103 protein-coding genes and 1 tRNA gene are annotated in these 113,654 nt (G+C 69.0%); 61 read left to right on the top strand and 43 right to left on the bottom strand.

The window, feature by feature from the left end; all coding sequences use genetic code 11:
- The first annotated feature begins 434 nt into the window (after positions 1-434).
- Positions 435-1,499: a DoxX family membrane protein gene (locus ACGF7Y_RS00520; RefSeq protein WP_393227887.1), complete on the top strand. Its 1,065-nt coding sequence runs from the start codon at positions 435-437 to the stop codon at positions 1,497-1,499.
- Between the two features lie 79 nt (positions 1,500-1,578).
- Here ACGF7Y_RS00520 and ACGF7Y_RS00515 read toward each other — a convergent pair whose 3' ends face one another.
- Positions 1,579-1,968, bottom strand: coding sequence for an STAS domain-containing protein (locus tag ACGF7Y_RS00515; RefSeq protein ID WP_393227885.1), 390 nt, complete (start codon positions 1,966-1,968; stop codon positions 1,579-1,581).
- Between the two features lie 137 nt (positions 1,969-2,105).
- On the bottom strand, positions 2,106-2,936 hold the full coding sequence (locus ACGF7Y_RS00510) for a mycofactocin-coupled SDR family oxidoreductase (protein WP_393227883.1): 831 nt from the start codon (positions 2,934-2,936) through the stop codon (positions 2,106-2,108).
- A 433-nt stretch (positions 2,937-3,369) separates the two neighbouring features.
- Here ACGF7Y_RS00510 and ACGF7Y_RS00505 point away from each other — a divergent pair, with 433 nt between their 5' ends.
- The 5 genes from ACGF7Y_RS00505 to ACGF7Y_RS00485 all read left to right on the top strand — a co-directional run bounded on the left by ACGF7Y_RS00505 (position 3,370) and on the right by ACGF7Y_RS00485 (position 9,367).
- Positions 3,370-3,597 (top strand): hypothetical protein, encoded by a 228-nt coding sequence (locus ACGF7Y_RS00505; RefSeq protein WP_393227881.1) that lies wholly within the window; start codon positions 3,370-3,372, stop codon positions 3,595-3,597.
- A 110-nt stretch (positions 3,598-3,707) separates the two neighbouring features.
- Positions 3,708-4,364 carry a class I SAM-dependent methyltransferase gene (locus tag ACGF7Y_RS00500; protein ID WP_393227880.1) on the top strand — a complete coding sequence of 219 codons (657 nt, stop codon included), beginning with the start codon at positions 3,708-3,710 and terminating at the stop codon, positions 4,362-4,364.
- 125 nt (positions 4,365-4,489) lie between these two features.
- A complete protein-coding gene (locus ACGF7Y_RS00495) occupies positions 4,490-6,616 on the top strand; it encodes a glycosyltransferase family 39 protein (RefSeq protein WP_393227878.1) in 2,127 nt (708 codons plus the stop codon).
- 496 nt (positions 6,617-7,112) lie between these two features.
- Positions 7,113-7,829 carry a response regulator transcription factor gene (locus tag ACGF7Y_RS00490; RefSeq protein WP_393227876.1) on the top strand — a complete coding sequence of 239 codons (717 nt, stop codon included), beginning with the start codon at positions 7,113-7,115 and terminating at the stop codon, positions 7,827-7,829.
- Positions 7,826-9,367, top strand: a complete 1,542-nt coding sequence (locus ACGF7Y_RS00485; protein ID WP_393227874.1) for a sensor histidine kinase — start codon at positions 7,826-7,828, stop codon at positions 9,365-9,367. Before ACGF7Y_RS00490 ends, ACGF7Y_RS00485 begins: the two co-directional genes overlap by 4 nt.
- 133 nt (positions 9,368-9,500) lie before the next feature.
- Here the strand turns inward: ACGF7Y_RS00485 and ACGF7Y_RS00480 are convergent, their stop codons facing one another.
- Both ACGF7Y_RS00480 and ACGF7Y_RS00475 read right to left on the bottom strand, forming a co-directional pair.
- Positions 9,501-10,301, bottom strand: a complete 801-nt coding sequence (locus ACGF7Y_RS00480; RefSeq protein WP_393227872.1) for a PIG-L deacetylase family protein — start codon at positions 10,299-10,301, stop codon at positions 9,501-9,503.
- Between the two features lie 22 nt (positions 10,302-10,323).
- Positions 10,324-10,719 carry a hypothetical protein gene (locus ACGF7Y_RS00475; RefSeq protein ID WP_393227870.1) on the bottom strand — a complete coding sequence of 132 codons (396 nt, stop codon included), beginning with the start codon at positions 10,717-10,719 and terminating at the stop codon, positions 10,324-10,326.
- Positions 10,720-10,956: 237 nt separating this feature from the next.
- On the opposite strand from ACGF7Y_RS00475, the gene galE reads away from it, so the two are divergent.
- Together galE and ACGF7Y_RS00465 are read left to right on the top strand one after the other, a co-directional pair.
- The gene (galE, locus tag ACGF7Y_RS00470; protein WP_393227868.1) at positions 10,957-11,934 is read left to right on the top strand and encodes a UDP-glucose 4-epimerase GalE; all 978 of its coding nucleotides are present in this window, start codon (positions 10,957-10,959) and stop codon (positions 11,932-11,934) included.
- A gap of 379 nt (positions 11,935-12,313) precedes the next feature.
- Positions 12,314-12,910 (top strand): hypothetical protein, encoded by a 597-nt coding sequence (locus ACGF7Y_RS00465; RefSeq protein ID WP_393227866.1) that lies wholly within the window; start codon positions 12,314-12,316, stop codon positions 12,908-12,910.
- Positions 12,911-12,923: 13 nt separating this feature from the next.
- On the opposite strand, the gene ACGF7Y_RS00460 is transcribed toward ACGF7Y_RS00465, so the two are convergent.
- Positions 12,924-14,249 carry a cryptochrome/photolyase family protein gene (locus ACGF7Y_RS00460; protein ID WP_393227864.1) on the bottom strand — a complete coding sequence of 442 codons (1,326 nt, stop codon included), beginning with the start codon at positions 14,247-14,249 and terminating at the stop codon, positions 12,924-12,926.
- Positions 14,250-14,409: 160 nt separating this feature from the next.
- A complete protein-coding gene (locus tag ACGF7Y_RS00455; protein WP_393227862.1) occupies positions 14,410-15,033 on the bottom strand; it encodes a lipocalin family protein in 624 nt (207 codons plus the stop codon).
- A 305-nt stretch (positions 15,034-15,338) separates the two neighbouring features.
- Here ACGF7Y_RS00455 and ACGF7Y_RS00450 point away from each other — a divergent pair, with 305 nt between their 5' ends.
- Positions 15,339-16,184: a MerR family transcriptional regulator gene (locus ACGF7Y_RS00450; RefSeq protein WP_393227860.1), complete on the top strand. Its 846-nt coding sequence runs from the start codon at positions 15,339-15,341 to the stop codon at positions 16,182-16,184.
- 322 nt (positions 16,185-16,506) lie between these two features.
- Here ACGF7Y_RS00450 and ACGF7Y_RS00445 read toward each other — a convergent pair whose 3' ends face one another.
- Together ACGF7Y_RS00445 and ACGF7Y_RS00440 are read right to left on the bottom strand one after the other, a co-directional pair.
- Positions 16,507-17,856: a TIGR01777 family oxidoreductase gene (locus tag ACGF7Y_RS00445; protein ID WP_393227858.1), complete on the bottom strand. Its 1,350-nt coding sequence runs from the start codon at positions 17,854-17,856 to the stop codon at positions 16,507-16,509.
- 148 nt (positions 17,857-18,004) lie between these two features.
- Positions 18,005-18,796, bottom strand: a complete 792-nt coding sequence (locus ACGF7Y_RS00440) for a 3-oxo-5-alpha-steroid 4-dehydrogenase (RefSeq protein ID WP_393227856.1) — start codon at positions 18,794-18,796, stop codon at positions 18,005-18,007.
- A gap of 114 nt (positions 18,797-18,910) precedes the next feature.
- Here ACGF7Y_RS00440 and ACGF7Y_RS00435 point away from each other — a divergent pair, with 114 nt between their 5' ends.
- Positions 18,911-19,717 carry a nuclear transport factor 2 family protein gene (locus tag ACGF7Y_RS00435; protein ID WP_393227854.1) on the top strand — a complete coding sequence of 269 codons (807 nt, stop codon included), beginning with the start codon at positions 18,911-18,913 and terminating at the stop codon, positions 19,715-19,717.
- A gap of 41 nt (positions 19,718-19,758) precedes the next feature.
- Here the strand turns inward: ACGF7Y_RS00435 and ACGF7Y_RS00430 are convergent, their stop codons facing one another.
- Complete coding sequence (locus tag ACGF7Y_RS00430; protein WP_393227852.1) at positions 19,759-20,679, bottom strand: sterol desaturase family protein; 921 nt, start codon at positions 20,677-20,679, stop codon at positions 19,759-19,761.
- Positions 20,680-20,902: 223 nt separating this feature from the next.
- Here ACGF7Y_RS00430 and ACGF7Y_RS00425 point away from each other — a divergent pair, with 223 nt between their 5' ends.
- Positions 20,903-22,060 (top strand): sensor histidine kinase, encoded by a 1,158-nt coding sequence (locus ACGF7Y_RS00425; RefSeq protein WP_393230836.1) that lies wholly within the window; start codon positions 20,903-20,905, stop codon positions 22,058-22,060.
- Complete coding sequence (locus tag ACGF7Y_RS00420; protein WP_393227850.1) at positions 22,057-22,713, top strand: response regulator; 657 nt, start codon at positions 22,057-22,059, stop codon at positions 22,711-22,713. The genes ACGF7Y_RS00425 and ACGF7Y_RS00420 overlap by 4 nt, the downstream gene beginning before the upstream one ends.
- A gap of 97 nt (positions 22,714-22,810) precedes the next feature.
- Here ACGF7Y_RS00420 and ACGF7Y_RS00415 read toward each other — a convergent pair whose 3' ends face one another.
- Positions 22,811-23,617 (bottom strand): VOC family protein, encoded by an 807-nt coding sequence (locus tag ACGF7Y_RS00415; protein WP_393227848.1) that lies wholly within the window; start codon positions 23,615-23,617, stop codon positions 22,811-22,813.
- A gap of 647 nt (positions 23,618-24,264) precedes the next feature.
- Between ACGF7Y_RS00415 and ACGF7Y_RS00410 the strand changes: the two genes are divergently transcribed.
- The 4 genes from ACGF7Y_RS00410 to ACGF7Y_RS00395 are packed head-to-tail and all read left to right on the top strand — an operon-like array spanning position 24,265 to position 26,019.
- Entirely contained in the window at positions 24,265-24,690 is a 426-nt protein-coding gene (locus tag ACGF7Y_RS00410; RefSeq protein ID WP_342217244.1) for a hypothetical protein, read from the top strand.
- Positions 24,687-24,986, top strand: a complete 300-nt coding sequence (locus ACGF7Y_RS00405) for an SH3-like domain-containing protein (RefSeq protein ID WP_062975296.1) — start codon at positions 24,687-24,689, stop codon at positions 24,984-24,986. The genes ACGF7Y_RS00410 and ACGF7Y_RS00405 overlap by 4 nt, the downstream gene beginning before the upstream one ends.
- Entirely contained in the window at positions 24,983-25,693 is a 711-nt protein-coding gene (gene scnC, locus ACGF7Y_RS00400; RefSeq protein WP_393227845.1) for a thiocyanate hydrolase subunit gamma, read from the top strand. Before ACGF7Y_RS00405 ends, scnC begins: the two co-directional genes overlap by 4 nt.
- Positions 25,690-26,019, top strand: coding sequence for a ScnB (locus ACGF7Y_RS00395; RefSeq protein WP_393227843.1), 330 nt, complete (start codon positions 25,690-25,692; stop codon positions 26,017-26,019). The genes scnC and ACGF7Y_RS00395 overlap by 4 nt, the downstream gene beginning before the upstream one ends.
- Before the next feature lie 93 nt (positions 26,020-26,112).
- On the opposite strand, the gene ACGF7Y_RS00390 is transcribed toward ACGF7Y_RS00395, so the two are convergent.
- Positions 26,113-26,186, bottom strand: a tRNA-Met gene (locus ACGF7Y_RS00390).
- A 525-nt stretch (positions 26,187-26,711) separates the two neighbouring features.
- Between ACGF7Y_RS00390 and ACGF7Y_RS00385 the strand changes: the two genes are divergently transcribed.
- Positions 26,712-27,257 carry a transglycosylase family protein gene (locus ACGF7Y_RS00385; RefSeq protein WP_393227841.1) on the top strand — a complete coding sequence of 182 codons (546 nt, stop codon included), beginning with the start codon at positions 26,712-26,714 and terminating at the stop codon, positions 27,255-27,257.
- Between the two features lie 89 nt (positions 27,258-27,346).
- Here ACGF7Y_RS00385 and ACGF7Y_RS00380 read toward each other — a convergent pair whose 3' ends face one another.
- Positions 27,347-30,349, bottom strand: coding sequence for a UPF0182 family protein (locus ACGF7Y_RS00380; protein WP_393227839.1), 3,003 nt, complete (start codon positions 30,347-30,349; stop codon positions 27,347-27,349).
- A gap of 210 nt (positions 30,350-30,559) precedes the next feature.
- Here ACGF7Y_RS00380 and ACGF7Y_RS00375 point away from each other — a divergent pair, with 210 nt between their 5' ends.
- Positions 30,560-31,141 (top strand): PPA1309 family protein, encoded by a 582-nt coding sequence (locus ACGF7Y_RS00375; protein WP_393227837.1) that lies wholly within the window; start codon positions 30,560-30,562, stop codon positions 31,139-31,141.
- A gap of 265 nt (positions 31,142-31,406) precedes the next feature.
- On the opposite strand, the gene ACGF7Y_RS00370 is transcribed toward ACGF7Y_RS00375, so the two are convergent.
- The gene (locus ACGF7Y_RS00370; RefSeq protein WP_393227835.1) at positions 31,407-32,432 is read right to left on the bottom strand and encodes a PDZ domain-containing protein; all 1,026 of its coding nucleotides are present in this window, start codon (positions 32,430-32,432) and stop codon (positions 31,407-31,409) included.
- A gap of 127 nt (positions 32,433-32,559) precedes the next feature.
- On the opposite strand from ACGF7Y_RS00370, the gene ACGF7Y_RS00365 reads away from it, so the two are divergent.
- From ACGF7Y_RS00365 to ACGF7Y_RS00355, 3 genes are all read left to right on the top strand, one after another.
- Positions 32,560-33,972 carry a zinc-dependent metalloprotease gene (locus ACGF7Y_RS00365; protein ID WP_393227833.1) on the top strand — a complete coding sequence of 471 codons (1,413 nt, stop codon included), beginning with the start codon at positions 32,560-32,562 and terminating at the stop codon, positions 33,970-33,972.
- Positions 33,973-34,057: 85 nt separating this feature from the next.
- Positions 34,058-34,933, top strand: a complete 876-nt coding sequence (locus ACGF7Y_RS00360) for a hypothetical protein (protein ID WP_393227831.1) — start codon at positions 34,058-34,060, stop codon at positions 34,931-34,933.
- 48 nt (positions 34,934-34,981) lie between these two features.
- Positions 34,982-36,325, top strand: a complete 1,344-nt coding sequence (locus ACGF7Y_RS00355; RefSeq protein WP_393227829.1) for an ABC1 kinase family protein — start codon at positions 34,982-34,984, stop codon at positions 36,323-36,325.
- 163 nt (positions 36,326-36,488) lie between these two features.
- Here the strand turns inward: ACGF7Y_RS00355 and ACGF7Y_RS00350 are convergent, their stop codons facing one another.
- From ACGF7Y_RS00350 to ACGF7Y_RS00325, 6 genes are all read right to left on the bottom strand, one after another.
- Complete coding sequence (locus ACGF7Y_RS00350) at positions 36,489-36,812, bottom strand: WhiB family transcriptional regulator (protein WP_157114250.1); 324 nt, start codon at positions 36,810-36,812, stop codon at positions 36,489-36,491.
- 135 nt (positions 36,813-36,947) lie between these two features.
- On the bottom strand, positions 36,948-37,286 hold the full coding sequence (locus ACGF7Y_RS00345) for a hypothetical protein (RefSeq protein ID WP_157114251.1): 339 nt from the start codon (positions 37,284-37,286) through the stop codon (positions 36,948-36,950).
- 110 nt (positions 37,287-37,396) lie between these two features.
- Complete coding sequence (locus ACGF7Y_RS00340) at positions 37,397-39,544, bottom strand: ATP-dependent DNA helicase UvrD2 (RefSeq protein ID WP_393230833.1); 2,148 nt, start codon at positions 39,542-39,544, stop codon at positions 37,397-37,399.
- Between the two features lie 130 nt (positions 39,545-39,674).
- A complete protein-coding gene (locus ACGF7Y_RS00335; protein ID WP_393227827.1) occupies positions 39,675-40,139 on the bottom strand; it encodes a MarR family winged helix-turn-helix transcriptional regulator in 465 nt (154 codons plus the stop codon).
- A gap of 9 nt (positions 40,140-40,148) precedes the next feature.
- Positions 40,149-40,628 (bottom strand): EVE domain-containing protein, encoded by a 480-nt coding sequence (locus ACGF7Y_RS00330; RefSeq protein WP_393227825.1) that lies wholly within the window; start codon positions 40,626-40,628, stop codon positions 40,149-40,151.
- A gap of 108 nt (positions 40,629-40,736) precedes the next feature.
- Positions 40,737-41,159 carry an SRPBCC family protein gene (locus tag ACGF7Y_RS00325; protein WP_393227824.1) on the bottom strand — a complete coding sequence of 141 codons (423 nt, stop codon included), beginning with the start codon at positions 41,157-41,159 and terminating at the stop codon, positions 40,737-40,739.
- A 117-nt stretch (positions 41,160-41,276) separates the two neighbouring features.
- Here ACGF7Y_RS00325 and ACGF7Y_RS00320 point away from each other — a divergent pair, with 117 nt between their 5' ends.
- The gene (locus ACGF7Y_RS00320) at positions 41,277-41,507 is read left to right on the top strand and encodes a mycoredoxin (RefSeq protein WP_085994930.1); all 231 of its coding nucleotides are present in this window, start codon (positions 41,277-41,279) and stop codon (positions 41,505-41,507) included.
- A 43-nt stretch (positions 41,508-41,550) separates the two neighbouring features.
- Here the strand turns inward: ACGF7Y_RS00320 and nudC are convergent, their stop codons facing one another.
- Positions 41,551-42,456 (bottom strand): NAD(+) diphosphatase, encoded by a 906-nt coding sequence (nudC, locus tag ACGF7Y_RS00315; protein WP_393227822.1) that lies wholly within the window; start codon positions 42,454-42,456, stop codon positions 41,551-41,553.
- Between the two features lie 46 nt (positions 42,457-42,502).
- Positions 42,503-43,558 carry a potassium channel family protein gene (locus tag ACGF7Y_RS00310; protein WP_393227821.1) on the bottom strand — a complete coding sequence of 352 codons (1,056 nt, stop codon included), beginning with the start codon at positions 43,556-43,558 and terminating at the stop codon, positions 42,503-42,505.
- 668 nt (positions 43,559-44,226) lie between these two features.
- On the opposite strand from ACGF7Y_RS00310, the gene ACGF7Y_RS00305 reads away from it, so the two are divergent.
- A complete protein-coding gene (locus tag ACGF7Y_RS00305) occupies positions 44,227-44,640 on the top strand; it encodes a membrane protein (RefSeq protein ID WP_040868969.1) in 414 nt (137 codons plus the stop codon).
- Here the strand turns inward: ACGF7Y_RS00305 and ACGF7Y_RS00300 are convergent.
- Positions 44,597-49,102: a UvrD-helicase domain-containing protein gene (locus ACGF7Y_RS00300; protein WP_393227819.1), complete on the bottom strand. Its 4,506-nt coding sequence runs from the start codon at positions 49,100-49,102 to the stop codon at positions 44,597-44,599. The two genes, ACGF7Y_RS00305 and ACGF7Y_RS00300, sit on opposite strands and share 44 nt — an antisense overlap.
- A 43-nt stretch (positions 49,103-49,145) precedes the next feature.
- Positions 49,146-52,577 carry an ATP-dependent helicase gene (locus ACGF7Y_RS00295; protein ID WP_393227817.1) on the bottom strand — a complete coding sequence of 1,144 codons (3,432 nt, stop codon included), beginning with the start codon at positions 52,575-52,577 and terminating at the stop codon, positions 49,146-49,148.
- Positions 52,578-52,649: 72 nt separating this feature from the next.
- On the opposite strand from ACGF7Y_RS00295, the gene ACGF7Y_RS00290 reads away from it, so the two are divergent.
- The 9 genes from ACGF7Y_RS00290 to mtnC all read left to right on the top strand — a co-directional run bounded on the left by ACGF7Y_RS00290 (position 52,650) and on the right by mtnC (position 60,591).
- Positions 52,650-53,426, top strand: a complete 777-nt coding sequence (locus ACGF7Y_RS00290; protein ID WP_062975334.1) for an alpha/beta fold hydrolase — start codon at positions 52,650-52,652, stop codon at positions 53,424-53,426.
- Between the two features lie 4 nt (positions 53,427-53,430).
- Complete coding sequence (locus ACGF7Y_RS00285) at positions 53,431-53,742, top strand: MGMT family protein (protein ID WP_040868972.1); 312 nt, start codon at positions 53,431-53,433, stop codon at positions 53,740-53,742.
- 54 nt (positions 53,743-53,796) lie between these two features.
- Entirely contained in the window at positions 53,797-54,552 is a 756-nt protein-coding gene (locus ACGF7Y_RS00280; RefSeq protein WP_393227814.1) for a VOC family protein, read from the top strand.
- An 82-nt stretch (positions 54,553-54,634) separates the two neighbouring features.
- Complete coding sequence (locus ACGF7Y_RS00275) at positions 54,635-56,377, top strand: NTP transferase domain-containing protein (RefSeq protein WP_393227812.1); 1,743 nt, start codon at positions 54,635-54,637, stop codon at positions 56,375-56,377.
- Positions 56,378-56,871: 494 nt separating this feature from the next.
- Positions 56,872-57,042, top strand: a complete 171-nt coding sequence (locus ACGF7Y_RS00270) for a hypothetical protein (protein ID WP_393227810.1) — start codon at positions 56,872-56,874, stop codon at positions 57,040-57,042.
- Positions 57,043-57,212: 170 nt separating this feature from the next.
- A complete protein-coding gene (locus tag ACGF7Y_RS00265) occupies positions 57,213-57,554 on the top strand; it encodes a DUF1330 domain-containing protein (RefSeq protein ID WP_393227809.1) in 342 nt (113 codons plus the stop codon).
- A gap of 78 nt (positions 57,555-57,632) precedes the next feature.
- Positions 57,633-59,330 carry an S-methyl-5-thioribose-1-phosphate isomerase gene (gene mtnA, locus ACGF7Y_RS00260; RefSeq protein ID WP_393227807.1) on the top strand — a complete coding sequence of 566 codons (1,698 nt, stop codon included), beginning with the start codon at positions 57,633-57,635 and terminating at the stop codon, positions 59,328-59,330.
- Positions 59,327-59,902: an acireductone dioxygenase gene (locus ACGF7Y_RS00255; protein ID WP_393227805.1), complete on the top strand. Its 576-nt coding sequence runs from the start codon at positions 59,327-59,329 to the stop codon at positions 59,900-59,902. Before mtnA ends, ACGF7Y_RS00255 begins: the two co-directional genes overlap by 4 nt.
- Positions 59,899-60,591, top strand: coding sequence for an acireductone synthase (mtnC, locus tag ACGF7Y_RS00250; RefSeq protein ID WP_393227803.1), 693 nt, complete (start codon positions 59,899-59,901; stop codon positions 60,589-60,591). Before ACGF7Y_RS00255 ends, mtnC begins: the two co-directional genes overlap by 4 nt.
- A 129-nt stretch (positions 60,592-60,720) precedes the next feature.
- Here the strand turns inward: mtnC and ACGF7Y_RS00245 are convergent, their stop codons facing one another.
- Positions 60,721-61,479, bottom strand: coding sequence for an SDR family NAD(P)-dependent oxidoreductase (locus tag ACGF7Y_RS00245; protein ID WP_393227801.1), 759 nt, complete (start codon positions 61,477-61,479; stop codon positions 60,721-60,723).
- Between the two features lie 508 nt (positions 61,480-61,987).
- Here ACGF7Y_RS00245 and ACGF7Y_RS00240 point away from each other — a divergent pair.
- The 4 genes from ACGF7Y_RS00240 to narI all read left to right on the top strand — a co-directional run bounded on the left by ACGF7Y_RS00240 (position 61,988) and on the right by narI (position 68,971).
- A complete protein-coding gene (locus tag ACGF7Y_RS00240; protein WP_393227798.1) occupies positions 61,988-65,698 on the top strand; it encodes a nitrate reductase subunit alpha in 3,711 nt (1,236 codons plus the stop codon).
- A gap of 131 nt (positions 65,699-65,829) precedes the next feature.
- Positions 65,830-67,539, top strand: a complete 1,710-nt coding sequence (gene narH, locus ACGF7Y_RS00235; RefSeq protein WP_393230830.1) for a nitrate reductase subunit beta — start codon at positions 65,830-65,832, stop codon at positions 67,537-67,539.
- On the top strand, positions 67,536-68,216 hold the full coding sequence (gene narJ, locus ACGF7Y_RS00230; RefSeq protein WP_393227795.1) for a nitrate reductase molybdenum cofactor assembly chaperone: 681 nt from the start codon (positions 67,536-67,538) through the stop codon (positions 68,214-68,216). Before narH ends, narJ begins: the two co-directional genes overlap by 4 nt.
- Entirely contained in the window at positions 68,213-68,971 is a 759-nt protein-coding gene (narI, locus tag ACGF7Y_RS00225; protein WP_393227792.1) for a respiratory nitrate reductase subunit gamma, read from the top strand. Before narJ ends, narI begins: the two co-directional genes overlap by 4 nt.
- Before the next feature lie 112 nt (positions 68,972-69,083).
- On the opposite strand, the gene ACGF7Y_RS00220 is transcribed toward narI, so the two are convergent.
- Positions 69,084-69,539, bottom strand: a complete 456-nt coding sequence (locus ACGF7Y_RS00220) for a VOC family protein (protein ID WP_393227789.1) — start codon at positions 69,537-69,539, stop codon at positions 69,084-69,086.
- 320 nt (positions 69,540-69,859) lie between these two features.
- Here ACGF7Y_RS00220 and ACGF7Y_RS00215 point away from each other — a divergent pair, with 320 nt between their 5' ends.
- The 12 genes from ACGF7Y_RS00215 (at position 69,860) to ACGF7Y_RS00160 (ending at position 77,561) form a co-directional block, all read left to right on the top strand.
- Complete coding sequence (locus ACGF7Y_RS00215; RefSeq protein ID WP_393227786.1) at positions 69,860-70,534, top strand: hypothetical protein; 675 nt, start codon at positions 69,860-69,862, stop codon at positions 70,532-70,534.
- 5 nt (positions 70,535-70,539) lie between these two features.
- On the top strand, positions 70,540-71,769 hold the full coding sequence (locus ACGF7Y_RS00210) for an SRPBCC family protein (RefSeq protein WP_393227783.1): 1,230 nt from the start codon (positions 70,540-70,542) through the stop codon (positions 71,767-71,769).
- Entirely contained in the window at positions 71,766-72,176 is a 411-nt protein-coding gene (gene gvpJ / locus ACGF7Y_RS00205) for a gas vesicle protein GvpJ (RefSeq protein ID WP_379049078.1), read from the top strand. Before ACGF7Y_RS00210 ends, gvpJ (ACGF7Y_RS00205) begins: the two co-directional genes overlap by 4 nt.
- On the top strand, positions 72,176-72,937 hold the full coding sequence (locus ACGF7Y_RS00200; protein ID WP_393227781.1) for a GvpL/GvpF family gas vesicle protein: 762 nt from the start codon (positions 72,176-72,178) through the stop codon (positions 72,935-72,937). Before gvpJ (ACGF7Y_RS00205) ends, ACGF7Y_RS00200 begins: the two co-directional genes overlap by 1 nt.
- Before the next feature lie 3 nt (positions 72,938-72,940).
- Positions 72,941-73,171, top strand: a complete 231-nt coding sequence (locus tag ACGF7Y_RS00195) for a gas vesicle protein GvpG (RefSeq protein WP_040868994.1) — start codon at positions 72,941-72,943, stop codon at positions 73,169-73,171.
- A 28-nt stretch (positions 73,172-73,199) separates the two neighbouring features.
- Entirely contained in the window at positions 73,200-73,532 is a 333-nt protein-coding gene (gene gvpO / locus ACGF7Y_RS00190; RefSeq protein WP_393227778.1) for a gas vesicle protein GvpO, read from the top strand.
- On the top strand, positions 73,529-73,918 hold the full coding sequence (gene gvpJ, locus ACGF7Y_RS00185) for a gas vesicle protein GvpJ (RefSeq protein ID WP_040868995.1): 390 nt from the start codon (positions 73,529-73,531) through the stop codon (positions 73,916-73,918). The genes gvpO and gvpJ (ACGF7Y_RS00185) overlap by 4 nt, the downstream gene beginning before the upstream one ends.
- A complete protein-coding gene (locus tag ACGF7Y_RS00180) occupies positions 73,915-74,709 on the top strand; it encodes a GvpL/GvpF family gas vesicle protein (RefSeq protein ID WP_393227775.1) in 795 nt (264 codons plus the stop codon). The genes gvpJ (ACGF7Y_RS00185) and ACGF7Y_RS00180 overlap by 4 nt, the downstream gene beginning before the upstream one ends.
- Positions 74,706-74,936 carry a gas vesicle protein gene (locus tag ACGF7Y_RS00175; protein WP_393227772.1) on the top strand — a complete coding sequence of 77 codons (231 nt, stop codon included), beginning with the start codon at positions 74,706-74,708 and terminating at the stop codon, positions 74,934-74,936. Before ACGF7Y_RS00180 ends, ACGF7Y_RS00175 begins: the two co-directional genes overlap by 4 nt.
- Positions 74,929-75,228: a gas vesicle protein K gene (locus ACGF7Y_RS00170; RefSeq protein WP_040869000.1), complete on the top strand. Its 300-nt coding sequence runs from the start codon at positions 74,929-74,931 to the stop codon at positions 75,226-75,228. Before ACGF7Y_RS00175 ends, ACGF7Y_RS00170 begins: the two co-directional genes overlap by 8 nt.
- A 162-nt stretch (positions 75,229-75,390) precedes the next feature.
- A complete protein-coding gene (locus ACGF7Y_RS00165; protein WP_393227769.1) occupies positions 75,391-76,125 on the top strand; it encodes a TVP38/TMEM64 family protein in 735 nt (244 codons plus the stop codon).
- Positions 76,126-76,280: 155 nt separating this feature from the next.
- Positions 76,281-77,561, top strand: a complete 1,281-nt coding sequence (locus ACGF7Y_RS00160; protein WP_393227766.1) for an ATP-binding protein — start codon at positions 76,281-76,283, stop codon at positions 77,559-77,561.
- A 41-nt stretch (positions 77,562-77,602) separates the two neighbouring features.
- On the opposite strand, the gene ACGF7Y_RS00155 is transcribed toward ACGF7Y_RS00160, so the two are convergent.
- A complete protein-coding gene (locus ACGF7Y_RS00155) occupies positions 77,603-78,049 on the bottom strand; it encodes a cupin domain-containing protein (RefSeq protein WP_393227764.1) in 447 nt (148 codons plus the stop codon).
- Between the two features lie 134 nt (positions 78,050-78,183).
- Here ACGF7Y_RS00155 and ACGF7Y_RS00150 point away from each other — a divergent pair, with 134 nt between their 5' ends.
- Together ACGF7Y_RS00150 and ACGF7Y_RS00145 are read left to right on the top strand one after the other, a co-directional pair.
- On the top strand, positions 78,184-78,882 hold the full coding sequence (locus ACGF7Y_RS00150; RefSeq protein WP_393227762.1) for a TetR family transcriptional regulator: 699 nt from the start codon (positions 78,184-78,186) through the stop codon (positions 78,880-78,882).
- A gap of 163 nt (positions 78,883-79,045) precedes the next feature.
- The gene (locus ACGF7Y_RS00145) at positions 79,046-80,749 is read left to right on the top strand and encodes a metallophosphoesterase (protein WP_393227759.1); all 1,704 of its coding nucleotides are present in this window, start codon (positions 79,046-79,048) and stop codon (positions 80,747-80,749) included.
- 12 nt (positions 80,750-80,761) lie between these two features.
- On the opposite strand, the gene ACGF7Y_RS00140 is transcribed toward ACGF7Y_RS00145, so the two are convergent.
- Positions 80,762-81,091 (bottom strand): TfoX/Sxy family protein, encoded by a 330-nt coding sequence (locus tag ACGF7Y_RS00140; protein ID WP_393227756.1) that lies wholly within the window; start codon positions 81,089-81,091, stop codon positions 80,762-80,764.
- Between the two features lie 282 nt (positions 81,092-81,373).
- Between ACGF7Y_RS00140 and ACGF7Y_RS00135 the strand changes: the two genes are divergently transcribed.
- Positions 81,374-83,785, top strand: a complete 2,412-nt coding sequence (locus ACGF7Y_RS00135) for a hypothetical protein (RefSeq protein ID WP_393227753.1) — start codon at positions 81,374-81,376, stop codon at positions 83,783-83,785.
- Positions 83,786-83,832: 47 nt separating this feature from the next.
- Here ACGF7Y_RS00135 and ACGF7Y_RS00130 read toward each other — a convergent pair whose 3' ends face one another.
- Positions 83,833-84,810 (bottom strand): alpha/beta hydrolase, encoded by a 978-nt coding sequence (locus ACGF7Y_RS00130; RefSeq protein WP_393227751.1) that lies wholly within the window; start codon positions 84,808-84,810, stop codon positions 83,833-83,835.
- Between the two features lie 155 nt (positions 84,811-84,965).
- The gene (locus tag ACGF7Y_RS00125) at positions 84,966-85,877 is read right to left on the bottom strand and encodes an NAD-dependent epimerase (RefSeq protein ID WP_393227749.1); all 912 of its coding nucleotides are present in this window, start codon (positions 85,875-85,877) and stop codon (positions 84,966-84,968) included.
- A gap of 140 nt (positions 85,878-86,017) precedes the next feature.
- Here ACGF7Y_RS00125 and ACGF7Y_RS00120 point away from each other — a divergent pair, with 140 nt between their 5' ends.
- Positions 86,018-87,103, top strand: coding sequence for a GlxA family transcriptional regulator (locus ACGF7Y_RS00120; protein ID WP_393227746.1), 1,086 nt, complete (start codon positions 86,018-86,020; stop codon positions 87,101-87,103).
- Here ACGF7Y_RS00120 and ACGF7Y_RS00115 read toward each other — a convergent pair.
- Positions 87,030-89,912 (bottom strand): hypothetical protein, encoded by a 2,883-nt coding sequence (locus tag ACGF7Y_RS00115; protein ID WP_393227743.1) that lies wholly within the window; start codon positions 89,910-89,912, stop codon positions 87,030-87,032. The genes ACGF7Y_RS00120 and ACGF7Y_RS00115 overlap by 74 nt on opposite strands.
- Before the next feature lie 435 nt (positions 89,913-90,347).
- Between ACGF7Y_RS00115 and ACGF7Y_RS00110 the strand changes: the two genes are divergently transcribed.
- Positions 90,348-91,124: an SDR family oxidoreductase gene (locus tag ACGF7Y_RS00110; protein WP_393227740.1), complete on the top strand. Its 777-nt coding sequence runs from the start codon at positions 90,348-90,350 to the stop codon at positions 91,122-91,124.
- Between the two features lie 204 nt (positions 91,125-91,328).
- Here ACGF7Y_RS00110 and ACGF7Y_RS00105 read toward each other — a convergent pair whose 3' ends face one another.
- The 6 genes from ACGF7Y_RS00105 to ACGF7Y_RS00080 all read right to left on the bottom strand — a co-directional run bounded on the left by ACGF7Y_RS00105 (position 91,329) and on the right by ACGF7Y_RS00080 (position 99,423).
- On the bottom strand, positions 91,329-92,087 hold the full coding sequence (locus ACGF7Y_RS00105; protein ID WP_393227737.1) for a sirohydrochlorin chelatase: 759 nt from the start codon (positions 92,085-92,087) through the stop codon (positions 91,329-91,331).
- On the bottom strand, positions 92,084-93,325 hold the full coding sequence (locus ACGF7Y_RS00100) for a uroporphyrinogen-III synthase (protein ID WP_393227734.1): 1,242 nt from the start codon (positions 93,323-93,325) through the stop codon (positions 92,084-92,086). The genes ACGF7Y_RS00105 and ACGF7Y_RS00100 overlap by 4 nt, the downstream gene beginning before the upstream one ends.
- A gap of 7 nt (positions 93,326-93,332) precedes the next feature.
- Positions 93,333-93,734 (bottom strand): nitrite reductase small subunit NirD, encoded by a 402-nt coding sequence (gene nirD / locus ACGF7Y_RS00095; protein WP_393227731.1) that lies wholly within the window; start codon positions 93,732-93,734, stop codon positions 93,333-93,335.
- A gap of 64 nt (positions 93,735-93,798) precedes the next feature.
- A complete protein-coding gene (gene nirB, locus ACGF7Y_RS00090; RefSeq protein WP_393227728.1) occupies positions 93,799-96,324 on the bottom strand; it encodes a nitrite reductase large subunit NirB in 2,526 nt (841 codons plus the stop codon).
- 29 nt (positions 96,325-96,353) lie between these two features.
- Positions 96,354-97,859 carry a nitrate/nitrite transporter gene (locus ACGF7Y_RS00085; protein WP_393230827.1) on the bottom strand — a complete coding sequence of 502 codons (1,506 nt, stop codon included), beginning with the start codon at positions 97,857-97,859 and terminating at the stop codon, positions 96,354-96,356.
- 310 nt (positions 97,860-98,169) lie between these two features.
- Entirely contained in the window at positions 98,170-99,423 is a 1,254-nt protein-coding gene (locus tag ACGF7Y_RS00080; RefSeq protein ID WP_393227726.1) for an MFS transporter, read from the bottom strand.
- A 65-nt stretch (positions 99,424-99,488) separates the two neighbouring features.
- On the opposite strand from ACGF7Y_RS00080, the gene ACGF7Y_RS00075 reads away from it, so the two are divergent.
- Both ACGF7Y_RS00075 and ACGF7Y_RS00070 read left to right on the top strand, forming a co-directional pair.
- Positions 99,489-100,160 (top strand): FadR/GntR family transcriptional regulator, encoded by a 672-nt coding sequence (locus tag ACGF7Y_RS00075; RefSeq protein WP_063052252.1) that lies wholly within the window; start codon positions 99,489-99,491, stop codon positions 100,158-100,160.
- A 191-nt stretch (positions 100,161-100,351) separates the two neighbouring features.
- On the top strand, positions 100,352-101,833 hold the full coding sequence (locus tag ACGF7Y_RS00070) for an MFS transporter (protein WP_393227723.1): 1,482 nt from the start codon (positions 100,352-100,354) through the stop codon (positions 101,831-101,833).
- A gap of 261 nt (positions 101,834-102,094) precedes the next feature.
- On the opposite strand, the gene ACGF7Y_RS00065 is transcribed toward ACGF7Y_RS00070, so the two are convergent.
- The 5 genes from ACGF7Y_RS00065 to ACGF7Y_RS00045 form a co-directional block, all read right to left on the bottom strand.
- The gene (locus ACGF7Y_RS00065; RefSeq protein ID WP_393227721.1) at positions 102,095-102,532 is read right to left on the bottom strand and encodes a VOC family protein; all 438 of its coding nucleotides are present in this window, start codon (positions 102,530-102,532) and stop codon (positions 102,095-102,097) included.
- 398 nt (positions 102,533-102,930) lie between these two features.
- Positions 102,931-103,704 (bottom strand): ESX secretion-associated protein EspG, encoded by a 774-nt coding sequence (locus tag ACGF7Y_RS00060; protein ID WP_393227718.1) that lies wholly within the window; start codon positions 103,702-103,704, stop codon positions 102,931-102,933.
- 11 nt (positions 103,705-103,715) lie between these two features.
- Positions 103,716-105,065 (bottom strand): hypothetical protein, encoded by a 1,350-nt coding sequence (locus ACGF7Y_RS00055; protein WP_393227715.1) that lies wholly within the window; start codon positions 105,063-105,065, stop codon positions 103,716-103,718.
- On the bottom strand, positions 105,065-105,448 hold the full coding sequence (locus tag ACGF7Y_RS00050) for a hypothetical protein (RefSeq protein WP_393227712.1): 384 nt from the start codon (positions 105,446-105,448) through the stop codon (positions 105,065-105,067). Before ACGF7Y_RS00050 ends, ACGF7Y_RS00055 begins: the two co-directional genes overlap by 1 nt.
- 15 nt (positions 105,449-105,463) lie before the next feature.
- A complete protein-coding gene (locus tag ACGF7Y_RS00045) occupies positions 105,464-105,976 on the bottom strand; it encodes a DUF3558 domain-containing protein (RefSeq protein WP_393227709.1) in 513 nt (170 codons plus the stop codon).
- 287 nt (positions 105,977-106,263) lie between these two features.
- On the opposite strand from ACGF7Y_RS00045, the gene ACGF7Y_RS00040 reads away from it, so the two are divergent.
- Positions 106,264-106,683 (top strand): hypothetical protein, encoded by a 420-nt coding sequence (locus tag ACGF7Y_RS00040; RefSeq protein ID WP_393227706.1) that lies wholly within the window; start codon positions 106,264-106,266, stop codon positions 106,681-106,683.
- A gap of 113 nt (positions 106,684-106,796) precedes the next feature.
- On the opposite strand, the gene ACGF7Y_RS00035 is transcribed toward ACGF7Y_RS00040, so the two are convergent.
- Together ACGF7Y_RS00035 and ACGF7Y_RS00030 are read right to left on the bottom strand one after the other, a co-directional pair.
- The gene (locus tag ACGF7Y_RS00035) at positions 106,797-107,000 is read right to left on the bottom strand and encodes a DUF397 domain-containing protein (protein ID WP_393227704.1); all 204 of its coding nucleotides are present in this window, start codon (positions 106,998-107,000) and stop codon (positions 106,797-106,799) included.
- Positions 106,997-107,920, bottom strand: a complete 924-nt coding sequence (locus tag ACGF7Y_RS00030; protein WP_393227701.1) for a helix-turn-helix domain-containing protein — start codon at positions 107,918-107,920, stop codon at positions 106,997-106,999. Before ACGF7Y_RS00030 ends, ACGF7Y_RS00035 begins: the two co-directional genes overlap by 4 nt.
- 367 nt (positions 107,921-108,287) lie before the next feature.
- Here ACGF7Y_RS00030 and ACGF7Y_RS00025 point away from each other — a divergent pair, with 367 nt between their 5' ends.
- From ACGF7Y_RS00025 to rpoB, 5 genes are all read left to right on the top strand, one after another.
- Positions 108,288-108,473 (top strand): hypothetical protein, encoded by a 186-nt coding sequence (locus ACGF7Y_RS00025; RefSeq protein WP_393227698.1) that lies wholly within the window; start codon positions 108,288-108,290, stop codon positions 108,471-108,473.
- Positions 108,474-108,478: 5 nt separating this feature from the next.
- Positions 108,479-108,811 (top strand): hypothetical protein, encoded by a 333-nt coding sequence (locus tag ACGF7Y_RS00020; RefSeq protein ID WP_393227697.1) that lies wholly within the window; start codon positions 108,479-108,481, stop codon positions 108,809-108,811.
- A 139-nt stretch (positions 108,812-108,950) separates the two neighbouring features.
- Positions 108,951-109,493 (top strand): hypothetical protein, encoded by a 543-nt coding sequence (locus ACGF7Y_RS00015; RefSeq protein ID WP_393227694.1) that lies wholly within the window; start codon positions 108,951-108,953, stop codon positions 109,491-109,493.
- A 295-nt stretch (positions 109,494-109,788) separates the two neighbouring features.
- Positions 109,789-110,994, top strand: coding sequence for a Cmx/CmrA family chloramphenicol efflux MFS transporter (locus ACGF7Y_RS00010; protein WP_393227692.1), 1,206 nt, complete (start codon positions 109,789-109,791; stop codon positions 110,992-110,994).
- A 335-nt stretch (positions 110,995-111,329) separates the two neighbouring features.
- Positions 111,330-113,654: DNA-directed RNA polymerase subunit beta (rpoB, locus tag ACGF7Y_RS00005; protein ID WP_393230824.1), on the top strand; the 2,325-nt coding region annotated here is incomplete at its 3' end.

The raw sequence follows: 113,654 nt of genomic DNA, 5'->3' as shown, positions 1-113,654 counted from the left end.
CGAGCGCACGCCGCATCCGGCGCATTCGAACACCATGCCGATATCCAGCATCCAATGGATGCGGGTATGGCAGGTCTCGCATAGAAAATCCACACCCGCCGGGTGGCAGCAGGATCGTTTACGGATGAACCACTCCGCGCGATGACGACACGGGACGGAGTCGAAGCGGAACGTGCACCTCGGTGCAGCGGGCAACTCGGCGACGACGGCTTCGAAAGCCGTTGTGGCCGTGTAGGTGTTCACAGCGGATACCTTCCAGCGGAGCAGGGCGGGAGGCGGGAGCGTGAGCCGCGACGCCTTTCCCCCTGAATCGATCTCTCTCGATTAGCTGTTACCCGGATGAGGCGGCCTTCACACGGCGGCGGACCGGCTTGTTTGGTGACGAGGCGGGCGGGAATCCGATTCGTGACTACATCAAGGGAAGGGGTTCTGTCATGTTGTTGCGCCGACTCGCCCGGCCGCTACTGGCCACCGCGTTCGTAGTAGACGGGGTCGATACGCTGCGGCGCCCGGATGAGCGGGTCAAGGCCGCGAACGCACTGCTCGAACGGGGGCACCGGCAGCTGCCCGAAGAGATTGCCACAAAATTGCCGTCCAATCCGACGACGGTCGTCCAGGTCAACGCCCTCGCCCAAGTGAGCGGCGGCGTGCTGCTGGCGCTGGGCAAGGCGCCACGACTGGCCGCCCTGGTGCTCGCGGCGACCGTCGTGCCCGCGGCCGTCACCGAGCAGGATTTCTGGAACGAGCAGGATCCGGCCCGCAAATCGGCCAAGCGGACCGCGTTCCTCAAGGACCTCGGCCTCCTCGGCGGGCTGATGATCACCGCGGCCGACACCGAGGGCAAGCCGTCGCTGGGCTGGCGCGGCCGCCGGGCCGCCCGCGACGCCGCCGCCGCGGTCACCGCCGCCCTGCCGTTCGGCGCTACCTCCGAGACCGCCACCGGCGCGGCATTGCGCAAGCACGCGCAGGAGGCCGCGGAACGGGCGCGTGCGCTCGGAGCGGTGGCGGCGAGCAAGGGCGCGGGACTCGCCGAGACGGCTCAGCGTCACGGCCCGGGATGGGCGGAGGCGGCCAAGGAACACGGCAGTGAGCTGGCCGGTACCGCCAAGGAACACGGGTCGGAGTGGGCCGAGATCGCTAAAGAGCGGGGCGCCGACTGGGCGGAGGTCGCCAAAGAACGCGGCGCCGACTGGGCGGAGGTCGCCAAAGAACGGGGCACCGACTGGGCGGAGGTCGCCAAAGAGCGCGGTGCGGAGTGGGCGGAGGTCGCCAAAGAACGGGGCGCCGAGTTCGCGGAGATCGCCAAGGAACGGAGCGCGCATCTCGCGGATCTGGCCAAGCAGCGCGGGGCCGAATGGGCGGAGGTCGCCAAGGAGCGCGGACCGGAGATCGCCGACGCCGCCCGGGAACGCAGCGCGCACACGGCGCAGCTGGCTCGCGAGCGGGGCGCCCGGAAAGCGCAGGCGGCCCGCGAGGCGATCGAGTCGCGGCGCCACTGAGGCTCCGGACGAGCAGGGCGGGCGCCTCGCCTCGGGGCGCACCGCCTGCGCGTCGGCGACCCTTCTCCGGCCGTGGCGGTCAGGCGGTCTCGTCGTAGCCGGGCGCGAGGCCGACGAGGGCGGCATCGAGGGAGGACACCCGATGGAATCGGCCGGCCAGGCCGGTGACCTCGATCGCGCGATCCACCGGCCGCACCATCGTGATCAGCACCAGCCTGCGGCGGGACCGCGTGGCTTCGGCCTGCGCTTCGACCAAGACGCTCAGCCCCGCCGCCGCCAGGAAGGTGACCGGGGAGAGGTCGAGCACGAGCGTGGCCGCGGGGCGCAGGCAGGCGCCCGCCAGCTCCGCGCGAAACCGGGGCACGGTCGCGGCATCGATCTCGCCCTCGACCATCAGCACGATGACGTCGCGTCGCGGGCGGCACACCGAAAAACGAAGCGGGTCACTCCATTCGGCGTGTCGGGACATGCGCTGACTCCTGGCCGGAAGCTGGCACCGCACAGACTTTGCGCTTCCAGTGAAGCATGGTGCGCGAGGTCTGTACAGGAGCGCCACGGCGTGAACTGTGTTCGCGGACTACGCCTTTCCGGTCAGGCGCTCCGACCCTAGGACGTACTCGCGCTTCCGCCGCAGGAGATGGTGACGGCCTCGCCGTTGAAGTGGCGGCCGTGCTCGGAGACCAGCAGCAGCACCGCCTCGGCCACCTCGGCGGGCTGGATCAGATCGCCGTTGGGCGGGCCGGATTCGATGATCGCCATCCAGTCCTCCTTGGTGGGATTCTCCTTGTCCGGCATCATCAGCCGCCAGGTGGCGGGGTTCTGGATCATGTCGGTGTCCACCCCGGACGGCAGCAGGGCGTTCACCGTGATGCCGTACTCCGCCACCTCCAGCGACAGCGACTTCACCAAGCCCAGCACGCCCCATTTGCTCGCGGCATAGTGCGCCGCGTTGCGCACGCCCATCTTCGCCACGATGGACGAGGTGGCCACCACGCGACCCCAGCGACGCTCGATCATGTGCGGCACGACCGCGCGGAAGCTGTGGAACACGCCGGTCAGGTTGGTGTCGATCATGTCCTGCCACAACTGCTCGTCCATCTCCGCGACGGGCGAGTTGGAGGCGATGCCCGCGTTGGCGATCAGGATGTCGATGCGGTCGAATTCCTCCAGCGCGCGCTCGGCGACCGTCCGCATCTGTTCCAGGCTGCGCACGTCGGCCCGCACCGCGACGCAGCGGCGGCCGGTGCGCCCGACCAGCGCGGCGGTCTCGGCCAGATCGTCGGGAGTACTCAGTTCGTAGGGAAGGCCGGACAAGGGTGCGGCGATGTCACACACCACGATGTCCGCGCCCGCGTTCGCCAGCGCGAGGGCGTGCGCGCGCCCCTGTCCGCGAGCGCCGCCGGTGATCACCGCCACCCGATCGTCGAGATGCCCCATCACTGGCCCTTCATCGGTCGGTACCTGCTTCGGCCGCCACCCATCGTGTCACGTGTGGACACCGCGAGCTCCCGATTTTCCGGCAGGCCGGCCCACCGTCGAGCGATTTCCCGCCGATGGGAACGAGCGGGGGGCACGCCCGCGCGTGGCCACCGGTGCGCGCAGCGCCACGTCCGCGACCTGCGCCGACGGGCCGTTTTGCCGAAATCACCAGGGACAGTGGAACAATGGGTGCGGTCTCGGCGCCGGAGCGGGCACGGCCACGGCGCGCACGAACCGACCCGACTGCGGCACGGAGACCACATGCAACCTTTCCGACCCGGTCCAGCGACCAACTGGGTGCGATGTACGCTGCGCCCCGGAACGATTTCGCCCGTGCCTACCCATCGTTCCTGGCACGGTCGGCGCATCCACAGTGGTTCCAGGGGGCCCGATGACCGATTGTGAGTACCTTCCCGTGAATCTCGACCGACAGCTCGACACCGAACCGACCGAGCACGACAGCACCCTGGCCGCCCGGCTGACCAGCCCGCGGCTGCGCAGGCTGCTGCACACGGCCATCGGCCTCTCCGAGGATTCCGTCGATCTGCTGACGACCATGACCACGCGCCTGCGTGCCGCCGAGGGCATGATCCTGCGCGACCCGCTCGACGACTGCTGACACTCGGGCGGGCGTGACGGGGCCCGGCGCCCCGCCGCGGCCGCCCGAGGTGGTTGCCGAACCGGCAACGATATTTGCCGATACGTTCGGTCCGGTGGATGGTGGAACGCATGAGTGCGACACACCACCACCGGGACGGGACCACGCCGACGACGGTCGAGTACTGGGAGTCCTTCTACCAGGAACGCGACCAGATCTGGTCGGGACGGTCGAACTTCCTGCTGGTGCGGGAGATCGAAGCGGTCGCCCCGGGTACGGCACTGGACCTGGGCTGCGCCGAGGGCGCCGACGCGATCTGGCTGGCCGAGCGCGGCTGGCGGGTGACGGCGGTGGACGTCTCGGAGACCGCGCTGGCCCGCGCCAGGGCACAAGCGGCGCGACAGCAGCTGCCCAGCGAAATCGATTGGCAGCGGCACGATCTCGACCACACCTTCCCGTCCGGGCGCTACGACCTCGTCACGGCGCAGTACCTGCACTCACCGGCGGCTCAGGACGGTGAACGGACGCGAATCCTGCGCCGGGCCGCGGAGGCGGTGGCGCCCGGCGGGCTGCTGCTGATCGTCGGACACGCGGAATGGCCCAGCTGGGTGCTGGAACCGCCCGCCGACGTGCACTTCCCGACCACCGCCGAGGTGCGCGCCGACCTCGCGCTCGACCCGGCCGAATGGCAGGTGGAAGTGGAAGACGTGGTCGAGCGCGAGCACGCGGGCCCGGAGGGGCAGCCGGGCACGCGGAAAGACAACATCCTGCGAATTCGCCGCCGCTGACCCGAGCCGGAAACCCGCTCGGCGCGGTGGGCCCGCACAGCGCACTCCCAGGTTTGCCCCAGGTTGCGGGCAGGCAGCCTTCCTAGCCTTCGAAGTGAAGTTCACACGGAAGGAAGGCGAAGATCATGGCGTCGATTACGAGCGTCCCGCCGGGCGTGGAGGCCGTCGCGAGACCCGTCGGCGCCCATCGCGCCTCCACCCACGAGCGATCATGGGCGGATCGTGCGTTCTTCGGGCCCGCGACCCAGCCGCGGTGGGCGCGCCCGGCGCTGTTCGCGCTGCTGATCGCGACCGCGGTGCTGTATCTCTGGAATCTGACGGTCTCCGGATGGGCGAACGAGTATTACGCCGCCGCGGCGCAGGCGGGGACGCGGAGCTGGAAGGCGCTGCTGTTCGGCGCGCACGACGCGGGGAACGCGATCACGGTGGACAAGCCGCCCGCGTCGCTGTGGGTGATGGGGCTGTCGGGGCGGTTGTTCGGATTCGGCTCGTGGTCGCTGCTGGCGCCCCAGGCCTTGATGGGCGTCGGCTCGGTGGCTCTGCTGTATGGCGCGGTGCGACGGTGGAGCGGCCCCGGTGCGGGCCTGCTGGCGGGTGCGGCGTTGGCGGCCACTCCGGTGGCCGCGTTGATGTTCCGCTTCGACAACCCGGACGCCCTGCTGACGTTGCTGCTGGTCGCGGCGGCCTACTGCACGGTGCGCGCGATCGACTCGCACGGGCTGCGCTGGCGTTCGGCGAGTACCGGCTGGCTCGCGCTGGCCGGTACGGTCATCGGTTTCGCGTTCCTGACCAAGATGATGCAGGCGTTCCTGGTCCTGCCGGCGCTGGGATCGGTGTTCCTGGTCGCCGCGGCGGGAGGCTTCTGGTCCCGGATCGTCAAATTGATCACCGCGTGCGCGGCCATGGTGGTCGCGGGCGGATGGTATGTGCTGCTGGTCGAGCTGTGGCCCGCGGATTCGCGCCCCTACATCGGCGGGTCGACCGACAACAGCCTGTGGGAGCTGGCGCTCGGCTACAACGGGATGGGCCGACTACTGGGCGGCAGCGGCAATCCGAGCGGGGGCTCGGGTGGCCCCGGAGGCGGCGGCATGGGCGGCGCGTTCGGCGGCGACACCGGATCGGCCCGGCTGTTCAGCGGCAGCATGGGCACCGAGGTGTCCTGGCTGCTCCCCGCCGCGCTGATCGGCCTGGTCGCCGGACTGTGGCTGAGCCGCCGCGCACCGCGCACCGATCGGTTGCGGGCGGCGATGATCCTCTGGGGCGGGTGGTCGCTCGGCACCGGCCTGGTATTCAGCTACATGAGCGGCATCATCCACCCGTACTACACGGTGGCCTTGGCGCCGGGCATCGCCGGTGTCGCCGGAATCGCGGTGACGCAGTTGTGGCGGCGGCGCGGGCACGTGGCGGCTAGGACGACGTTGGCGCTGCTGTCGGCGGTCACCGGCGTCTGGGCCTTCGTCCTGCTGGACCGCACGCCGGACTGGTTGCCCTGGCTGCGTTGGACGGTGCTGGTCTCGACCGCGCTCGCGGCGATGGGTCTGCTGGTAGGCGCGCACCGGTCGCGCGGGATCGCCGTGACGATCGCGGCGGCCGCGTTGCTCGGCGGGTTCGCCGGATCCACGGCCTACGCGGTCGAGACGGTCACGCACGCGCACAGCGGCGGCATCCCCACCTCCGGGCCCGCGCAGGCGGGTTCGATGGGCGGGCCCGGCGCAGACGCGGGCGCGGATGGTCCGCCCGCCGACGGCCGCACCGGCGCGACGGACGGCACCGATCTGCCGACCGGAGACGCGGCTCCCAGCGGCAGCGATCTGCCGACCGGAGACATGCCCGCCGCCGACGGCGGACGGTCGACCGGCGACGCGACTCCCGCGACCGGCGCGGACGGGCCGGGCGGAAACACGGGCAACGCGGAGCTGGACGCCCTGCTGGAGAACACCGACAGCCGGTGGTCGGCGGCGAGCATCGGCTCCGGTACCGCGTCGAGCCTGGAATTGCGCACCGGCACGTCGGTGATCGCGATCGGCGGCTTCGGCGGTGGCGACGACGCGCCGACGTTGGCGCAGTTCCAGCAGTACGTGGCCGATGGCGAGGTGCACTACTTCGTCGCGCAGGGCCAGGGCATGCGCCCCGGCTCCAGCGGGGAGAAGTCGGCGGCGGACCAGATCACCGAGTGGGTGAAGGCGCACTTCACCGCGAAGACGGTCGGCAACATCACCGTCTACGACCTGACCGCACCCACCGGCAGCTGATCGCCCGGATCCCTACCGCAGGAGTATCGCCGCACCGCGGGGTGCGGCGATACTCCTGTCGCATGTTCGGCGGCAGGGCCTCTGGACCGCCGCCGACGGCCCTTCGAGTTCGCCCGGCACCGGAAACCGCCGGAGGCGGCCGCCGCAGATCGCCTCGGCGAGGGCGCGCCGATGCGTAGAGCGAGCCCGCCACCTGATCAGCTCGCCGGTCCGACGATCGACACGAACCATGAGGCCGCGACCCAGGGCACGCACCGTCGCAGACAGTGCTGATCGGCGGTTGCGGCGCACAGTCTGCCGATCGGCAAAGACCCCTCGCTGACGCACGATCGCTTCGCTTGCCGCCGACGAGCCCGGTCGCCCGGATCGGATACCAGCCGCACCAGGCATGACGGACTCGGACGACGGCGACAGCGCGCCGGGCCGTTGGCGCGCTCCCAGGAAACACCCAGCTTGCTCGCAGGTTGCTCCGTGCCTGCGAGGCAATCATGGACTCATGACCGGCACCGAACCCGAAGCCCGCGTCCTCATCGTGGACGACGAACCGATGATCATCGAACTGCTCGCCGTGAGCTTGCGGTTCCAAGGGTTCGAGGTGGCTGCCGCGCTCAGCGGCACCGAGGCGCTGGATCGGGTGCGCGGATTCCGGCCGGACGCGTTGATCGTGGACGTGATGATGCCCGGCATGGACGGGTTCGGAATGCTGCGGCGGCTGCGCGCCGACGGGGTGACCGCGCCCGTGCTGTTCCTGACCGCCCGCGACGACGTAGACGACAAGCTCACCGGACTCACCCTCGGTGCGGACGACTATGTGACCAAGCCGTTCAGCCTGGAGGAGGTCATCGCGCGACTGCGAGTCATCCTGCGCCGCAGCGGAATACAGTCCGCTGACGCGGGCGTCAACCGGATGACGGTGGGCGATCTGGTGCTCGACGACGACAGTCACGAAGTGTGGAAGGCGGGTGCGCCGGTGTCGCTGTCGCCGACCGAGTTCACCCTGCTGCGCTACTTCATGGTCAACGCGGGCAAGGTGCTGAGCAAACCGAAAATCCTGGACCACGTCTGGCGCTACGACTTCGGCGGCGACGCGGGCGTGGTCGAGTCGTATGTGTCGTATCTGCGGCGCAAGGTCGACACCACCGAACCGAAACTGCTGCACACGCTGCGCGGCGTCGGTTACGTGCTGCGCGAACCCCAGGTGAGCCGCAGGTGAGCGTACGAACGGAACTCGCGCGGCGGATATCGGCGGTCCCGCTGCGGGTGGGGCTGGTGATCGTGCTGCTGCTGCTGACCGCGGCGGCGCTGTTCGCGTCGGGTGCGGCGGTGACCTCGGCGCTGAGCCGATCGCTGACCCAGCGCACCGACGAACAGCTCTACGACGCGGCGCGGTCCTGGGCACAGCCGCGTCCGATGCGGCAGGTGATCACCGGTGACGGTCGCACGCAATGGATTCCGGCGGATCTCCCGGCCGCGCCGGTGCAGCCGAGATCGGTGGGCGAGCAGCCGCGCCGGTTCTTCGAACTGCGCACGGGAGCCGACGGCCAGGTGTATCCGGACCCGCCCGGCGGCAACAGCGCCGCGGGGGCCCCGGATCTGGGCGGCCCGAGCGCCCAGACGCCGAGAACGGTGGATTCCTCGGACGATTCGCCGGTGCGCTGGCGGGTGCTGACCACGACCAACGAATACGGTTCCACCACCATCGGCCTGCCGCTGACCGACAACCAGGAGACGGTCTCGCGGCTGATCTTCTTCGAGGTCGGCACAGGGGCAGCGGCTCTGCTGGCCCTGGGCGCCGTCGGCTACCTGGTGATCCGGCGCAGCCTGCGGCCGCTGCGCGAGGTGGAGCAGACCGCGGCGGCGATCGCGAGCGGCGACCTGCACCGGCGGGTGCCGGTGCGCGGCGTCGACACCGAAGTCGACCATCTGGCGCGGTCGTTGAACGAGATGCTCGCGCAGATCCAGCACGGCGTTGCCGCGACCGAGGCCTCCGAGGAAGCCGCCCGCCGCTCGGAGGCGCGGATGCGCCGCTTCGTCGCCGACGCCAGCCACGAACTGCGCACGCCGCTGACCACGATTCGTGGTTTCGCCGAACTGTACCGGCAGGGCGCCAGCACCGATGCGGTAATGGTGGTCGGCCGGATCGAGGCCGAGGCCGAGCGCATGGGTGTGCTCGTCGAAGATCTGCTGCTGCTGGCGCGGCTGGACGAGAAGCGACCGCTGGAGCGCAGACCCGTCGACCTGCTCGCGCTCGCCGGCGACGCCGTGCACAACGCGCGGGCCATCGCCGCCCGCCAGAAGCCGTCGCCCGACGCGCCGGACCGTCCGATCACCCTGGTGATCGGCGAGGGCGAAGGAACCATGGACGTCGTCGGCGACGAGGCGCGCCTGCGCCAGGTCCTGGGCAACCTGTTGGGCAACGCCCTCACCCACACCCCGCGCGAAGCGGCGATCACGGTGCGGCTCACGGCCACGCCCGATCGCGTCCGCATCGATGTGATCGACACGGGCCCCGGCCTGTCGCCCGACGCCGCCGCGCGGGTATTCGAACGCTTCTACCGCGCGGACGCCTCACGCACCCGCACCAGCGGCGGCACCGGCCTCGGCCTGTCCATCGTCCAAGCGCTGGTAACCGCCCACGGCGGACGGGTCTCGGTCGACAGCGAACCGGGCCGCGGGGCGACCTTCACCGTGGTGTTGCCCCGTGAACCCGCCGATGCGCGGCCCACAGGAGAGTGGGCTCGATCCGGGTAGCACGGGTCCGCTCGGCGCGATCCCAGCCGGAACCTGCGCCGTGCCGATGCGCGGCGCCACCGAGTCGCCGATCGCGTGGTGGATGGCCTGGTTCGGCGGTGCGCATCGTATCGCCGGCGAAGTAGGCGGCCGCTCAGCGCGGCGCGGGTAGGAAGATGTCGTCGAGCGGGGCCATGGAGCCGGGGGCGGCGCCTTCTTCGGCGAACCATTCCCAGTGCATCACGCGGGCGAGGATCGGGGTGGGCAGGCGCAGGAGCCCTTTCGCGATGGTGGCGAAGCGGCTGGAGCCCTCGACGATCGAGCGGTGGGCGGCCAGGGCGGTTTTGCGTTGCGCGGCATGGGCGGCGACGTCGATGCGATGGGTGATCGCCGAGCGCGGAGTGAACAGCGAGGCCAGAACCGACGGGTCATACCGAAAGGGGACCCGCAATCGCTCCAGCGAACGAACGAGGCGCGTGTAGCCCTCGCGCGGCAAGGTGGCGTCCAGGACTCGCGACACACCGGCGAGTTCTGCCGCGCGCTTGCCCACCTGGTGCACGCGGACGTGGTCGCGATGCCCGTATCCGCCGTTGCGGTCGTAGCTGAGCAGAATTTCGGCGTGCTCCTCGCGCAGGATCGCGGCCAACCGCCGCGCCGCCTCCTCCGGATCCGCGCGGGCGAATCGCACCCGATCCGGCGGGTCGGCGTACAGCACCGCGCCGTGTCCGCTGTCGGCGTAGCCGAGGTGCACCACCCGGTGCACGCCGAGGGCGGCGGCGCTGGCCGCCAACTCGCCCAGGCGCAACGGCTCGCGGCCATCCAGATCCGCCATGTGGCCATCGGTGGCCACCACGATCACCGTCCGGTGCCGGGCGGCGGACAGCTTGGCCAGGGTCCCGCCGGTCAGCAGGGTCTCGTCGTCCGGGTGCGCGTGGAATGCCACAACGGTCGCCATCGCACCAGTGTGCCAAAGGCATTCACGATAGATCCTTGGCCAGCCGGGTCGCGCCGACGAGCATGTAGCCGCCGGTCAGGGCGACCATGGCGACCGCGGCCGGGCGCGGGGCGTCACTGCGTAGGAGGCGCACCCCACCGTGCGTGGTATCCAGGATGTCCACCAGCAACGCCAGACGCTGCCAGCGTGGCAGTTCCTCGGCGGGTGCGGTCAGATACCCCAGGCCCAGCGCGATCGCCCGTGCGCCGAAGATCCGGGTCATGTAGTCGAGTTCGGGCGTGGGGCGTACGCCGAGCGCCTTGGCCAACGTCCGTGGCGCCACGAGAGCGGCCGACCCCAGCGCGACCCGTCCGAGCGCCAGGCCGCGCAGCGCACCGGCCAGTGGGGAGCGGGTTTTCCGCATGCTGTTCGTCACCATCTCCCGAGCCTCGCCCATAACGCCGATCAGGTCGATTACCTGCGAGGTAATCGACCTGACGACGGTGTGGGGGAAGGGCTCAGGGCAGCGGCGCGTCTTCAGCGAACTCGCAGCTTCGAGTAAGGCTCCGGCGAGATCCGGGTGCGAGAGTGAGAGTCGGACACAGACTTCGACCGCCGGGCATTCGCCACGGCCTACCCTGAGGTCCTCTGCCATCCACCCCAGGAGAGGACAGCCGTGAAACTTCTCGTCACCGGCGGCGCCGGTTACATCGGCAGCGTCGTCGCGCACCAGCTCGTCGACGCGGGCCACGAAGTGGAGATTCTCGACGACCTGTCCACCGGCTTCCCGGAGAACCTTCCGGCGCGCGCGGCATTCCACCAGCTGCCGATCCACCGCGTCGCCGAGGTGCTCACCCCCGTGTCCGGCTTCGACGGCGTGCTGCACTTCGCGGCCAAGATCGAAGTCGCCGAATCGGTCGCGAATCCCGAAAAGTACTGGTGGAACAACATCGAAGGCTCGCTCGCCTTGCTGCGCGCCATACGCGCCGCCGGCACGCCGCGACTCATCTTCTCCAGCACCGGCTCGATGTACACCGGCGACGGGAGCACACCGTTCGACGAGAACGCCGAAGTGCGTCCGGCCAATCCGTACGCGGCGACCAAGGCGACCGTGGACATGATGATCGCGGGCGAGTGCGGCGCGAGCGAACTCGGCGCGGCGTCGCTGCGTTACTTCAACGCCTCCGGCGCCGTCGTCACGCACGACGCGCGGCTGGGCGAGCGGCACGACCCGGAGTCGCACTTGATCCCGATCCTGCTGCAAGCAGCGGCGGGACAACGTGATTCGTTCACGCTCTACGGCACCGACCATCCGACGCCGGACGGCACATGCATCCGCGACTACGTGCACGTGGCCGACCTCGCCGCCGCTCATCTGCTGGCGCTGGAGGCCGTCCGCCCCGGCGAATACGAGGTGTACAACCTCGGCAACGGCAGCGGCTACTCCAACCGGCAGGTGCTCGACACGGTGCGGGAGGTCACCGGTCGCGACTTCCCGGTCCACGACGGCCCGCGCAGGCCGGGCGATCCCGCCGTCTGCGTGGCCGCCAGCGGCAAAGCGGGCACACGGCTCGGCTGGAAGCCACAGCGACCGGATCTGGCCGACATCGTCTCCGACGCATGGCACTTCCACCGGTCGGTGTACGGCGACTGATCGACCGAGCAACGTTTCGGCATATTTTTCGTGTAGTCCCGGGCAACCTCCATTCGCGCGCCCGGGCATCGCGAGTCGATCAGAGAATGAGCAAAATCAGCGCCTTCTGCAGGGTGTCCATGATGCGGCCGATGGTGATCGCGATTTCGACGGTGCCCACGACAGGCCCCTTTCCTCGGACATGGCAAATCCACGACCCATCAATTCAAGCGCGCGCGAACGCGATTCGCCAAGCGCGCGCCGGGTCGCGTTCGGGCGGCTCGGCGAGGTTCATCCACGGCGCCCCGCTCGTCGAATCATCTGTGTCGCGCGACCGGTCGCGACAGCGGGGCGGATCAGCGCACCGCTGAGGCATTTCGATACATCGACAGGAGCACAGGTGACGTCGTCGCAACCGTTGGTCCGGGAGGACTCGCACGACTGTTCTCGGCATGCGGCCGACACGGTCGGGCAAGCCGCGGCGGTACTCGGCGTGCTCCATCGAATCCCCGCCGACCACGCGGAGGTCTCCGCGCGCCTGGCGCTGCTCGCCGATCGCAGTGCCGACATCGCGTGCGAACTGCTCGGCGAGTCGGCAGGCCGGTGCGCGCTCGGCCGGGCGCTGCACAGCGTCGTCATCCACCTCCGGACGACGGCCGAGCTCGCCGACCGGCACCGCGTGACAGTGCTTGCCGACGAACTCGTCGAGGTCATCGGCATAGTGCAGGAGTGCGGGCAGAACACGGCCCGAACCTTCGCGACGCCGCTGGATTCCGTGTGGGCGGCGCACTACCGCGCCGAGATCCTGCGACTGGCCGACGACGCCGACGACGCTTTCCGCCGCCTGTTCGCGCGGTGGTACTTCGACACCGACGACCTGACGACAGTGGCCGGTATGCGGGAGGTCGGCGACGAACTGGAGAACGTGGTGCGAGCCTTCGAGTCGGTCGCCGATGCCGCGGTGGCCGCGGACCGGCCGGGTGAGCCACCCAGGTGACCGTTCGCGGCCACTACATTCCGACGAAATCGATGATCGGCGCCGGGTAGTCCGCCGGATCGATCTGCTCCCGCCACGGCCGGTGGACGCGCGCACCGGGCAGGTGCGCCAACTCGGGGATCCAACGCCGGACGTACGCGCCGTCCGGGTCGTAACGCTCGGCTTGGCGCAGCGGGTTGAGCACCCGATTCGGCCTGGTGTCGGTCCCTGTCCCCGCGACCCACTGCCAGTTGAGCTGGTTGTTGGCCAGATCGCCGTCCACCAGCCAGCGCAAGAAGTGCTCCGCCCCCACCCGCCAGTCGACGCGCAGCGACTTGGTCAGGAAACTGGCCGTGATCAGCCGCGCCCGGTTGTGCATCCAGCCCTCCGCGCGCAGCTGCCGCATGCCCGCGTCCACGATCGGATGCCCCGTGCGCCCCTCCCGCCAGGCGTCGACGGCTTGCGGGTCCTCGCGCCAGCGGATGTCGCGGGCACGATAGTCCGACCAGGCCGCGGACGGGCGGGCGGCCAGCAACTGGTGGTGGAAGTCCCGCCAGGCCAGCTGCCGGGCGAACGCGCGCCCGCCCTCGGTGGACAGGTCGACCCGGTGCACCAGCTCCACCGGGGACACGCAGCCGAAATGCAGATACGGCGACAGCCGCGAGGTGGCATCGGCGGCGAGGTCGTCGTTGTCACGCGCGTAGTGCTCGACCGGCCCGGACAGCCAGTCGCGCATCATCTTTCGTCCCGTCGTCGCACCGCCCACCGCCAGTCGCGGCGATGTCCGGCCCGCGCACAGCTCCCCCGCGTCCGGCAGCGGCAGGCTCGACACCCCCGGCACCGTGAGGCCACGCGGCGTGCCGAGCGGTGTGCGCCGCGGCACTTCGGACCAACGCCGGAAATACGGGCTGAAGACGGCGAAGTGGTCGCGCCCGGTGGCGGGCAGCAGCGCTTCCCGATCGGCGGCGGTGATGGTGGCGGGATGCGTGTGCAGCAGACAGTCGCGGCGCCCGAGGCGTTCGCGCAGAGCGCGCTCCCGGCGGCGGCTGTAGCCGCTGACGTCGGCGGCGACGTGCACGCTCTCCGCGTGCACCTGGGCGACCACGCGATCGACCTCCGCGGCCACGTCCCCGCGACGCAGGACCAGGTTGCCGCCGATGGCGCGCAGTTCGTCGTCCAGCTCGGCCAGAGCGGCGGCGAGGAACCGGGCACGGTTCGGTGCGGCGAAGCGGCCGGAGAGGATGGCGTCGTCCAGCACGAACAACGGCACCACCGCGGCCCCCTCCCGGTGCGCGGCGGTCAGCACCGGGTTGTCCCGCACCCGCAGGTCGCGGGTGAACAGAGCGATCGTGACGGTCATCGCGCACCCACCCGTCGTACGGCACGAATTCTCATCCTCGGGTCTCCTCACCGGAAGGTGCGGTCGCGCTCGGCGCCCGTGAGGGCCGCGCCGGCGCGGCATCGGGCGGCTCAGCCCTACCGCCGACGACGCGACCCTCGCGGGCGCCGAGCATCCCGGATCACCCCGCGCAGAGTGGGACGATGCGCGACTCACCGCCCGTCGTCGGCGAGGTCAGGTACAGGCACGGGTTCTGACCGGCCGCGGTGATCGCCGTGCGCACCTGCTGCCAGGCATCGGCGTCCAGCGAAGCCGCGCGAGCCAGGACGAACCCGGAAATCCGGCTCGGGTCGGTGACCACCGCCCACGAGTAGTCCGGGCCGAGTGCGGTGACGATGTAGTTGGTCGGCCCTTCCCGGCGATCCTGGGTGGGCACGCCGGGGAAGCTGACGTGCAGCTGCGCCCCGGTCTCCCGATCGTTGACCGTCGCGGTGCCGTTGATCTCGTTGCGCGTGTTCGCCCACGTGGTGCAGGTGTTGCGCACCGCGATGTCGCCCTGCGGATCGAGTGCGTAATTCGCCTGCGTGTCGCGCGCGCAGTCCAGATTGAAGTATTGCGGGACCGCGGCGAGCTGACGCCAGGTGCCCATGTATCGCTCCAGCTCGAGCCGCGGCACCGGCGCCGGCCCGTCGGCCGGGCTGGGCGCCGCGGCGGAACCGCCCGCCGCCAGCGCCGTCGCGGACAGTGCCGACACCACCCCGGCGAGCAGGCGGGGCGACCTACGCAGCAGATTGCGACGATGCACGCTAACTCCTAGAAATCGGCGACGCTGTCCACATTAGCACAGAACGATGCATAATTGATGCAACTATTCTTTTCCGGAGGACCGATGACGCGGAGGACAGCGCACCGTATCGGCGGCCGCGTGAGCGCAGCTGCTCACCACCCTGAATGCCGGCGACCGGCACTCGCGCGTCCGCGCCAGGACCGCCCGGCGGCCCGCGCTGAACGGCCCGCCGCGAAATCGAGTTCGGCGTGACGTCATCGCGCGGACCCACCGACAACCCGGGCGGGACGGATCCCATCGCCGGCGACGGGCAGAATAGGGCGATGCCCGCCGGTCCCGCCCCCGTGTCCGACGCGGCCGGATACACGGTGCGCGCGGTCGCCGAACGTCTCGGTATCCCGACCGCGACGTTGCGCAGCTGGAATCGCCGCTACGACATCGGTCCACCGCAACACCGCCCGGGTAAGCACCGCCTCTACACCGAGGCCGACATCGCCATGCTGGAGCGGATGCTGACCCTGATCCGCGCGGGTGCGAGCCCGGCGGGCGCGGCGGCGGCGGTGCGCGGACCCGCGCCCACGCTCGGCCGCCGGGAATCGCTGCTGGCCGCGGCTTTCGCGCTGGACACCACCGCGGTCTCCGGCCAGCTCGAAGCGCACGTGCGCGCGTTCGGCGTGGTGGACACCTGGGACCTGCTGTGCCGCCCCGCTTTCGCCGATATCGTCGACCGCCAGCTCGGTGGCGAGGGATGCATCGATGTCGAGCATCTGCTGTCCTGGTGCGTCATCTCGGTGCTGCACCGGACGAACCCGCCGTCGGTGGCCGACGGCACGACGCCGGTGGTGCTCGCCTGCACCAGCGGAGAGACGCATTCGCTTCCACTGGAGGTGCTGCGCGCGGCCCTCGCCGAACGCGGCGCCGGAGCGCGGATGCTCGGCGCCGACGTGCCCGCCGCCGCGCTTACCGACACCCTGGCCCGGTTCGACCGTCCCGCCGCCGTACTGCTGTGGTCGCAGCAGGAGTCCACGGCGTTGACCTCCGCCGTCCGCGCCTGCCTCGACGCGGGCGCGCGCGTGCTCGTCGGCGGCCCCGGATGGGAGGCGGTCTTCCTCCCCGAAGGCGTGGAACGAGTCGACAGCCTGCTCGACGCCGCCGACCGGCTCGCCTGAACGCACAACTCGGCTTCGACGTGGACGGCCGTGGGCCAATCCATCGCCGGACCCCATACGAATCCCATCCCGACACACGTCGGGCTCAGGGCCCCACCGGGCAAGTAGCTTGCTTCACGCACTTCATTCGATGCGAAATCAATGCATCTACCGATTGGAGACCGTTGCGGCTGAGTGAGCCGCAATGTTCGAGCACACGTCGTCGCACTCGGCACCGATCCGATCTGCCGATGCCGCTATCTCGCCTGCGCCGAAGCCGGGTCCCACAGCCGCTACCCCAACGGGAGCACCTAGGGCCCGGCTGGGACCAGGTCCTCCCGAGTCACCCCGCGGCCCTGCCGAGCAGATGACGCAGCGCCGGTTCCAGGGCCGGGGCGCGGAATCGGTGACCGGCTTCGGTCAGACGGGTGGGAACGACGCGCTGACTCGCGGACGCCACTTCCCGGTTCCCTTCGCGGCCCAACAGGAACGCGGGACCGAACCCGGGTACCGGGAACAGCGCGGGCCGGTGCAGCACGCGCGCAAGGACCTTGGTGTACTCCGCGTTGCGAACAGGTTGCGGGGCAACGGCATTGACCGCTCCGGACAGGCCGGCGTCCCAGAGCGCCCGATGGTAGACGTCGATCAGGTCATCGATCCCGATCCACGACAGCCACTGTCGCCCGCCGCCGATGCGCCCGCCCAGCCCCGCCGTGAACAGCGGGCGTAACAGTCGCAGCGTGCCGCCGCGCGGGGACTGCACGATCCCGGTACGCACGCGCACCACCCGCACACCCGCTTCGGCGGCGGGCACCGTCGCGGCCTCCCACCCCTCGACCACGTCGGCAAGGAAGCCGTCACCGCGCATCGACCGCTCGGTCAGCGTCTCGTCGCCGCGATCGGCGCCGTAGTAGCCGATCGCGGAGGCGCTGACGAAGACCGGCACCGCCGCGCGCGCCGCCACTTCGGCGAGTCTCCGGGTCGGCCCGATCCGGCTGTCCGCGATCGCGCGCTTGTGCCCCGCGGTGAATCGGCCCGCGATGGAGGCCCCGGCCAGATGCACCACCGCGTCCACGCCGTCCAGCAGATCCGGCGCGGGATCCGCGGGATCCCATCGTCTTTCGTCCGCGGCGCGCGGCGCGTGCCGGACCAGCCGCACCACACGATGCCCGCCGGTGGACAGGAATGCGGTCAGCGCCGAACCGACCAGGCCGGACGCTCCGGTCACCGCGACGGTTCTGGACACGAAACCCTCCCCCGCCGCCCGCGCGTGCGCCGCGAGGTCGTCGGCGAGCTGCCGGTGGCGGTAGGCGAACATGGGCCGAAGGACCGTGGCGGGCACCGGCGCGTCCACGCGGTCGACCACCCGGGTATGTGTCCGGTCGACGACCTCGAAATCGTGGGTGTGCCGCCACGGCAGCAGTCCGGCCGGCAGCGAGCCGACGCCGTCGACGGTGACCGCGTCGACGAACCGGCGCGGCGGGTCGTACTCGCCGGGATCGTGCCGGGCCACCCAGCGCAGGCCACCGGGCAATCCGAGCACCGCCTGCCCGTCGGACAGCGAGTCCGACTCGGCGCGCGGTGACACCGGCTGCCACGGCGGCGCCAGGCGGGTCAGCGCGCCGGGGCGGGCGTGCCAGGCGAACACCTCGGACCGGGGTAGATCGATGACGCTCGCGTACTCGATACCCATGACCCGACTGTAGCCCGAAACCGACCCGATGCAGCGTTTCTGCATCGTTCCTCGACTCACAATCTCATAAACCACAGGAAACGGTCGATGAACAGGTCGTCCGATGCAATTCGTTGGCTCGAAACCCCTCGACCAGCAGGGCCGCGGGTCAGACCACGAAGGGGATCAACGCTTTCCGGTCCGCCGGATAGTCGGCGAACTTCTCCCGGTACCACTTGTGCGTGGCGAAGGCGCGCGGTACCAGATTGCCCGCCGTGATCAGGAAGATCACCACGCCGGCCAACGACCACGTCGCCAGCGCGAAGCCCGCCCAGGCGATCAACTCACCCAGGTAGGCCGGACTGCTGACGAATCGGAACCCCGCGCCGTGCGGAATCCGGTATTCGGCGGCGCCCGGATCGTTCTTGTCCCGCAGGTTGCGCACGATCGATTCCGAGCGCACCAGCAACACGAACCCGCCCAGATAGACGACGAGCCCGAGCAGGAACCGCGGATCGGTCAACCACTCCGGTCCGTACTGATCGAGATAATCGTGACCGAACAAGGTGCCGTTGAGATAGCCGTGCAGTGCCGTGACGAACATGCCCGCGGCGAGCACCGAGATGTTGAAACTGCTCCGCTTGCCTGGCATCTGCCGGATGGACAGCGGGAAGAACCAGCCACGGTTGCCGTAGTGCAACACCCAGATCGCGGCGAGCGCCAAGGAGGTGGGTTCGAAGCGGTTCGGGCCCGCGAGGTAGCAGATCGCGAAGATCACCGTCGCCGGAATCTCCATCAACCACCAGCCCAGCTTGGGATCGAGATTGAAACCGATCTCGGTCGAGGCGAACCGCCCGTAGGGACTCTGCGCGAAGAAGCCGCCGACGACGACCAACGCCGCGAACGCCAAGCCGATCGTCAGTACGGTGTCGTAGGCGGTGTTCCCGGTATACCAGTCCATCGAGTTCCCTTGCCGTGCGGAGGCGACCGGCGTGAAACCGGAACGCGACGCCAAAACTAGAACTTGTTCTACCATGTGTCCAGTCCCGGCTCGTTGTCAACGGAGGTATTGCCCATGCCCCTGGATCCCTCGGCCGCGGCGCTGCTCGCGGCCGTCGAGGCGTCGCCGCGCGCGGTCGCCGCGCACGACAGGTCCGCGTGGGTCGACCTGTTCGCCCCCGGCGCGGAGGTCAACGACCCAGTGGGATCCCGCCCGCACGTCGGCCGCGCCGCCATCGAACGGTTCTACGACACCTTCATCGGGCCGAACACCATCGCGTTCCGGGTCGACCGCGACCTGGTCCATCCGCCGATGGTGGTGCGCGATCTGACCATCGTCACCACGATGTCCACCGGCGCCACCGTCAACGTCCCGATGCATCTGCGCTACCGGCTGGTCGAGCGGGACGGCGCGTGGCGGATCGCCTACCTGGCCGCGCATTGGGAGCTGGCGGGCATGATCTGGCAACTGCTGCGCACCGGGCTGCCCGGATTCGCCGCCGCCCTGAAGCTCGGGCCGCAACTGATCGTCAACCAGGGCGTCGGCGGGGCGCTGGGCATGCTACAGGCGCTCGGCGGCGTGGGTCGTCGCGGAAAGCGCGCCACGACAGGGCTTTTCGCTGCCGCTGCGAGCACCGACCTGAGCCGCGTGCGCGAGTTGCTCGGCGATCGGGCCGATCTCGAGTTGCCCGCGGGCACGCCGGTATCGGTGGAGGAATTCACGAATCGGGTGCGCAACATGCGCTGGAGCAAGGTGATCGCCGCGGGCCGCACCGTCACGGCGAGTGTGCGGCTCGGCGCGGTAGCCGGAGTCGCGGTCGTGGAGTTCGCGATCGGCAGCGACAGCATCGCGAGTGTGACGTTCTATCTCGACGGTGACTGACCCCGGATCGTCCGCCGCCGCACCCGGCTACCGCATCGCGCTCAGGACGTGAGCTGTCCCGCGCATTCCACCGTCCGGCCGGTTGTCGGAACTTCGACCACCTCGGACACCGGTGCCGCATGCTCGGTCCAGCCGGGCGGACCGAAAACGTATCCGAGCCGCCCGCGCCAGGTGCTCGCTCCGCGCACGTCGCGGATCAGCGCGGCCAATTCGTGATAGTTGACCTTCAGCGGGTTGTCGGTGCCGATGTTCTTGGTGAGGCCGTATCGGACCGGTTCCGATTCGGCGGCGAAGCTGCCGAACATCCGATCCCAGATGATGAGGATGCCGCCGTAGTTCTTGTCGATATAGGGCTTGTTCGAGCCGTGATGGACACGGTGGTGCGACGGCGTGTTGAACAGGAACTCGATCGGGCGTGGCAGCGTCCGGACGCGCTGGGTGTGGATCGGGAACTGGTACAGCAGCCCGATGCCCTGCAACAAGAAGATCATCCAGGCCGGGAACCCCAGTAGCGCAGCGGGCACCCACGCCAGCCCGCGCAGGATGTTGGGGACCGGATGCAGCCAGGAGAGGCGGATCGCGGTGGAGAGGTTGAAGTACTCGCTCGAGTGGTGCACGTTGTGCGCGGTCCACATCAGCCGCACCCGATGGTCGGCGCGATGCGCCCAGTAGTAGCAGAGATCCGTGACGATCAGTCCGAGTACCCAGACCCACCACGAGCGCGGCGAGAGGTGCAGCGGAGTGATCGCGGCGGCGCCGACCACCGCCGAGAACGGCAACAGATACTGCATCAGCGGTTTCACCAGCCGGCCCAGGGTGAACGTCGCGATGTTGGACGCGGTGTCGCGGGCCGACCCGCTGTTGCCGGATCGGTCGGGATCTCGCCGGTAGGCGATCCATTCCACCAGCATGAGCACCGCGAACGCGGGAATGGCATAGCTCAACAACTCCACACGGCCCATGAGTTCTCCTTCATCGTCCACCGTCGGCTTCGACGCTACGGCTGCGCGGCCGCGAGAACATCGCGCCGACGAGGGATCGCGCGTCCCCCGCGCGGGGGACGCGGGCGGCTCGGTTGGCGGGCACAGTGAGTGGTCGGCGTCCCCGGCGCGGCCGGGCGCACTCGCTAGGATCGCCGCGTGACTCGACGCTGAACCGGACGGAGGCGGTGGCGAACTGTTGGATGTGAGCAGGTCGCTGGCCCGGCAGTCGGTCGTGGTCGCCGTCGCTGCGGCCTTGATCGACGCGGTGGTGCTGGGGCTGTGCGGCGTATTCGCCGTTGCACCGTGGCAGACAGCCGCCGCGATCACCGCGATCGTCGCCGCCGATCTGGCCTTGGCCGCGCCGCCCCGGACCGCCGGGGTGGTGGCGGTGGCGCAGGTGCTCGTGCGATTGCTGGCCGCACTGCTGCTGCACCGCCACGGGTTCCCGGTGCGGTTCGCGGACGTGGGTTTCCTGGTGGCCGGATATCGCGCGGGGGCATGGCTCGCCGGGCCGAAATCCGTGCTGACCATGCTGCTGCTGTGCGGCGGCGTGGCCACGGCCCACGTGCTCACCGGCAGCAATGCCGCCCAGGACTGGCGGCTGCTGCTCGCCTCCACGGTCGCCGCGGGATGTGTGCCTTGGCTGGTCGGCCGTTACACAGCCGCGCGCGGCGCCTACATCGCCGACCTCGAGCAGCGGGCCCGGTTGCGACAGCAGGAGCACCGGGCGGCTCTGGAGCGAGCGGTCACCGAAGAGCGGGCGGCCATCGCCCGCGACCTGCACGACGTGATATCGCATCACGTCAGCGCGATCGGCATCCACGCCGGCGCCGCCAGGCTGGCGCTGGGCGGTTCGGCGACCCCCGCCGCCGCACGATCGCTGTCCGCGGTGGAATCCAGCAGCCGCGCCGCGATGGTCGATCTGCGCCGCCAGCTCGATCTGTTGCACGGACGCGACGACGACGGGCAGCGCCAGCCGGGACTCGCCGACATCGACGGGCTGATCGAGCACGTCCGCGCGGCCGGGCTCGAGATCGAGACGACCGTGCGCGGGGACGCGGTCGAACTGCCCGACTCGCTGAACATCACCTTGTACCGCATCGTGCAGGAGATGCTGACCAACGCGCTGCGGCACGGGGACGGCACGCACGCGCGACTGGACGTGGAGTACCTGCCGAAGCGGGTGGTGCTGCGCACGACCAATCCCCTCGCCCGCGAACCGGCCGCCGCCGACACCTCGGTCCCGCGTGGCCTCAACGGGATCCGCCGCCGCGCCGAGCTGTTCGGCGGCGAACTGGACTACGGCAGCGACGCCGCGCAGTGGCACACCACGGTGTCCGTGCCGATCGGAGGATCGTGAACCCACCCATCCGCGTCCTGATCGCCGACGACCACAGCATGTTCCGCTCCGGCCTGCGCGCCGTCGTCGACAGCCAGACGGACCTCGATTGCGTCGCCGAAGTGAGCGACGGCCGCGCCGCCATCACCGAGACCGCCCGGCTGCGACCGGATGTCGCGATCCTCGATGTCCGGATGCCGAAGCTGGACGGGCTGGCAGCCACCGGCGCGATCGTCGCCGCGGGCGGAACGCACGTCCTGGTGCTCACCACCTACGACAGCGACGCCAACCTGTATCGCGCCTTGCAGGCGGGTGCGAGCGGGTTCCTGCTGAAAAGCCTGCCGCCCGAGGAGTTGGTCACGGCCATCCGGATCGCGGCACGCGGCGACGCGCTAATCGATCCCTCGATGACCCGCCGCCTGGTCTCCCGCTTCGCGAGCACGCTCGCACCGCCGCGCACCCCGCAGGAAGTCCACCAGCTCACCGCTCGTGAACTCGAGGTACTGCTCCTGCTGGCCGACGCGCGCAGCAATGCCGAGATCGCCGCACAACTGGGCGTCGGCGAGGAGACGGTGAAGACCCACGTCTCCCGTATCCTCGCCAAACTCGGTGTGCGCGATCGCATCCACGCCGTCGTCTACGCCCATCAGCACGGGCTGGTCACGCCGGAGTAGGCGCGCTCGCCCGTGCCGCCGAGACGCGGGACCACCCGACCACTCCTCGACGCCGGCCGGCGGAGCGGCGCTCACCTCCCCGCTCCGTCGACACGGCTCAGGCGCCGCTCGGCGCTTCGCCGACGGTGGTCGTGGGATCGATGATGCCGAAGACCTCGCCCTGCGGGCCCTGGACGATGCCCATACGCCCGAAGGGGCTGTCGTCGGGTCCGGACATCACGGTGGCGCCGAGATCGCCCGCCTGGGACAACGCCTGGTCGGTGTTGTCGACCTGGAACCAGGCCAGCCAATACGACGGGTTGTCGCCCGGCATCTTCGTCGAGTCGTTGACGCCGCCGACGGCGTCACCGTCGGGCGTCAGGCTGATGGTGGAGTAGACGAAGTGCTCGCCGTCGCCGATCTCGGCGTAGTGCCAGCCGAACACGTCGGCGTAGAACTCCTGCGCCTGTTTGTAGTCGCTGGTGTGCAGTTCGTTCCAGCAGTAGGCGCCGTGCTCGTTGTAAATGCCGGCGCCCGCGTGCGCCTTGGCCTCCCAGACCCCGAACACCGCGCCGGTGGGGTCGGCGCCGACGAACATGCGGCCGACATCGAGCACGTCGAACGGTTTCATCATCAGCGCACCGCCCGCCGCGCCGACCTTCTCCCCGATCGCGTCGGCGCTGTCGGCGGCGAGATAGGTGGTCCACACCGACGGCATCGGCATGCCTTCCGGCTTGGGTCCGATGCCCGCGGCCGCGCGGCCGTTGCGCATCGCCATCAGATATCCACCCGCCTCCGGCGGGCTGTCCTGGATCTCCCAGCCGAAGAGGGCGCCGTAGAATTCGCGGGCGCGCGCCGGATCGTCGACCTGGCAGTCGACCCAGCACGGCGTTCCCTGCGGCCAGCTTCCGTCATGAGTGGGCATTGCGAGTGCCTCCTGACACGGGTTGCCGATGTGCGGCCGAGGCGGCCGGCACACGGCTAGTCAACCACCAGCACTCCGTGGAAGTGAGCCGATTCGGCCGACCGCTCGATCGGGTTCACGAGCGTTTGGGACTCAGGGGGAAAGACCCCTTACACAGATCAGTCCCCGGTAGTCTCATCGAAACCGTGAGCGTCGGTCGTCGCTGACGACTCCGGTGTTTCGACTGGCTTGCCGGGGGCCTAGCCGGATCCTGGGTCGGTGTCTTCACTGCCTGCCGACGTCTCAGCTGACAGTGCGCTCACCTACCGGTGCTCCGGTGTAATGACTAGTTTCCTCCACATTTTCCGCTAGTCAAGAGGCCGAACCGCCGATTCTCCGAGCAGGCGCGCGGCCGCGCCGCACACCGCAGACATCCTTCAGCAAATCGATCTTGACGTGTACTCTTGGCATCCGAACCATGCGATTGTGACTGGGGTCACAGCCCCGTCGCCCGACTGCTCCCGTCTGCCCGATGGCCGGGCAGACCGTCCCGTTGGAGTCCCCATGGCGCTCGTCCTCGGTCCCGCCTCGACGAGTGCGGGCGTGCGCGCGCACATCCACCGCAACCGCCCCGCCGGGGGCACCGGATCCGTCGCTACGGAGTCATCATGAGCGCACCGAACCGATTCGACGAGTTGCAGCATCGTGTCGCGGACCTCGCACCGGTCTTCCGCGAGCCGCTGGACTCGCCCTACGAGATCTCCAACGAGTTGTTCGCCGCACTTCGGCACGTTCTGCACGACGTGGGCGGCCAACCGGACATCCCGGTCGAGTACCGGGAGAAGGAGGAAGAGCCCTGGGAGATGAGCACTTACGTCACGTGCGAATGCCTCGGGTGGCGCGGGGTGTGGAACTCCGAGGAACGCAGGCGAGCGGAGAACGATCTCGGCGCGACGCTGTATTTCGGTCTCCCCTACTACGCGCGCTGGGCGACCGTCGCGGCGAAGACTCTGGTCGCCAAGGGATTGATCACCCCCGACGAACTCTCGGCCAAGTTGGACGAAGTGCGCGCCCGTAGGGAGGCGCGGACATGAGCAGGAAGTATCGGATCGGCGATCGTGTGCGGGTGCGCGACGCCACGTCGATGTTCCACACCCGTACCCAGGCCTACACGCGCGGGCACACCGGCGTCGTCGTCGAGCATCGGCCGGAGTGGATCATCCCCGAGGACGAGGCGTGGGGACGCGAGGACGGTCGCGTCGAGCCGTTCTACGTCGTGCGATTCCGTCAGAAGGATTTGTGGCCCAAATACACCGGCTTCGACGCCGACACCTTGGAGACGGAGGTCTCCGAGCGCTGGCTCGAGCCCGCAGAGGAGGACGCCCAGTGAGCCGGACCCACGATCACGACGCGCACGCGCCGATCCGGACGAGCGACGAGATCAGCGAATTCGAAGTGCTCGAGACGGCGATCCGCGAACTGGCGATCGAGAAGGGGCTCTTCTCCCAGGAAGACCACCGCAGGTTCGCCGAGTGGGCCGAATCGGTCGGTCCGCACGGCGGATCGCGATTGGTCGCCAAGGCGTGGACCGATCCCGACTTCAAGGCGCGGCTGCTCGCCGACGGGACCGAGACGTGCAAAGAGGTCGGCATCGACTGGCGCGATCCCACCGGCTCCGGGACGCCGAGCGACTACACCTACTTCTACGTGCTGGAGAACACCCCGCAGGTGCACAACGTCATCGTGTGCACACTGTGTTCGTGCTATCCGCGACCGGTTCTCGGGATGTCCCCCGACTGGTATCGCACACCCAATTACCGTCGCCGCCTGGTGCGCTGGCCCCGCGAGGTGCTCGCCGAGTTCGGTTTGCACTTCCCGCCCGACGTCGAGATCCGGGTGCACGATTCGAACCAGAAATCCCGGTTCATGGTGCTGCCGATGCGCCCCGAGGGCACCGAGGGCTGGACCGAGGAGCAGCTGGCCGCCATCGTCACCCGGGACACCATGATCGGCGTGGCTCTGCCCCAGGTCGACTGGACCGCGCAGCAGCCGCCGAACCGAGTCGAGGCCGCGACAGGGCAGGAGGGACGCCGGTGACGAGCGGTCCGTACGAAGTCCTGCTGAACACCCTGGGTCGCGCGTCGCGCCGGGAGAGCACCCTGCCCGAACTCGATCGCAAGCCGGACCCGTGGGAGTCCAGCATGCAAGCCACGTGCGAATGCCTCTCCTGGCGCGGCGCCCTGGACAACCTGGAGCGCCGCCATGCCGAAGACGAGCTCGGCGAGACCATCTACCAGGACTTCCCGGTACGCACCCGATCGGTGGTGGTCACCGCGCACGCGCTGATGGACCTGGGCGTGATCAGCCCGGAGGAACTGCGCGCCCGTATGGAAGCGGTCCGGGAGCGATTCCACCGGCAGTAGGCCCACCAGAACCGGCGGGGAGCCCGGAGACCGCCGAACGAAACATCGCAAACGAAAAGGCCCGGAACCTCGAGGTTCCGGGCCTTTCGCTAGTAGCGGGGACAGGATTTGAACCTGCGACCTCTGGGTTATGAGCCCAGCGAGCTACCGAGCTGCTCCACCCCGCGTCGGTGAACACAACATTACACACGGGTTCACGCAGTCTGCAAATCACCAGCTCAGCAGCGGTTTCGATGCGATGACGGACCACCGGAACCGCCCGTGGGACCCTATAGCAACCCCGAAACGCGCGATGCGATCTCGGCGAGAAGCACATTCGATACCCCGCGCGCAAGATTTGCCACACGTTGGCCACTTCAAACGTGACGTACTTCACTATATCGACGTGATCTCACTCACATAACGATGCGATAACTTACCACTGCCCCGGCGTGTTGATGCCGTTTCCCACCTGGAAAAACGGGGATATTCCTGTTATTCGCTTCATGCAATTCCGGCGTTATCCAGATGTGATCTGCTGAGATTTCTTCGTTACCGTCAATCCACGGCCCGGATCATCCGAGACGGGCTCGAACTCGAACCGCCGAACACCGGCAACCCTGTCCCGCGGTTCGAGGATCCCCGACGACCTGGGGACAGGGACGCGGCAAAGTTCCATCGCCGTGCCGGCGGGCGCAGGGAGGGAAACGACCATGACTGAGAACCGGAAGATCAGCACCCGCGCCCTCGGCTTCGCCGCCATCACCGGCGCTCTTGTTGCCGTCCCGTTCGCATTCTCCACCGCTTCCGCCTCCGCGGCGTCCCACAACTGGGACGGCGTCGCACAGTGCGAGAGCGGTGGCAACTGGGGGATCAACACCGGAAACGGCTACTACGGCGGCCTGCAGTTCTCGCAGAGCACCTGGGCCGCCAACGGCGGCAGGGGCTCGGCGCACAACGCGAGCAAGGAAGAGCAGATCCGGGTGGCGGAGAACGTGCTCGCCACCCAGGGCGCCGGCGCGTGGCCGGTGTGCGGCCAGTACCTGCGCCCGGGCACCTCCGAGCCCGAGCCCCTCGCCGAGGCCGAGGAACTGCCCGCCGTGCCCGAACCCGCCCAGCCGGCCGTCAGCACCGCGCAGTCGGCGGTCGAGCAGGCCCGGTCCGCCGCGGACGAACTCGCCGAGCAGTACGGCGTGAAGGACCAGTTCCAGCAGATCCTCAGCCAGAACAGCGCGCTGATCGACGCTCTCGGTCGCTGACCCTCCCGCGTCACGAACACCGAAGACGCCGCCATCGTGAACGATGGCGGCGTCTTCGGTGTTCGGGGCTGTTCGAACGGCGTCGCTATTCAGCGACCGGCGTCCTGGTACGCCTTGACGGCGGCTTCCAGCTCGTCCAGTGCCCGGCCGAAATCTTGGAAGTTTCCGCTGCGCATGGCATTTCGCACATTCTCGATCTTCCGGTTGAGCTCGGCCGCCGCGGCGTCCTTGGCGGGGGACGATCCGGGCGTGGGCGGCGAGACCGATGCGGGTGGCGGCGTCGCGGCGGTGCCGGTCCCGTTGTTGCCCTGATCGGCGGGCGGCGGAACGGTGCCCGGCTTGGGCCTGGTGCCCGAGTCACCGCCGAACGGCGTCGCCAGCGCGCCCGCACCGGGGAGGACCTGGTTCAGCGCGTCCGCCAATGTCGAGGCGTAGCCCACCTTGACGTTGCCCGCCTCGTCCCGATAACTCACCAGCACGCGCAGCAGCTGCGGGAAGGTCGCCGTGTTCGGCCCGGTGTTGCGTTCGTTGTAGAACGGCTCCACATAGAGAATGCCGCCGTCCGCGACCGGCAAGGTCAGCAGATTGCCATATTTGATCTTGTTCGAATTCGACAGCAGCGTTTTCTCGCGCGATACGTCCGGCGAGGTCGTCATCCGGTTCTGCGTCTGCTGCGGACCCAATGTCTGTGTATCCGTGGGCAATCGAAGAATCGTGAATTTCCCGTACCCGTCCGGATCGGACCGCACCGAGATATACGCCGCGAGATACGGCCGGTTGTAGCCGGTCATCGCGCTGGTCAAATTGAACGTGGGCTTGTTCGTCTTCGAGTCGCCCAGCAGCACGTAATACGGCGGCTGATTGGCGGTGGTCCCGCCCTCGGTCGTGGGATCGGCGGGCACCGACCAGAAGGCGTTGTTGGTGAAGAACTCCCGGGGATCGTCCACGTGGTACTTCGACAGCATCTCGCGCTGAACCTTGAACAGATCCTCCGGATAGCGGAAGTGCGCGCGCAGTTCCGGCGAGATCTCGCTCTCCGGCTTCACCGCGCCGGGGAACACCCCGCGCCATGCCTGCAGCACCGGATCCGACGAGTCCACCTCGTACAGGGTGACGCTGCCGTCGTACGCGTCGACCGTGGCCTTCACCGAGTTGCGGATGTAGCTGACCGACTTGCGCGGCAGCAGACGCCCGGTCTTCTTGTCGATGCTGTCCTCGACCGCGCCCTCCAGCTGGGTGTTCTGCGCGTAGGGGTAATTGTCCAGCGTGGTGTAGGCGTCCACGATCCAGACGATCCGTCCGTCCACCACCGCGGGGTAGGCGTTCCCGTCGGTGGTCAGCCAGGGCGCGACCTTCTGCACCCGCTCGCGCGGGCTGCGGTTGAAGATGATCTTCGAGTCGTCGCCGATGGCCGAGGAGAACAGGATGTTGCGCTCGGCGTACTTGGCCGCGAAGGCCAACCGGTTGAACCAGTTGCCGATCGGCACGCCGCCCTTGCCGGTGTAGGTGAATTGCGCTGTGTCGGAGTCGTACTCGCGCGGACGCTGGCCGTCCATCGCGCCGACGATCGCGTAGTCCGGGTTCGCCTGTGAGATCAGCTCGCCGAAATACACCCGCGGCTGGTCCACCCTGATCCGCTGCTTGTCCGCGGGCGTGAACAGATCGCTCACCATGAAGATCGGGTAACCGCCGTCGCCGCTGCCCCCGGCGGCGTTGGGATCGTCCGACGGCGGCTTGTTCACCCGGTTGGCGGGGGCGGCGACGAAGCCGTTGCCGTGGGTGTAGACGGTGTGCCGGTTGATCCAGTCGGTCTGGTTGCCGCTCAGCGCCGCGGGCGAGAGCTCCCTGGCGGCGACGATGTAATCCTGCACGTCGCCGTCGAGGTTGTAGCGGTCGATGTCCAGCGACTCCGGGAAACCGTAGAAGTTCTTCAGCTGGCGCAGCTGAGTGAACGTGGGCGAGAGGATGTTCGGATCGAGCAACCTGGCGTTGCCGATGGTGGCGGCGTCCACCGGCACCTCGAGCGGGTTCTTGTTGCTCTCGCCCTTGTAGTCCTTGTAATCGATCCTGTCATCGGTGATGCCGAACGCCTGCCTGGTCGCGGCGATGTTGCGTTCGATGTACTCGCTCTCCTTGTCCGCGGCGTTGGGACGCACGGAGAACTGCTCGACCACCAGCGGCCACACCGCGCCGACCAGGATCGAGGACAGCACCAGCAGCGCGGCGGCCATCGCGGGCACCCGCAGATCGCGCAGCACGATGCCGGCGAAGAAGGCCAGCGCGCAGATCACCGCGATGGACAGCAGGATGAGCTTCGCGGGCAGAACCGCGTTGATGTCGGTGAACGAACCGCCGGTGAAGGTGGGCTCCTTGCGGCTGCTGGACAGCAGTTCGTACCGGTCGAACCAGTACGCGATCGCCTTGAGCAGCACGAAGGTTCCGGCCAGCAGCGCGAGCTGGATCCGCGCGGCGCGGGTGAGCGTGCCCTCGCGACCGGTCAGGCGCAGTCCGCCGAAGACGTAGTGGGTGACCAGGCTGGCGAAGAACGCGATGACCACCGCGACGAAAAGCCAGTTCAGCACCATGCGGTAGAAGGGCAGGTCGAAGGCGTAGAAGCCGACGTCGAGGCCGAACTCCGGGTCTTTCTCGCCGAACGAACCGCCGTGCAGGAACAACTGCACCGTCACCCAGTTCGACTGCGCCACCAGGCCCGACAGCAGGCCGAGCAGCACCGGGATGCCGATGCCGAACAGCCGCAGCCTGCTCATCACGGTGGTGCGGTAGCGCGCGATCGGATCGTTCGGGCCGGCCACCGGCACGAACACCGGCCTGGACCGGTAGGCCAGCAGCAGCGCCAGCCAGACCACGAGTCCGACGAAAGCCGCCACGACGAGGAATAGCAGGACCCGGGTTCGCAACACCGTGAGATACACGTTGCGGAAGCCGACCTCGCCGAACCAGAGCCAATTCGTGTAGGTGTCCGTCAGCCGCGGCCCGAGCAACAGCAATGCCGCCAGGACGATGGCTGCCACCAGCAGCACACGGCTGCGTCGGGACAGCGAAGGTAAGCCGGTGGGGGGCCGCATGCCCACGATGCCACTCTCCAAGGTCCGGCGACGCTCGCACCGAGAGGCCCGGCCGATGCGCCGCAGTCCGATGTTGCGGGTGGTCCTTCCGGACCGTCCCGGCCCACTCTACGGAAATCGGACACCATGCAGCTGGCAGGGTTGCGCTTGCCGCGCCGGAGAAACGAACGTCCGGGTTTCCGGCTGCCCCCGTCGGCAGTTTGGTTGGATGGTCGCGTGACCCCAGACCTGCACGCCGAACTCGTCCTTGCCCGATCCGTCCGGGAGGTGGCGGAATTCGTCGACGCCGAGGGGTGGGGGCGTCCCCCGCAGATGTTCGCCTTGGTGCCGACCGCGGACCTGGTCGCGGCGCAGCCGGAACTGGAGGAGCAGCTCGACGAGGGCGACGAGCTGACGCCGGTCGCGCAGGAGGCTTTCCCGGACGACATCACCGGCGGCTCGATCGCCTTGGACGAATTCCTGGCCACCACCAGCTGGCCTCCCGCCGTCCGCGGTTGCGTGCTTGTGCAGGAGATCGTGGTGCTCCCGCCGGACGCCGAGTCGACGCTCGACGACGCGCTCGCGCCGCTGCTGGCCGATCACGACGCCGCCGACGCGGCCGCGCGCGCCGCCGCCGAAGCGCACCCGGAGCGCCGGGAGGCCCGGTTGTTCGCCGCGGTGCTGCGCGACGGCGCGTCGCTGTGCCTGCTGCAGCTGCGCCCCGAGGACGACGCCGACGATTTCGGTGACCTCGACCTGCGTACCTATCCGAACCTGGCGCCCAACCTGGTCGAGGCCCTGCACCATACGTTCGAGTGAACGAACCCGGCCAGGCGCTCGGCCGGGTCGCCGACGAGGCGCGCTGACCTCCACGGACATCGGACGCCCGCTGGGACCCACCGCCACGAGCGGCGCTGCTGCCCGCCGCAATCGCGGATGCAGGGATCGGAGCAACCGGAGAGCGATAGCTTGCTGCTCCTCGCCGCACGGGAAGCCGCCCACGTGCCCTGCTACGTGCTCGCGGTGAACACCCGGACCGGGTCGCGCGGTTTCCGGCCGGCGTCACCTGCCCCGCGTCGCGGCCTCAGCCGCAGCTGACCGGTTCCTTGCCGGTGTTGATCTCGTTGAGCGACTGCACCGCGCCGGTCAGGTTCTCGACGCGCACCAGCCGCAGGCCGTCCGGGGTCCGCTGCTTGGCCTCGTTGCAGTTGGCGGCCGGCACCAGGAAGGTCTCCGCGCCCGCATCGCGCGCGGCCATCATCTTGTACTGGATGCCGCCGATCGGACCGACCTTGCCGTCCTGGTCGATGGTCCCGGTGCCCGCCACGAACTTGCCGCCGTCCAGCTCGCCGGGAGAGAGCTTGTCGATCAGGGCCAGGCTGAACATCAGTCCCGCGGAGGGCCCGCCGATGTCGGCGAGGTTGAAGGCGACCTGCACCGGCGGTCGTGCGCCCTCCCCCGGCGTCACGCCGAGGTAGCCCTTGGCCGGGTCGTCGGGGCGCGCGCCGAGGACGATCGTCGCGGTCTGCTCGGCGCTGTCGCGCCGGTACACCACGGTCAGCGTGCTGCCGGGCGCCTGGGACGAGACCGCCGTGACGACGTCCTTGGGCGCCGTCACGGGCGTGCCGTTGATGCTGATCAGCTCGTCGCCCGCGCGCAGCACATCATGGGCGGGCCCGTCGTCGGTCACCTTGCGCAGCAGCACCACCGTGGGCAGCCGCAGGTAATGCAGTGCGGCGACCTCGGCGTTGCCCTCGGAATCCTTGAAGTCCTCCTGGTTGGACTTGTCGATCTCCTCGCGCGAGACGCCCGGCGGGTAGACCTCCGAACGCGGCACCAGGCCGTGCTTGCCGCTGGCCCAGAAGCCGAACGCCTCGAAGATGCTCAGCCCGTCCCGCACCGACACCGTGGTCATGTTGAGATGGCCCGTGGTCGGATCGACTTCGGTGCCGCGCACGTCGACGACGTCCTTGCCGTCCACCTCGCCGAGGGTGTCGAAGGTGGGGCCGGGTCCGAGTGCGACGAACGGCACAGTCAGCACACTGCCGACGACACCGAGCACGAGCACCGGGATCAGAGCGGCCACCAGGGTGAGGATCCGACGATTCACCCGGACCACAGTAATGACAGCAGGCGACGCGAGGCGCCGGAGGCGGTCTTTTTCCCCGGGCGCGCCGCCGCCGGTTTCGCGCCGCGCGAACATCGGGACGCTGTGCTACGCGCGTAACGTGAAGGGCATGAACGACCTCCCCTTCGGATTCTCGAACCGCGACGACGACGATCGTAAGCGCGGTGACGAGCCGGGCGGTCCCGGTCCGAACGACCCGCTCGGTTTCGGTATCGGCGGGTCCGGCGCGGGCGGATTCGACCCGGCGCAACTCGGGCAGATGCTGACCTCGCTCGGCCAGATGCTCAGCGGCATGGGGCAACCCGGCTCGGCGCAGGCCGGGCCGGTGAATTACGACGTCGCCAAGCGGCTGGCCCGCCAGCAGCTCGGCTCGACCATCGCCCCTGTCTCCGCGGGCGCCGCGAGCGCGGTGGCCGACGCCGCGCATCTGGCCGAACTCTGGCTCGACAGCGCGACCACCCTGCCCGCGGGCGCCACCAAGACGGTCGCGTGGACCGCCAACGACTGGATCGAGCAGACCCTGCCCACCTGGCAACGCCTGTGCGACCCGGTGGCCCAGCAGATCTCGGGAATGTGGACTTCGGCGCTGCCCGAGGAGGCCAAGCAGTTCGCCGCGCCGATGGTCGGCATGCTGGGCCAGATGGGCGGCTTGGCCTTCGGCTCACAGCTCGGTCAGGCGCTCGGCCAGCTCGCCAAAGAGGTGTTGACCTCCACCGACATCGGACTCCCGCTGGGACCCACCGGCACCGCGGCGCTGCTGCCCGCGGCGATCTCGGAGTTCAGTGCGGGGCTGGAACAGCCGGAGAGCGAGATCCTGGTGTTCCTCGCCGCCAGGGAAGCCGCCCACCAGCGACTGTTCGCCCATGTGCCGTGGCTGCGCCAGCAGGTCCTCGGCGCGGTCGAGGACTACGCGCGCGGCATCCGGATGGACTTCTCCGCGCTGGAGCAGGCCGCGCAGGACATCGACCCGATGTCGCTGGCCGATCCCGCGAAGCTCGAGGAGATCCTCGCCCAGGGCACCTTCGAGCCGCAGACCACCCCTGAGCAGAAGCAGGCGCTGGAACGGCTGGAAACACTGCTGGCGCTCATCGAGGGCTGGGTGCAGGTCGTGGTCGCCGAAGCCGTCGGCGACCGGTTGCCCGGCGCGGGCGCGCTGGCCGAGACGCTGCGCAGGCGGCGCGCCACCGGCGGGCCCGCGGAGCAGACCTTCGCGACGCTGGTCGGTCTGGAATTGCGTCCGCGCAAGCTGCGCGAGGCAGCGGCGCTGTGGCGCAGGCTCACCACCGATGCAGGCATGACCGCGCGCGACCAGGTCTGGGCGCACCCCGACCTGCTGCCGGACTCCGACGATCTGGACTCCCCCGCCGGCTTCATCGACTCGGTGATCGGCGGCGGTGCGGCCGTGTTCGACGATCCGCTCGCGCAACTGGCCGAAACCGAGGCGCGCGAGCAGGCCGCGCGCGAGCACAAGGATGACGACACCGGGCCCGACCTGGGCAAAGAGGGCGGCGAATCCGCCTGAGCCGCCTTGTGGATGAAGCGAAATCCTGTGGATAACTGAGCATTTCGGAGCGAGCCGCGCACCCCGCGATCCGCATACTGATGACATGACAGCGATATGTCGTGGTCCTCGATTGCGCCCGAGGGTGACCGTGCTGGTCCGCCCGACCGGTCTCGTCCAACTCGGGTGCGATCCGGAAACCGCGGTGGTGCTCGGCCCGGAAGGCATGGACGCCGAGACGGTCCTCACTTTCCTCCGCCTGCTCGACGGTCTGCGCACCAAGCCGCAGATCATCTGGCGAGCCGGAGAATGCGGCATAGACGCCGAACGGGCTGTGGCATTGCTCACGCTGGTGGACGAGGCCGGGCTGCTGGACCATCCGCAGGACCGAGCCGGCCACGTGCGGGCCGTGCGGGTACACGGGCTCGGTCCGCTCTCGGACGCGGTATCGGCCGGGCTGCGCGCGCTGGGCGTGCAACCGAGCCGGTCCCGGGACTATCCGTCCGGAACGGCGACAGTGCGGTCCTGGGGAGCGGACCTCGTCGTACTCGCCGACACGCTGATGCCCGATCCGAGGCTGGTGAGCGAATTGGTACTGCATCGCGTTCCCCATCTGCAAATGCGCATCCGAGACAACAAGGGCGTCATCGGGCCTTTGGTGCTGCCCGGCGCGACCAGCTGCCTGCGTTGCGCGGACCTGATCCGCTCGCAGAACGACGCCGATTGGCCGCACCTGGCGGCCCAGTTGCTCGGCCGCGTCGGACACGCCTCCCCCGCCGGGATCGCGGCGACGACGGCGGTCGCCCTCGGCGAACTGGAGGCGATCATCGCCTGCTCGGCGCGGCGCACGCCGGCCACCCTGGACGCGACTCTGGAACTGGATCTCGATTCACATGTCCTCGATCGGCGCAAATGGGACCGCCATCCCGCGTGCGCGTGTGCGCGCGTTTCCGCAGGCCTCGCGGCCGGAGCGCCGACGTGATCAAGATTGCCGTGGCAGATCGGCCGGTGCGTCCGCCATGATGGGTACGTGTCTGAGATCGTGCGCCGTCGCTCGTCCCGCAACGCCAAGTTGGCCAAGATTCCGCTCGGCATCGCCGGACGGGCGGCCGTGGGGTTCGGCAAGAAGCTCGCCGGAGGCGACAAGTCCGAGATCAACGCGCAGCTCAACCAACGCGCCGCCGAGCAGCTGTTCACGGTGCTGGGCGAGCTCAAGGGCGGCGCGATGAAGTTCGGACAGGCGCTCAGCGTGATGGAGGCCGCGGTCCCGGAGGAGTTCGGCGAGCACTATCGGGAGGCGCTCACCAAGCTGCAGGCCGCCGCGCCGCCGATGCCCGCCGCCACTGTTCACCGGGTGCTCGACCAGCAGCTCGGCACCCAGTGGCGCACTCGCTTCCTCGAGTTCGACGACACCCCGGCCGCGTCGGCCAGCATCGGGCAGGTGCACCGGGCGGTGTGGTCGGACGGGCGGACCGTGGCGGTGAAGGTGCAGTACCCCGGCGCCGACGAGGCGCTGCGCGCGGATCTCAAAACCCTGTCCCGCATGTCCGGTCTGGTCGCGTCCGTGATCCCCGGTGCGGACGTCAAGCCGATCCTCGCCGAGATCACCGAACGCACCGAGGAAGAGCTGGACTACCGCAACGAGGCCGCCAACCAGCGCGCCTTCGCCAAGGGCTTCGAAGGGCACGCCGAGATCGTGGTGCCCAAGGTCGTGGCCAGCGCGCCGAAGGTGATCGTCACCGAGTGGCTGGACGGCGTCGCCGTCTCGACGATCATCAAGCAGGGCGCCGAGGATCCGGCGGGTACCCGCGCGCTGCGCGATCGAGTGGCGGGGCTGATGGGCCGGTTCCACTTCTCCTCCCCGGAGGTCGTCGGACTCCTGCACGCCGACCCGCACCCCGGCAATTTCATGATGCTGCCCGATGGCAAGCTCGCGGTCATCGATTTCGGCGCGTGCGCACCGATGCCGGACGGCTTCCCGGCGGTGCTGGGCCGCATGCTGGCCCTCGCGGTCGAGGAGCGCTTCGCCGAACTCACCGAACTGCTGTACGACCACGGCTGGGTGATCCCCGGCCGGGTGGTCACCCACCAGGAGATCGCCGACTATCTGCGGCCGTTCACCGACCCGATCCAGACCGACTCGTTCCACTTCACCCGCAGGTGGATGCAGCGGGTGGCGGGCAAGGCGTCGGAGTTCGCCAGTCCGGAAATGAAAACAGCTCGGGCACTGCAACTTCCGGCGGAATACGTGATGATCTTCCGCGTGCTCGGCGGCTCCGTCGGCATCCTTGCGCAACTCGACGCCGAGCTGCCGTTCATGGAACTCGTCCGAACGTGGATGCCCGGCTTCAGCGAGGAACGCACGGCCTCCTGATCCCCAGAGCCGTGTAGGAGCCGCACACCGAACAGCGACGCAGGCCAGCCGCCCACCGGACGACGGTGGGCGGCTGGTCTGCTTTCTCGTTCGTTGGCTCGGTCCGTCTCGGGACCGACGGAATCGAGCACATCGACCGGAGGGAGGGAAATCACTCCCCGGCTCATGCCGGGACCGCGACCTTGCGCGGACGACCGCGGGGACGCTTGCGGGCGATCACGACACCCTGGTCGAAGATCTCGCCGCCCCAAACACCCCACGGCTCACGACGATCCATGGCGGCGCTCAGGCAGCCCTTGCGGATCGGGCAGGTCGCGCACAGCGCCTTGGCCTGCTCCAACTGGACCGGGCTCTCGGCGAACCAGAGGTCCGGGTCTCCAGCACGGCAGGGCAGGACCTTGGTGATCTCCTTGGTCCGGGTAGTCGACGCCACGGTTCGGCATGTCACGTCAGTAGTGGCCTGCGGCCAACCCTGTGCGGTGAACACGTCGTTCTCCTTCAGCTCGTTGCAGCGGTTCGTTTGTTGTGGCGAAACCGGTGCCGGTCGGCTGAAGGGCCGGAGAATACTGGCCACGGTTTCGCTGTCGGGCGATCCGTGGCCAGGAGGTCGGGGAGGAGTTCCCTACCTAGGTCGACATCTGTGTCGAGTCCTGAACACGATCGCTGGGTGTGCGGTGCGGAGGCGTGCTGCCCGCGGATCCGCCGGCTCGAAGCCGGCCTCAGCCGCGAAGACGCCGACTGCTGCCTCGGCAGCCGCCGGGTGCCAGCCCGCGCTGGGCTTGCCCTGGATCTCGGTACGGATAGACGTGTGCATCGCAACGGAATTCACTTGCTTGCACGACGTGCCGAACGCACCGATTCCGGACACACCGATCCCCTGCAAGGCGAGGATCCCCCGGGAGGCCGCCATGGGCGCATAGACCGCAACGCCACTGGCGCCGAGGTTCATGATGTTGTCCACTGCTCTGCCTCCCTCCTGTACTCGTTGTGTCGCTAACTGTGCGCGCCGAGATGCCCTCCCGGTGCGTAAAAACACCATAGGCAAGATCTTCGAGCGCGACAACCTATTTTCTACCTGCGGTTTTGTGATATGGATCGAATCCGGGACGCGACGATCGCGAGCACGTCGGCCCCGAACTGGTCGATCTTCTTCGCACCGATGCCCGCGATCGCGGCCAGCGCGGCGTCGTCGGCGGGCAGTTGTTCGGCGATCGCGGTGAGGGTGGTGTCGGTGAACACGACGAATTCGCGGACCCGCAGCGCCTCCGCCTTCTCCGCACGCCAGTCCCGCAGTGCCGCGAGCAATTCCGCGTCCAGTTCGGCTGGGCAGCGACGGCAGCGGCCGAGCATGGTGGCGTAGGTGCCGATCAGCGGTTTCGCGCAGACCCGGCAGGTCGGGCGGACGCCGCTCGACGCCGACGGCGGGGCCGCGATACGGGAGGCGGGCGAATCGTCGGGGACGAGGCCGTTGAGGAATCGCGAACGCCGCCGGGAGCGCCTACCGCCCTCGTTCCGCGCCAGCGCCCAGGACAGCCGCAGATGTTCGCGCGCCCTGGTGACGCCGACGTAGAGCAGCCGACGCTCCTCCTCGAGCGCCGCCTCGTCGGCGACCGAGCCGTCGTCGGCGAGGACGTGCGCGATCGGCACGGTGCCGTCGGACAAGCCGACGAGGAACACGGCATCCCACTCCAGGCCCTTGGCGGCATGCAGGGAGGCCAGCGTGACCCCCTGCACCGTGGGTGGGTGCCTGGCCTCGGCGCGGGTCGCGAGTTCGCGCAACAGGCCGGTCAGGTCGAGCCGGTCGTCGTGGCCGATCAGTTCCTCGGTCAGGCGCACCAAGGCGATCAGCGAGGACCACCGTTCCCGCGCCTGCGCGCCCGCGGGCTCGGTGGCGGTGAGCCCGAGCGGGGCGAGCACCGCGCGCACCAGCGAGACCAGGGCATTGCCACTGCGCGCCTGGTCGGGCAGATCCTCGCGCGACGCGGCCTGCCGCAGCGCCTGCACGGCCTGCCTGACCTCCGCCCGCGCGAAGAACCCCTCGCCGCCGCGCACCTGGTAGGGAATTCCGCGCTCGGTGAGCGCCTGCTCGTAACTCTCGGACTGGGCGTTGATCCGGTAGAGCACGGCGATCTCGGCGGCCGGTGTGCCCGCCTCGATCAGCCCGCCGATCGCCGCCGCCACCGCCGCGGCCTCCGCGGGCGCGTCGTCGTATTCGGCGAACACCGGCTCGGGTCCGTCGGCGCGCTGGCCGATCAATTGCAGCCTGGTGCCCGCGATGCGCCCGCGCGCCGCGCCGATCACCCGATTGGCCAGCGACACCACCTGCGGAGTCGAGCGATAGTCACGTTCCAGGCGGACCACGGTGGCTTCGGGAAAGCGACGGGAGAAGTCCAGTAGGAAGCTCGGCGTGGCGCCGGTGAACGAATAGATCGTCTGGTTCGCGTCCCCGACGACGGTCAGGTCGTCGCGGTCGCCGAGCCACGCGTCGAGCACGCGCTGTTGCAACGGCGTGACGTCCTGGTACTCGTCCACCACGAAGCTGCGGTAGCGGCCGCGGAATTCGTCGGCCACCGCCGGATAGTCCTCCAGCGCCGCCGCCGTGTGCAGCAGCAGGTCGTCGAAGTCCAGCAGCAGCCCGTCCGGCGTCGCCTTGAGCTTCTCGTAACCCGCGTAGACATCGGCGACCCGCAGCGCCTCGTAGGGCGTCTCGCGCCGCTGTTTCGCGACCGCCGCCACGTAATCCTCCGGCGCGATGAGCGAGCCCTTCGCCCACTCGATTTCGCTCAACAGGTCGCGGACGCTGTCGGTGGCCGTGGACAGCCCGGCCCGCTGCGCCGCCTGCGCGACGATCGGGAACTTGGCGTCGATCAGCCGCCAAGGCACGTCACCGACGATCTGCGGCCAGAAATACTTCAGCTGCCGCAACGCCGCCGCGTGGAACGTCCGCGCCTGCACCTGGCTCGCTTCGCCGCCGAGGCCGAGCGCGCGCAGCCGGGTGCGCAACTCCCCCGCCGCCCGCGCGGTGAACGTGACCGCGAGCACCTGATCGGCCTTGACATGGCCCTGCGCGATCAGATGCGCGATGCGATAGGTGATGGTCCTGGTCTTGCCGGTCCCCGCGCCCGCGAGCACGCACACCGGGCCGCGCGGCGCGCGCACGGCGGCGGCCTGCTCGGGATCGAGGTCTGCGAGGTCGAGAGCGGGCACGCGGTCCATCATGACAGCGCCCACCGACACCCACCGTGGGGGCGTCGACCCGAGCCCTGCACCGACGTCATCACGGACAACCGCCACGGCTCCCGCTCCGACTCGCAGGCGGGCGCCGAGCAGGTGACAGCCTCCAACCCGATCAGCGGTCGCGCAGTAGCTGTAAGGACCGGAGAAAAGCGCCGCCCGATGCGCCGAGCGGGGCGAAGTACTCCTGGTCGCACGCCTCGACCGCGACGATGGCCCGGTTGACCAGTGCCACCCCGGCTTCGGTGGCGACCAGGGCCTTCGCCCGGCGGTCGCTCGGGTGGTCGCGGCGTTCCAGCAGGCCCTTCTGCGCCAGCGTGCGCACCACCTGGGAGGTCATCATGGGGTCGGTGGCGGCGTATTCGGCCAGGTCACGCTGTCGCACCGGGTCGTCGCGACCGGCGGCGAGGTAGGTCAGCGAGGCGAGCAGCACGAACTGCACATGGGTCAGATCGAACGGAGCGAGTGCCGCCCGCTGCGCCGCCTGCCAGCGATTGGTCACCTGCCACAGCAGCAGGCCGGGGCTTTCCTCGGCCGTGTGGAATCTGGAGCGCAGCCTCCCGTCCTCCGCCTCGCGCATCGGCCTCCCTCACTCCTCGGTCATCGCCCGCGCGATCAGCGCGTAGTCGTGCGGGCTGAGTTCTATCAGGCCGCGGCGCAGGACCATCCCCCAGTTCGGCACGCTGGTGAATTCCAGATCGGCACGCAACTCCTCGATCGGGGTTTCCCGCGCCCCGGCTCGGTAGCTGACCGAACGGCGCCACGGCTGGAAGCAGCCGCCGTCCTGGGGGTCGGCCTGCCAGGCCGGACGGTCGTCGATGGTTCCGATCGCGGTGAACGAACGCACCGGCGCTCCGGCGCGCATGCCCTCGCGCGGCGAGTAGTAGATCAGCCCGTCGCCCGGCCGCATGCGTTCCACCGCCGTGCGCTTGCCGTGGTTGGCCTGCGCTATGCCGATGTCGACACCGCGCCGGACGTGTTCCCGGGACACGACCGCCAGCCAGTATCTGGTAGGTGACCCGGTGACCATCCCGCGGGCGACGCCACTACTCGATGACTGGGCACTCATGTCGGTGCTCCTTCCGTGCGTGTGGATCTCGGTGGGCGCTTGGGCCGACGCTCGCTCACCACGACAGATCCACCGGTGCGGCGGGCGTCCGCCGGGGGTTGCGGCCGCTCACGCCGCGATCCCCTCCGCGACGGCGACCAGCGCGTCCAAGTCGGGCTGCACGGATCTCGCCAGCCCGGCGCCGAGGATCTTCGTCCACAGCAGCCGCAGCGGCCCGTCGATCGAGACCGTCACCGTGATCGTGGTGCGGCCGTCGACGGCGGCGACTTCATGGGCGAAGGTGAGCCGCGCACCGGGCAACTTCGACACATCGACGAACTCGCGGTCGGTCAGGCGCTCGATCACGAACCGGACCTTCGGACCGCCTTTCGGTCGCAACGTCCCGGTCGAGCCCTCGGCGAACGGTCCGTCCAGCCGAGCCCACTCGGTGTCGGTGTTCCATTCCGGCCAGGTCGCCATGTCGGCCCAGCGGGCGAAGAAGGCGGCGGGCGGGGCACTCGAGCGGGCGTGCGCGGTGGCGATGAGGGTCATCCACTTAGTATTCGCGCATACTAAATACGGCGCAAGGCGAGAAGATGTTCGAGTTGGAACAGCGGGCAGCCGTCCGGCGTTGCAGTGTCCGTGACTGACGCGAACCCCACTCTGACGATGTACTCGACCACCTGGTGCGGCTACTGCCGCAGGCTCAAGAAGCAGCTGGAGGAGGCGGGCATCACCTACGTCGAGATCGACATCGAGCAAGATCCTGCGTCGGCCGAGTTCGTCGGCAGCGTGAACGGGGGCAACCACGTGGTGCCCACCGTGAAGTTCGCCGACGGCTCCACCGCGACGAACCCGTCGCTGGCCGCCGTCAAGCAAGTCCTCGCCGGTCTGTCCTGATCCGCCGCCGCGCGCGGGTCGCATCGGCCCGCGTGCGGGTGCGTCAGTCGATCGCGGCCCAGGATTCGACGATGGTGCGCGCGATCGAGATCGAGCCGGGCAGCAGCAGCTCGGCGCCCTCGTCCCGCTTCGACCAGTCGCCCACCGCCAGAGCTTCCCGCACCTGCGCGCGGGTGAACCAGTCGGCCTCGGCGATCTCGCCATCGGAGAAGACCAGCGGCTGCGCGGGATCGGCGACCGCGGCGAAGCCGAGCATCAGCGAGCGCGGAAACGGCCACGGCTGGCTGCCCAGGTAGCTGATCTCGCGCACGTCGAGACCGACTTCCTCGCGCATCTCGCGCTCCACGCAGCGTTCCAGCGACTCACCCGCCTCGACGAACCCCGCCAGCAGCGAGAACAGCGATTTCGGCCAGCTGCTCTGGCGCGCCAGCAGCACCCGGTCGCCGCCGTCGTGAATCAGGCAGATCACCGCCGGATCGATCCGCGGGAACTCCTCGTAACCGCTCTCGGTGACGCGCGACCATCCGGCCTTCGACGAAATGGTCACCGTGCCGTCCGCGCCGTGGAACCCGGCTTTGTCGTGCCAGTTCAGCAGCGCGATCGCGGTGGACAGCAGCTCGGCGGTGCGGTCGTCGACGGTGCCCCCGGCCAGCGCGCGCAGATCGGTCAGCGTGCCCTCCAGTTCCGGATCGCGCACGGCCCACAGATGGATGCCGTCTTCGACGCCGAGGAACACCGCGGCCGGACTGGGTTCGGCGGACAACTCCAGGGCCGCGTCGAGAACCAGAACGTTCCCCTCGAAGCGCACCTGCCCGCGACGGTTGACCCGCAGCAGCTTGGCGGTGGCCCAGCCCTCCTTCAGAGCCTGGGCATCACCTCGGATCTGCTCGGCCCGATCGATGACGGTACGGGAGAGCAAGGGAACACCATTGAGCTGAAATGCCGGCACGGTTCGAGACTATCGCGCCCGAGCTACCACCCGGCCCGCGCCGGGGTCACTTGCCCGCCCGGCGGATGTAAAGGAGTTTGTCGCCCGCCTCGACCGCGTCCACTTCCGGCTCACCGACCCGGTACAGCACCCCGTTGCGCACCACTCCGAGGACGATATCGCTGAGATGCCGTGGCGAACCGCCGATCTCGGACGACTCCACCTCCCGCTCGGCGACGGCGAAGCCCTCCTCCGGAGTGAGCAGATCTTCCATCATCTCCACGACCGTCGGGGTGGTCGTCGCGATGCCGAGCAACCGGCCCGCGGTCTCCGAGGACACCACCACCGAGTTCGCGCCGGACTGCCGCACCAGATGGGTGTTCTCCGCCTCCCGGATCGACACCACGATCTTGGCTGCCTTGTTCAGCTCCCGGGCGGTCAGGGTGACCAGCACGGCGGTGTCGTCCCGATTGGTGGCGACCACTACCGACTCGGCGTTCTGCGCACCGGCCAGCCGCAGCACATCGGACTGGGTGGCCGAGCCGTGCACGGTGACCAGCCCGGCGTTCGCGGCCGCCTCCAAAGCGATCACGTCGGTGTCGACCACGACGATGTCGGCGGGCTGCACCCCGTCACCGAGCATGGCGTCGATCGCGGTCCTCCCCTTGGTGCCGTATCCGACGACCACGGTGTGATTGCGCACGGTGTGCCTCCATCGCTGAATCTTGAAAGCCTGCCGGGAACGTTCGGTCAGCACGCTGAGTGTGGTTCCGACCAGGACGATCAGGAACAGGATGCGCAGCGGCGTGATGATGATGATGTTCGCCAGCCGCGCCTCGGGCGTCACCGGGTGGATGTCGCCGTATCCGGTGGTCGACAGCGACACCGTCGCGTAGTAGAACGCGTCCAGGAACGACAGTTCGTTGGCCGAGTTGTCGTGGTAGCCGTCGCGTCCGATGTACACCACCAGCGCGGCCAGGAACAGCAGCGCGGTCGCGAACAGCACCCGCCTGGTCAGCGAAATCCACGGACTGGTCTGCACTTCCGGGATGCGCAACACGCCGACCAAGGCGAAATCCGGGCGGCTGGCCAATTCCAGTCCGCGCGCTCGCTCACCGAACACCGGGCACACCCGTCATCTCGTCGCCAGCGTCGGTCATCCCCGGTATTCCTCGTCCCTCCGGCACAGCAGGGGAGCCTACTGTGTTTGTTTCTCCAGCGCCTGCGGCGCTGGGTGTTCGCGGCCCCTTTATGGCTCGCGTTCGCGCGACCGCCGCTTGCCCCTTCGTCGCGGACGCGACGGCCGCGCGAACGCGAGCCGGGCCGCGAACGGGCGCATGCTCGGTCTCGCTTCGCTCGAAACCGGGAGTCGAGGCGCGCTGGGGACAACGGTTGTGATCCGGGGGCTTGGCGATCCAGGGTGGCTTGCCGGCGGTGATGCCGTCGGGTCCACCGGCGCTCGTCGTTCACCGCGGGAGCGATGCCCATCGGAGCGCGAGTGGAGCTGCGTTGATTCGGCCGGGAGCAGCGCTGTGGTTCGTCGACCCTTCGGCTCGCGTCCGCTTTCACGGTCTCGCCCGGACTCGCGAAGACCTGCCCGGCGGAGGTGCGGTGTCCTTCTCGTCTCCGCCCGCGCCGAAGCCGCCCAGCCGGCTGTTGGGGCGCGGCGGCGTAGGTGCTCGAATATTCGCGCCGCAGCGCCACCTCACCCACGGCGGCCTGGGGAAACCTCGAGTCCGCGGCGGGGCGACCCTGGCTCGACGCGAAGCAGCCTGGATGTAAAGGTTCCTCATGGCTGAAAACACGCTGACATCCGTGTCCGACGGCGGGCGGCGGCCCGCGCTGGCGCTGGCCGCCCTGCTGTTCGGCGCGGGGGTGTTGCATTTCGTCCGGCCGAAGCCTTTCGATTCGATCGTGCCGCGATTCCTGCCCGGACGCGCCCGCGACTACACCTACGCTTCCGGCGTGGCCGAGATCGGCGTCGCGGCCGCGCTCGCGATCCCGCGTACCCGCAGCTTCGGCGGACGCCTCGCCGCGCTGCTGTTCATCGCGGTGCTCCCGGCCAACGTGCAGTTCACCGCGGACATGCTGGCCAGCGAGAAGGCACCGCGGCTGGTCAAGATCGGCTCGGCGCTGCGGCTGCCATTGCAGGTTCCGCTCATCACTCAGGCGCTGGCGGTGAGCCGGCGGGCGCGGCGTTCCTGATCAACTCGGCCAGTTCCTCCGGACCGGCCAGGTTCACCGGCGCGATGGTGCGACCGGTACGCACGTAATGGAACGCGGCGCCGATCCGGTCCAGCATCTCGTGCTCGGGCCGTCCCTCCCGCGCGGCCATCAGCCGTGCCCACGCCAGGCGATAGACGGCCAGCTGCATGGCGACCGCCGGTTCCTCGGCGGCGCTGGGCTCGGCGCCGGTCTTCCAGTCGACCACGGTCCAGCGGCCGCCCGGTTCGGCGAACACCGCGTCCATCCGGCCGCGGACCACGGTGCCCGCGATCGACGTCTCGAATGGAATCTCCACCTCGATCGGGCTGCGATCGGCCCACCGCGAGTTCAGGAACGCCTCCTGCATCGCGGTCAGCTCCGCGTCCAGGCCCGCGTCGGCCGCGCCGCTGTCGGCCGCGCCGGGCAGTTCGTCCAGACCGAGCAGGCGAGTGGAGCCGAACCACCGCTGCACCCAGGCGTGGAAGGCGGTACCGCGGCGGGCCAGCGGATTCGGCGGGTAGGGCAACGGGCGACGCAGGCGGGCGGCGAGTCTCGCCGGGTCGGCGCGCAGCTCGACCAGGGCGGTCGCCGCGATCTGACCGGGTAGCTCGACCTCCTCGGCGGCAACCGCGGCGGCCCGGTGTTCGGCCAGCAGGGCGTCGACGTCGGCGGCCCAGCCTTCGGGATCGCCGGGGTCCGGCGCCGGCTGGGTGTGCTCGGGCCGGAACCGATCCTCCGGCGGGGGCGGAGCGAAACCGGTCGCGGCGAATGCCGGTTCGCCTGCGGACAGGTACTCCTCCACCGGGTCCGGCACCGTGCCGAAATAGGGTTCGATGTCCGCGTAGGGGTCGGCGTATTCGGTTGCGATGACTTCGAAGTCATCCGCGAACTCGTCCGGCGGGTACTCGTCGTCGGGCGGATAGTAGTCCGGTTCGAACGTGAGATCCGGCTCGTCCGGCGGCGGGGGCGCCGTCTCGACACGGTCGGGTCCGGCGCTGCGGTCGGAGACGATGTCCGGTGCGTCCGGGTCGCTGCGCCCGGCCTGGGCGGCATCGGCACGACCGGAAGCTACGGCACCGCCCGGCGAGGTCTCGGACGAATCCGGGGCACCTTGCCCAGCATCGGCGGGACGGGCACGTGAGTCGGCGCGACCGGGGCCCGCGCCACCATCCGGGACGGCCCTCGGGACGTTCAGGCCGCGGTGCCCGGCATCGGCATCGGCATCGGCATCGGCATCGGCATCGGCATCGGCATCGGCATCGGCATGATGGGCACGCGAGTCGACATCGCCGAATTCAGAGTCGCGGTTCGGGGGGGCATGGCGCTCGACACCGACAGGATCCGCATCTGGATCGGCACGCCCCGAACCGGCGCTGCGGTCCGGGGCAGCGCCAGACGCGTCCGGGCCGTGGCGCCCGGCATCGGCGGGGCGGGCACGCAGCTCGGCCAGTGCGGCGCGGACCAGCGCGGCGCCCTGTTCGATGGGGTCGCGGCGGGTGCTGAGCGGGTCTCGTGGCCACTCGGCGGTCGCCGGGTTGTCGGTGAAGGGGTTGACGGCGTCGGCGGCGGGCGGGTCGTCCCAGCGGTCGATCGTCAAGACGTCGTGGGCCGGGCTTCGCGGGTCCTCGTGCGCCCGTTTCAGTTCCAGCAGGAAGTCCGAGGGGCCTTTCGGGGAGCTGCCGGTCTCCGCCCAGTGATGGGCCGAAACCAGCAGGACGCGTTCGGTTCTGGTGAGCGCGACGTAGAACAGGCGGCGTTCCTCATCGATCCGGCGGCGTTCCAGCGCCTCCTTGTGCGCTTTGATCGCGCGGTCGAGGTCCGCGCGGTCGTACAGGTCGGTGAGATCGAGTACGGGCACGCCCTCTGCCGCGTCGTCCTGCTGACGGTCACCCCGAAGCGACGTCGGCAGTTCCGCCAGCGCGCCCAGCCACGTACCGGAACCGACTTTGGACGGGAACACGCCCTCCACCACGTGCGGGACCGCGACGATCTCCCATTCCAGGCCCTTCGCCGCATGCACGGTCAGTACCTGCACGCGATCCTTGGCGACCTCGACCTCGCCCGGCTCCAGACCGTTCTCGACCTGCTCCGCGGCGGCGAGGAACGCGAGCAGTCCGCCCAGCGAGGCGCCGGTGTCCGCGGCGTACCCGGCCACCACTTCGGCGAACGCGTCCAGATGCTCGCGCCCGGCCCCGGTACCCGCCATGGCTCGTCGGGTCTGGGTCTCCACCCCGACACCGATGGTGCGCTCGACGTCGGCGACCAATTCCGCCAAGGGCTGACCGCTGCGTTCGCGCAACGCGGCCAACTCCCGGCCCAGTGCCTCGATGCGGGCGAACCCGGCGGAGGAGTACTGATCCGGCGCGCCGGGGTCGGCGATCGCGTCGGCCAGCCCGGCCTGTTCGGCGGGTTCTGGCGCCACTTCGCGCAACGCCTCGTCCAGCGTGGCGCCATCGGCGATCTCGGCCGGGCCCTGCGAACCGGGACGCCGGATGGACAGGTCCCTGGCGCGGCGGTTGAGCGCGGCGATGTCCGCGACGCCGATGCGCCAGCGCGCACCGGTCAGCACGCGCATGGCGGCGCTGCCCGAGCCGGGTTCGGCGATCAACCGCAGGGTGGCGACGATGTCGGCGACCTCCGGCGTGGCGAGCAATCCGCCCAGTCCGACAATCTCCACCGGGAGTCCTTGCGCGCGAAGCGCTTCCGCGAGCGGCGCGGCGTCGGCATTGCGTCGCACCAGTACCGCCGACGTGGGCGGGGGCAGCTGCGCAGCGCGCCGGGCGGCCCACTCCGCCGCGATCCGCTCGGCCACCCATTCACGTTCGGCGGCGACGGTGTCGGTCGACGCGAGCGCCACCACCCCCGGCCCGGCTTCGGGCTTGGCACGCAACGCGTCGACCGTCACTCCGCCGCCATCGATCGCCTTGCGCCGCAACGGTTCCGCGACCAGGTTCGCCAGCGCCAGTGCCTCCGGCGGATTGCGCCAGCTGGTGAGCAACGCCAGCGTGGGGGCGGGAACGCCCGGCGCAGTGGGGAAGTCGGTGGCGAACCGGGGTAGATTCGCCGCCGAGGCGCCACGCCAGCCGTAGATCGACTGCATCGGGTCGCCCACAGCGGTCACGGCAAGACGTTGCGCGTCGTGCGGTTGCGAGCGCTGATCGCGCCGCTCCGCTGGGACATGCGGGTCGTGCGCTCCGGCGAACCGCGGTTGCCCTTCTCCCCCTGTGTCGACCTGCCGCGTGCCCCGCGCTGAATCGCCGGCGCCGACCACCCTGGGCGACTGCGGATTCAGTTCCCCTGGCTCGCCCGCGCCCTCGCGCCGTACATCCCCTTCTCGCCCCGGCGAATCGCTCATCGCCGAGCCACCCCAGAGCAGCTCGCCGACGTTCTGCGGATGCGAGCCGAGCTGCACCACCCGCTCGGAATCGGCAGGGACGTCTGCGCGTGGCGAATCCCGGCTTCCGGCAGTGGCGGAAGCCGCATTCGCTTCCCGAGATATGTCGTGCGCGTCGTCCCCGTGTGTCGATGTCTGGTCCGACGCGCCCTCCGGCGCACCGCCGAACAGGGCGGCGAGCAGGACGCGCTGGGCGTGGCCCGTGTCCTGGTATTCGTCGAGCAGCACCAGCCGGAACCGGGCGCGTTCGGCGGCGGCGACCTCGGGGTGCTCGGCGGCCAAGCGCGCCGCCAGGGACATCTGCGCGCCGAAATCGAGTGCGCCGCGGCGGCGCAACGCCTCGCTCAGCTGTTGCACCAGCGGAAGCAGCGCGACCCGTTCCCGCTGTACCTGCACGATGTTGAGCAGCGTTTGGCTCGGCCCGCCCCGTTGGCGCGGACCCGCGGGCAGCGTGTGCACCAGCTTCGCCAGTTCGGTGTGCGCCTCGGCCAGTTCCTCCGGCTCGACCAGATGCTCGGCGAGCTGTCCGGACAGCGCGAGTACCGCCTCGGTGACCGACACGGGGGTGCGTTCGGTCTCCAGGTCGCCGTCCCAGGTGCGGACCACCTGGTGGGCGAGCTGCCAGAGCTGGGTCTCGGTGAGCAGGGCCGCCGAGGGTTCCACCGGAAGCAGCAGGCCGTGTTCGGTGAGCAACCTGCCCGCGTACGAGTGGTAGGTGCTGATCTCCGGTTCCGCGCCGGTCAGCTGGGCGCGCAGCCGGCCGCTCGGGTCGAGTTCGCGCAGCAGCGGCGCGCCGGCCAGCCGGGCCAGCCGGGTCCGGATGCGGGCGGTCAGCTGCTGGGCGGCTTTGCGGGTGAACGTCAGCCCGAGCACTTCGTCGGGCAGGACGAGCCCGTTCGCGACCATCCACACCACCCGGGCGGCCATGGTCTCGGTCTTGCCCGCGCCCGCGCCCGCGACCACCAGGGTCGGGCCCGGCGGCGCGGCGATCACGGCGGCCTGTTCGTCGGTCGGCGGCGGTAGGCCCAGCGCCTGCGCCAGCTGATGCGGCGTCACCCGGCCGGTCACGGCAGCGCCCCGGCGACCGGCCGCGGCGAGGCCGAGGGCGCGCTCACTCGTCGGTCACCTGCCTCCCGCTGTCCTGCACGGGGCAGCTGCCCGCCACCGCGCAGTGGCGGCATCCGTCGTTGCGCATGGCGAGGTAGCCGGGGCCCTGCGTGGACGCGGCGGCCTGGTGAATGGTGTCTCGCCAGTGCTCGAGCGCCTCGGCGTCCAACGGGGGCTGCATGCGCTGGGTAGCGCCCTCCGCCTTGCTCGGCTTCGCGACGTACACCAGCCGGGCCCCACCGGGCTCGCCGGACGGAACCGCGCCGGTGTCCTGATCGGCGGAGCCGGGTTCCGCCGGTGCGTCGAGAGCGCCCATGGCGGCCGCCACCTGATAGGTCGCCAGCTGCGCGTGATCGACGGCGGCCTGCTTGGTGACGGGCGACTTGCCGGTCTTCACGTCGACGATCACGAATCGTCCCTGCGCGTCGCGCTCCAGCCGGTCGACGCGGCCCCGGATCCGCACGGCGCGTTCTTCTTCCGTGCGCGCGGGCAACACGCAATCCACCGGCACCTCGACGCCGGCCTGGGTGAGCTCGCCGCGGGTGTTGCGGACCCAGGCCGAGAAGGTCTCCAGCATCGCCTCGGTGCGGCGCAGCTCTTGCCGGGAATGCCAACCGGTCCCCGGATCCACCGCCTGCCAAGCGCGATCCAGCGCCTCGCGCACCTGGTCCGGGGGCACTTTGCCCGCGAGCGCCTGCACCAACGTGTGCACCAGGTTGCCCTTGACGGCGTGCGGGTTGTCTCCGTCGGTGCCGCCGTTGCGTTCCAGCGCCCAGCGCAGCGGGCAGGTGCGCAGCAATTCGACGGTCGACGGCGACAGCGCCACCGCGCCGTCGTCCTCCGTCCACAGCGGTCGCCGCGAGCTGAGCTCGGCGGTGCCGTACCAGTCCTCGGGGTGGGTGCCTCGCACGCCCGCGTCCGCCAGCCGCGCGAGCTGATGCGCGGCGCGGCGCCTACGCTCCGGATCGGCCTCGGGATCGCAGACCACGCCGCGCAATTCGGCGACCAGGGAGTGCATCACCAGGGCGCGTCCGGGATCGACCACCGGCAGCGCACCGGGCTCGCCGTCGTCGTCGTGTCCGAGCAGTTCGGCGAGGAAGCGCGAGGGCACCAGATCGCGTTCGCCCGCGACCGATTCCACGGCGGTGACCAGCAGCGAGCGCCGGGCCCGGCTGCACGCGACGAGCAGCAGCCTGCGCTCCTCGGCGAGGATCGGCGCCGCGCGGCTCACCCGTTCCCCCGCGTCGGACACCCCGGCGGTGAGATCGACCAGGTCCTCGGTGTGCAGCAGGGTGCCGCGGGCGCGCGGGTTGGGCCAGATCCCCTCCTGGACTGCGGCGACGGCGACCACATCCCATTCCCGTCCGGCGGCGGCGTGCGCGCTCAGCAGCGCCACCGCCTCGCCCGGTGCCGTGCGCGGCGCCGCGTCCTGCGGAATCTCCTGTTGGGAGAGGTATTCGACGAACCCTTCGATGCTCGCGCGCGGCAACCGGTCGACGTAGGCGGCGGCCGCGTCGAACAACCCGACCGCGGCGTCCAGATCGCGATCGGCTTGCATGCCGACCGCGCCGCCGCGCTCCGACTGGGCCACCCAGCGCCGTTCCAGCCGGGAACCGGTCCACAACGCCCACAGCACGTCCTCCAGGCTCGCGCCGCGCCCGCGCGCCTTCCGTGCCCGGCGCAGCGCCTCCAGGACCCGGCGCAGTGGCGCGGCCTCGACCTCGGTGAGCCGGTTCAGGATCGCCGGGTCGCCGGTCCCGATCAACAGGTCGCGCAGCACCTGCGCGGAGGGGCGGTCGACGTCCGTGTCGCGGTCCGGCGGCGGATCGTCGGCCGTGTCCGGGGTTTTCGCCCCGGCGCGCACGTATTCCAGCGCAGCGCGCCGGATGCCCCGCCGCAGCCTGCGCAAGGCGATCTGGTCGGCGCCGCCCAGCGGGCCGGACAGCAAATCGAGGGCGTCCTCCGGTTCGAATGCCGGTTCCGCGCCCCGCTCGACCGCCTCGCCCGCCAGGATCGCGCGCAGCGACAGCAGCATCCAGGCCGCGCCGCGCCTGCGCGCCAGCGGTGTGTCCAGTGCGGGTTGCTGCACGGGCACGCCCGCGGCGAGCAGGGCGCGGCGCAGCGGCGCCAGCGACAGCGGCACCGAACGCACGATCACCGCCATTCGCGACCACGGCACTCCGCCGGTGAGATGCGCCCGGCGCAAGTGGTCGGCGATGAGCGCGGCCTCCTTCGCGGGGGTGGCCAGCACCCGGACTCGCACCTCGGTGCCGTCCTCCCGCGGTCCCGCGCCTTCGGGCACCGGAATGCGCTGCGGCGCACTGCCCGGCAGGCGTGCGGCGATCCGCGCCACCGCCAGCTCCACCTGACCGCCGCAGCGATGGCTGTCGCGCAGCACGATGCGCCGCTCGGGCGGCACGTCGAGCTCGGCGACGAATCGCGCGTCCGCGCCGCGGAAGGTGAAGACGGCCTGATCGGGATCGCCTGCGATCACCGTGGTCCGCGCGCTGTGTCCGATCGCCCTGACCAGGACGGCCGCCTGCGGGTCCAGGTGCTGCGCGTCGTCGACCAGCAGGTATCCGATCCTGGCGCGTTCGGCGGCAAGCAGATTCGGGTCGGCGGCCAGCGCGTCGAGCGCCGCGCCGACCAGTTCGGCGGCGTCCAGCGCGGGCGCGGTCGCCTCCGGCGCCTCGACGCCGACCGACCAGCGCAGCAGCATCGTCTGCTCGTAGCGGATGGCGAACCTGCCCGCCGCCACCCATTCGGGCTTGGCGTGCTCGCGGCCGAGCCGCACCAGGTCTTCCGGTCCGAGGCCGCGTTCGGTGGCCCGGAGCATGAGATCGCGCAATTGCTCGGCGAACCCGCCGAGCGCGAGCGCGGGCCGCAGCCGCTCCGGCCATAATCCGCTCGCGCCGTCGGCCATGTCGGCCAGATCGCCGCGCAGCATCTCCCGCACCACCGCGTCCTGTTCGGCGCCGGTGAGCAGCCGCGGCGGCGGGTTGCCATGCGCCAGCGCGTGCCTGCGCAGCACGGAGAAGGCATACGAGTGCAGCGTGCGCACCAAGGGTTCTCGTGTGGCGCCGGGCACACCGCCCTCCGCGCCGGGTTCGGGTCCGCTCAACCGCGTGGTGATGGCGTCGCGCACGGCGCCTGCCGCCTGTTTCGAATGGGTCAGCACCAGGACCGATCCGGGATCGGCTCCGGCGGCGATGCGCTCGGCGGCGAGATCGACCAGCAGGGCGGTCTTGCCCGTGCCCGGTCCGCCGAGTACCTGCCAGGGCCGCCACCCCGGACGCGCGGGACCCGCCTCGGCGGCGGCGTCCAGCAGCGCGCGAACGTCGGCGCCCCAGTCTCGCGGCCGGGGCGCCACCACAGTCCGGCGAACCAGTCGCACCGCGCCATCCGATCGCACCACGCGGGCTATTGCAACAGACACGACCGACACGCCGGTACACGCCTCCGCCCGACCGCCGGTGCGGGCGACTGCGGCGCAGGTCAAAATGGACCGGTGTCTGTTTTGAATGTCCATCGGTTCGGTCCGACGACGGGACCGGTGGTGCTGGCCCTGCACGGCGTGACCGGCCACGGCAAACGCTGGGAAGACCTGGCCACCCGGCATCTGCCCGATGTCCGCGTGCTCGCGCCCGACCTGCGCGGACACGGTCGCTCGACCTCGCTGCCGCCGTGGAACTTCGAGACCATCGTCGAGGATCTGGTCGGATTGGTCACCGCCGAGGCGGACGGCCCGGTGGTGGTGGTCGCGCACTCCTTCGGCGGCGCGTGCGCGCTGCACCTGGCGCATCGGCATCCCGAACTGGTGCGCAAGCTGGTGCTGCTCGATCCGGCCATCGCACTGGAACCGGAATGGCTCAACGAGATCGCGCTGTCCACCCTGGTCTCGGCCGACTACGACAGCGTCGAGCACGCGCGCCAGGACAAATTGGACACCGGTTGGGGTGACGTCGAGCCGCGGTTGCTGGAAGCCGAACTCGACGAACACCTGATGCCCACCGCGGACGGGCGCTTCGGCTGGCGGATGAGCCTGCCCGCCGTCAACTCCTACTGGGGCCAGCTGGCCCGCCACTGGGTGCTGCCGCCCGCCGATCTGCCCACCGTGCTGGTGCAGGCGATGAAGGTGCACCCGCCGTTCGTCACCCCGGAGTTCCGCGCGGCGCTCACCGAGCACATGGGCGCCCGCCTGACCGTGCTCGAATGGAACTGCGATCACATGGTCGCCCAGGCGTATCCCGCACAGACCGGTGAACTCGTGCGCTCGGTGCTCTGAGCCGATGCCGACCACCGACGCCCAGGTAGAGCAGGTGCGCGCGCTGGTGGCGGCGATACCGCCCGGACGGGTCGCCACCTACGGCGACATCGCGGCGGCCGCCGGTCTGTCCACGCCGCGCACGGTGGGCTGGATCATGCGCACCGACTCGGCCGACCTGCCCTGGCACCGCGTGCTCGGGGCGAGCGGCAAGCCCGCCGCGCACCTGGCCCACCGTCAGCTGCGCCTGCTCGCCGCGGAGGGCGTGCCGATCCACGACGGGCGCGTCGACCTGCGCGCCGCACGTTTCCCGTTGCCAGATCTTCCGCGCGACTGAGCACCGCTTTCCGAAATGCCTCCGTGCCCGAATGGCGGACAGTACCGTTGATCCATGCCCACCCGCCTGGCATGCGTCGCCTTCGATGCCGACCGGCCGCGTCCGGTCGCGGACTTCTGGGCCGAACTACTCGGCTGGAGCGTGACCCTCGACCGCCCCGACCAAGTGAACGTCGCGGCCCCCGACGCCGACGGTGGCGAGCTTGCGCTCACCTTCCTGCCCGCGATGCGGGCCAAGGTCGGCAAGAATCGCCTGCATCTCGATCTGGCCACCCGCTCGCTGGACCACCAGCGCACCCAGGTGGACCGGGCGCTGGCATTGGGTGCGCGATCGGTCGACATCGGCCAAGGCGCGGTGCCCTGGGCCGTGCTCGCCGACCCGGAGGGCAACGAGTTCTGCGTGCTCGAACCCAGGGAGGAGTACGTGGACACCGGATCCGTCGCGGCGATCGTGGTCGACACGCGCGACCCGCGGCGCCTCGCCGAGTTCTGGTCGGCCGCCACGGGCTGGCCGTCCACGCATCGCGGCGAGCGGCTGACCGGGCTGCGTTCACCGACCGGGCTCGGCTCCTGGCTGGAGTTCGTGCGCACCCCCGACGCGGGGTCCGGCCGGACCAGGCTGCGCCTGGATCTCACCTCGTTTCCGGCCGACGACCGGGCCGCGGAGGTCGCCCGGCTGCACGCGGCGGGCGCCACGACGATCGACCGGGGCGCCCCGGTGGCCGCCCGGGACACCGACCTCGTGCTCGCCGACCCGGAACTCAACGAGTTCCGGCTGCTGCCCCCGGCTCGCTTCTGGTCGAACGCCTGATCCGAGCCGTCCGCTCCCGGGCTTCCCGGCGATGACGAATTAGCATGGCCGCCATGGTGTACCTAGCTCGAGGTCGTGGCGTGTGATCGCCGCCGACGCGATCGTGCTCGCGGGCGGCCGGGCCAGCCGGATGGGCGGCGTGGACAAACCGGCCATCGTCATCGGCGGCCGTCCCATGCTCGAGGTGGCGCTCGCCGCCGTCGCCTCGTGCGCGCACACGGTGGTCGTCGGACCGCATCGGCCCGAGCTGGCGCCGGAGATCATCCAGGTGCGCGAGGTGCCGCCCGGGTCGGGTCCGGTACCGGCGATCGAGACGGGGCTGCGCGCCCTCGGCTCCGCCGCCCCGCTGGTGGTAGTGCTGGCCGCCGACCTGCCGTTCCTGTCGCCGTGGGCGATCGCCGAACTCATCCGGCACGCCACCGAATCCGGCGCGGACGCGGTGTTCGCCGCCGACGAGTCGGGGCGTCCGCAGTATCTGATCGGGGTGTGGCGGCGCTCCGCGCTGACCGCCGCGCTGGACGGGCTCGACGCGCTGATCAACCAGCCGATGAAAGCCCTGGTGCCCGCCGCCGCCGCGATCATCCCGCTCTCCGGCGTCGGCGACTGCGACACCGACGAGCAGGTACGGCAGGCCAGGGCGGCGGTCGACGCGCCACGGCGGCAACCGCCGCTCGACCTCGACGAGGCACGAACCGTTCTGCGCCGTAACCTGTCCCGGCTCACCACGTACGAGGCCGATCTGCATTCGGTGCTCGGGGCGGCGCTCGCGGGCCCGCTGACGGCGGCCGGGCCGCTGCCCCGCTTCGACGTCTCGGCGATGGACGGCTACGCGGTGGCGGGCGAGGGCCCGTGGCGCCTGCGCCGCGATGTCGGCTTCGCGGGCGGGCGGCGACCGGTGGGACTGCTGCCGGGCGAGGCGGTGCGGATCGCCACGGGGGCACACGTCCCGGACGGCACCACGGGTGTGCTGCGCGACGAATTCGCGCACATCGCCGACGAGACGCTGTACCGCCTGCCGGACACCCCGCTTCGCGACGACATCCGCCGCCGCGGCGAGGACCGCGCGGCCGGTGATCCGGTCGCACCGGAGGGCACGCCGGTCACCGCGGCGTTGGTCTCCGCGGCCGCGAGCGTCGAGGTCACCGTGGCGCCGGTGCGCGGCCCGGTCCGCGCGCGCATCGTGATGACCGGGGACGAGATCCGCAGCGAGGGGCCGCTGCAAGCGGGGCAGACCCGCGACTCGATCGGTCCTGTCCTGCCGGATCTATTGTCCTGGAACGGCATTCGCGCCGCCGATCGGGTGCATCTGCGCGACACTCCGCACGGCTTCGACGAGGTCATGACCGTCGCGCCCGACTGCGACCTGCTGGTGATCGTCGGGGCGACCGGCGGCGGGGCCGCCGACCAGCTCCGCGGCGCCCTCGCCCGCGCCGGAGCCGAGATCCTGGTGCCGCGACTGCGGCTGCGGCCGGGCGGTTCCACCGTCGTGGCCCAGCTCGCCTCCGGCACCACGGTGCTCGGCCTGCCCGGCAACCCGTTCGCCGCCGTCGCGACGCTCATGACGCTCGCGCCAGCGATCGTCGAGGGCCACACCGGCGCCGCTCCCGCGCGCCCACTGCGCGGACCATTGCACAACGCGGCCGAGATCACCGGACCGGTGCCCCGCATCGTTCCGGCCCGCGCCGCCGACGAAGGTGGCTGGATCGGCGATCCGATCATCCGCACGGCACATCTCGGTGGCCTCGTCGATCGCGACGGCTTGGTCGTCGTCCCGCCCGACGCCGACGACGGAGCGATCGTCGAATTCCTTCCGCTGCGCCGCTGAGGCGACGTGTCACGTCCGGGGTTCGTCGCTTTGGGCACGAATGTGCTTGCAGCGCAGTCCTTCCAGGAGAACGAGTGCGCACAGGAAGCCGAGAGCGCTCCGAGCCCCGGTCCCGGCGTCGAACCGAAGTCGTTGTCTCACAGAGGGATCAGCGGTAGCGGCGGCGACCACTCGAACGATCCGCACGCTTCTTCACGACAGCGGAATCGAATTCACCGCGATAAACACCGACGCACCCGCGCAAGCGTTACCACTTGCCCCGGTTCACCCTTTGCCCCAACTCTCCGGCGCGCTGGTCAGGAGAATGTCAACCAGAGGCACACCGCAACCGAATTCGTTATCTAAATCAATGCGAATATCGCCTCTACCTGCATAAACATGACAGATCTGCCGCTAAGGGGCATATTTTTCATTTCCCCTTCCGGACGCCATACCCGCTCGCTATCGTGAGTTCGTTAGGCGAATATCAATCCCCCGGAAAGGACCGTGTGGAGATGACTGAAAAGTCGAAGAAAACGCCTAAGAAAATGCCGAAGCAGATGCCGAGGCAGCAACAGCAACAGCGCCAAGAGCAGGACATGCGCGAGGGCTCGGACATGGAAGGCCGTCGGGGCACCAGGAGCGAGATGCCCGACCGGCGCGGTGAGCAGGAGCGCCGCCGCTAGTTGATCTGCGCCACCCGCGCCGCCGGCCCCAACTCCTCCCGGGACCGGCGGCCGCGGTCGTTCGAGACCCGTGCGCTTACCCCGCAGGTAATTGCCGCACCGCGCGCGGCGGACCTACCGTCGGTGCGACGCCATCCCCGGCGTGATCGAACGAAGGAAGGCCAAACGCCATGTCCGCCTATGGCTTCGCCCACCTCCGCAGTCGCAGGGCCCATCCCGACATCCTCGAATACCTGGAGCGCATCCAGGCCACCTTGGACCCGTTCGGCGGCCGCTTCGTCATCCACGGGCCCCCGGCCGAGGTCGTGGAGGGCAACTGGCCCGGCAGCATGGTGCTGATCGAGTTCCCCGGCATGACCGAGGCGCGGGAGTGGTACCGCTCGCCCGCCTACCAGGAGATCCTGCCGCTGCGCGCCGAGCACATCGACGGCGACCTGCTGCTGATCGAGGGCGTCGGCCCGGACTACGACCCACGCGAACGAGCCGCGAAACTGCGCACCCCGGCCACCTGACGCGATTTCGGCCCGCCGTCCCCCGTCCGATACCGTTGACCAGGCACGACACGGTTCGACGCGAGAAGGATGCGCCTGATGGACGACAGCTCTCTGGTCTGGGACGACGGCGCGCTCGTCACCATCGACCAGCGCGGCCTGCCGCACGAGGTGCGTGAACTGCGGCTGAGCACCGTCGACCAAGTGATCGACGCGATCAAGGCGCTGGCCATCCGCGGCGCGCCCGCCATCGGCATCGCGGGCGCGTTCGGCGTCGTCATCGCCACCTCCGCGCACACCGTGGACGGCGTGGTGGACGAGGCGGCGGTGCAGGCCGAGGCGGACCGGATCGCCGCCGCCCGGCCGACCGCGGTGAATCTGGCCTGGGCGGTGCGGCGGGTTCGGACGAAGGTGGGCCACGGCGCGGGCGCGGTCCTCGCCGAGACGCTCGACATGCTCGCCGAGGACGGCCGGGTCAACCGGGCCGCCGCCACCCACGCCGCCGACCTGGTGCAGCGCCTGTGTGCGGACCGGCCGCTGCGTGTGCTCACCCACTGCAACACCGGGCGGCTGGCGACCAGCGCGTTCGGCACCGCCATCGGCACAATGCGGGTGCTGGCCGAGCGCGGCGCGATCGAACAGGTGCTGGTGGACGAGACCCGGCCGCTGTTGCAGGGCGCGCGGCTGACCACCTGGGAACTCGCCGAAGCGGGCATCCCGCACCGGCTCACCATCGATTCCGCCGCGGCCTGGGCGATGGCGACCGGACAGGTCGACTGCGTACTCGTCGGCGCCGACCGGGTCACCGCCAACGGCGACGTCGCCAACAAGATCGGCACCTACGGTCTCGCGCTCGCCGCCCGCCACCACGGCATCCCGTTCGTCGTGGTCGCCCCGGAGTCGACCCGCGACCTGTCGATGGCCACCGGCCATGAGATCGTCGTGGAGGAACGCGCGGCAGCCGAGGTGACCGGATTCGGTGGCGTCGCAACGGCTCCCGAGCACACCGAGGTCTTCAACCCGGCGTTCGACGTCACGCCGGGTGAGCTGGTGACCGCGGTGGTCACGGAGAACGGCGTGGTGCACCGCGGCGATTCGTCACACGGCGCCGCGACCGCGAGCAGCGCCCCCGAACTCGGCTCCGATACGTCGCACGGCGCGGCCATCGCGGACATCGCTCGCGAGCTCTACCGGCGCGGCTGGATGCCGGGCACGGCGGGCAACATCTCGGTGCGCACCGGCGCCACCGCCCTGGTCACCGGAAGCGGGTTGTCCAAAGGCGAACTCACCGAGCGCGACATGGTCACCGTGCGGGTAGCGGACTCCGCGCCCGTGGCAGACCACGGACGCAAACCCTCCGCCGAGACGACGATCCACACCGCCGTCTACCGGACCCGCCCGGCCCAGGCGGTCGTGCACATCCATCCGCCGTTCGCCACCGCACTGGCCACCCGCTCGGCGTCCCCCGGCATGCTCGCGACGCTGCGGATCACCGACTACGAACTGATCAAGGGGCTCGGCGGCGGCGATCCGGCCGTCGCGGAGATCCCGGTCTTCCCGAACTGGCCCGAGGTGCCGCGCATCGGCGCGGACATCGAACGCTACCTTCTCGACCATCCCGGCGCGCTGCCCGTCCTGGTCATCGCCGGTCACGGCATCACCGCGTGGGGCGATGATCTCGCCCAGGCGCGCGATCGCGCCGAATGCCTGGAAGCATTGTGTGAGCTGGTGTCCCGCACCGGCAGTCCGGCGGCGTTCGCCCCGCGCGACGACTTTCTCGAGATTGGACTGACATGACCCTCCTGCAGGTGATGGCCGCGGGCGACGCGGCCGACGTGCGCGTACGCACCAGCGACGACGAGGTGATCGGCACCGAACTGGCGAAGCACGGCGTGACCTTCGGCCGCTGGCCGGTGGTCGAGAACGCCGCCTCGGTGTCTTCCGAGGATCTGCTCGCGCACTACGCGACGAACGTCGCGGAACTGAACGGCTCCGGGCGCTACAAGCACATCGACATCGCCCGCATCCACCCCGACGACGCCGACCCGAAGTGGCCGGAGATCGCCGCGGGTGCGCGCGGGAAGTTCCTCGACGAGCACCGGCACGCCGAGGACGAGGTGCGCTTCTTCGCCGCCGGACGCGGCTGCTTCTATCTGCACCTGGGCGCGGAGGTCTTCGCCGTGGTGTGCGAGGGCGGTGACCTGCTCTCGGTACCCGCGGGCACGCTGCACTGGTTCGACATGGGCGAGCGCCCCGATTTCATCGCCATCCGCTTCTTCGAGGAAGCGGACGGCTGGGTCGGCGACTTCACCGGCGACAAGATCAGCGCGGGCTTCCCCACCCTCGACGAGCTGCTGACCGCGCCGTGATCGACGCCGTCGTCGTCGATATCGAGGGCACCACCAGCCCCACCGCCGCGGTCCGCGAAGACCTGTACGGCTATACCCGGCAACGGCTCCCGGAGTGGCTGGCCGAGAACGGCTCCACGAACGCGGCTCCCGTGCTGGCCGCGACCAGGGAGCTGGCCGGACGCCCGGACGCGGGCCCGGAGGAAGTCGCCGGGATCCTGCGCGAGTGGCTCGACACCGACGTCAAGGCCGAGCCGCTCAAGACCGCGCAGGGCCTGATCTGCGCGGAGGGCTTCCGCGGCGGCGCACTGCACGGCGAGTTCTTCCCGGACGTGCCACCGGCGCTCGCCGCGTGGCACGCCGCGGGCCTGGCGCTGTACGTCTACTCCTCGGGATCGATACGCAATCAGCGGGATTGGTTCGCCTTCGCGCGCGGCGGCAGCCTGTCCGAGCTGATCAGCGGGTACTTCGATCTATCGACGGCGGGCGGCAAGCGCGAGTCGTCCTCCTACGACAAGATCGCGGGCTCGATCGGCGCGCCCGCCGAACGCATCCTGTTCCTGTCCGATCATCCGGACGAACTCGATGCCGCTGTCGCCGCGGGGTGGCGAGTCGTCGGCCTCGCCCGGCCCGGCGAGCCCAATCCGCCTCGGCCGCCGCACCGCTGGGTCGACACGTTCGCCGACATCGATCCCGCCGCCCCGGCCTGAGACAACGGCCGACGCGTTCATCCGCCTATGCCGCAACCACTTTCGTTTTCTACCTCGCCGAGGCTTCCAGGTGACGCGGCACCGGCTGGCCGCGCAGACCGGTCGATGCGAAGCGTGATCGCCTGCGTCTCAGCGAGCTTCAGGATCGACGGCCAGGACCGAGCGGCCGCCGTCGACGGGCAGGGTGGCTCCGTTGACGAAGCCGCCGTCGGTGGAGAGCAGGAATTCGACAGCGGCGGCGATCTCGTCGCCGGTCGCGACGCGCCCCAGCGGGTGTAGTGCCGCCATATCGCGTTCGACGGCGGCCGCGTCCTCGGCGGACAGCGTGGACAGATACTCCGCATAGCGTTCCGTGGCCACGGACCCGGGAGCGACGGCGTTCACCCGGATTCCGCTTCGTCCGTACTCCACCGCCAACGCCCTGGTCAGCCCTTCGATCGCCGCCTTGGCCGTGCTGTAGGGCAGCGCGCCGGGCACCGCTCGGCGCGCTTGGTGCGAGCTGATATTCACGATCGCCCCGCCCGCGCCCGCGGCCAGGAATCGGCGCACCGCCGCGCCGCAACCGACCACCACGGGCCGCAGGTTCGTGTCGATGAGCTCCAGGACACAATCCGCCCCATGGGAATCGAGCGACGCGTCACGGAACACGCCCGCGTTGTTGACCCATCCGGCGAACGTCCCCAACTCCTGCGCGCGATCGGCGGCCCGTTCGGCGGTCTCCTCGGCGCCCGCGTCGCCCGCCACGACGGTGACCCGTCCGACCGCCCAGGACAGCGACTCCGCGTCGCGCTCCACCACCACCACCGCGTGCCCGCGAGCCAGCAGTCGAGCCACGATCGCGCGGCCGATTCCGCGTCCGCCACCGGTCACCACGTAGGACAGTGTCATCCGGTCGATGGTAGACAGACGAGCCATCGGGACGGCGTGGACCGCTCGGCGCCAGACGAATTCGTGGACGGCGATTCCTGGAACCACGCGAGGAAGGACAATTTCTCGCAGTGTCTGGCGAATTCTCAGCGAATTGTGATTGTGCTTACAATACGCTGTCAGGAAACCTCGGCCGAAACACTGCGGAACGGATAAGCGGGGTGACCCGGACAGCCGCTCCATTGTGTTAACAAATGTAAAGCACTGGAGAACCGGCCGTTTCCAAAGCATCACCGACGCGGGCCCGGGTGCGCTCCTCCGCTTCGATTCCGTCCAGTTCAGAGCGGGTTCGCCCTGGTCGACCCACCGGACCACCCTGGGAAGCCGCGCACTACCGTGACCGGGAGGTTGCGCCGATCTCACAACTCACCACGCTCTCGAATGGGCTGTGAGAAAGAGGTTTGGCCAGCCGTGCGCGCCTCTTTACAGTCGGAACATCCACCCGATCGCACAGCTCGAAGGGGACGTCGTGGTTAATTCCCGCACCCAGGGTCACGCACCCTCCGCCCCGGCCGCCGACGCCGGGGACGCGCTCTTGCGGCTGGGGAAGTACTTCCACCGGGGCGAGGTGTCGTCCGATCAGCGGACGCTGCACAAGGTCGGCGGGCGCAGCGCCGACGAGTTCTACCGCGATCGCTGGTCCCACGACAAGGTGGTGCGCTCCACGCACGGCGTGAACTGCACCGGCTCGTGCTCGTGGAAGATCTACGTGAAAGACGGTGTGATCACCTGGGAGTCGCAGCAGACCGACTACCCGTCGGTGGGCGCCGACAAGCCGGAGTACGAGCCGCGCGGCTGTCCCCGCGGCGCGTCGTTCTCCTGGTACACCTACTCGCCCGCCCGCGTGCGCTACCCCTACGTGCGCGGCACGTTGCTCGAGCTGTACCGGGAAGCCAAGTCCCGGCTCAAGGATCCGGTGCTGGCCTGGGCCGACGTCGTCGAAGACCCGGAGAAGGCGCGCAGCTACAAGGCCGCCCGGGGCAAGGGCGGATTCGTGCGCGCCGAGTGGTGGGAGGCGGCCGAGATCGCCGCCGCCGCACACGTCTACACGATCAAGCAGTACGGCCCGGACCGGGTGGCCGGGTTCTCGCCGATTCCGGCCATGTCCATGGTCAGCCACGCCGTCGGCGCCCGGTTCATCTCGCTGCTCGGCGGCTCCATGCTGTCGTTCTACGACTGGTACGCCGACCTGCCGGTGGCCTCGCCGCAGGTGTTCGGCGACCAGACCGACGTGCCCGAGTCGGCGGACTGGTTCGACGCCGGTTACCTCATCATGTGGGGCTCGAACGTGCCGGTCACCCGCACACCGGACGCGCACTACATGACCGAGGCCCGCTACCGGGGCCAGAAGGTGGTCGTGGTCTCCCCCGACTACGCCGACAACACGAAGTTCGCCGACGAGTGGGTGCCCGCGCGCCCCGGCACCGACGCGGCCCTCGCCATGGCGATGGGTCACGTGGTGCTGAAGGAGTTCTTCGTCGAGAAGACCACGCCGCGCTTCCTCGACTACATCAAGCGCTTCACCGACCTGCCGTTCCTCATCACCCTCGACGAGCGCGACGGGGCCTACGTCCCCGGCAAGTTCCTCACCGCCGCCGACCTGGGCCGCACCGGCGAGGGCGTGCAGTTCCAGACGGTGCTGCTGGACGCGCAGGCGCAGCCGGTGGTGCCGAACGGCTCGCTCGGCCATCGTTTCGGCGACGAGGGGGCCGGGCGCTGGAACCTCGATCTCGGGGACGTCGATCCCCTCCTGAGTCTGTACGGCCGCACCGACGACGCTGCGGCTGTACGGATTCCCCGGTTCGACAGCGACACTCCCGGCGTGCTCACCCGCGGCGTGCCGGCCACGACCGTCGCGGGCAGGCGCGTCACCACGGTCTTCGACCTGTTGCTCGCGCAATACGGCGTCGGCCGCGACGGTCTGCCCGGCACGTGGCCCAGCGGCTACGACGACGCGGACGAGCCCTACACCCCGGCCTGGCAGGAAGCCATCACCGGAGTGCCCGCCGTGCAGGCCCAGCGCATCGCGCGCGAGTTCGCCGACAACGCCGAGCGTTCCGGCGGCCGCTCGATGATCCTGATGGGCGCGGGCACCAACCACTGGTTCCACTCCGACCAGATCTACCGCGCGTTCTTCACCCTGACCCTGCTGACCGGCTGCCAGGGCGTGAACGGCGGCGGCTGGGCGCATTACGTCGGGCAGGAGAAGTGCCGCCCGGTGACCGGCTGGTCCACCCTGGCCTTCGGCCTGGACTGGCAGCGCCCGCCACGGCAGATGCAGGGCACGGTGTTCTGGTATCTCACCAACGACCAATGGCGCTACGACCCGTTCACCGCCGAGCCGTTCGCCTCGCCTCTGGGCACGGGCAAGTTCGCCGGCCGCACCGCCGCCGACAACATCGCCCTCGCCACCCGGCTGGGCTGGATGCCCAGCTATCCGACCTTCGACCGCAACCCGCTCGACCTGGTGGACGAGGCCGAGGCCGCGGGCAAGACCGCTCCAGAGCACGTGGTGGACGGGCTGAAGTCCGGCGACCTGCGGTTCGCCTGCGAGGACCCGGACGCGCCGGAGAACTTCCCGCGGTGCCTGACCGTGTGGCGGGCGAACCTGCTCGGGTCCTCGGGCAAGGGCAACGAGTACTTCCAGCGTCATCTGCTGGGCGCCGACTCCAATCTGCAGACCACCGACGCCACCGGCGTGCGGCCGCAGGAGCTGACCTGGCGGGAGACCGCGGCCACCGGCAAGCTGGATCTGCTGCTGTCGCTGGACTTCCGGATGACCAGCACCACGCTGTTCTCCGACATCGTGCTGCCCGCCGCCACCTGGTACGAGAAGCACGACCTGTCCTCCACCGACATGCACCCGTTCGTGCACGCCTTCTCCCCGGCCATCTCGCCGCCCTGGGAGGCCAAGACCGACTTCGATGCCTTCCACCGGATCGCCCGCGGGTTCTCCTGGATGGCCGAGAAGCATCTCGGCAAGCGCAAGGACATCGTCGCGGTGCCGTTGCAGCACGACTCGCCGGACGCGACGGCCCAGGCGGGCGGTCGCGTGCTGGACTGGAAAGCCGGTGAGTGCGAACCGATTCCGGGCAAGACCATGCCGAAACTGGTCGTGGTCGAACGCGACTACCCGAAGCTGGCGGAGAAGATGGCCGCGCTCGGGCCGCTGATCGACACGCTGGGCGTCACCACCAAGGGCGTCACCACCTATCCCGACCAGGAGGTCGAGTACCTCGCCGGAGTGAACGGCACGATCGTGTCCGGTGTGGCGCAGGGCCGCCCGTCGCTGGCCAAGGACACCCACGCGGCCGAGGCGATCCTCGCGTTGTCGGGCACCACGAACGGCCGTCTGGCCGTGGAGGGTTTCCACGCGCTGGAACGCCGCACCGGCACCAAGCTGGCCGACCTGGCCGCGGAGCACGAGGGCAAGCGGATCACCTTCGCCGACACCCAGGCCCGCCCGGTCCCGGTGATCACATCGCCGGAGTGGTCGGGCAGCGAGACCGGCGGACGCCGCTACTCGCCGTTCACCATCAACACCGAGCGGCTCAAGCCCTGGCACACGCTCAGTGGGCGCCAGCACTTCTACCTCGATCACGACTGGATGATCGAGCTCGGCGAGCAGCTGCCGATCTTCCGCCCGCCGCTGGACATGACCGCCCTGTTCCACGAGCCCTCGATCGGCGACGTCGGCGACAAGGGCGTCACCGTGCGCTACCTGACCCCGCACTCGAAGTGGTCGATCCACTCCGCCTACCAGGACAACCTGCACATGCTGACGCTCTCGCGCGGCGGGCAGACGATCTGGATGTCCGATCGCGACGCGGCGAAGATCGGTGTGGCCGACAACGACTGGATCGAGGCGATCAACCGCAACGGCATCGTGGTGGCCCGCGCCATCGTCAGCCACCGGATGCCCGAGGGCACCGTGTTCATGTACCACGCCCAGGACCGCGCGGTGGACGTGCCGCGCATCGAGGGCATCGGCGAGGACACCAAGGGCCGGGGCAAGCGCGGCGGCATCCACAACGCGCTCACCCGCATCATGATCAAGCCCTCCCACCTCATCGGCGGCTACGCGCAGCAGTCCTTCGCGCTGAACTACCACGGCCCCACCGGAAATCAGCGCGACGAGGTCACGACGATCCGCAAACGGTCGCAGGAAGTGGAGTACTGACATGGGCGAGGGCGACACGCGGGCCCACACGCACCTACCGGCGCAAGAAGGCGGTACTGACATGGGCGACGGCGGCACCCGGACCCACCACGCACCTACCGACGCAGGAAAGCGGTACTGACATGCGAGTCATGGCACAGCTGGCCATGGTGATGAACCTGGACAAGTGCATCGGCTGCCACACCTGTTCGGTCACCTGCAAGCAGGCCTGGACCAATCGCGGCGGCACCGAGTACGTCTGGTTCAACAACGTGGAGACCCGGCCCGGACAGGGCTATCCGCGGCAATACCAGGATCAGGAGAAGTGGAAGGGCGGCTGGACGCTGAACAAGCGCGGCAAGCTCACCCTGAAGTCCGGCTCCCGGCTGAAGCGGCTGCTGAACATCTTCGCCAACCCGGATCTGCCCACGGTCGAGGACTACTACGAGCCGTGGAGCTACGACTACGACAACCTGCTGTCCTCGCCGCCGATCGACACCACGCCGGTCGCACGGCCCAAATCGCTGATCACCGGTGAGGACACGAAGGTCACCTGGGGCGCCAACTGGGACGACGACCTCGGCTCGGGTCCCGAGCAGGTCGGCAAGGACCCGCTGCTGGCGAAACTGTCCGATCAGGTGAAACTGGAGTTCGAAGAGACCTTCATGTTCTACCTGCCGCGGATCTGCGAGCACTGCCTCAATCCGTCGTGCGCGGCGTCGTGCCCCTCCGGCGCGATCTACAAGCGCGCCGAGGACGGCATCGTGCTGGTGGACCAGGACAAGTGCCGCGGCTGGCGGCAGTGCGTGTCCGGCTGCCCGTACAAGAAGATCTACTTCAACCACAAGACGGGCAAGGCGGAGAAGTGCACCTTCTGCTACCCGCGTGTGGAGGTCGGCATCCCGACGGTGTGCTCGGAGACCTGCGTCGGGCGATTGCGCTACATCGGCGTGATGCTCTACGACGCCGACGCCGTGCTGGAGGCCGCGTCGGTCACCGAGGACGCCGATCTCTACCCGTCCCAGCTCGGTGTGTTCCTCAATCCCCATGATCCGCGCGTGATCGCCGAGGCGGAGCGCGCCGGGATCTCGCCGGAATGGATTCAGGCCGCCCAGGATTCGCCGGTCTACAAGCTGATCGTGGACTACCAGATCGCGCTGCCGCTGCATCCGGAGTACCGCACCATGCCGATGGTCTGGTACGTGCCGCCGCTGTCGCCGGTGGTGGACGTGCTCACCGAGACCGGGCACGACGGCGAGAACGCGTCGAACCTGTTCGGCGCCATCGACGCGCTGCGCATTCCGGTGGAGTACCTGGCCGAGCTGTTCACCGCGGGGGACGTGGGCCCGGTGCGCGCGTCGTTGCAGCGCCTGGCGGCGATGCGTTCGTTCATGCGGTCGGTGAACCTCGGGGAGGAGCCCGATCCCTCGATCGCGCCCTCGGTGCGGCTGGAGCCGGAGGAGATCGAGGCGATGTACCGGCTGCTGGCCATCGCCAAGTACGAGCATCGCTACGTCATCCCGACCGGCGCGGGAGCCCGCGCGCACGAATTGGATTCGCTGGCCACCGGATGCAGCCTGGACACCGACGGCGGGCCGGGCATGACGGCGTTCGACCAGATGGTGGAGAAGTTCCACCTCACCGACTCCAACGGCGCCGCGCCGCAGGAGAAGTCGTCCCGGATCAATCTGCTGAACTGGGACGGGAAGAGCACCGACGGTTTGCTGCCGAGCAACGGCGCCGTCAACGGCAACGGGCACGCCAACGGCACGGGCAACGGGCACGCCAACGGGCACGCGGATGGCGCGAGCAGCGCCGTCGCCGGTGATCCCACCTCGACTCCGACCGGAGCGGGGCGATGAGCCTGCTGAAACTGCGGCGCCGCCCGGAACCGGCGGTCGAACTGGCCCAGCGCGACCGTCAGTTGGTCTGGCGGATCGCCGCGCTGCTGCTGGACTACCCCGGCGAGCAGACGCTGGCCATGGTCGACCAGTTGGCGACCGCCGCGACCGCCCTACCGGACGAAGTGCGCGCCCACCTGGACGAATGCCTCGACTACCTGCGGAAGACTCCGCCGCTGGAACTAGCCGCGGACTACGTCGCGACCTTCGACATGCGCCGCCGCGCCAGCCTGCACCTGACCTTCTACGCCTACGGCGACACCCGCAAGCGCGGGATGGCGCTGCTGCGGTTCAAGCACGCCTACCGGCACGCCGGTGTCGAACTCGGTGACGAAGAGCTGCCCGACCACCTGCCCGTGCTGCTGGAGTTCGCCGCCACCGTCGATCCGATCGGCGGCGAACGGCTGCTCGGCGAGCACGTTCCGGTGCTGGAGCTGCTGCGGCTTTCGCTGTCGGACAACGGCTCCCCTTATGCCGGAGTGCTCGCGGCGATCGGGGCGACGCTGCCGCCGCCGACCACCGCGGATCGCAGGCGCATCGCCGAACTCGCCGCCCAGGGCCCGCCCGAAGAGGAAGTCGGATTGGAACCCTTCGCGATGGACCCCTCCCTGTTCGACGGATCGGAAGGCCGACGATGAACGCAACGCCGAACCTGCCGATCGCCCTGTGGCTGATCCTGCCGTACATCGCGTTCACCTCGTTCGTGCTCGGGCACCTGTGGCGCTACCGCAACGACCAGTTCGGCTGGACCACGCGCTCTTCACAGATGTACGAGAGCCGCCTGCTGCGCCTGGGCAGCCCGCTGTTCCACTTCGGCATGCTCGGGGTGTTCGGCGGGCACGTGCTCGGCGTGCTGATCCCGGAATCGTGGACCTCGGCCGTGGGGATCTCCGAGCACCTCTACCATGTGATCGCCGTCGCGGCGGGCTCGGTGGCCGGTCTCGCCGTGCTGGCGGGCGTGGGCATCCTGCTCTACCGGCGTTTCACCGTGCCCGCCGTCCGCAAGGCGACGACCGGCAACGACAAGCTGATGTACGCGCTGCTGGCCGCCGCGCTGGTCACCGGCCTGCTCAACACGTGGGGCAGCAATCTGCTGTGGGGCACCTACAACTACCGCGAAACGGTCTCGCCCTGGTTCCGCAGCCTGTTCACGCTCGCCCCTGAGCCCGAACTCATGGTGGACACGCCGTGGACCTTCCAGCTGCACGGTTTGGTCGTGCTCGCGCTGATCGGGCTGTGGCCCTACACCCGGTTGGTGCACATGTTCAGTGCGCCCGTCGGCTACTTGATGCGGCCGTACGTGATCTACCGCAGCAAGGAATACGACGCTCCCGACAAGCGCCGTTACGCCCGGGCATGGGACGCGCCCGTCACTCCCGAACGCTGGCGTTAGAGACGCCGCGCATGAAGACCCCGTCCGGACAATGGCGTCCGGGCGGGGTCTTCCGCGTCGGGCGGGGCGTCGCGGCGGCGCTCGACCGGTCGGCGGGGCGGTGCCCGAAGGGTCAGGCGTTGTCGTAGGCGTCTTGCAGCACCTTGACGTCCAGCTTGGACATCGACCGCAGGGCGGTGCCGACGGCGATGGTCTTGGCGGGATCCTCGCCGCCCATCAGCTTCGGCAGCGCCGCGGGCACGACCTGCCAGGGCAGGCCGTAGCGGTCGGCCAACCAGCCGCACGGCCCGGGCTCGCCGCCGTCGGCGGTGAGGGCGTCCCACAGGCGATCGATCTCGTCCTGAGTGTCCACGACCACCTGCAGTGACGCGGCATCGGTGAGCGGGTGGTCCGGCCCGCCGTTCATCAGCGTGACCTGGTGACCGTCGAGATCCAGCGAGACGATGAACGCCGACCCATCGGAGTTGCGGGAGACCTCGACCACCCGCGAGTTCGGAATCACCGAGACGTACAAGGCGGCGGCTTCCTCGGCGGCGTTGTCGAACCAGAAGAAGGTGTTGACGGACATGATGTGCTCCTGCGCTGTGGTGTGACTCGCTGTCACCTACCGGTCGGAGCCACCCGTCCGTCTTCGACATAGTTCGCGAACATTCTCGAAAAATTTTTCCGGGAGCGTCGCCCACTCTGGGCCAGATGATCGCTGGGAGGGCTTCGATAGCCCTCCAATTCGCAGCTTTTCGCAGGCAGAACCATCGACCCATCGGGGTAACCAGGCATACGCTGAAGTTTGGCCCCGGCGATGTGGTCTATCCCACTTTCGGGGACTCGTGTCTCAGCGCCCCGACTCCGCCGGTGCAGTGGCCGTCGAGGCGAGCAAGGGAGTTAGCAATGAAGGGTGGAGGAAGAATCGCGCTGGGGGTGGGCGTCGGATACCTGCTGGGCCGCACTCGCAAGATGCGCTTCGCGTTGTCACTGGCGGGCGCCGCGATGGCCAAGCGGTCCGGAGGAACGACCGGAGACCTGCTCGAGCGCGGGACGTCGCTGCTCAAATCGTCGCCCGAGTTGTCCAAGATCACCGACACCGTGCGCGGCGAGTTGCTCGGCGCGGCACGGTCCGCCGCGGTCACCGCGGCGAGCAACCGGCTCGATGCGCTGAACGCCCGGTTGCAGCAGGGTTCGACGCTGCTCGCGGACGAGGATCGAGACGGCTCCCGGGAGACGGATTCCGGCGAGGACGAGTACGACGACGAACAAGCGTCCGCCGAGGACGAGGAGCAGACGTCCTCCGACGAGGATCAGGATCAGGATCAGGATCTCGAGGACGAGTACGAGGAAGACGAGGACGACACCGACCAGCCCGCGGACGAGGACGAGGACGCCGCCGAGCGACCCGCCGCGCGGCCGCGCGCTCGCCGGTCGGGCGCCTCCGCCAAGCGCGGAGCGGGCTCCCGGACCGCGGACCGTTCGTCCGGCTCCGCGGATCGCAAGCCGACCGGAACCCGTGGACGTCGTAGTCGCTCCGATGCCGACGACGCGCCGCCCGTGCGTCGCACAAGGAGATGAGTCCGATGGCGAAGACGTTGCGCGACGCGACAGCCGGAGTCGGCAAACTGGCGACCGACACGGCGGACCGGGCCACCAAAACCGCGACCCGAGCGGGTTCGACCGCCAAGAAAGCGGGATCGAGCGCCGGGAAGAAGGCCCCACCGGCCAAACCGACCGGCCTTCTGCAGGAATCGATGCAGAACCTCGCCGGGACCCTGGCCGACCGGGCGGTGTCCGGGCTGACGAACAAGGTGTCGCAGACCGCGGGCCGGTTGACCGAGTACGCCGAGAGCGGTAGCGGCAATCTGCTGTCGGCAGTGACCGGCGTGGAGAAGCTCGCCGGCGGCGCCTCGCCGTTGCAGGCGGCCATGAGCATGGGCAAGAGCAAGATCGGCCACACGCTGCGCCAAGGGTTCGAATCGGCGAAAGAGGCGCTGACCGGCGGCAAGGGCAAAGGTGGCGGCAAGAAGATCAAGCTGACCAATATCGTCGAGCACATCGACGTCGGCGTTCCCCTCGACCTGGCCTACGACCAGTGGACCCAGTTCGCGGACTTCCCGAAGTTCACCAAGAAGCTCGAGCAAGTCGAGCAGATGGCCGACGAGAAGCTCAGCTGGACCGGCAAAGTGTTCTGGTCCAGGCGCACCTGGGAATCCACGATTCTCGAGCAGGTGCCGTTCGAGCGGATCGTCTGGCGTTCCAAGGGCCCCAAGGGCTACATCGATGGCGCGGTCACCTTCCACGAGATCACGCCGAGCTATACCCGCATCCTCGTGGTGCTGGAATACCACCCCAAAGGGTTCTTCGAGAAGACCGCCAACATGTGGCGCGCGGCCGGTCGCCGGTGCCGCTTGGAACTCAAGCACTTCCAGCGGCACGTCATGACCGAGGCGGTGTTGCATCCCGACGACATCGTCGGCTGGCACGGCGAGATCCGCGACAGCGAGGTCGTCAAGGACGACGAGACCGCACGACGCGAGGAGGAGGAAGAGAACACCGAGGAAGACCGAGCGGACGACGAGGCGTCCGCTGACGAAGAACCGGACGAAGAACCGGACGAAGAGCCCGACGAGGAGCCCGACGAGGAGCCGGACGAAGAAGACGAGACCGACGAGCAAGAATCCGACGAGCGCGACGAGAGCGAGGACGAGGAGGAGGAGGAGGACGAATCCGAGCCGCCCCGCCGTCGCCCGGCCGCTCGCCGCACCACCGTGACCCGCCGGTCGCGCGAGAGGCGAGGAGCACACACATGACCATCGAACCCGCAGGCGGAGGCGGCGGTGGCGGAGCAGGCACGATGGCGCGCCCGAACTCCTCCAGCCTGGCCGACGTGATCGACACGATTCTCGACAAAGGCCTGGTCATCGACGCGTTCGCACGCGTGTCGCTGGTCGGCATCGAACTGGTGACCATCGACGCCCGCGTCGTGGTGGCCAGTGTCGACACCTATCTGCGTTTCGCCGAGGCCGTCAACCGGCTGGAGATCTCCACCAGCGAACCGAAGGGTCTGACCGACATCGTCGGCGACGTCACCCAGGGCGCGGCGAAGCACAAGACGAGCGGCGCGCTCGAGGCGGCGGGCGAGAAGGTCATGGACTTTCTCGGCGACGTACAGGACAAGCGTCAGACGGCGAGCCGGCCCAGGCGCAAGGAGGATTGATGACTACCGCTCGAGCCGCCGTGTATGTCTACGGCATCGTGCCCGCCGATGTGGAGCCCGAGCCGCATGCCACCGGCGTCGGCGATCCTCCTGGCGAGGTCGGTGTGGTGCGCCACGGCGAGATCGCCGCGCTGATCAGCACGCTCGAATCCGATCGGCCGCTGGGCACACCCGATGACCTCACCACGCACGCCGAGCTGCTGGACGGCTCTGCGGCCGTGGCCCCGGTGCTGCCGCTGCGGTTCGGCGCGGTCATGACCGACACCGAGGCGGTGGAGAACGAATTGCTCGAGGCGAACGAGGAAGAATTCCGCTCCGCGCTGGAGCAACTCGAGGGCCGTGCGCAGTTCGTGGTCAGAGGGCGCTACGTCGAGAACACCATCTTGCGCGAACTCCTCGACGAGAACGCCGAGGCCGCCCGGCTGCGCGAGGAGATCCGCGACAAACCGGAGGATGCCACCCGCAATGCCCGGATCGCGCTGGGCGAGCTGATCAATCAGTCCATCGAGGCCAAGCGAGCCGAGGACACCCGCAAGGTGGTCGCCGAACTCGAGCAGTTCGAGCCACTCGTCAACCAGCGGGAGCCCACCCATGAGGAAGAGGCCGTCCACATCGCGGTGCTGGTGGAGCTGGCCCGGCAGGAAGAGCTGGAGGAAACGCTGCGCCGGCTCGGCGAGGAGTGGGACGGCCGCGTGGAGCTGAACCTGCTCGGTCCGATGGCGGCCTACGACTTCGTCACCAAGCGCACACCCGAGGGGTGAGACATGGGTCTGCTGTCGACGATCTTGTCATTGCCCGTCGCACCGGTCCGCGGCGTCATCTGGTTGGGCGAAGTGATCCAGGACCAGGTGGACCAGAAGATGCACGACCCCGCCACCATGCGGCGGGAACTCGAGGAGATCGATGCGGCCGCGGCAGCCGGTCAACTGTCCGAAGAAGAGCGGAAGCAAGCGCAGCAGGCGGTCCTGGATCGCATGACCGGTCGGCAAGCGTGATCGCGATCGACCGGAAGGAGTGACTCGCGTGGCACGCAAGACCACTTCCGAAGACTTCGAAGACGTGCATTCGGCTTCCGACGAACCACCTCCCCTCACCACGGCTCAGGCGGTCGCGGTGGCGGTGGAACTCTTCGTGGAACTGACCTCGAAACAGGTGCAGGGCGTCACCTCGATGGAACCGACCGAGGACGGCTGGCAGGTGGAGATCGAAGTGCTCGAGGACCGCCGCATCCCCTCGTCGGCGGACATTCTCGCGCTCTACGAGGTCGAGATCGATCTCGACGGGAACTTGCTGGCCTACCGCCGGACCAGACGCTACGCCCGCGGCAGCACCGATATCGGAAGGGCTCGGCAATGACGGTGGTCGGCGGCGGATCGTCCGCACCGCAGCCGTACGGAGGCGGCGGCCATTCGTCGACGAACCTCGCCGACATCCTCGAGCGGGTGCTCGACAAGGGCCTGGTGATCGCGGGCGACATCCAGGTGAACCTGCTCGACATCGAACTGCTCACGATCAAACTGCGATTGGTGATCGCGTCCTTGGAGACGGCCAAGTCGGTGGGCATCGACTGGTGGGAGACCGATCCCTGGCTCAACAGCAAGGCCCACACGCTGGAACGGCAGGATCACGATCTCGAACTCGAGAATCGGGAGCTGCGCGACCGGATCGCCGAGCTGGAGGCCGCGAACCGACAACGTCAACCGATCGAGCGCCGCCGCGAGCCGAGGGAAGACCGGTCGTGACCGAGGGGCTCTGCGTCTGGCTGTACGCGGTGACGTCCAGCCTCGACGGCGCGGGGGAAACGGTCGAGCTGACCGGCGTCGCGGGAGAGCCGGTGCGCTCGGTGGTCTCGGACGATCTGGCCGCGGTCGTCGGCTCGGTGCCGCTGAACGTGTTCGGGGAACAGCCGCTCCGGCGGAATCTGGAGGATCTCGACTGGCTGGAGGGGACGGCCAGGGCGCACGATGCCGTCGTGGCGGCCTTGGTGCGCCGCGGTCCCACCGTCCCGCTCCGACTGGCCACCGTCTTCCGCGACGACGACCGGGTGCGCGACCTGCTCGCCGAGCGGCGAGCGGACTTCGCCGCGGCGCTGGCGCTGGTGAGCGGCCGCACCGAGTGGGGCGTGAAAGCGTACGGCGATCGCGCGGCACTCACCGCCGCCGTGGCCGAGGCCCGCGCCGGAGGCGAAGGCGGCGCGAGCGGCGCGGGCGCGGCATACCTGGCCCGACGCCGTGCGCAACTGTCCGCACAGGAAACCGTGGAGCGCGACGCGGCGGAGCGCGCCGAGGAGATCCACACCCGCCTGGTGCGCCAGGCCGCGGCGGGACGACGTCAAGCGCTGACCGATCCGGCACTGAGTGGCCGCCGGGACTGGATGGTGCTCAACGGGACCTACCTCGTGGACGACGATCGCACCGACGACTTCGCCGCGACCGTCACCGCGCTGAGCGCCGAGTTCCCCGGCATACGCCTCGAGATCACCGGCCCGTGGCCGCCGTACTCGTTCGCGGGCGTGGAACGAGAGCCGGCATGAGCCGGGTCGCCCGGCGGGTCGACGACGAGCGCCGTGTCGCGCTGGTCGACCTGCTGGATCGGGTACTCGCCGGCGGCGTGTTGATCACCGGCGATATCAAGCTCGCCATCGCGGACGTCGACTTGGTCCAGATCTCGCTGCGGGCTCTCATCTCCTCGATCAGCACCCTGTCCGCGCCACTCGGGCCCGCGACGCGCGACGCCCTGGAACCACCCGGCGATGACTGAATTCGGCGGCATCCCACCGCGTATCGACACCGAACCCGAATCCGTCGAGCGCGGGTTGGTGAGCCTCGTCCTCACCTTGGTGGAGCTGCTCCGGCAGCTCATGGAGCGCCAAGCCATCCGCCGCGTCGACGCGGGCGACCTCACCGATACCCAGATCGAGCGCATCGGCACCACCCTCATGCTGCTCGAACAACGCATGGAAGAACTGCGCGACCACTTCGGCCTCACCCCCGAAGACCTCAACATCGACCTGGGCCCCCTCGGCACCCTCCTCCCGCGCGACACACCCTGACTGCTCGTGCGCGTCATCGTTTCGACAGCACGGCGACAGCGTCTCGAGATCGGAGCCGCGGTCAGCCGCGCCCGGCCACTCGGCGACCTCCGGCCCCGGTGACGGCCTCGCCTCCGCCTCGAGTCGAGGGCGCGGTCCGGGTGCGGCAGGATTGGGGTCACCATGACCGGCAACGATGATCTCTCCCCCGGCGGCCGCCGGTCGCACATCGCCCGCCTCGCGCTGTTCGGCGCGGTCCTGCTCGTGATGTTCTATCTCGTCGCCGTCGCGCGGGTGATCGATGTCGAGGGTGTGCGCGGGGTGGTCGCGGCGGCAGGGCCTGCGGCGCCGTTCGCGTACGTGATGGTCTCGGCTGTCCTCGGTGCCGTCTTCGTTCCCGGGCCGCTGCTGGCCGCCGGGAGCGGCCTACTGTTCGGGCCGCTGGTGGGGACGTTCGTGACGCTGGGCTCGGCGGTGGGCACGGCGCTCATCACCAGCTTCCTCGGGCGGCGAGCGGGGCGCGGGAGTGCGCGCGCGCTACTCGGCGCCGAGCGTGCCGAGCGCATCGACGCCCGGATCGAGCGGCGCGGCTTGTGGGCCGTGGTCGGCCAGCGCTTCCTTCCGGGGATCTCCGACGCGCTGGCGTCGTACGTCTTCGGCGCGTTCGGCATCCCGTTGTGGCAGATGGCGGTCGGCGCGTTCATCGGATCGGCGCCGCGAGCCTTCGTCTACACCGCGCTCGGCGCCTCGATCGGTGATCTGTCGGCCCCCCTGGCCTACACCGCGATCGCCGTGTGGTGTGTCACGGCGATCATCGGTGCTTTCGCCGCCCATCGCGGATATCGGAGCTGGCGCGGCCGGGGTGCACGTCACGAGGCCGAACCGGTGCTCGACCGCGACCCGGAGCCGGGCAGCTGAACTACGTGTAGGTGGGAGACCAGGCGATTCCGCCGTCTTCGATCAACGATCACCACGGCTCGGTTCCCGCATCCTGGCGGGTGCTCGCCCAGGGGTATTTACTGAGATGAACGGCCGAGTTCGCAGAGGCCGGCCGACGGCTCTTCGAGGTATGTATGCCGGTATGGCGACTACGCGAGTTCCGTGACGATGATCTGGATCAGGCGATCCAGATCTGGGAGCAGAGCCGTGTGCCTACGACGGACGAGCCGGTCTTCGCGCTGGCGGAGGTGACGGCGGCGGCGCGAGCGGGGCAGCCGGCCGTGGTGGCCGAGGTCGGTGGCGAGATGGTCGGGATGGCGGTCGCTCAGATCCATGGCGAGCGGGCCTGGGTCCTGCTCGTGGCGCTGGCGGCGCGGTGGCGGGGACGCGGGCTCGGCAGCGCGCTGCTGGCCGATCTGGAACGGCGGCTGCGCTCCAATGGCGTGCGACGGATCTGCACCCTCGTTCCCGAGGGCGCCACGGGGTCCGTGGCGTTCGAGAATTCCGGATACGCGCGCCGGGCGGGCCTCGTCTACTACGAGCTGCTGGAGCCGTTGGCCCCCGCCCAGTCCACCCTGCTGACCGAACTGGGCGGGCGGCTGCTCCCGCGGGGACTGTGGCAGTCGATGGCCGGGATGGAACGAGAAAAGGAGATCATCGAACGCAGGGTCGTGTTGCCCTTGGCGAATCCCGATGTGGCCGAGCGGTATCGGGTTCTGCCGCCCAAGAGTGTCATCCTCTTCGGGCCACCGGGGACCGGCAAGACCAGCTTCGCGAAAGCGGTCGCTTCCCGCCTCTGTTGGCCGTTCGTCGAACTGTTTCCCTCCCGGTTGGCCGCGGCGGCGACCGGAGGGCTCGCGGCCTCGCTGCGCGAGGTCTTCGCCGACCTGGCCGAACTCGACGAGCTGTTGCTGTTCATCGATGAGGTGGAGGAGATCGCGGGTACACGTTCGGGTACGGCGACGAGCCCGGCGCACGGGGTCACCAACGAGCTGCTCAAGCTCATTCCGACGTTCCGGGAGAACTACAGTCGCCTGCTGATCTGCGCGACGAACTCGGTCCGCGCGCTGGACCCGGCATTCCTGCGGCCCGGTCGATTCGACTACGTGATCCCGATCGGCCCGCCCGACGCACCCGCGCGGAAGGCGATCTGGCGACGCTATCTCGGCCCCGCCGCCGAGACTGTCGACCTCGATCGGTTGGTGTGCGCCACAGCGAAATTCACCCCCGCCGACATCGAGTACGCGGCCCGCGCCGGCGCGCAGTCCGCGTTCGAACGCGCAATGCGCGACGACACGCGCGAACCCGCGACCACCGAGAACTTCCTGACCGCCGTAGCCGGCACCCGCCCGACCCTGACCCCCGGAATCCTTACCGCGTTCGAACAGGACCAAAAGGACTACACCCGACTGTGAGGGAGTGTGCACAGGCGGAACCCACCCGCGGCGCCCGCTTCTTACGCGCAGGATGGGGCGGGTGCGTCGATGAACAGCGGCTCCCCTGTCGGTGGGGCGTAGACGACGTCGAGGACGAGCGGTTCGCTGCCGCGGTTCAGACCGACGTGGACGTTCCATTCGCCCGCGGGCTCGTAGATGAATTCGCCGGTGCGATAGACCGGTGCGTCACACTCGGGACCGGGGTGGGTGAGCGTTCCGGATCGGACGAAGCCGAAGACCGGGCCGACATGGTAATGCCAGCCGGTGGAGCCGCCGGGGCCGATCGTGATCTCGCGGACGACCAGATCGGTGCCCGCGACGAACGGTAGGAGCCCGGCGGGAATCCGGGCCTCACCGAGGGTGACGGCGGTGATGTCGCTACCGGGCGTCGCGTCGGCCTGCGCCGCGCTCACCAGGGCGGCGGCGACTACCACCGGCACCACGGCGACGCGGAGAAAGAGCGTCATCCCCGCAGCCTAGTCACGGGGGGTGTCGCACCGGAACCTCGTTCGGTGACGATGCGGGATAATCGGAATCCTGCCGAGCGACACCGCTGTCGTGGCGAGTATCCACGACAAGATCACTGGATTACCGTAGGTACGTGGTCCGGACAGACGAAGAGGATTCGGCGGCGAAGATCATCGACGCCGTGTTGTCGATGCTCGAGTCGGACGGCTACGACGCGGTCCAGTTGCGGGCGGTCGCGCGGAACGCGCACGTCTCCCTCGCCACGGTCTACAAGCGGTACCCCACCCGTGACGATCTGATGCTCGCCGCGGTCGAGCGATGGATGGCGACGAATACCTACGCCACCCCGGCACCGCAGATCGAAGGCGAGACGCTTCGCGATGGCCTGATCCGGTTGTTGCGGTACGTGTTCGAACCCTGGGAACGAAATCCCCGGATGCTCGAAGCCTACTATCGCGCACGATCCGGTCCCGGCGGCCGGCGACTGGACGCCCAAGGTTTCGACGCCGTGCTGCCCGCCATCGCAGGCCTTTTCGCCGACGCCGACCCCGACTACACAGCGGACATCGCGCTCGTGCTGACCCATATGACCTACGCGCTGATCGGCCGCTTCGCGAACGCCGATCTCGACATCACCGAGATCCTGCCCGCCCTGGAGCGGACCGTCCTGAGGCTGACCGGGAACAACGAACCATCGGCAGCTGCCGCCGGGCGCGCGCGACCGGGTGCGCCGAGCTTCGCGTGGAGCGATTCGCTCGTCTCCCCGTTCACCCCCGATCTCCCCGCCGAGCCAGACCAGTCGCCGAACCCGTCGGACCAGCCACCGGCGTAGACCGAGCCGACCCGTTCGCGCCACGGCCCACGAAGGCACGGCCTGCGCAGTTCGGTTCCGGCATACGCCTATTCGCACACGCCGAAGCCCGTTCGCGAGGTATTCCCGCCTGCGGTGCGGTGTCGAGTTGCTCCGCGCGCCCGGCCCGTACAGCATCTGCGGTATGCCGTCCACACCGCTGAATCCAGCAGGCGACGTTCCCGACACCGGAATCCCCGGCCATCTCGCCGCTCACATGACCATGACCGAGCAGCACGAATGGCACCGCGCCTACCTGCGCCGTCATCCGGTGTCGCGGCGCAATATCCTGCGCGGCGCCGCGGCGGCCGCCGCCGTGGCCACGATCGGCGCGGCGCCGTTCGGCAGGCGCGCCTACGCCGAGGATGCCCAGCTGGCGGTGGGTGGACGACGCGTCGCCTTCGGCCCGGAGGCGGCCGGCCAGTTGCGTTTCGCGGCGCAGCTGTCCCGGCGTCCGGCGGGCGCCACGGTGTACCTCGACCACGGACCGACGCCTGCGTTGGGCGCCACGGTCGAAGCCGAAGTGCGCAACCTGCTCACCCAACTGCCAACCGACGACGGCGGCGTGCTCGCGGCCGAACAGTTCTACGTCCACGCGCCGGTGGACGGCCTGCCCGGCCGGGTGCCGCACTTCTACCGCTGGCGGACCTCCGACGGATTCGTCGGCGACATCCGCGCCGCCGCGCCCGCGATGCCCAGCGCACGCCCCGCGGTCCTTCCGTTCCGCTTCACCATGATGGGCGACCAGGGCACCGACGAGACCCCGGCGCTGCCCGAAGGCGTCGCTCCCGGCGACTACGACGACAAGTACTACAAGGCCGACAACGACCCGGCCGCGCCGCACGCGAGCAACGTGCTGCGCCAGATCGCCGCCGCGCGGCCCGATTTCCACATCCTCGCCGGTGACATCGCGTACGCCGACCCTTCCGGCGCGGGCAAGCCGGGACAGTTCGCCGCGCACGGAGCGCGACCGGGGAGCGGGTTCGACAAGTACAACCCCTACGTCTGGGACGTGTACTTCAACGCCATCGAGTCCAGCGCCGCGCAGACGCCGTGGATGTTCGCCACCGGCAATCACGACATGGAAGGCACCTACGGCGAGCACGGCTACGGCGGGCACCTGGCGCGCCTGGACTTCCCCGGCAACGGTCCGGTGGGCTGCCCGTCGGCGTACTCGTTCACCTACGGCAACGTCGCGGTGCTCTCACTGGACGCCAACGACGTCTCCTACGAGATCCGCGCGAACAGCGGCTACTCCGGTGGCGCGCAGACGAGCTGGGTGGAGCGCACCCTGGCCGCCTACCGCGCCGACCCCGACATCGACTTCATCGTCTGCTTCTTCCACCACTGCGCGTACTCGACCACCGAATCGCACGCCAGCGACGGCGGCGTGCGCGACGCGTGGGTGGGCCTGTTCGACCGATTCCAGGTGGATCTGGTGTTGCAAGGCCACAACCACGTCTACGAGCGCACCGATCCGATCCGCGGCGGCCAGGCGACGAAGGTCGCGGGCGACAACTCGATCGTCTACCCGGAGACCGACGGGACCGTCTACTACACCGTGGGCGGCGGCGGACGCCCGCGCTACGAATTCCAGCCGGGCTCACGAGAGACCTTCCGCGGCAACGAATTGCCCGATACCGGGGTGCCGAACAGCTACGTCTGGACGCCTGGCGGCGGCAAGCAGGACGAAGCCGCGCCATGGTCACGGGTCCGCTTCCGGAATTACTCTTTCCTGCGCGTCGACGTCCGGCCGGGCGTGTTCGCCAGCGAGATGGACGTGGTCGCGGTCGACGAGTACGGCCGCGAGTTCGACCGTGTGCTGTTCCGGCGGCAGGTCCGGGCCTGAGCCGGGCCGGTTCTATTTCTTCTTCGGCGGGAGGGTCCGGGCGTAGGCGACGCCGCGCTCGACCCATTCCCGCAGGACTTCGTCGTCGTCGGTGGCGGTGACCCGCAACCAGCCGACCATCTCGCGACCGCCCATGACCATGGGCTGCACCGCGTCACCCAGGAGCCGCTCGCCCTCCTCGGGATCCACCCGCACGAGCAGACCGCCCTGCCCGCTGGCGGCGACCGCCATGTTGCCGCCGATCAAGAAGGCGAGTCCGCCGAACATCTTCCGCTCGGTGAGTTCGGGGCCGGGCACGATCAGTTCCCGGATCCGCTCGGCCAGCTCCTCGTCGTATGCCATAGCGGCATTGTTCACCCGGTGTCCGACAAGTCGGCGTTCCGCCGGTCGAGAACACCCGCGTGTCGTCTCCCGGGTCCGCGGCGTCCGAGCACCGCGCACCTCGATGACGCGGCATGCATCCCACGCCGATGGTCGATACTGAAACTTACTGCACCACAGTCTTTTTGATCGGACCCTTAGGTATACGGCCGACGTACGTACGTACACTCCCGAGCCGCCTGGATGTCATTGGACGTTCAAGCGGATGTTTCCGTGCCTGTCTGTAATAAAGGGCGTGAGACGGTGCCACGCATTGTCATTGGCTTTAGCGCGCGATCCGTTTCACTTTTCGCAGTCGGCTGCGCCCCCACAGACGGGACGAAGGACTCTTCCGTGCACATCTGCCCCCCAGCGGTGCGATCACGCGCTGTCCGCCGCAGTTCATCCAGGCGGCATTCGGTTCCGGTCCCGGGCACATCCCGCACGGCAGGGCGCGCACCGCGCGGCGGTGCGCCGAGCCGGTGGCCGCGTTTCGGAACGGGTCCTTGGCGGCGCCGGGCCGTCTGGATCGCCCTGATCATCTTCGCGCTCTTCGTCTTCCCCGGCTTCGTCGGCGCGCTGGCCGCCGCACAGGACGCGGCGGGCGGCACGGCCGGAACGTCCCAGATCGACGGCCTCAGCTGGATGAACATCCACGACTCGTCGGGTATCGCGCTGTCGGACTACCGGTTCGCCACCGGCGACGAAAGCCTGTTCAAGCCGCGCGCCACCATCCTGTGGGCCGTACTGGGTTTCGAGTTCATCGGTTACATAGCCATCGTGACGACGGCGATCTGGCTGATCGGCTACGCGCTGAGTTTCCGGTGGCTGGACATGTTCAGTGCGGCCCTGCACGGCGTGGCCGAGGCCATGACGGCACAGATCGCGACCCCGATCATGCTGGTCACCGCGGCGAGCATCGGCGCGGTCTGCGTCGGGTGGTTCATCGCGCGCGGTTACCACGCGAAGGCCACCATGCAGGTGGTGACGATGGTGGGCGTGGCGCTGCTCGGTCCGTTGTTCCTGGCCGAGCCCTTGGCGGACGTGCTGTCCTCGCACGGGTTGCTGGCGCAGGGCCGCGATCTCGGCATCTCGGTGGCGGCGGGCTTGAACGGCGACGCCGATCCGAATCCGACGCAGCTGGTGGCGACGATGCAGAGCGATCTCGCCGACAATTTCGCCCGGCAGCCGTTACAGGTGTGGAATTTCGGCCATACGGTCGACCAGCGGCCCGCCTGCCGGTCGGCGTGGTCGGCCGGGGTGGCGGCAGGCGACGACGCACGGGTGATCAGCGGCTTGAAGTCGTGCGGCGACGCCGCCGCGCACGCGAAGGCCGAGAACCCCTCCATGGGGCAGGTCGCCACCGGGCTCATGCTGCTGACCTGCGGCGGCATCCTGCTGGTCTTCGCGATGTACCTCGGACTCAAGGTGATCAAGGCCGCGCTGGACACGATCTATCACGGGTTCATGTCGATATTCGGTTTCGCCGCAGGCGGATTCGTGTACGGCCCGACGCAGACATTCCTGGTTCGCAATATCGTGGACAGCTTCGTCGCGGCGGCGCGCATGACGGCGTACACCATCTTCCTCGGGGTCTACATCCTCTTCATGGGCAACCTGTTCGCGCAGGCCCGCGGCCAGGTCATGGCGGTGATCATCATCGCGGGCACCGTCGAGATCGTCGCCGTGTTCCAGCTCAGACGCCTCAGCAGCGGCCTCAGCCGAGGCAACGACTGGATCGCCAACCGGTTCGGTCTCGCGATCCAAGGGCAGGGCAAGTCCGCGAGCGGCGGCAGCGGCACCGCCCTCGGCATGGGTGGTGGCGGTGCTGGAAAGTCCGCGCCCGGAATGGGTTTGGTGAGCACCCTGACCACGCTCAATGCCATCAACTCCTCGCCGGTGACGGCATGGCTCGCCGGAGGACGGGTCAATCCGTTGAACCCGCTGTCGAGCACACGAAGGAGGATCGAACGCTCCACCAGGAGAATTCTGACCAGCCGCGAAGAGGGATACCTCGAGCACCAGCTGGCCCGCACGAACTGGCGCGCTGTCGCGGTCGACGCGGCCGCGCCGATGGGGGGCATGCGCACCCAGCTGGGCGTCTCGCGCGCCTTGAAAGTGCTTCGGGACAACAAGGTTCCCGATTCCCGGATCCATGCCGTTCTGCTCTCCTCCGGCGCCACCCACGAGCGGGTGACCCACGCGTTCACGGCGTACTCCGTCCAGGAATCGACGGCATCACAGAATCCGTACAGCTTCGCACCGTTGCAGAAGGCGATCGCGGCGGCCTGGGCGGTGGACAACCATGTCGACCACGAAGCGCACGACGCCTTCGCCGCTCAGGCGGTCATCGCGGCGGACAGTTTCGTCCGGCACAGCAACGCACCGGCCCCCGGCGCCGCCATCGATCACGGATTCGTGCAGCGGGTCGAGCGGAATTGGCATTCGGACCGGGCACTGCGGGCGGCGATCACGCCGGACGAGTGGGACGGCGCGGGGCGTGACACCCGATGGGCGATCGGCCACCGAGTCGCGACCTTGCACCAGCAGGCGGCCCGGACTTACTACGAGAATCCGAACGACATCAACCGGGAAGCCTTGATGCGATCGGCCAGACGCGTCGCCAACCTCGACCACCTGGATCCCGAGGGTGGGCTCGACCCCTGGAATCCGTAGCGAGCGGCGTCCCGGTCGCACCCCGCCCAACCGCCGGGTCGTCCCGATCAGACGCCCAGCGCACCCGCGAACAGCGACCAGGACTCGTGCAGGTCGTCCTGCCAATACGTCCAGGCATGCGTGCCCGCGGGGCGGAGATTCGCCGTGAAGGGGACGCCGAGAGCGCTCAGCCGGTCCACGAACGCCCGGGTGCAACCGTTGATCACCGTCTCCATGCCTCCGCCCACCAGCAACCGATCCACCAGCCGGAAGGGGTTGCCGTCGATGCCGGGATCGCTGAGCGTCTCGTGCGATCCCGGTGCGCCGGTGCTCGCCGAGATGTAGAGCGCCACACCGCGCAGCCGCTCGGCCTGCACCATGGGGTCGTGTTCGGCCCAGGCCGGATCGCCGGGCGGTCCCCACATATTGGCTGGGTCCGCGCCGAACACCCCCAGTTGCGATCGGACGATCGCCTGGCCCATCGGATCGCTGGTGCGCGGGCACCCGCTGTAGGCGCCAACCGCCTGATACAGGCCGGGCGCGCCGATCGCGAGATCCAATGCGGAAGTCGCCGACATGGAAAGTCCCGCGACGGCGTTGCGGCCGTTCATCCCGAACCTGGCCCCCAGCAGCGGCGGCAGTTCCCTGGTCAGGAACGTCGTCCACATGTTGCGGCCGAGCACAGGGTCATCGCGCAGCCAATCGGTGTAGTAGCTGGCGCGCCCGCTCAACGGCACGATCACGTTGACCGGTTTGTCCGCGAAGAACGCCGCGATGTCGGTGCGCCGGGTCCACGGACCGCCGTCCTCGCCGCCGTCCACGGCGTTCAGCAGGTACAGCGCGGGAGCGCCGGAACCCGGATGCGACATCCACAGCGTGATGGGGCGATCCATCGCCGCGGAGTGGACGACGACTTCGAACTCCCGCCCACCCAGCGGGCGCACGTCGAGAATGCTCGCGCCGGGGTCGGCGGCGGCGGTCGTGGCCGGGACCAAGGCGGCGCACACCGCGAGAAGTGGAACCAGGCATCGCAGGAGCCGGTACATGAAACGAGTGTCTATCACCCTCACCTAGGCGCGTCTGGCATTCGTCGGGCATGTTCTCAATCGCACATGAAATCGCTGCTCAAAAGCTATCAACACCGCATTAGTCGATGATTCAACCGTGAAAGCAATCCTTCAGCGAATATCACGCGTACCGATCAGCCCGCGCGCACCACCTGCGCGAACACCTCGTCCGGATCGGACGCCTTCAGTCCGAACGTCTCACGAATGGCCGAATCGTCGACTGTGAAGACCTCGTGTGACATGTGGTAGGTCTCGAACAGCTCGTTGTAGAACGGATCGGTCAGACCGAGCAGCGTCAGCTCCCGATCGCTCATCACCGCCAGCCGCGGTTCGGGCGCTCCGACGGCCACGGCGAACCGCCCGGCCAGTTCCCGCACGGTCGCTGTGATACTCGGCGCGTGCCAGGGGCGGCCCCACGCGCGCTCGTCGCGAGCGAGGGCGACCGCTGCCGCCGCCGCGTCACCGACCGCGGTGTAGGGGTGCGGCAGGTCGAGTTCCTGCGGTAGCAGCGCCAACTGTCCGGCCCGGATCTTCGGCTGGGCGAGCAGCGAGAACAGCGAGATCGCGGCGGGGCCGACGAATTGCCCTGCCCTGACCTCGGTGACGCGCACCCGCCCCGCCCGGTGCGCCTCTTCCGCTTCCCGCCACATCCGCGCGCGCACCTGCCCTTTCGGCCCGGCTGCCGCCAGCGGTGACCGCTCGGTGATCGGGCCGTCGACAGGACCATAGCCGTACAGATTGCCGAGCATCACGTAGTTCGCACCGCTCCGCTCGGCGACGGACAGAATGGACCCGAACAGCGGCGGAATGGTCTGCGGCCAGGTGTGATACGCGGGCATGGCCATGTTGAACAAGGTTTCCGCACCTTCCGCGACGGCGGCCAGCGCGGCAGTATCCAGCGCGTCCAGGGCGATTCGTTCGATGTCCGGATGCTCGGGCCCGGCGCCGCTGCGGCTGACCATGCGCACCCGGTCGCCGGACCCGACGAGTAGCGCCGCGGTGGCCGAAGCGGTGGCGCCGTGTCCGACGATGACCTGCGTAGGCATGCTTATTCCTCTCTGCGACAACAGGATTCACGCGACCTGCGGAGCTGTCCATCCGTTTGCCGATCGCGTGCTACTCAGCCTGCCGTGGCGCGGACGGGTAGACTACCGGCCGGATTGCCAACTATCCCAAGGATCAGGCCATGCAGACTGTCGCCGTTGTCGCGGTTCCTCCGGTGAAGGCTTTCGACCTGGCCATGCCGGAAACGGTGCTCGGCGCGGCGATGGTGGACGGCGAACCCGGCTACCGCATCCTCGTGTGCACCGCCGTGCCCGGCGTCCTGCCCGCGGGACTGGGCGGCTTCGACGTGGTCGTCTCCCGAGGCTTGCAGGCGATCGAGGAAGCGGACATCGTCATCGTGCCGAGCACCGGCAGCCGCGCGGACGCCGACGCAGCCACGCTCACCGCCCTGCGCGGCGCGGTGGCCGCGGGCAAACGCGTCACCTCGATCTGCAGCGGCGCCTTCGTCCTGGCGCAGGCGGGCCTCCTGTCCGGCCGCACCGCGACCACGCACTGGGCTCTGGCCGGTGAACTGGCTGCGAACCACCCGGACGTGACGGTCCGCAGCGACGCACTGTTCATCGAGGACGGCCCGATCACCACGGCCGCGGGCGCGGCGGCCGGAATAGATCTGTGCCTGCATCTGATTCGCATCGACTACGGCGCGACGGTAGCGAACGCCGCCGCCCGCACCGCCGTCGTCACGCCGGTGCGCCCCGGCGGACAAGCTCAGTTCGTGGACGCGCCCCTACCCGCGGAGCACGGTGTCACGCTCGCGGACACCCGCGCCTGGGCGCTGCGACGACTGGACACGCCGCTGTCGCTGGACGAGCTGGCCGCCCACGCGCGCACCAGCGTCCGCACACTGACTCGCCGCTTCCACGAGGAGACGGGGCTCAGTCCGCAGAAATGGCTGCTGCACCAGCGCTTACAACGAGCCAGGGAACTGCTGGAATCCACCATGCTGCCGATGGACCAAGTGGCCAGGCACAGCGGCCTCGGCTCGGCGGAGTCGTTGCGCCAGCACATGGTCCGGCATGTCGGTGTGCCACCGAGCAGCTACCGCGCGTCGTTCACCCGCGCGCCCGCCCACCCGAACTCGGGCGGGGACGGTCCGCAGAGCCCACGAACCCGGCGTACGGCTACCGAAAGTCCTAACCCTCCCGAGGGCAGCGGGCTTGTGCGGGACGCCCGATCCCGATCAGAGCGTCCCATTCGGAGTCGGTGAGATCGCCGCCGGCGTGAGCACAAGCGGCCTGAATCAAGCCCTCCGGTGAGATGTCGCGTTCGACCAGCGTTCCATCGACGCCGCCGGAGAACGCGGGACCGGGGTTCATCGTCACGAGGTACCGTCCATCAGCGGACAGAGCGACAGCGGGCGTCACGTGCCACACGGAATCCGGCTCCAGTTCTCCGAGATTCGTACCGTCGGCCGCGAAGAGAGTCATATAGTTCGCCCCATCTCTCGCGACGACCACTGTCGCGTCCTCGGCGGCGGCCACCTGCGCCGTCGCACCCCGAGTGGCGCGGAAGGGAATCGTCCGCTCACGGCGGGAGCCGGTGCGATCCCATATTTCGATGTTCTCTTCCCGGCCGATCAGCAGGTGTTGCCCGGCGAACGCCATCACCCGCACGTCCTTGCCGTCGATATCGTGCGTATTTCGCTGCCCGGACAGGTCGTACACCGAGAGGTGGTCGTCATCGCGCATGACCAGTGTCCCCCCGTTCGTGTCGATCGCCGCTCCCCGGAACTTGCCGGAGTCGATCGCGCCGCCCAGCGGAATGAATTCCGAGTCGATGCCGCCCGTCGCCAGATTGTGCAGGTAGGCCCTCCCGCTACTGTCCAAAGACACCGCGGTGTCCGAGGATTCCGACAGTGCCGCCGCCCGGACCCGCACCTGCGGTGGCGGAGAGGACAGGACCGCCACTTCGAACGGCATCCCCGTCTGCGGCCGGTCGGAGGGTACGCGGCGGTCATAGCCGGAGTCGGGATGCGCGGCGATCGCCAGTAGGGTGCCGTCGGGACGCCACACGGGTATACCGTCCAGGCCCGGTATGACATGTCGCCGGGACGAGTCCGGCCCCAGCTGTTGGATGATCACGACGTCACTGTTCAACGAGAACTCGTCCGGGTCCTTGTACTTGCCCGTGATCACGGCGGTGCGCCCGTCTGGCGACAGGGACAAGCTGGGGGGACAATCATTGCATCCCTTGACGATCGGCACCGGGATGGATTTCGCCAACCGGTCGCGTTGCTCGATGTCCCACAGGGTGATCAGTGACCCGGAAGCTGAAACCAGTTGTGTTTCGGAGGTTCCTCGGAACCGCAGTAACGCCCGGTCGAAGTCGACAGCGGAACCGGCGATCAGCGGTGGCGGATCGCGAGGCGTGATCTCCCCGGCCACCGGCGCCACATACAGACCGCCGTCCTCACCGGGTACCGCTGCCACGTGGCCCGTCCGGCTGAGCGCCGCGGCCGCCGACCGGCGTGGCTTGGGGACGCCCACGTAACCGGTCTCGGGACGAGGAGCTTCCGGAGTGTGCCGCAGCCGGAAGACCGGTACCGGGAGCCCGGGCAAGACCGCACACGCGAACGAGGACCCGTCGGCCGACAGTTCTCCGAGGGCTTGACCTTTCCCGCAGACCGAATCGGTGTCCAAGGGAGAAAGGTCGACAGTGGCGCCGTCTCGAAGAGAAACCTGGCGCACAATGCCACCGGTGTCGAGGAGACGCAGGGCCGTGTCCTCGGTGAACACCATGCTCTTCATCGACCGGCCGGTCGGATGTGACATACGGACCTGTCCGGAAAGAACGTCGATGATGTCGACCACCCCGTTCGAAATCCCGGCCGCGTCGGTACGGATGCGGTGGACGGCACCGACCTTCCCGGATTCGGAGATCGCGACGACCTCGGCGCTGCGCTCGTCGGTCGCGCCGAAGTCCCGTCGGCCGGCACCGTCGCGCCACAGAGTCGTCGAGGCGCCATCTGTGGCCAGGACGGTCCGGCCGTCCGCGGCGACAGCCAGGGATCGGATCGCGCCGGGCAAGTGCGCGACCGATGTGGGCGCCGGCTCACCCGGCGCCCACGTGACGACTCGCCCGTCGGCGAGCCCTGCGACGACGGTTCTGCCGTCGGCGCTGCTCTCCAAGGCGGTGACGTCCGCGGATGTGGCGACGTAACGAGCGACCGCGGGACTGGCCAGATTCGCGCGGAGTAGGGCGGCGTGATGGCGTGGGCTCGGATCGAGACGGTACGCCGCGACGGCCAGAAGGAGTGCCGCGCGAGCATCGGTCGTCGTCTTGGTGTCGGCGACCGACGCCAGGAGTCGCGCCGTGGCGATTCTGGCCTGCTCCTCGGCGCGATTGCTCTGCACCCTGGCTACGAGCGCCGCGATCAACGCCAGGACGAGCAAGGTCACCAATGCGCCGATGGCGGTATTCGCCCAGCGCAAGTTTCGCTTGGTCTGCTGATAGCCCTCGGATTTGATATCGGTCTCGGAGACGCCGTGAATCACCGCGGCGATGCCGACCGCGATGGCGTCGATGTCCGGATACGGGGCTCCGTCCGCACCCTCGCGCCACTTGATCGTCTTGTATACCGGTTCGGAGGCGAATACCCCGAACAGGCGTGGCGGGAGCGCGGTCGAGCGAACTCGGTCCCAATCCCCCGCCACCTCGTCCCATGCCAAGGTCCCGGCGCTCAGGACCAGCAATATCGTCTCGGGAGACCGATTCGCCAGCCACCACTCGATCTCGCGATCCACCCACATGGATGCGGCGGCCTCGGGCGAAGCCACCACGACGAGCCACTTGGAACGCGACAGGCCCGCGACGATCTTGCCCTCCAATTCGGGACCGATCGAGATTCCGCTGTAGTCGAGAAAGATGCGTGTTCGTGGGAAGCGGTACCACGGTCGTGGCAGCTTCTCGATCGCGTTCTGGATCAACGGAAGCACCGCCCGATCCCGGTCCCCGCTGTAGGACAGGAATGCGCCATACCCGATCTCCGCACGCGTGGTGCGCCGCCGAAGGTTCACCCGCACCACCGCGCCTCACCCTCTGCCGTGTTCACGCCTCGCCGAACGCGCCCGTCAACGGGAGAGCTGGACCTACTGACGGCCTGCTCACGTATCCCTGCAATACGTTCCGGAGCATCCGGCACCGACGCCCCAGAGATCCTCGCCGACTGCCCTTTCGAACCGACTTCTACCCCTCCAGCCGACATCAGGCCCCTCCTCCCGATTACCGAGGCGACGGCACTAGTCCGCAACGATTCAACCATCGCACCAGGGCCCGCACCAGATTCAGGGGCATCTGTTCTGTCCCGCACATCATTCGGATGAGTCCCCACTCACCCTGCGCGAATCACAGCGTCGCCCGAGCGGAAGCGGCTCACCGGCTAGGCGATGGGCGACTCACCGTGTAATGAGGACCTCGTGCGCGCTGACGGGCTTCAGCGGTAGAAGTTGACCATGACCAAGACTCTCGTCACGGGCGGAACCGGCGCGCTGGGCAGGCTAGTGGTCGATCGGCTGCGCGAAGCCGGCCATGATGTGCGGGTGCTCTCCCGTCGCTCGGGGGCGGGCACGCATGTGGGCGATCTGCGCACCGGTACCGGCGTGGCGGAGGCCGCGGCGGGCACCGACGTAATCGTGCACGCGGCATCGGATTTCCGTCGGATGGGTGGCTCGGACCTCGCCCAGACCGAGAACCTGCTGCGGCAGGCACGAGGGGCGCGGCATCTGCTGTACGTGTCGATCGTCGGGATCGACCGCATCCCGTTCCGGTACTACCGGAACAAGCTGGCCTGCGAGCGAGCCGTCATCGCAGCCGGGATGCCGCACACGATCCTGCGGGCGACGCAGTTCCACGAACTGATCGCGGCAGTGTTGCAAACCGTCGAGCGGTGGCCGGTGGCGCCGCTGCCGCCGGACTTCCGTTTCCAGCCGGTCGCCGCCGCCGACGTGGCGCGGCGGCTCGCCGCGTTGGCCGAGGGCGAGCCGCTCGGCCGGGCACCGGATTTCGGTGGTCCGGAAGTGCTGACGTCGGCGCAGTTGGCGCAGGTCTGGCAAGCCGCCCGGCAGCGGCCGCGGCGGATCGTCCCGCTCCCGGCGCCCGGACGGATCGGGAGCGCCTTCCGGGCGGGCCTGAATACGTGCCCGGATCATCCCGACGGCACGCAGACCTGGTCGCAGTTCGTCGCCGCGGGCCCGGCGAATCCCTATGCCGCCGAACGAAAGCGTCGATGACGGCGCGCTCGCTCAGTTCCATACGGTTCGCGAGTACATGGATACCGCGCGCGGGCATCGCGACATCTTCGGTGGTGACGCTACCGGTGGGGAGCGGCACCGACGCCGCGCACGCATCGGTCAGGTGAGCGCGTGACGCGGCGGCGGTAGCGGTCGGCGCTCGAGCAGTCCGGCCCGGCCGGGCACGGGTGATGGGCCGATCGCTCAGCGAGCCCGCGCCCGGACCAGTTCCTTCGCCGCCACCCGGTAGCGGTCGGCGATCAACCGGACGACCGCCGGGTGCACACCGATGGGCTCGGCGACGCCGTCGGCTCCCGCTTCGTGTAGGCGCTGCTGGAACAGGCCGTGCGCGAGCAGGTACGAGGCGACGAAGACCCGGCCCGCCCCCGCCGCGCGCAATTCCGCGACGACGTCCGGCACGCGCGGCGCACCGGTCGCGACGTAGCCGATGCGGACCGCGACCCCGAGGTGTTCGGCCAGCAGCGCGGCCGCGCGCCGGACGTCCTGGCGGGCACGGGCATCCGAGGAGCCCGCGGCGGCGAAGACGACCGCGTCGCCCGGGGACCAGCCCGCCGCGCGCAGGCGCATCGCCATGATCCGCGCCAGCGCCGGGTCCGGGCCCATGGCGGGCGTGACCGTCACCGCGGGATGGGCGCTCTCGGCGACCTCACGCGGCACATCCTGGTAGACGTGGTATCCCGAGGCCAGGAACGCCGGAACCACGACGGCGGGTACGGATTCCCCGGTCGGGGTGACCAGATCGCGCAGCACCTCCGACGGCGAAGGGCCGAGCACGTCCACGAATGCCGTACGCACCCAGGGACTGTCGCCGGTCTCGGTGCCGGGCCCCGAAACCCCGGCACCGAGTTCCTTCGTCACGGCCTCGGCGAGCGCCGCGATCATCTGCACGCCCTTGGTGCTGCGGGTCCCGTGGGCCACCAGCACCAGGGCGGGCGCGGTCACCAGCTCCCCGCAGTCTGGATGTGCCGAGGTGCCCGGGTCGGAATTCCGACGCCGGGCACCTGCGGGCCTCCTGTCGCGGTGGGCCGTGGATTGTTGTCGGTACATTCCGCCGGGTCCAGCGCGAGCCGGTACCCGCGTTTGACCACGGTTTGGATCGCTTTCGGCGTGCCGAGTCCGGCGCGCAGACGAGCGATGGCGGTCTCCACCGCGTGCGTGTCGTCCCCGCCGCCGGGCAGCGCGGCGAGCAAGTCCTCGCGGGAGACGACCCGGCCGGGCTGACGGGCCAGCGAGCGCATCAGGGCCATCGGCGCGGGCGCCAGCTGACGCACCTGACCGTCGACCACCACGCAGGCGCCGCGCACGCTGATGATGTGGCCCGCGGCGTGAATCCGGTTGGCGCGCCGGGGCAGTTCCTCAGCGACGTGGCGGGCAAGCGCACCGAGGCGGGCCCGGCCCGGCATCGAGGTCGGCACCCCCAATTCCTCCAGCGGCGCGGCCGTGATCGGGCCGACGCAGGCGGGCAGCACCCGGCCGCGCAGCGCGTACAGCAACCCGTCCAGCAGCCCGGTCTCCTTGGCGCGCATCAACATCGACGCCACGGCGGGGGCGCTGGTGAAGGTGACGCAGTCCATGCCGGAGGTGACGATCGACTCGATGAGGTGATCCATCGGTCCCTGATCGTCCGGCGGCACCCAGCGGTACACCGGCACCGGCACGACATCCGCGCCCGCGCACCGCAGGACCTCGCAGAAGTCGGGCACCGGCTCCCACTCGGTGGTGGCGCCGTGCAACTGCACGGCGATCCGGACGCCCTCCACGCCTTCGGCGAGCAGGTGATCGAGCACTTCGGCGGACGACTCGGAGGCGGGCGACCATTCCTCGCGCAATTCGGCGGCGCGGATGGCGCCCTTGGCCTTCGGGCCGCGCGCGAGCATCCGGGTGGTCCCCAGTGTCGTGCGCAGGTCCTCGGCCAGGCCCCAGCCTTCGGCCGCCTCCATCCACCCGCGGAACCCGATTCCCGTGGTGGCCACGGTGATCTGCGGCGGATCGGCGACCAGCTGCCGGGTCACGCGTTCCAGCTCGTTGTCGTCGGACAGCGGGATGATCCGGATGGCAGGCGCCGAGACGATGGTCGCGCCCCGGCGTTCGAGCAGCGTGGCGAATTCGACCGCCCGCCGGGCCGCCGTGATGCCCACGGTGAATCCGGCCAGGCTCTCGCCCGCGTCAACTGTTGTCATTGGCGTTTCATCCATCCGAGGACGCGAGCGCGGCGGCCACCGGCTCGTTGGAAATCGAAACGATGCCGTCGTCCACGCGCACCGCGTACACCGGCAGCACCGCCGATTCGTCGTCCAGGCAACGCCCGTCGACCAGAGAGAAGGCCTGCTTCAGCAGCGGCGAGGCCACGACGGGCACCCCGCCGCGATCGCCGACGATCCCGCGCGACATGACCGCCGCCCGGCCGATCGGATCGATATTGCCGACGGCATACAGCATGCCGCTATCCAGCAGGAACAGGGCGGCCTGCTGGCCGCCTTTCAGCAACACCGCAACGCCGCGGCCGGGAATCAGGTAGTCGAGACGGCAAGCCTGCGTCCACCCGGTGGTGGTAGCTGTGACAATGCCGGGGGTATCGATCACGGTCATCGGTGTCATCCTCCAAACGCCTTACTCATTGGTACCGGCGTTCTGTTTCCAAGCGGTTAAGCGGTCATTTCCCCTGCGTGGCGACCGGAACTTTGGGCAGTCCCAGCAGGACGGGAACCTTCCGCTCGCCCGAATCGTCGAACGAAATCGTCGGATCGGCTTCCTCGGGAGCGTTGACGAACGACACGAAGCGAGAAAGCTTCTCCTCGTCGTCCAGCACCGCGGCCCACTCGTCGCGGTAGCCGGCGACGTGCTGGGCCATCGCCGCCTCCAGATCCTCGGCGATGCCGAGGCTGTCCTCGCAGATCACCTGCTTGAGGTAATCCATGCCGCCCTCCAGCGCTTCCTGCCAAGGAGCGGTGCGCTGCAAACGATCAGCGGTGCGGATGTAGAACATCAGGTACCGGTCGATGTACTTGATCAGCGTCTCGTCGTCGAGTTCACCGGCCAGCAGCACCGCGTGCTTCGGGGTGAGGCCGCCGTTGCCGCCGACGTAGAGGTTCCAGCCGTTCTCGGTGGCGATCACGCCGACGTCCTTGCCGCGCGCCTCGGCGCACTCACGGGCGCAGCCGGAGACCGCCAGCTTCAGCTTGTGCGGCGACCGCAGGCCGCGGTAGCGCTTCTCCAGCAGCACGGCCATGCCGACCGAGTCCTGCTGGCCGTAGCGGCACCAGGTGGAGCCGACGCAGCTCTTCACGGTGCGCAGCGACTTGCCGTAGGCGTGACCGGATTCCATGCCCGCGTCGACCAGTCGCTTCCAGATCAGCGGCAACTGCTCGACGCGCGCGCCGAACAGGTCGATGCGCTGGCCGCCGGTGACCTTCACGTACAGGCCGAATTCCTTGGCCACCTCGCCGATGGTGATCAGCTGCTCGGCGGTGACCTCGCCGCCGGGCATCCGCGGCACCACCGAGTAGGTGCCGTTCTTCTGGAGGTTGGCCAGGAAGTGGTCGTTGGTGTCCTGCAGCGCGGCCTGCTCGCCGTCGAGGATGTGGTCGCTCGAGGTGGAGGCGAGGATGGACGCGACGGTCGGCTTGCAGATGTCGCAGCCCGCGCCCTTGCCGTACTTGGCGATCAGGCCGGAGAAGGTGCGGATGCCGGTGACCTGGACGATCTGGAACAGCTCGGCGCGCGACTGCTCGAAGTGCTCACACAGCGCCTTGGACATCTCCACGCCGGACTGCTCGAGCAGCTTCTTGAGCATGGGAACGCAACCACCGCAGGAGGTTCCGGCGGTGGTGCAGCTCTTGATCGCCGGGACGTCGCAGGCGCCGTCGGCGATCGCCCCGCAGATCGCGCCCTTCGACACGTTGTTGCACGAGCAGATCTGCGCGTCGTCGGGCAGCGCGTCGGCGCCCAGCTCGGCGCCCGCGGGCGAGATCAGCGCGGCCGGTTCGGCGGGCAGCGGGCGGCCGACCAGCGGGCGCAGCGCGGAGTAGGCGGTGGCGTCGCCGACCAGGATGCCGCCGAGCAGGGTCTTCGCGTCGTCGGAGACGACCAGCTTGGCGTAGGTGCCCTTGGCCGCGTCGTGCAGCACGACCGACAGCGCGCCCTCGGTGACGCCGTGCGCGTCACCGAAGCTGGCCACGTCCACACCCAGCAGCTTGAGCTTGGTCGACATGTCCGCGCCCGGGAACTCGCCCGAGCCGCCCAGGAGGCGGTCGGCCACGATCTCGGCGGTGCTGTAGCCCGGCGCGACCAGGCCGTAGCACACGCCCTCGACGGCGGCGCATTCGCCGATGGCCCAGATGTTCGGGTCGGAGGTCTGCAAGCCGAGATCGGTGACGATGCCGCCGCGGGGACCGACCTCGATTCCCGCGTCGCGGGCGATCTGGTCGCGCGGGCGGACACCGGCGGAGAACACCACGAGCCCGGCTTCGATCACCGTCTCGTCGGACAGGGTGACCTTCACTCCCTGGTCGGCCGCCTCGATCGAGGAGGTGCCCACGCCGGTGTGCACGTGCAGGCCGAGGTCGGTGACCAGGCGCTCCAGGATGGCGCCGCCGCCCTCGTCGACCTGGGCGGGCATCAGCCGGGTGTTGTACTCGACCACGTGCGGGGTGAGCCCGAGCAGGCGCAGCGCGTTCGCGGCCTCCAGGCCGAGCAGGCCGCCGCCGACCACCACGCCCACCGCGCCGGGACCGGCGGCTTCGGCGGCCGCGCGGATGCCGTCGAGGTCGTCGAGGGTGCGGTAGACGAAGCAGGCGGGGTCGTCGTGGCCGGGCACCGGCGGCACGAACGGGTAGGAACCGGTGGCCAGCACGAGCGCGTCGTAGGCGAGGATGTCGCCCGACGAGGTGGTCACCTTGCGCGCCGCCCGGTCGATGGACTCGGCGCTCTGGCCCAGGCGCAGCTCGACCAGCTCGTCACCGGCGTACTCGTTGCCGGGCAGCGCGAGCGCGCTCGCGTCCCAGGCGCCGACGTAGGAGGAGAGGCCGACGCGGTCGTAGGCGGGCAGCTTCTCCTCGCTGAGGATGATCACCTGCCAGCGGCCTTCGGTGTCGCGCGAGCGCAGCGCCTCGACGAACCGGTGCCCGACCATTCCGTGGCCGACGACCACCGCGGTCTTACGAGCGACTGTGGGGTTCATCTGTGTGTCCTCCTGGACTGGATCGGGTGTCAAGCGCGGGCCGACGAGCCGGCGGACGGGGTCTGGGACGGGGACTGGCCTGCTTCGGCTTCGAGGACGAAGGTCTCCGCCTCGGTCACGACATCGGAGTCGGCGGGCAGGCCCCGCAGGCTGGGACGGCGCAGGAACACCGCCCAGACCACCAGGGCGCACAGCACGTAGAAGGCCATGAACACCCAGAACGCGGTGGTGGCCGACTTGGTGGACGCGTAGGAGGAGCGCAGCACCAGGTTGATGCCCACGCCGCCGAGGGCGCCGATGGCGCCGACGAAACCGATCAGCGCGCCGGAGGTGTTCTGCGACCAGGCCGACCGTTCGGCGGGCGTGGCGTCCAGGCTCCTCGACTTGGCCTCGAACACCGACGGGATGATCTTGGTGACCGACCCGTTGCCGACGCCGGAGAGCACGAACAGGGCGATGAAGCCGACCACGAGCGCGGTCATCACGGCCCCGCCTGCCACGCCGTTGTTGCTGTCGGCCATCGTGCTGGCCACGGTGACCACCACGGCCGCCGCCATCATGGCGCCGAAGACGTAGAGGGTGACGCGGCTGCCGCCGATGCGGTCGGCCCACTTGCCGCCGTAGGGCCGGGCCAGCGAACCGAGCAGCGGACCGATGAAGGCGATCTGCGCGGCGTGCAGCGTGGCCTGCGCGACACTGTCACCGCCCGCCCGGAAGCTGATCTGCAGGATCTGGCCGAAGGCGAAGCTGTAGCCGATGAACGAGCCGAAGGTGCCGATGTAGAGGAACGCGATCGCCCAGGACTGCGGCACCTTCAGGGCCGTGAGCATGTAGGACAGATCGGCCTTCTGGTTGGGCAGGTTGTCCATGAACAGCGCCGCGCCCAGTCCGGCGATCGCGATGAGGACCAGGTAGACCGCGCAGATCAGCGAGGCGTACCCGTTGCCGATGGTCGCGATGACCAGCAGGCCGATCAGCTGGATCACCGGAACGCCGATGTTGCCGCCGCCCGCGTTCAGGCCGAGCGCCCACCCCTTGAGCCGCTGCGGGTAGAAGGCGTTGATGTTGGTCATCGAGGAGGCGAAGTTGCCGCCGCCGAAGCCCGCGAATGCCGCGACCACCAGGAACGTCGTGTACGAGGTGCCGGGCTGGTTGATGAAGTACAGCGTGAGCAGCGTCGGAATCAGCAGCATCGCCGCGCTGAACACCGTCCAGTTGCGCCCGCCGAAGCGCGCGGTCGCCACGGTGTAGGGAATCCGCAGGAACGCGCCCACCAGGGTCGGCATGGCGACCAGGAAGAACTTGCCCGCCGGGTCGATGCCGAACTTGTCGGTCGGCATGAACAGCACCATCACCGACCAGATCGACCACACCGAGAACCCGACGTGCTCGGCGAAGACCGACCAGATCAAGTTGCGCCGGGCGACGTCCTTGCCGCCCGCTTCCCAGGCGGCGACATCCTCCGCATCCCAGTGCTCGATGCGCGGCCTGCGGATCTTCGTCCGTCCCAGCGCTTCCAGACGGTTACGCGTCAGCGTGCTCAACGGGGCCTCCCAATGTCGGTTGGCTCCACGGTAGGAAAGGGGTATTGCCGAAATGCTGCGCGAAATGACCGTCAAATCAACGGTTGCTCACGATTACCGGCGATCGGGGGTGAGTTTCGCGGGAATGTTTCAGGCATGTGACACAACGGTTTCCATGCGTCACAAAAGGACAGAATTCGAATTCCGCGGGCGGTGAGGTGTGACGCGCGCTACGTCGCACAATTCGGATGCGCACATCCTCACCCTGTTCGCACAGTCGCGCAACCGGAGCTGTGAGATTCGGCGCCGACGGCGCCGCGCCTCAATTCCAGGTGTCTTCGAGCAGCCGTGGCTTGCACGCCTGCCAGGCGCCCGCCAGCAGCACCAGCACCGCCAGGCCGAGCAGCGCGAACGGAACCAGCCACCCACCCGTCGCGGTGTGCAGCACGCCGAACAGCAGCGGGCCCACGCAGGCCACGGCGTACCCGACGCCCTGGGTGAAGCCGGACAGCGCGGCCGACCCGGCAGGGGTGCGGGTGCGCAGGTTGATCAGCGTCAGCGCCATCGGGAACGTACTCGGGCCGAGACCGAGCACGACGACCCAGAGGATCGGCGCGGCCATCGGCGCGATGAGCAGCCCGGTGAACGCGATGAAGAACAGCACCGCGCAGCCCACCACCACCGGGAACGGATTGCGGAACCGGGCGACCACGGTCGGTGCGGTGAGTGCGGCCACCAGGCCGACCACGGCGAACAGACCGACCATGGCCCCGCCGTACGCGGCGCTCGCGCCCGCCTCGCTCAGGATCTTCGGTAACCACGTGAACATCGCGTAGGTGGTGAGCGAGGTCATGCCGAACATGCCCGCCATTCCCCAGGCGATGGGCGAGCGCCACACGCGCCCGGTGGGCGGCTGCTCCGGCACGGCCGTCCGGTCCGCGCCGTCGTGTCCGCGCCTGCCGCGCAGCACCGCCAGCCACGGCACCGCCGCGGCGAAGCCCAGCACACCCCACACCCCGAGCGACACGCGCCAGCCGTGCGCGTCCGCGACCGGGACCGCGGTGAAGGCGGGCACGACCGTGCCGAGTTGCACCATCACGATGTACAGCGAGCTGATCACGGCGAGGCGATCCGGGAAGTACCGCTTCACCAGCGGAGGGATCACCACGTTGCCGATGCCCATGCCCGCAAGGGCGAGGGCCGAGAAGACGAGCAGTTCGGCGGTGCCCGACATCAGCACCCGCAGCACCATGCCCGCGCCCGCCATCAGCATGGCCGTCAGCGCGGTGCGCTCCAGTCCGAGCCGGACCGCCAGGACCGGGGTGAGCAGCCCGGACAGCGCGAACATGGCGGTGGGGATCATGCCGAAGACGCCGACAACGGCGGCCCCGTAGCCGATCTCGGCCCCGATCCGCTCGGCCAGCGGGCTGTACGCGGTGACGGCGACCCGCAGCGTGAGCGCCGACATCACGATGGCGGTGAGCACCAGCAGGCGGCCCTCGGTCAGCGCACGTCGACGGCGCTCGACCAGGACGGATTCCTGGCGAGCCTCGGTTTCGGGAAGGGTCGCAGTCACCGAGAAATCATAGGATGACCGGATGATGACCGGCAACGATTTGTGATGGGCGGTACTCTGTCGAGGTGCAACCCGTCCGGCGCACCAGCCTCATCGCCCAGGTGACCGACCAGCTGCGTGCCGAAATTCGTTCCGGCCGTTGGCCGATCGGTTCCCGCATCCCGACCGAGCCGGAGCTCACCGAGCTCACCGGCACCGGCCGCAACACGGTGCGCGAGGCCGTCCAGGCCCTCGTGCACGCCGGCATGCTGGAGCGTCGCCAAGGTTCCGGCACCTACGTCATCGCGGCGTCGGACCTCGGCGGAACCCTGGGCAAGTATTTCGCCGACGCGGAGGAACGCGACGTCCTGGAACTGCGCCTCGCGCTGGACGTCACCGCCGCGGGCCTGGCCGCGCGCCGCCGCGACGACACCGATATCGCGAACCTGCTGCGCCTGCTGGCCGAACGCGACAAGAAGTGGGACGAGGACTCCGCCGCCGCGATCGAGGCGGACGTCCAGCTGCACCGCGCGATCGTCGTCGCGAGCCACAACGCGGTGTACCTCGAGTTCTACGATTCGCTGCTGCCCATCATCGAACAGGTCATCCGCGCACGGACATCGAAGTCCGACGACTCCTATACCGAGGAGCACGCCGCGTTGGTGCACGCGGTGATCGACGGCGATCCCGAACGCGCCGCCTCGGAGACGCGGTGCTTCCTCAACTCGCTCATCGCGGAATATCCGGACGCGCGATAAACGGCGCAGGTAACCGAGTGGTCACCATTCGGGGCCGCGCGATGTGAGTCGGATTTGCCGGGAACGTCATCGAAGGCCACGGGGACGCAACACGCGGCTCCTACCTTTATCTCGACCGTAGCCAGGCACTCGACAGCCGCCGGCGGCACAGCCGCGATGAGGGCCGGTCGAGCCGAATCGAGAGGAAGCCGATGACCGTCGTAGCAGCCACCGGCCAGCAGTCGCACACAACGACTTTCGAATACCAGAAACGTGGACGCTGGCTCGATCACTGGGATCCGGACAACGCGAAGTTCTGGGAATCCGGTGGCGCGAAAACCGCGCGCAAGAATTTGATGTTCTCCGTATTCGCCGAGAATCTCGGCTTCAGCATCTGGGTCATCTGGGGCACCGTCGTGACCAGCATGGGCGCCGCCGGATTCGACTTCCTCGCCGGTCTGGGCAAGGGCAACCCCATCGCGGTGAGCAACGCCCTGCTGCTCACCTCTACCCCCACCCTGGTCGGCGCCGCGCTGCGCATTCCGTACACCTTCGCCATCCCCCGGTTCGGCGGTCGGGCATTCACCGTGTTCAGCGCGGGGATGCTGCTGATTCCGACGCTCGGCCTGGCCTGGTTCGTCAACCAGCCGGGCACGCCGATGTGGGTGTTCCTGCTGCTGGCGGCGCTCGCGGGCGTCGGCGGCGGCAACTTCTCCTCCTCGATGGCCAACATCAACTTCTTCTTCCCCGAGGGCAAGAAGGGTGCGGCGCTGGGCATCAACGCCGCGGGCGGCAACCTGGGCGTCGCCCAGACCCAGCTGGTGCTGCCGCTGCTGATCACCTTCGGCACGCACCTCATGGCCAAGGACCCGGGCGGCTACCGCTTCGGCATCACGCTGTCGGTGCTGGTCTGGGTGCCGTTCATCCTGGCCGCCGCGTTCGGCGCGCTGCGCTACATGGACAGCATCAGCACCGCCAAGTCCGACGGCAAGTCCTACCGGCTCGCGCTCACCAACCGGCACACCTGGGTGATGGCGATCCTCTACATCGGCACCTTCGGCTCGTTCATCGGTTTCTCCTTCGCCTTCCCGACGCTGATCAAGGCCAATTTCCCGGACCTGGCCAAGATCGGCTGGATCACCACGCTCGGTAACCTCGCGTTCCTCGGCGCCCTGGTCGGGTCGTTCAGCAGGCCGTTCGGCGGTTGGGTGTCCGACAAGGTCGGCGGCGCGAAGATCACCTTCTACGTCTTCGGCGGCATGGCGATCGCGGTCGCGCTGATCATGGCCGGGCTGGAACTGAAGAGCTTCCCGCTCTACTTGATCGCGTTCCTGCTGTTGTTCGTGCTCACCGGCATCGGCAACGGCTCGACCTACCGGATGATCCCGACCATCTTCAGCGCCGAGTCCAAGAAGTACGCCTCCGAGCACGGCCTCGACGCGGCCGAGGCCGCCGCTTCGGCGAAACGCCAGGCGGGCGCGGCGATCGGTGTCATCGGCGCGGTCGGCGCTTCCGGCGGCTGGCTGTTGCAGCAGGCCCTGCGGCTGTCCAACACCCACCTGCACAGCATGGCTCCCGCGTTCTGGGCCTACGCCGGGGCCTTCCTGGTGATGGCCGCCGTCACCTGGTGGTTCTACCTGCGGTCCTCGTTCGCCATCCAGCGCGTTCCCTCGCTGGCCTACGCGAACGTCTGACCGCCCCAGCCGGTCCCGCGGCCCGGACACCGCGGGACTCGGGCGTCACCACCGCCGTCCCCCTCCGGCGGAGCCGCCCAACCGAACGTCCGCTCATCGCCCGGGTCGACCCCGGGTCCGCAACGGGTTCCGGTCTGCACCGGGACGATGGGCGGACGTTCGGTTTCGCCGTTCCGAGAGAACGTGCCGATCGGCGCTGTGCTCGCTCCAGCCCGCAGCGCTGATGCGCGCCGGTATCGCGAGGTGCGCCGGGGCGCGCGGTCAGCTCTTGTTCAGCTCTTCGGCAAGCATCACGATGATGCCGCTGGGGCCGCGGACATAGGTGAGCTTGTAGACATCCCTGTAGGTCGCCACGCCGCGCAGCGGGTGGCAGCCGTGCCTCGCCGCGATCTCGAGGGCCTCGTCGATGTCATCCACCGAGAACGCGACGCGGTGCATCCCGATCTCGTTGGGCCGGGTCGGGCTCGTCTCGATTGCGGTGGGGTGGATGTACTCGAAGAGCTCGAGCCGACCGTTGCCGTCCGGTGTCTGGAGCATAGCGATCTTGGCGTGATTGCCGTCGAGGCCGACGGCGGTGTCGGTCCATTCGCCGCTGACCGTGTCCCGGCCGATGACGGTCAGACCGAGGTCGGTGAAAAAGGCGATCGTCGCTTCGAGGTCGCGAACCGCGATGGCGACGTTCTCCAACTTGATGGGCATGACTTCTACTCCTTATTCGCGCTGTGGAACGGCGCTGTCGCGCCGATCTCGACAGGTAGGCTCGTGCGCTCCAGAGGTCTCATTGTCGTTGGGCGTGGGCCTGGCGGTGCGTGCCCATGCGGACGGGTTCGGCCGTCTACTCCTTGGACGGAGCCGCCGTGGCGTTCTCGACATGTCGGCCGCACGGTTTCTGCTGAGTCGGGGGCGGTGGCGTGTGTCGCGCGTGTCGTGACCTGCCGGAGACAGGGCTGCGGCGGCACACTTCGCCTCAGGCCCATGGCGCAGGTCCGTGGCGCAGGGGCAGACCCTGAACCGGGCCTGCGGTGACGCGCGGCGGGTAGGGGCGAACGTGGTGGCGGCACTGCCGACGGCGGCGAAACGCGTCGCCGCTCGCGAGGTCAGTACGGTAAGTGCACCCCGTCGCGCACGTCCTTGACGGTTCTGGCAATCATCTGTTGCAGGGTGGCGGCGATGCGTTCGGAAGTGGTGGGTTTGATCGTCACCAGGTCGTCGCCGAAAGTGACGTACCGGCCGTCCTTCTCGACATCGTTGAGCTGGAAATCCTTGCGCCCGTCGACGTGCCGATTGTCCACGCTTCCCATCGCGTAGACGCCGACATGACCGATCAAGGTCATCGCCCGGGTGAAGAACCGCTCGAACTCCTCCCGCGGCGTAGGCCGCCACGTGTCGCGCACCGGCGGACGCGGCCGCGCCAGTTCCTCCGCGGATGCCTGCAACTGCTTACCCTGCCCCGGCCCGCAGGCGGGGAACACGTCGACAACGGCCCGCGCCACCGCACCGGCGGACAGCAACGTCAACACCACATCGCCGCCGTGCTCGACGTCCGGCCCCGGTTCCTGCACCGCGATCGCGCCGTGCTCGTAGTGCACTCCCGCATGCGCCCGCAGCTTGCGGTCCTTGCGCTTGCCTGCGAATCCGGCCACTTCCACCCGGGCCTCCGGAGCCAGCAGCACTTCGACCGCGCGCAGCAGGTCGTCATCGATGCGCGGGCGCAGCGACTGCGCCGCCGCCTGCCGCAACCGCAAGCTCTCCGACCGGAATTCCGTCGTGTACTGGTGCTGCAAGGGATACGGCAGCACGTCCCGGCCGGTGGACTCCCACAGCGTCCGGAATTCGAGCGCGGTGAACCGCCAGCTCTGCACCTCGGGCATCGATGACGTCCTTATCGTGGGTTGTCACCGATAACCGGCGGCACCGTCCTGGGCAGCCCGTCGAGCCCTATGAGCTCATTGCCGTGTTCCTGAGTGATCAGGTAGTCCGGAATGCCCTTGGTGGATTCCTCGTCGGACTTGCCGCCGCGCGCACCGGGAGCCATGCCACCCATGCCGCCCGTACCGGCGCGACCAGGCGAGGCATTGGTACGCGCCGCCGCCGCAACCGCGTTGGGGTTGGTCGGTGCGCCTTTGGACGGAACCGAGACACCCGGCGCACCCGGGTTGATCGGACTTCCGGGACTGCCCGGACTCCCCGGCGTGCTCGTGTGCGGGGTGCCAGGACTGTTCGGCGATGTGCTCGGCGTAGGCGTCGTCGAAGCAGGTGCGGTCGCCGGTGTGGTGGAAGCGGGGGTGGTCGAATCGTCCGTAGTGGACGCCGGGTCGGTACTGGTCGACTCCGGCGTTTCGGAGGTGGTGTCCGAGGGCTCGGTGCTCGACGAAGTCGACGGATCGTCGGTGAAGTTCGTATCGGCAGGATTCGAACTGGGCGACGATGTCCCCGAGGGGTTCCCGCTGCCATTGTGCGTACCCCGGGAGTTGCTACCGTCGCCGGTGCCGTTCGGATTCGCAGTCGACGCGGGACGGGGAATCACGGGCACGTTCGTATCGGACTCCATGACGACCGGCGCGTAAACGGTTCGAAGCACCCGCAACGCCTCGGTTTTCGCGTTGTACTCGGCGACGTCGTCATTGCGCCAATCTCGCCCGACCACGAATCCACGGAGATTGTCCCATCCGCTGCGATGTTCCGGCGCGTGCGGGACCAATTGCTTTGTCGGCTCCAGCCCGGTCTGCAGTTCGGCCAGCTTGTTGCCGGTCAGCCGGGCCGCGTTCGAGACCTGCGCACCCTGGGCGGCGTAGTCACCGACCGCGCTCGCCGCCGCATTGCGCGCCTCCCCACGCCACACACTGTCGTCGGTGGCCCGTTCCATCGCCGTCGTGAAGGTCTTCAACGAGGCCTCGTGCCGGTCGGCGATGGCGTTCCAAGCGGTTACCAGATCACTGACCGCCTTCAAATCGATCTGATCGACCTTCTGACGAAGCGTGGCGACGTCGTGCCGCTCGAACTCGTCCGCGTCCAGAACTTCCCTCGGCCGGAATTCGCCCTGGAACCCGACATCGGCGGCCTTGCTGCGGACGCCATCGCGCTGCTGGTTGTACCTGCCTTGCACCTCGGCCGCGTCGACCTTGGGCTGTGACTCCTCACCCGCAATCCAATCGGTGACGCTGCGCCACATAGCCGAGCCCAGCCCTTGATCGAGCTGAAATTGCGGCATACCACTGTACGGATTACCCATCAGCGCACCTGCTCAGTTGTACTCGCGATCTGCGCCGCGTTCTCGATGTCCTGCCCGGTGATGCGCTTGAACGAGATCGCCATGACTTCGCGCATGTTCTGCACGGTCTCGATGTGTTCGAGGATGATCTGGTCGATCGAGTTGGTATCACCGGTGGCCTGCTTCAGAAACTTGCCGACGAGCTTGTCCGCCATGTTGAAATCACCGAAGCCGGAAACGCTCTGGGCTCCAGCGGTAAACCTACGTAACCCTTCCAGGTCCGCGAGACGCTGGTCACATGCCTTCGCGCACTGATACGCGGTATTCTCATCGTCGACGTACAGCTCCCCCGCCCGAGCTCGTCCTGCCAACCCACTCCACAGTTCCGCATTGTCTTCGCTCATATGACCCCTCCCTGATCAATGTGGTAGCGCAGGAACAATCGACACGCCGACCCGTTGCAGGATCGCGCATGGGTCCTCGAGATTGTCCCGACCCGCCCGGTTCAGGACTTTCAACTGCACAACCCCCTGAGCCGCAGGGAACAGCACATCGCAATCGAAATACTTTGAAGCACCCTCGACCCTGAACTGCCGACCTGGGCGACCGCCCACGGTGACATCCTGGAAATCGACATTCCCGGGCTTACGCTCGAACTCCGCGACCGTACGACCGGTGGAGAACACTGTAATGAAGTATCTGGGGCCATCCCAGTTACAGATTTCCCATCCGGACTGGTGCACACCGGCAATACCGGGCTCCTCGGTCGCAGGATCGACCCCGGCCGCCCGCAACGCCTCATCAGGAATCCCCGTGCACGGGTTGAACAGAGCTTGGGCCGCAGTCGTACTGGAACCCGCCGTCGGCGATCCGCTCGTGGTGTCCTCACAGCCGACAACCCCGGTCGCCAGCGCACCGATAAGCAGTGCCAACGTGATTCGACGCCTCATCCCCACCCTCTCGACCCGCGACGACTCAGGTTCGGCAACATTAGCAGACAACCACATGGGGTTCCCCCTGCCCGCGCTGGTCCTGCGGTATCCGGAGCGCGCTGGGTTCGACGCGGCCGCTGGCGCGGTCGCCGTGCGCTGCCGGAAGGACTCTCCGTGTTCGGGGGCAACGGGTTTGGTCCCGGATCTAGGGTGGCAGTTTAGTAACGAGTCGGGCGAAAGCTAGGACATACGACCGAGTACGACTGATCTTCGAAGGAGCTGAATCGATGAAGTTTGGCAAGATCGTAGTGGGGTTCGCGCTGGCAGCTGCCGCGATCTCTGTCGCTCCCGCCGTTGCCTCCGCTGATGATCCGGAGTTTCCGCGCAATGGCGTCATCCCGCCCGGGACCTATCACATCGGGCGGGGTCCCTCGAATGTGGTCGGGTCACCCCTCGAGAACTGTGATCTGGAAGTCCCTGTGGATGGCAAGACGGTGGCGCTAATCTGCGGCGGCTCGAGCCGGGGCGGGCATCAGACGCCGGTCGGCCCGGACGAGACCTATGTTTCGTTCGACTTTGCGCCTTTCGGACTCGACCTGCATGACATCGACCCACGGCAGGGACTGTGGAGTGGGACGGTGAACATTGCCGGGACTCCGATCATCGCCCCCTACCCGCTCGCGGCAGTTTGGCTCAGCCGCCGCTGAGTCGGACGTGCCGGTGACGCGCGATCCCGCGTGACTACATCGGTCCCGAGAGGACTGCGGCCTGGCCTCGGCTGCGGAGACGAAATCCGGGCCGCCAGTCGACTACCGCAGCCTCACAGCTCGAACGCTCCGCCCGCGACGCACGCGGTGAAGGCGTCCCATTGGCCCGGCGTGAAGATCAGCGCCGGGCCAGTCGGGTTCTTCGAATCGCGAACGCCGACCCGACGGGTGTCGATCCACGCGATTTCCACGCATGCTTCACCACCATCGCTGTAGCTCGACTTGAACCATTGCGCATTGGATAGCTCAATAGTCACTGATCGTATCTCCTTGCCGTAGCCCTCAGCAGGTCTCTCGAAGGCTGCTCGTCCAGAGCAGCGCCACGAAGGGCGTCATGAATAGTTTGAAATCTCGCCACCTCGTCGTGCTGCTCTAATATCATTGTCCCTACAGCTCCTTCGGTGTAGACAACCGACGGCTCGCGCAGGAAATCCAAGATTATGTAGGGCGGGATCGCCGCTCCCGCGGGCAAGCCTGCGGCGAATGGCACGATCCGGATTGAAATATTCTCTCGCAGACTCATATCGGCAATATGTCGATGCTGTCCCGCCATGGTCCGCCTACACCCGACCACGGTATGCAACACTGCCTCGTGCAGCAAGAACTCTGCTTGCATCGGCGCGTGGCGTCGTGTCAGGATTCCAGCTCGTCTCATTCGCAGAGCTACACGCCTCTCCACTTCTTCCAAGGTGACTCTCGGTGGATGCGACTCCACATTCCGCGCATAATCGGCGGTCTGCAACAGTCCAGGTACGGTGAGCGATTGGAAGAAGTGCAGTTCGGACGCCGCCACCTCCAGATGTAGATAGGTATTGAACCCTCGTCTGATCAGACTCCGGTAGTCCTGCCACCAAATTTTCGTATCAGCCTGTAGGACGAGCGATTTCAGATACTCGATCCGCTCCTCCGGTAGCCCGTAGTACTGGCAGATGAACTCCACATCCCTAACCTTGATCTTCTCGTTCTGCCCTAGCTCCAGCCGCCCGAGCGACGATCGGCTGATCTCCAAGACCTCGGCTACCTGTTCGAGGGTGTAGCCGTTGGCCTGACGCGCGTCGCGCAGTGCGCGGCCCAACTGGCGACGCGGGAGCGTCGTCCGGCTGATGTCCGACTTGCTACCGACCATTTCCGCTGTGTCCTCCCCTGCTATCCCACGGTCTTCCTTGATTTTTCCCACGCCGAGAATCGACGTGCGCCCAACTCGGGAAGCGTTCAGTGCGTATGCACCGGTTGCTGGGCACCGGCCGTTTCGAGCCTCCCCTCGCGCGCACGCCCCGCAGCATATGCACATGGCCGAACCACACGGAACAGAACTCGAATTCGTGACGAATTCCCGTACAGCGGCACTCGATACACGCAATCACGAGCCCGCAAGCCACGGCACGGGGTCGCACCTTCACGAAAGCCGGGCGGCGAACGCTCTGCTCGTTCCGCCCGGAATCTGCCACCAGGCGGACGTGCGGCTGGCTCACGAGCAGATGCGGGCCCACCTGGGCTGCCGAATGGAGCGGTGTGCGTGGAAGGCGGCGGCTTATCGCACACTGGTGTTCACGGGACGACTGACACCGCAGGCGGTCAGTCATCGCGAACGCGCCACCGAACGGGGCATGGACTTCCCGTCACATGACGGAACCCGCAGCGCCGATCACACACTCGACGTGCACACGATTCAGGCGGTGCTGGAGCGGTTGTCGGCGTTGGCGACGCCGCCGGAAATCCAGCGGGGGTGACCCGGATGCATCGGACCACGGTGGGAGCCATGCAGGCAGGCTGGCGGGTAGTGGGAAGCCGCATCGAAGTCGTATTCCTGCGCGACGAAGCCGACCCGCTACCTGCCTACCGGCTGCGCAACAACGGCGATACGGTGCCGATTCCATTGGGCCAGAACGGCTTCATCGCCTTCGACGAGCGCGCGTTGCCTGATCTGGCGCAGGTGCGCGAATGGTTCCCGCGCAACTTCCGCCTCTGGGACGCCGTACGCGCCCAGTTCTGGGAGGTCGTGCTGGCCACCGGTGGGGCTCGCACCACGGATCTCTCCCTACCGCCCCGGCCGGGCGAATGCGCCTGACCGAGTCCACGACCCCGTACGAGTAGCCGAGAGCGAAATGTCCAAGCGACGAAATCGACCGCGACCCGCGGCCCGCAAGCCGACGAATTCCACCATCCGATATCCACCGAGGACCACGATCGACTCGATACTCACGACAATGATGGCCGAACGCCGCGCAGACTCCGCCGGCCCCGACACCGTGCACTTCTGGGGGTTCGCCCACACCGGGAACTCCACCGCACAAGACGCGGCCCACACCGCGATAGTGCTCGATCCCGACGCCGAACGCTCCCCCATCCTGGATTCGGCCGAGTGGCTGATCCGGCGATTCGGCCGCCGCGTGTGGGGCTTCGGCCTGGCCTACCTGACGGTGGGCGAGATATTCCCCGGAGCCGATGGCGTCCCGCCCGACGCGATACAGGCCGCGAAGGTGGGGCGGCTGTGTGAACGCGCCACCGCCGACGCCATGTGCGCGGCAACGATTTTCGATGCCCGAGCACGCGCCTACACGGCGCTGACCTACACGCACTTGCCCGAACTCGGACCGACGCCAACCTGGGTGAGCGACACCAGGAAGTCCACCGACAGCTGGGTCGCACTCTTCGACCAGCGCGCCGTCGCGGCACACGTCTGGGCGGCGGCCATAGCGCTGGATCCGCAGGCGAACCACGCCGCCATAACGCACCTACGGTCACACTGATACACCGGGACTTCCAGGCTGAAAGCGGATCGGTAATTGTGTTGGCGCCGCCCGGACGCGTTGTTTATGGTGTGGGCGTGAATTCCCCGGAGGCGTCCAGACGGTAGCCGCCCAGCGTATGCGCTGGGCGGCGTTGTGAATGCAGAAACTGCTGTTCGTAGCGCGATCAGCAGGTTTTTCGCGACGCCGGACGATGTTTGCCTCTCCGCGACCGGGCGATGATTCGCCCGCTTTCGCGACCATCTCGGGTGCCGCGTCCTCTGCGTGGCGCCCTTATCCGGGGAGTTGTCCTTCTATGCCCATTGTGGTGTTCGTGCTGGCTGTCGCGGTGTTCGCGCAGGGCGCGTCCGAATTCATGGTGTCGGGGTTGCTGGAGCGGATCGCCGACGATCTCGGGGTCTCACTCGGCACGGCCGGTCTGCTGACCTCGCTGTTCGCGGCGGGCATGGTGCTCGGCGCACCGGCGATGGCCGTGACGGCGGGCCGGTTGCCGGTCCGGCATTCGGTAGCGGCGTTCTTGGCGGTGTTCTGCGCGACTCACGTGGTCGGGGCGGTGACCAGCGAGTTCGCGGTCCTGCTGACGACCCGAGTCGTCGCGGCGGTCGCCAACGCGGGGTTCCTGGCCATCGTGCTGGCCGCTCTGCCGCGCTTGGTCGACCCAGTCGTGGTGGGCCGCGCGACCTCGGCGGTGGTTTCCGGGGTGACCGTGGCCTGCATCGCCGGTGTACCGGCCGGAACCCTGCTGGGACAAGCGTGGGGGTGGCGTGCCGCGTTCTGGGCCGTCGCCGTCATCAGCGGCGCTGTGGTGATCCCGGTGTGGGCGATGGTGCCTCGCACTGTGCGCGCCGGTGATCGGCGGACGCCCCAGGGACCCTCGTCCGTGCAGGAGTGGAAGGTGCTCGGCACCCGTCCGGTTCTCGTCGCGGTCCTGCTCGCGATACTCGTGAACGCCGCGACATTCGCGGGGTTCACGTTCCTCGGTTCGATCACCGCCGGGCTCGCCGAGCCGGGCAGCCGCTGGGTTCCGATCGTTCTGGCTCTGTTCGGCATCGGATCGTTCGTCGGCGTGACGTTCACCGGCCGCTACTGCGACCGTCATCGAGAGCGAATCATCACGCTCGGTACGAGCGGGCTCGTCGGAGTGTGGCTGCTGGCCGCTTGTACCGCGCACACCCTGCCCGGGGTGGCGATCATGGCGACGGTGTCCGGGGCGATCGCGTTCGGGGTGGGATCGACGCTGATCGCGACGATCGTGCAGACCGCCGCGCCCACCGCGCCACGGATCGCGGGCGCGCTGGCCACCACCGCGTTCAATATCGGCGCTGTTCTCGGCCCCGCCACCGCCGCCGTGGTCGTCGACCACACCGGTCAGCCCGCGAAGGCCTTGTGGTGCGGCATCTCCTTCACGATCGCCGCGACGGCTGTCGTCCTGACCTCGCGAAGGCCGGTCGCACCCCCAGTGGCGACCACCGCGGCCCCGACAGGAGACCCGATCGAGTGAAGCTGGCGAATTACCGCTAATAGACTTGACGAACCGCAGATCGAGATGTCACTATAAATCTGGGAAGACACGAGAAATCATGTGTCTATTTTTTGATGTCCTCGACATCGGCCAAGTTTGGGTGTAATTTAAGGCTTCGCGCCGGGTCGCGTGCTGTCCGTCCAACTCTCGAAATACGAAATGACTGTGGAAAGTGGCACTGTCGGCGTGCCACCTTCTACCCGTTGTTGTCGAGGCATGTTCGGACACAGTCCAGCACGGTGCGCACAGGAGAACTACCGCCCACAGGACAAGCAGATACCGCGACGACCACGCGAACGCGTGGGCGGCGCGAGGTGCTGGAAGGACTCATCTTGACAATCTCGAGTCAGGCCGACGTCGATGCAGGAATGCCCGTCGAGACCGGGGTCTCCGGGGTGCCGAAGCGGGTCTCGTTCGCCAAAATCCGTGAGCCCCTCGATGTTCCGGGGTTGCTGGATATCCAGCTCGATTCTTTCGATTGGTTGATCGGTGCGCCCGCCCGCCACGAACGGGCGGCGGCGGGCGGCGACGCACGGGCGGGCGGATTGGCGGAGGTGCTCGAGGAGCTCTCCCCGATCGAGGATTTCGCCGGAACGATGTCGCTGACCCTGTCCGATCCCCGCTTCGAAGAGGTCAAGGCCTCGATCGATGAGTGCAAAGACAAGGACATGACGTATGCGGCTCCGCTGTTCGTGACGGCGGAGTTCATCAACAACAACACCGGTGAGATCAAGAGCCAGACGGTCTTCATGGGTGATTTCCCGATGATGACCGACAAGGGCACGTTCATCATCAACGGCACCGAGCGTGTCGTGGTGTCGCAGCTGGTGCGTTCGCCGGGTGTGTACTTCGACCACAGTGTCGACAAGGGCACGGAGAAGGACCTGCACAGTGTGCGGGTGATTCCGTCGCGCGGTGCGTGGCTGGAGTTCGACGTGGACAAGCGCGACACCGTGGGTGTGCGCATCGACCGCAAGCGCCGCCAACCCGTGACGGTCCTGCTCAAAGCGCTCGGCTGGACGGATGAGCGGATCCGCGAGCGGTTCGGTTTCTCCGAGATCATGATGACGTCGCTGGAGAAGGACAACACACCGGGCACCGATGAGGCGCTGCTGGACATCCATCGCAAGCTGCGTCCGGGTGAGCCGCCGACCAAGGAGTCCGCGCAGACCCTGCTGGAGAATCTGTTCTTCAAGGAGAAGCGCTACGACTTGGCGCGCGTCGGTCGCTACAAGATCGACAAGAAGCTCGGCATCCACTCCGGCGAAGTCATCGGCTCACCGGTGCTCGCCGAGGAAGACATCGTCACGATCATCGAATACCTGCTGCGCCTGCACGCGGGTGACAAGACCATGACCGCCCCCGGTGGCATCGAGGTTCGGGTCGAGGTCGATGACATCGATCATTTCGGCAATCGTCGCCTGCGTACCGTCGGTGAGCTGATCCAGAACCAGATGCGAATCGGTCTCTCCCGCATGGAGCGTGTGGTTCGCGAGCGGATGACCACCCAGGACGTCGAGGCGATCACGCCGCAGACGCTGATGAACATCCGCCCGGTCGTCGCCGCGATCAGGGAATTCTTCGGAACCTCGCAGATGTCGGTATTCCTCGACGAGCGCAACCCGCTGGCCAGTCTGACCCAGAAACGCCGCCTCTCGGCGCTGGGCCCGGGTGGCCTGACCCGGGAGCGCGCCGGCCTGGAAGTCCGCGATGTGCACTACAGCCATTACGGGCGGATGTGCCCGATCGAGACACCCGAAGGCCCGAACATCGGACTGATCGGTTATCTGTCGGTGTACGCGCGGGTGAACCCGTTCGGCTTCATCGAGACCCCGTACCGGAAAGTGGTCGACGGCCGGGTGACCGACGAGGTCGACTACTTGACCGCCGACCAGGAAGACCTGCATGTCGTGGCGCAGGCGAACGAGCCACTCGATGCCGAGGGGCGTTTCGTCGAGCCGCGAATCGCGGTGCGGCGCAGGAATTCCGAGGTCGAGCTCGTCGATTCCGCGCAAGTCGACTACATGGACGTGTCGCCGCGTCAGATGGTGTCGGTCGCGACGGCGATGATCCCGTTCCTCGAGCACGACGACGCCAACCGCGCCCTGATGGGCGCGAACATGCAGAAGCAAGCGGTTCCGCTGATTCGCTCCGAGGCCCCGCTGGTCGGCACCGGCATGGAGTCGCGTGCCGCGATCGATGCCGGTGACGTGGTGGTGAACGGGAAAGCCGGTGTGGTCGAGGAAGTCTCCGCCGATTATGTGACGGTGATGGCTGATGATGGGACGCGTAAGTCCTATCGGATGCGGAAGTTCAACCGGTCGAATCAGGGCACGTGCTCGAATCAGCGTCCGATTGTGGATGAGGGTCAGCGGGTGGAGCGTGGTCAGGTTCTGGCCGATGGTCCGTGCACCGAGAACGGTGAGATGGCCCTGGGTAAGAACCTGTTGGTGGCGATCATGCCGTGGGAGGGTCACAACTACGAGGACGCGATCATCCTGTCGCAGCGCCTGGTGGAAGAGGACGTGTTGACCTCGATTCATATCGAGGAGCACGAGATCGATGCGCGTGACACGAAGCTGGGGGCGGAGGAGATCACGCGGGATATCCCGAATGTGTCCGATGAGGTGCTCGCTGAT

The organism is Nocardia sp. NPDC047654 (assembly GCF_043205035.1).
GTDB lineage: Bacteria > Actinomycetota > Actinomycetes > Mycobacteriales > Mycobacteriaceae > Nocardia.
This window is presented reverse-complemented; position numbering and strand designations above follow the sequence as displayed.

What these genes read in the sequence shown, in the direction of transcription:
- ACGF7Y_RS00520 (WP_393227887.1), top strand. Translation starts at nt 435, where the DNA reads ATGTTGTTGCGCCGACTCGCCCGGCCGCTACTGGCCACCGCGTTCGTA.
- ACGF7Y_RS00515 (WP_393227885.1), bottom strand. Translation starts at nt 1,968, where the DNA reads ATGTCCCGACACGCCGAATGGAGTGACCCGCTTCGTTTTTCGGTGTGC.
- ACGF7Y_RS00510 (WP_393227883.1), bottom strand. Translation starts at nt 2,936, where the DNA reads ATGGGGCATCTCGACGATCGGGTGGCGGTGATCACCGGCGGCGCTCGC.
- ACGF7Y_RS00505 (WP_393227881.1), top strand. Translation starts at nt 3,370, where the DNA reads ATGACCGATTGTGAGTACCTTCCCGTGAATCTCGACCGACAGCTCGAC.
- ACGF7Y_RS00500 (WP_393227880.1), top strand. Translation starts at nt 3,708, where the DNA reads ATGAGTGCGACACACCACCACCGGGACGGGACCACGCCGACGACGGTC.
- ACGF7Y_RS00495 (WP_393227878.1), top strand. Translation starts at nt 4,490, where the DNA reads ATGGCGTCGATTACGAGCGTCCCGCCGGGCGTGGAGGCCGTCGCGAGA.
- ACGF7Y_RS00490 (WP_393227876.1), top strand. Translation starts at nt 7,113, where the DNA reads ATGACCGGCACCGAACCCGAAGCCCGCGTCCTCATCGTGGACGACGAA.
- ACGF7Y_RS00480 (WP_393227872.1), bottom strand. Translation starts at nt 10,301, where the DNA reads ATGGCGACCGTTGTGGCATTCCACGCGCACCCGGACGACGAGACCCTG.
- ACGF7Y_RS00475 (WP_393227870.1), bottom strand. Translation starts at nt 10,719, where the DNA reads ATGGTGACGAACAGCATGCGGAAAACCCGCTCCCCACTGGCCGGTGCG.
- ACGF7Y_RS00460 (WP_393227864.1), bottom strand. Translation starts at nt 14,249, where the DNA reads ATGACCGTCACGATCGCTCTGTTCACCCGCGACCTGCGGGTGCGGGAC.
- ACGF7Y_RS00450 (WP_393227860.1), top strand. Translation starts at nt 15,339, where the DNA reads ATGCCCGCCGGTCCCGCCCCCGTGTCCGACGCGGCCGGATACACGGTG.
- ACGF7Y_RS00445 (WP_393227858.1), bottom strand. Translation starts at nt 17,856, where the DNA reads ATGGGTATCGAGTACGCGAGCGTCATCGATCTACCCCGGTCCGAGGTG.
- ACGF7Y_RS00440 (WP_393227856.1), bottom strand. Translation starts at nt 18,796, where the DNA reads ATGGACTGGTATACCGGGAACACCGCCTACGACACCGTACTGACGATC.
- ACGF7Y_RS00435 (WP_393227854.1), top strand. Translation starts at nt 18,911, where the DNA reads ATGCCCCTGGATCCCTCGGCCGCGGCGCTGCTCGCGGCCGTCGAGGCG.
- ACGF7Y_RS00430 (WP_393227852.1), bottom strand. Translation starts at nt 20,679, where the DNA reads ATGGGCCGTGTGGAGTTGTTGAGCTATGCCATTCCCGCGTTCGCGGTG.
- ACGF7Y_RS00415 (WP_393227848.1), bottom strand. Translation starts at nt 23,617, where the DNA reads ATGCCCACTCATGACGGAAGCTGGCCGCAGGGAACGCCGTGCTGGGTC.
- ACGF7Y_RS00410 (WP_342217244.1), top strand. Translation starts at nt 24,265, where the DNA reads ATGAGCGCACCGAACCGATTCGACGAGTTGCAGCATCGTGTCGCGGAC.
- ACGF7Y_RS00405 (WP_062975296.1), top strand. Translation starts at nt 24,687, where the DNA reads ATGAGCAGGAAGTATCGGATCGGCGATCGTGTGCGGGTGCGCGACGCC.
- ACGF7Y_RS00385 (WP_393227841.1), top strand. Translation starts at nt 26,712, where the DNA reads ATGACTGAGAACCGGAAGATCAGCACCCGCGCCCTCGGCTTCGCCGCC.
- ACGF7Y_RS00365 (WP_393227833.1), top strand. Translation starts at nt 32,560, where the DNA reads ATGAACGACCTCCCCTTCGGATTCTCGAACCGCGACGACGACGATCGT.
- ACGF7Y_RS00360 (WP_393227831.1), top strand. Translation starts at nt 34,058, where the DNA reads ATGACAGCGATATGTCGTGGTCCTCGATTGCGCCCGAGGGTGACCGTG.
- ACGF7Y_RS00340 (WP_393230833.1), bottom strand. Translation starts at nt 39,544, where the DNA reads ATGATGGACCGCGTGCCCGCTCTCGACCTCGCAGACCTCGATCCCGAG.
- ACGF7Y_RS00335 (WP_393227827.1), bottom strand. Translation starts at nt 40,139, where the DNA reads ATGCGCGAGGCGGAGGACGGGAGGCTGCGCTCCAGATTCCACACGGCC.
- ACGF7Y_RS00330 (WP_393227825.1), bottom strand. Translation starts at nt 40,628, where the DNA reads ATGAGTGCCCAGTCATCGAGTAGTGGCGTCGCCCGCGGGATGGTCACC.
- ACGF7Y_RS00325 (WP_393227824.1), bottom strand. Translation starts at nt 41,159, where the DNA reads ATGACCCTCATCGCCACCGCGCACGCCCGCTCGAGTGCCCCGCCCGCC.
- ACGF7Y_RS00320 (WP_085994930.1), top strand. Translation starts at nt 41,277, where the DNA reads ATGTACTCGACCACCTGGTGCGGCTACTGCCGCAGGCTCAAGAAGCAG.
- ACGF7Y_RS00305 (WP_040868969.1), top strand. Translation starts at nt 44,227, where the DNA reads ATGGCTGAAAACACGCTGACATCCGTGTCCGACGGCGGGCGGCGGCCC.
- ACGF7Y_RS00285 (WP_040868972.1), top strand. Translation starts at nt 53,431, where the DNA reads ATGCCGACCACCGACGCCCAGGTAGAGCAGGTGCGCGCGCTGGTGGCG.
- ACGF7Y_RS00280 (WP_393227814.1), top strand. Translation starts at nt 53,797, where the DNA reads ATGCCCACCCGCCTGGCATGCGTCGCCTTCGATGCCGACCGGCCGCGT.
- ACGF7Y_RS00270 (WP_393227810.1), top strand. Translation starts at nt 56,872, where the DNA reads ATGACTGAAAAGTCGAAGAAAACGCCTAAGAAAATGCCGAAGCAGATG.
- ACGF7Y_RS00265 (WP_393227809.1), top strand. Translation starts at nt 57,213, where the DNA reads ATGTCCGCCTATGGCTTCGCCCACCTCCGCAGTCGCAGGGCCCATCCC.
- mtnA (WP_393227807.1), top strand. Translation starts at nt 57,633, where the DNA reads ATGGACGACAGCTCTCTGGTCTGGGACGACGGCGCGCTCGTCACCATC.
- ACGF7Y_RS00255 (WP_393227805.1), top strand. Translation starts at nt 59,327, where the DNA reads ATGACCCTCCTGCAGGTGATGGCCGCGGGCGACGCGGCCGACGTGCGC.
- ACGF7Y_RS00245 (WP_393227801.1), bottom strand. Translation starts at nt 61,479, where the DNA reads ATGACACTGTCCTACGTGGTGACCGGTGGCGGACGCGGAATCGGCCGC.
- narH (WP_393230830.1), top strand. Translation starts at nt 65,830, where the DNA reads ATGGCACAGCTGGCCATGGTGATGAACCTGGACAAGTGCATCGGCTGC.
- narJ (WP_393227795.1), top strand. Translation starts at nt 67,536, where the DNA reads ATGAGCCTGCTGAAACTGCGGCGCCGCCCGGAACCGGCGGTCGAACTG.
- narI (WP_393227792.1), top strand. Translation starts at nt 68,213, where the DNA reads ATGAACGCAACGCCGAACCTGCCGATCGCCCTGTGGCTGATCCTGCCG.
- ACGF7Y_RS00220 (WP_393227789.1), bottom strand. Translation starts at nt 69,539, where the DNA reads ATGTCCGTCAACACCTTCTTCTGGTTCGACAACGCCGCCGAGGAAGCC.
- ACGF7Y_RS00215 (WP_393227786.1), top strand. Translation starts at nt 69,860, where the DNA reads ATGAAGGGTGGAGGAAGAATCGCGCTGGGGGTGGGCGTCGGATACCTG.
- ACGF7Y_RS00210 (WP_393227783.1), top strand. Translation starts at nt 70,540, where the DNA reads ATGGCGAAGACGTTGCGCGACGCGACAGCCGGAGTCGGCAAACTGGCG.
- gvpJ (WP_379049078.1), top strand. Translation starts at nt 71,766, where the DNA reads ATGACCATCGAACCCGCAGGCGGAGGCGGCGGTGGCGGAGCAGGCACG.
- ACGF7Y_RS00200 (WP_393227781.1), top strand. Translation starts at nt 72,176, where the DNA reads ATGACTACCGCTCGAGCCGCCGTGTATGTCTACGGCATCGTGCCCGCC.
- ACGF7Y_RS00195 (WP_040868994.1), top strand. Translation starts at nt 72,941, where the DNA reads ATGGGTCTGCTGTCGACGATCTTGTCATTGCCCGTCGCACCGGTCCGC.
- gvpJ (WP_040868995.1), top strand. Translation starts at nt 73,529, where the DNA reads ATGACGGTGGTCGGCGGCGGATCGTCCGCACCGCAGCCGTACGGAGGC.
- ACGF7Y_RS00175 (WP_393227772.1), top strand. Translation starts at nt 74,706, where the DNA reads ATGAGCCGGGTCGCCCGGCGGGTCGACGACGAGCGCCGTGTCGCGCTG.
- ACGF7Y_RS00170 (WP_040869000.1), top strand. Translation starts at nt 74,929, where the DNA reads ATGACTGAATTCGGCGGCATCCCACCGCGTATCGACACCGAACCCGAA.
- ACGF7Y_RS00165 (WP_393227769.1), top strand. Translation starts at nt 75,391, where the DNA reads ATGACCGGCAACGATGATCTCTCCCCCGGCGGCCGCCGGTCGCACATC.
- ACGF7Y_RS00160 (WP_393227766.1), top strand. Translation starts at nt 76,281, where the DNA reads ATGCCGGTATGGCGACTACGCGAGTTCCGTGACGATGATCTGGATCAG.
- ACGF7Y_RS00155 (WP_393227764.1), bottom strand. Translation starts at nt 78,049, where the DNA reads ATGACGCTCTTTCTCCGCGTCGCCGTGGTGCCGGTGGTAGTCGCCGCC.
- ACGF7Y_RS00145 (WP_393227759.1), top strand. Translation starts at nt 79,046, where the DNA reads ATGCCGTCCACACCGCTGAATCCAGCAGGCGACGTTCCCGACACCGGA.
- ACGF7Y_RS00140 (WP_393227756.1), bottom strand. Translation starts at nt 81,091, where the DNA reads ATGGCATACGACGAGGAGCTGGCCGAGCGGATCCGGGAACTGATCGTG.
- ACGF7Y_RS00130 (WP_393227751.1), bottom strand. Translation starts at nt 84,810, where the DNA reads ATGTACCGGCTCCTGCGATGCCTGGTTCCACTTCTCGCGGTGTGCGCC.
- ACGF7Y_RS00125 (WP_393227749.1), bottom strand. Translation starts at nt 85,877, where the DNA reads ATGCCTACGCAGGTCATCGTCGGACACGGCGCCACCGCTTCGGCCACC.
- ACGF7Y_RS00120 (WP_393227746.1), top strand. Translation starts at nt 86,018, where the DNA reads ATGCAGACTGTCGCCGTTGTCGCGGTTCCTCCGGTGAAGGCTTTCGAC.
- ACGF7Y_RS00110 (WP_393227740.1), top strand. Translation starts at nt 90,348, where the DNA reads ATGACCAAGACTCTCGTCACGGGCGGAACCGGCGCGCTGGGCAGGCTA.
- ACGF7Y_RS00100 (WP_393227734.1), bottom strand. Translation starts at nt 93,325, where the DNA reads ATGACAACAGTTGACGCGGGCGAGAGCCTGGCCGGATTCACCGTGGGC.
- nirD (WP_393227731.1), bottom strand. Translation starts at nt 93,734, where the DNA reads ATGACCGTGATCGATACCCCCGGCATTGTCACAGCTACCACCACCGGG.
- nirB (WP_393227728.1), bottom strand. Translation starts at nt 96,324, where the DNA reads ATGAACCCCACAGTCGCTCGTAAGACCGCGGTGGTCGTCGGCCACGGA.
- ACGF7Y_RS00070 (WP_393227723.1), top strand. Translation starts at nt 100,352, where the DNA reads ATGACCGTCGTAGCAGCCACCGGCCAGCAGTCGCACACAACGACTTTC.
- ACGF7Y_RS00065 (WP_393227721.1), bottom strand. Translation starts at nt 102,532, where the DNA reads ATGCCCATCAAGTTGGAGAACGTCGCCATCGCGGTTCGCGACCTCGAA.
- ACGF7Y_RS00060 (WP_393227718.1), bottom strand. Translation starts at nt 103,704, where the DNA reads ATGCCCGAGGTGCAGAGCTGGCGGTTCACCGCGCTCGAATTCCGGACG.
- ACGF7Y_RS00055 (WP_393227715.1), bottom strand. Translation starts at nt 105,065, where the DNA reads ATGGGTAATCCGTACAGTGGTATGCCGCAATTTCAGCTCGATCAAGGG.
- ACGF7Y_RS00050 (WP_393227712.1), bottom strand. Translation starts at nt 105,448, where the DNA reads ATGAGCGAAGACAATGCGGAACTGTGGAGTGGGTTGGCAGGACGAGCT.
- ACGF7Y_RS00040 (WP_393227706.1), top strand. Translation starts at nt 106,264, where the DNA reads ATGAAGTTTGGCAAGATCGTAGTGGGGTTCGCGCTGGCAGCTGCCGCG.
- ACGF7Y_RS00020 (WP_393227697.1), top strand. Translation starts at nt 108,479, where the DNA reads ATGCATCGGACCACGGTGGGAGCCATGCAGGCAGGCTGGCGGGTAGTG.
- ACGF7Y_RS00015 (WP_393227694.1), top strand. Translation starts at nt 108,951, where the DNA reads ATGATGGCCGAACGCCGCGCAGACTCCGCCGGCCCCGACACCGTGCAC.
- ACGF7Y_RS00010 (WP_393227692.1), top strand. Translation starts at nt 109,789, where the DNA reads ATGCCCATTGTGGTGTTCGTGCTGGCTGTCGCGGTGTTCGCGCAGGGC.